Origin of the sequence: Mammaliicoccus sp. F-M27, assembly GCF_022387115.1 — a bacterium.
GTDB classification, from domain to species: Bacteria; Bacillota; Bacilli; order Staphylococcales; family Staphylococcaceae; genus Mammaliicoccus; species Mammaliicoccus vitulinus.
Window position 1 is genome coordinate 1 of the sequence record NZ_JAJNIE010000004.1, and the last position, 115,343, is coordinate 115,343.

Genomic DNA, 115,343 nt, shown 5'->3' on the forward strand with positions numbered 1-115,343 from the left:
AGAGAGAGATTGAAAATAATACATTAATGGAAGATATCAACGATATCTATCATCAATATCAAGGTATTTATGGTTATAGACGCATTTATATTTATATCCGTCTTAAATTAAATAAACATGTTAATCATAAGCGTGTTTATAGATTAATGAAACAATTAAAATTAAAAGCTATTATACGTCGTAAAGCCAAGCGATATAAACTTTTTACTCCTGAAGTAACTGCGCAAAATATTTTAAACAGATCATTTAATGAAAGTAAGAAGAATAAGAAATGGTTAACCGATGTGACTGAATTCAAATTAAAAAATGGTAATAAAATATACTTAAGTGCGATTTATGATTTGGGTAGTAAAACAATTTTAAGTTATGAATTGAGTAGTTCAAATAATAACCAATTAGTATTTAATACGCTTGAAAAAGCAGTTAAACAAGTAAAAAATACCAAGGGTATTATTTTTCATAGCGATAGAGGGTTTCAATATACTTCTAGAAGTTTCAAAGCAAAATTAAAAGAGTATAAAATGATTCAAAGTATGTCACGTGTAGGCTGTTGTATTGATAATGGGCCAATGGAATCAGTATGGGGAATGATGAAAAGTGAAATTTATAAAGGAAACAAGAACTTTTCTTTTATAAATTATGAACAGGCAGTAGATGAATTAACTAAGTATATCCATTTTTATAATACTAATAGAATTACATTAAAAATGGCCGAATCTATAGCATAGCTATGAATTCGACCAAAAATACATTTTTATTATTTAGTTGTCTACTTGACAGGGTGCAGTTCAAACACTCAAAGGATAGGCTTTTTTTGTTATATCGAGATTGAAATTTATCTAATTAAAGATTCATATGGAATCGTACCAATATATTTATCTTCACTATTTAATAAATAGGCTGGTATTTGGACATGTTTATGTGTTACCGGTGCGAGTTCATGATTATTATTGTATAGGTTTTCTAACACTTCATAACTTGCACTTAGTAAATATGTTAAGTAATCAATCCACTCTTGGGTATAAGGTGTATCTGATTGTATAAATAAAATAGGATTCTCTTTTTTTTCTGTAGGTTGCATAAAATCAGAAACAAATTTTCTTTCATCAAATGACAGTTCTTCTTTTGATTTAAATTTAATATGAAATTGTGCATTTTTAATAAGGCGATTATCTTGTCCGAAATAGTAACGATGAAAATGTGGTAACTGAGCTTCTGCTCTACATATATGTATTGAATCTTCTTCAAATGAAATCATCCATTGTTCATCATTATTTTGTATGAGCACAAAAGTTGGATGTGGTAACCATTCAAAAATATTTAAAGAAAGTAATAACTTTAATCGTTGATTCATATTATTTAAGTTCACCATATAAACATCCCCTTTTATTGTAATGTTTCCCTTATTGTAATACGTTTTCTAAATTTTTGCTATATTCATTTATTTGTTCTCTTTTTATCGTTATAATTAAATTATCGTTTTGAAGAGGTGAAAAAAATGCAATTACCATTAAATAAATTTGCATCTCAACTTCAAGTGTCTGGTATAAGAGCTATATCTAACCGCATACCTGAAATTGATGATGTCGTAAACTTGACTGTTGGACAACCTGACTTTCAAGTACCAGTCAGTGTTAAAGAAGCAATGAAAGATGCAATCGATCAAAATTTTACGTCTTATTCTCATAATGCAGGATTGTTAGAATTGAGAAAAGTTGTACAATCTTATTACAAAAATCGTTTCAATGCTTCTTTTACAACAGATGAAATATTAATAACTAATGGCGCAAGTGAAGCGTTAGATACTACTTTAAGAGGCATACTTGAACAAGGTGATGAAGTATTAATACCATCTCCTGTATATGCCGGCTACGTCCCTCTCATAGAATTATTAGGGGCTAAACCTATATACATAGATACTACCCAAACTGGATTAAAAATAACACCAGACTTAGTTGAAGCTCATATTACCGATAAAACTAAAGCAATATTATTAAACTATCCTAACAATCCAACTGGTATAACTTTAAACCAGCAAGAAGTCGAAGCACTCATTGACGTGTTTAAAGCCTACCCTATATACATCATCAGCGATGAAATTTATGCTGAAAATACTTTTGGCCAACCACACACATCATTTGCTTCATATGATGTTATTAAAGACCAATGTATTTTATTAGGTGGATTAAGTAAATCACACTCTATGACAGGTTTACGCATTGGTTTTCTACTCGGACCTGAATATGTAATGAAGCAATTAACTTTTGTTCATGCATATAATTGTATTTGCGCAAACGTACCAAGCCAATATGCTGCTATAGAAGCACTTACAAATGCAATCGACTCACCAAAAGAAATGAACAAAGCGTATATTGAACGTCGTGATTATGTTTATAAACGTTTAATTGAAATGGGCTTTATCTTGAATGAAAAACCTCAAGGCGCATTTTATATATTCCCTCAAATATCACAATTTGGTATGGATGATTACGAATTTTGTATGAAAGCGCTCGAAGACTATCATGTAGCAATCGTACCTGGTTCAGCTTTCACACATATTGGCAAAGGCTATATAAGAATTTCATATGCTTATAATATAAAATCCCTTGAAGAAGGATTGAATAGATTGGAAAGAATGATTCAAGAAGTATTTTAAAGGGGCTGAATTTTAATGAACTTTTTATGGCAAACATTTGAAGATCGAAAAAATTTATTAAAAAACTTAGTACAGCATGATTCCATTACACATTCTGAAGGTGAAAAATCCTTTCCATATTTTTTAAAGCAACAATACTTAAAACTCGATTATTTCAAAAAATATTCCGATCAAGTTATATTGCATCCGACTGGGGATGGTCGACATGCAGTATTGGCATATTATAAAGCACCAAAAACTAAAAAAACACTTGTGTGTATTAGTCACTTTGATACAGTTGGTGTCGATGACTATAGTGAGTATAAAGAAGCAGCATTTGATATGGATCGCATTACAGAAATTTTCCGCCAAGATGACAAGTATTTAACACCTGATGGTAAAGAAGATATCCATTCTGGTAATTACTTATTTGGACGTGGTTCTATGGATATGAAACCAGGACTTATGATACATATGTCACTTATTGAAAAAGCCATTCAAAAAGCGTGGGATATCAATATTATAGTCATTTCTGTTCCAGACGAAGAAGTTGAATCTAAAGGCATGCATAAAGCAGTTGAAAGACTGAATCAAATTCGTAAAGAAGACAATTTAGAAATCGTCTTACATTTAAATAGTGAACCAACATTTTCACAAGCAGAAAAAGATTCAAACCATTACGTTTATTCAGGTACTATAGGAAAAATTATGCCCTCTACACTATGTTATGGTAAAGAAACACATGTCGGGCAACCTTTAAACGGTATCAGTTCAAATTACATTCAAAGCTTTATTAATAACAAGATAGAATATAGCACATTATTTAAAGAACATTATAAAGACGAAATCACACCACTCCCCGTTTCTCTTATGAGTCGAGATATTAAAGACCACTATGATGTACAAACGCCTTTCCGTACAGTGGCTTTATATAATGTATTCTTGTTTCAACGAAACGCCGAGGATATTTTTACAATTTTTAACAATATCGTAAAAGAAGCTGTTTCAACTTGTGAGAAATCTTACCAAGAAATTTTAAAATCTGAAGGTTATCTTAAAAATATATCTATAAATGTATTAACTTTTAAAGAATTAAAAGATTTAGCAATTAAAGAATTTGGAGAAGCGCATATCAAACATGTCATAAATGAGGTCATTGAACACATACATGATGACAGAGCACAATCAATAGAGATCACTGATCGCTTCATGCATATGCTCAAGGAGCTTGGACCAAGTATCATAACATTCTTTGCGCCACCCTATTATCCAGCAGCTCACTCATCAGAGGATTCGTTTATTGATGAAATAGTAGAAACAGTAAGTGAAGTCTCCTTATCTCAATTTAATAGAGTTTCTCAAAGACAATATTTCTTCAATGGTATTAGTGATTTAAGTTACGCAAAATATAGACAAGATGACTTAGGGTTTGAAAGTTACATTGAGCAAACTCCAGTATTTAACGAATCTTACTTTATACCTTTTAATGATATAAAAGAGATAAGCGCACCTGTTATTAATATCGGGCCTATAGGAAAAGACGCACATCAAGTTACAGAACGTATTAATATGAAGAGCGCATTTGAAGAAATACCTACAATAATCGAACAAGTCGTTAAAAAGCATTTACTATAAAAAATAAGCATATCACTATTTACTGAGAAAAATCAGTAACGTGATATGCTTATTTATTTTGAGTTGAGCAATATATCCCAATCTCTTTATCTATATTATGGGAATTTAGGGAATTGATCGAAGTCTGGTTGACGTTTTTCTTTAAATGCGTCACGACCTTCTTTCGCTTCTTCTGAAGTATAGTATAACAATGTTGCGTCTCCAGCGAATTGTTGTAATCCCGCTAGTCCATCTGTATCTGCGTTCATAGCAGCTTTTAAGAAGCGTAATGCTGTTGGTGAGTGTTCCATCATTTCTTTACACCATTGCACTGTTTCGTCTTCTATTTTGTCTAATGGTACTACAGTGTTAACAAGTCCCATATCGATTGCTTCTTTAGCATCATATTGACGACATAAGAACCAAATCTCACGAGCTTTTTTATGTCCAACGATTCTAGCTAAATAACCTGATCCATAACCAGCATCGAATGATCCTACTTTAGGTCCAGTTTGTCCAAATCTTGCATTATCAGCAGCGATTGTTAAATCACATACGATATGCAACACGTGACCGCCACCGATAGCATAACCTCTTACCATTGCTATAACTGGTTTAGGGATTACACGGATTAAGCGTTGTAAGTCTAATACGTTAAGTCTTGGGATTTGATCTTCTCCAACATATCCACCATGTCCACGTACTGATTGGTCTCCACCTGAACAGAATGCTAAGTCGCCTTCACCTGTTAAAATAATTGAACCTACTCTTTGATCGTCTCTTGCTCTTGAAAATGCATCGATCATTTCTTGTACAGTTAATGGTGTAAATGCATTACGTACTTCTGGGCGATTTATCGTAATTTTTGCGATTCCTTCGAAAAATTCATACTTAATTTCTTTATATTCTTTTATAGTTTCCCATTGTCTTGACATAATTTGCCTCCTAAAATAAAATCTATTATCATTGTATCAAATTTTGTGGGTTGTTCCACATGAATTGTGTGACCAGCTTCATTTACAATATGAAATTTACTATTTTTAATACTTTCGTGCATCTGTTTACCTATTTCTATAAACTTTTTATCTTCGCTTCCTACTATTATGCATGTAGGCACTTCAAGCGCATGTAATGCTTTCCAATATGAAGGTTGGGCACCAGTTCCATAATCTATTAAAGCTTTGCTTAGTCCATCAGGCGTTTGTGAAAGTCTCATTTGCTTTATACGTTCTCTTTCTTCAGATGACAGCATCGATTGACTCTTGAATAGTGGTAATTGAGACCATTCTTCTACAAATTGTTTCATACCTACATTTTGAATATAACGTGCCCTATTATGATCTACTTCTATACGACTAAGCTTATCTTCATCATTTGCTAAACCAGGACTCGCACTTTCTAATATAAGGCCATTTAACAACTCAGGAAATTGAGTTGCAAAACTTAATGCAACACGTCCGCCCATTGAATATCCGTGTAGATAGACATTTTTCAACTGATAATAGTCCACTATTTTTTTAATGTGGTTTGCTATAAATTCCATTGACCATTTTTCATCGTAACTTGATTGATCACTGCCATGACCAGGAAGGTCTACAGTTATCACATTAATGCCTTGATTAGTTATATCATCTTCGACTAGATGGAAAGTCGTGTGATCACTTATAAAACCATGTAACAATATAATCGTTGGCTTATCAACATCAAGTTGTTTAACGTGGTGAGTTAACATATTGAATGCCTTTCATTTTTGCAAATAATTCTCTATGTGTTTCTGTATTTTCTTCTCTATTCGTCATAATTTCATACAAATATGAACCAAATTGAGGTAAAGTTTGACGTTTATAGTCAGAAACATCTTCAAATTTTTCATATCCTAATTCGTATAAATGCGCTACATGTTGATAATCTAAATCAAGCGGTGTACCGAATAATTTTTCAAAATGTTCAGGCGCTTCTTCTTTCGGGGCTAAGTAATTAAAAATACCGCCACCATTATTGTTTAAGCACACTATTGTAATATCAAGGTCATGCAATTTACTCATAATAAGTCCATTCATATCATGGAAGAATGAAATATCTCCAATAATTAATGTGACTTTATTATAAACTGACATGCCTAAAGCGGTTGAAACAACACCATCAATGCCATTAGCACCTCTATTTGCTGCAATCTCAGCTTTGGAGTCTAAATTGAATGTATCAACATCTCTAATCGGCATACTATTACCTACAAAAACAGTATCTTTAGACGACATTTTTTTCAACAAACTACCAACAGCTGCTCCTTCGTCGGTTTCTTCTTGTATATACTCATCTATTAATACTCTTGCTTCTTTATCCATTGTTATCCATTTTTCTAGCCAATTTTTATTTTGAGTTGGTGTTACATCTTGAGCTTGTCTGAAGAAATCATTTGGACTTAACTCTACAGAAATTGTTGGCACTTTTGGATATGCATCTGGTGTATCATTATTTTGAACAAGTATTTGTGGACATTTTATATCTTTCAACCAATTATTTAAATGTTTAGAAATAACTGGTTGCCCTACTCTTATGATAAATTGTGGTTCTATTTTTAAACCACCTTTGAAAAGTGCATCATAAGTAGCTATAACATTTGGATGATTTAACTTTCTTAAGTTACTCAATGGATCTGCCAAGATTGGAATGTTATGAATCGCTGAATACGTTAAGATTTGTGACAAATCTTGACCTTGTGTATCTCCAACTACAACAACACCACGAGGCTTTTCAATGTAGGTTTGAATATTTGAAAAGTCAATTGACTTTTGATATTTAGTTGCTATTTTTCTTTTAGAAGATAAATATCTTCTAAGCTTAACGTTTGGAATAAGAGGTTCTCTAAATGGGAAATTAAAATGAATTGGGCCTCTTTGTGGTCCAACAAAATGTTTTTCAGCTTTAATCATATTCATATTAATTGCGTTTATAGTACCTTCTGTTTCATCGGCTAAAGGCATATCAAATTGAAATTTCGTGAAATTCTCGAACATATTCACTTGATTAATTGCTTGTGGTGCACCAACATTTCTAAGTTCATGAGGTCTGTCACTCGTCACGACGACAAGCGGCAACCTACTAATAAACGCCTCAGAAACAGCAGGTGTATAATTTGAAGCAGCAGTTCCTGACGTACAAATGATCGCAACTGGTTTCTGACTAGCTTTGATGATGCCTAGTGCGAAGAAAGCTGCACTTCTTTCATCAGGGTGTATCCATGTTTTTATATGAGGGTGTCTTTCACATGCAATTGCCAATGGTGTAGATCTAGAACCAGGGCTGATTACGACATCATCAACGCCATACTCATATAATTTCGAAACAAATGTGAATACTTGTTTAGTTAGACTTTCGGTATGTGTACTCAAATCTACATCACTCCTAGTGCTTTTAACATTGGTTTGAATTTTAAATCTGTTTCTTCAAATTCTGAGATTGCATTTGAATCTTTTACGATGCCACAACCTGAATATAATGTGGCTGTCTTTCCTTTTACAAGCATTGAACGAATAGAAACAATAAATTCACCATTATTTTCTAAATCAATATAACCTAACGGCGAACCATAAAATCCTCTCGTACCAAACTCTTCGTGCTCTATAAATTTAATAGCTTCTACTTTTGGGAATCCTCCAAGAGCAGGTGTAGGATGTAATTGATTTACGATTTCTAAAACATTTTCAGATAATAAATCTGCCTGAATCTTCGTATATAGATGATATAAATGTTTGTTTGTTAAAATCGTTGGTTTTTTATCGTATTCTAATTGCTTCGTAAAGGACTGGATATCATGGATGATGCTATCAACAACATAGCGATGTTCAAATTGATTTTTCGAATCATTTAAGAGCTCATCTTTTAAAATGTTATTTTCAGATTCATCTTCTGTTCTAGCTATCGTTCCAGCAATTGCGTTCGTATAAAGTTTTCCATTCTCTATTTGGCATAATTGTTCTGGAGTTTGTGAAATGAATTGAGACTTACCAGATTCAAATAATAATAAATAACTTGCTTCATTACTATCTAATGACCTTTGTAATGCATCTTCAACATCTACATTATCCTGAAATTCAATTTTTCTCCTTCTAGCTAATACAACTTTTTGTAGAGCGACTGACTCATTCATCAATGCTACTACTTTTGTAACTAATGCTTTCCACTCTTCGCTTTGAATATCTTTATTAGCAACCATTTTTGGTTCTGATACTGTTCTTGCTTGAGCTTTTGATTCAACAATGTTCAATATTTCTTCTATGTTATCTATATCAAACTTATGACTATGGTCAGTGTACGTTAAGTAACAACGACCATTTTCTTTCGTAATCATAAATTTTGGTAATACAAAATGACTCATTCCAAAATCTTTCCATTCGTTCGTTAAAGAATGCTCTGAAAATTGAAATCCACCAAAGAATTTTAAATGATGTTTATCTTCATGAAAGACCATCGTATTTAACTGTTCTTTAATATTTTGCCAATACTCATATATCTCATCGTGCTCTAAATGTGAATATCTAGCTTCTAATAAATAACCGATACCACACATTTCTAATTTGTAATCCTTAGATTTGTAATAAAAACGTTGTCCTATATAATTGATTTCTTCCCTTAATAAATGGATTAAATCTGGTTGATATTGAAGCTCAATTTCAACTGAAATATAATTTTTATTACCATCGATTTCAGAAATCATTTTTTGCTTCAAATCCTTCTTCAAGGCCATTTCACTTCCACTTCTTTCCGATAAATATCTATCTTCTTATTTTATCATTTTTTAACACAACATGCGTTAATATTGTACTTTTAAAATAGAATATATATTAAAATATTACACAATAACCGTGATTGACCAATTGATGATGAAGGCATATACTAATACTGTCAAAAATATTAATAATAAGAGGTAAATAAATGTCACAAAATTTATCACAGCATTCTGGCGTAAAAAAATATTATCATTTAATGAGGCCGCATACACTTACTGCTTCATTTGTACCAGTATTACTAGGTACAGCTTCATCAAAAATATTTTTAACAGGTGCTGAAGCATCCATTAAAATTACAGTAGTATTAGCTATGCTATTAGCAAGCATTTTAATACAAGCAGCAACAAATATGTTTAATGAATATTTCGATCATAAACGTGGATTAGATGATCACACATCTGTTGGTATAGGTGGTGCTATAGTTAGAAATGGTATGTCACCAAAATCCGTCTATAACTTAGCTATCGCATTTTATATTATCGCAGTGCTTTTAGGTATTTATATTTGTATGCAAAGTACTTGGTTATTAATACCTATAGGACTTTTTTGTATGGCCATTGGATATTTTTATACAGGTGGACCATATCCTATATCATGGACACCATTTGGAGAAATATTCGCTGGAATCTTTATGGGATTTGTTATTGTCATGATTTCATTCTACATACAAACCGGTACATTAAGTTTTTATCCAGCACTACTCAGTATACCTGTCTCTATTACAATCGGGCTCATTAACTTAGCCAATAACATTAGAGACCGCGAAAAAGATAAACAAAGTGGTAGAAAAACATACGCTATTTTAGTCGGAAAAAGATTTTCACTTATGACAATGGCGATTCTGTACATTTTCTCATACGTATTTGTTATCTACTTAGCATTATTTAAGCCATATGGTTCAATATTATGGTTGCTCGTACTTATTTCAGTACCATTCCCAATTAAAGCTGTACGACGCTTTAATAAGAATGATACGCCACAGTCAATGATGCCTGCTATGGCAGCAACTGGCAAAGCTAACACGATATTCGGCTTATTATTAGCACTAGCTGTATATATTAGCGGTTTACTAGGTGGACTATAACAATTTAAAAAAGAACAGTACGAACTTGCAAAATGTTCGTGCTGTTCTTTTTATATTACTTTTGATTAGATTTATTTATTGTGAATCATACAATACCCTCAAAGCTAGTATCCCAACCTTATAAATCTAAAAGCGCTCACTATTATTTATTTAAAAATTGAATAATATCTTTTTCCACTTTCTCTTTGTCATCACTTCGTGTCATAAGATGCGTTGCTTTTTCATATGAAGTGAACGTTTTCTGCTGTGTACCTATTTCTTTATAAATATGTTCAGCACTATCTTTATAAGTTGATTGATCAAGTTCTCCATACATAATAGAAATTGGTATTTGGATACTGCATAGCTCTTTCATCGTTTGTTCAATAAAACTACTGAAAACTTGAGCGCCTTCATCATATCCATCAATAAGCGCAAGTTGTCGGTCACTTTCATTTTGGTCTAAATTTTGAATTTGATTGATTCTTTTACCGTAGCTATAAAGTCTACGTTTTATATCAATACTTGTACGATTATTAGGTACCGACATCACAACACATTTTTTAATGTCGCTTGTTTCAACAAGTCTTAATGACATTAAACCTCCCAATGACACACCAAGGACACTAATATCTTTATAACCTTCATCTTTCAAAAATTGATAACTGTTTTGTACTTGTTGCCACCAATCATCCGTATTGTATTTCAACAACGATTCTACACTCAAACCATGACCTTTATAAGCAGGTATATAACATGTATACCCTTCTTCATTTAATGTAACAGCCAAATCTTTAACATCTCTAACCGTGCCTGTAAAAGAATGCAACAATAACACTGCTTCGTTACCACCTTTTAAATATACATTTCGAGATTCTTTCAATTTCAACAAATCTATCACTCCGGTATTAAATTTCTAAACTTACTTTATAATTTCTTTTCCATATAGTAGTTTGTCGTTTCAAACCCCATTTTTTCATATAATGAATATGCTCTTTTATTATGAGCAAAGACGTGCAGTCGAATACTTTCGATTTGATGATTTTTACAATATCCATCCAAGGCTTTCATCGTCTCTTTTCCTATACCTTTGCCTCTATGTATTTCATCAATTTTTATATCATAAATAAAGCTTTTCAAAGTATTATTCTTTTCAAAAACATGTAACCATAAAATACCGACCTGTTCATCATCTAAATGAATCGTAAAAATTTTATGCCCTTCAGTTTGTAATCCTTGAGGTAGTAATTTTTCAAAATACGCTCTACCTTTACTGTCAGCTTCGCTTGCATCCCACGTTCCATTTTTCACTTGTTCTTCGGCAAATTCTTTCATAGAAACTTCGTAAAAATCTTTAAAATCACGCGCCTGCATTAACTCTAAATTGACAGTCATAAAAATCTCCTTTCAAGCTTATATTTAGGTCCATTATACACTTATAAAAGCCTTCCATATACAAAAAAGCCTGCAACCATAACGGTTACAGACTTTGTGACGGAGATGGAGGGATTCGAACCCTCGCGCCGCAGAACGACCTACACCCTTAGCAGGGGCGCCTCTTCAGCCAACTTGAGTACATCTCCATGGCTCCACAGGTAGGACTCGAACCTACGACCGATCGGTTAACAGCCGATAGCTCTACCACTGAGCTACTGTGGAATAATATGCTTTCTATCAAGCACAAATACTATTATATCAATCATGAAGATATTTTCAAGAGTAAACTTAAAAAAATTAACGGAACATTTACACTTTAGTAGCACATGTTCCGTTAATGTTCACTTTAACTCTTTAATGATGATTTTTAAGATACATCTTTATAACATCTAACACACTATATCCATCTTGTGTTAAGTCGATATTAGGCATATTCAGTTGTTTGATAAAAATATTATTTCTATGATTCTTATAATACAGACATGTGCAGTTCAAATATTGATGGTTGATAATGTGAAATGAAATTGGAAATACGAGGGTTTGATCTTGCTCTAAAAAGATTTTTTAGTTTTATCACCTTTATATTTAGTGAAATGTTTAACGTAGAGTAAATTAATCCATGTGTTTTCTGTATATCTTTCGGAATGTGTACAGAAGAAATAAGTAGATGTTACAGGTGATACTAAAATAGGAGGCTTACTCGTAATACTTGTGAGGCGTTTCGTGAATAATTTTCTTTCTTGAAAATGTTCTCCATAGAAGCGACAGGAGTGATTCATAATTTCTTGAGGTTTCTGTTTGACTATAAACGGTGATTTACCTGCTTCAGAAACCTCAGTATGAACAGTCTGTTCATTTACTTTGATACCCCTTATATACATTGTGTTCTGTTTAATGACATACTTTTTCATAGCATGCTCCTCTCTAAGTTGTTTTTTGAGTTTTCTATATCTTTGAATAAAATATATTACACATTTAGATTAGAGTCAATACTATAATTACAAAATACTATTACTTTTCTATAAATTCGAGTCTGTTTTTAAAAGGATCTAACAAGTGTAGTCTTTTAGCACCCGGAAATCTATTATCCGTTTTAAATTCGATCTTTTCATTCGTTAAATGTTCAATTAAGCTTTCAAGATTTTCTACATTGATTGCCGGATGCGCTTTTTTTAAAGGTTTAAAATCTTCTTCAATGCCAATATGTAAATCTACGTTATTAATATTAAACCAAATGCCTCCATTACCTTTTAAAGTTTCTGGTTTTTCAACTTCGTTAAATCCTAATTGCCCTACGTAAAATGCTCTAGCTCGCTCTTCTGATCCATATGGTGCTGATAATTGCACATGGTCCCACATTTTCAATTTATACATCCGATCATCTCCTTAATTTTAGTTTTTCAATTTTGTAAATCCTATTTAACAATCATTTACAACTTACTACAGTGTTTATGAGCAAAATAATTTGAATATTATAAATACTAAATTATAATGTACATATAAAGTTAGTTTATCAAAATTTACTACTAATAAAATAACTTTTTAAAATTTCTGAATATTCATTGCATTTAGAAAATAAATACGCTATAATTTTAACAAATAAAGTCAAGGGGTTGTTTAAAATGAAACAATATTCTCAAGTTAAGCATCAGAGTTTAGAAACTTTTGTTAATAACTTAAATGATTTATCAGTTGAGCTTGTAATTGACTCTGCTTTACGTGAAAATCGTAAACGAGAATTAATGGTTTTAATTGATGAAGCACTTGCGAATCGTAATAATACTTTATTTGAACAATACAGTGAAGAATTAATACAGTTGGAGGATTTGCAATCGTGAGTTGTTATTTAAAATTTAACACATAATAAGAGACTACTTTTGAACGCCTTCAAAAATAGTCTCTTTTATTTTATAACATTAAATTGATAATCTCTTCTTTATCGATATCTCCGAAGTAATGATATACATCGATATCTTTTAGCGCTTCTTTTAGAGAAGATTTTTGATGTTGTACACCTATTAATACCTCTTCAATATCATTTACATTACCTACACCAAAGAAATCACCAAATATTGCCGCATGCTCTATAATTCCTTTTTTAACATCTAATTTAATTTGAACTAAACCTCTATCAAATTTGTGACTTCTTTCAAAGTTGTATTTAGGGTTCTTTCCATAATTCCATTCCCATTTTTGATATTTATTTTGACTTAATTCATTAATTTTTTCCCAGTCTTCATCTGTAAGATGGTACTCTTCTACTTCTTCACTACCTTGTTGTTTAAATATAGAAGTTAAAATACGTTGTTTAAATGTTTCAATATCCATTGGCTCTTCTAAAAATTCTTGAATATTAGCAACACGAGAGCGTATAGATTTAATACCTTTAGATTTAATTTTTGCTTCATTAACTCTTAAAGCATTTACAACTTCTTCAATTTCACTATTTAACATTAAAGTACCATGTGAAAACATTCTATCTTTTTGTTTGACCATCGCATTACCAGAAATTTTCTTTGCACCGACTTGAATATCATTTCTACCTGATAATTCTGCTTTAACACCCATTTCATTTAAAGCGTCAACAATCGGTTGAGTGAATTTGGCAAAATTGTGGAAACTATCTTCATCATCTTTAGTAACAAAGCTAAAATTCAAATTCCCTAAATCATGATAAACTGCGCCACCGCCTGAGATTCTTCTCACAACTTTAATGTTGTTAGCCTCAACATACTCTTGGTTAACTTCTTCAATCGTATTTTGATTTTTACCAACTATAATAGATGGTTGATTAATATAGAATAAAAAATAACTATCATCTTTAGGTAGAGAAGTTAGAACATATTCTTCCATCGCTAAATTAATCATTGGATCATTAATATCATTATTACTTACAAATTTCATTTATATTTCCTCCTTGTTTTCTCCCCTAATAGCCTCACTTTCATATTACCATATGTTTAATTAATCATATATATGATATGTTTGTGATAAAATAGACGTATATCTTATTATTACTTTATTAACTAAAGGTTATTTAGTATAATGTTTCAATAGTATTATTTAGGAGGAATAACATGACAATCGCAGAAGTAGGAAATATCATAGAATTTCAAGATGGCTTAAAAGGTAGAGTTGAAAAAATCAATGAAAACTCAGTTATAGTAGATATAACAATCATGGATAACTTTGAAAGTTTAGAACTACCTGAAAAAACAGTAGTGAATCACAAGCGTTATACTATAATTTCTGAAGAGGGATAATAGTGAAAAAACAAATTAATCCTCAATTAATATGGTTCATATCAAGTTACATTATTTTTCACTTTATATTATTTGTTATGCAAGGTGAAAAAGAAGTATTCTGGTACTTATATACTGGCATCATGATGATTGCAGGCATTAGCTATGTCTTTTATCAACGCGAGATTAAGTCTAAACGATTATTACAATCAATAGGATATGGTTTAATTGGTGCAGTATTGCTAGTAATACTTCAACTGTTATTATCCCAAATTTATAATGGTTTATCATATGCATCATTATTGAAAGAATTAATGCAAGCGGGCGTTTTTTATAAATGGCAAATGTTAGTTACAATTGTGATTGCGATACCGTGTCACGAACTGTATATAAGAACAATATTACAAAACCAATTACAACTTAAATTTTCGCAACCTCTTGTTGCAATTGTTGTAAGTGCTTTTGCATCTAGTTCGCTATTTTTATATTTAAATCATTTTGCTATATTTATCTTTATATTTTTAGCTCAATTAATATTATCTACGCTATATTTTTACACGAAAAGAATTGTAACTTCATATATCGCTCAAGTTGCAGCCATTATTATTCTCGTTATTATATTTAGCTAAAATAATAATTTAAATACAATTGTGTTTAAATTCAAACTGCCAACAAAGTCAAAGGCTTTGTTGGCAGTTTTTTTATCTTTTTATACAGTGCTATATCACTTCGAAGTCATGTTCTAATTCAAATTTACCTTTAGTTTCTTCTAATTCTTCAATCATATATTCAATAACCGTTTTTTTAGATCTTTCATATGTTGATTCTGAAATAATTTTATTTACGTGTCTAAATAAGTAGTCTGTCATAATAACATTAAAACTTTTTTCTAAATCGATGTTATGAAGAATAACTCTATTGCCAACAGGTTTACTTAAATCAATTGTATATTTGAAACCTTTCCATACTGTCATTAAAGTTGGCTCTAAAATTTCCTCATTATACTTTATTGTATTATCTTCTTTATATAATGCGGTTGCAGTTCTTTCTAAAATACGTTTAATTTCTTTACCGGTCAATTTGATTTTGACTGGTTTATCAGTATGAACATAAGATTTATAAATATCTTTTACTTGAAGTTCGCCTCGCAAACCATTGCCTATTGGATTTCCAATTTGTGCACATATAAAGTCCGCATCTGAAAATGCTCTACTCATACTATTTTGAATGCACTCTGTATATTTATGTGGTTTACTATATAAATCCGTTAAGTGCTTATAATCCAATATGACAGGGATATCTACGACATTTTGTTCTGACCAATGTTGTACAGCTTTTTGGTCAAAATGTGTTAATTCTAACAAATCTCTATCTTCTGGATAGCTAGATATTTCAACATGTTTGATAGATGTGTCGATAATTTCTACTGAATTAGTTCTTTTTCTAAATTGAATCGACATGTCGACAATATTAGTCGCATTTTTACCTGGTTGTATAAACTGAGTTTCAGCAACTTTCAAATCTACAACATGCTCTTGATGACCTGTAATAATGACGTTAACGCCTTCCGTACTTTTAATCATGTTTTCAGCGTTATTACTATAATATGATCGGTAATTATTTTTATCTGTATATGTGTTTAATCCACCATGATACAACATAATTAAAAAGTCAGGACTTTCCTTTTCATGTAGATATCTCACCCAACGTTTTGCTGATGCCATAGATTCTCCAACCATAACTTCATCTTCAAATTCTATATTTTTATTTTCCATTAAACCACTTGAAGTAAAACCAATAATGCCAATTTTAATGCCATCCACATATTTAATGGTGTACGGCGTTGTGAAATAAGGTTCTCTCGTCTTACTATGTTCTATATTAGCTGCAAGCCATGGAAACCTACTTAATGCTATCGACTTATTTAAGAAATCTAAACCAAAACTAAACTCATCGGGGCTAACACCACTTGCATCAAATTGCATTTCATTCATCACTTTAATCATAGGATTTCTCTTGTAAGGTGCAATTTGAGCGTAATAAAATGCAAACATTGAACCCGACAGCATGCCACCATTATCCAATAATAATACATGGTGATTGGCTTTACGTTTATGTTTAACATAAGTAGCCATTTTTAATATATTACCACTTATACCACTCTTGCCTATTTGGCCATGTAAGTCAGAAGTAGCTAATAGATCAATTGTGATGATTTCATTCGTCCTCAATGTTATTCCCCCTCTTTTCTATTTATTTTACCATTTTTAAAAAGCATTATGTCTTTTAAAGCTAATTTGAATCATGATAAAGTGTTTTAATTTATGTTGGCAATAATTGTTAATCATAATATACTCAATTAAGTAGTATTTAGAAACGGGAGGCTATTATGAAACCTTTTAATAAAATCATAATACTTAATATTGTTATTGCACTTGTTGTTTCTTTATTAATTGGTGCAATCATTAGCAGAAACTATACGAATAGAGTTAACCAAAGATTAGCCACAACTAAAGAAATAGTTAATTTAAAAATCGGTACATTTATAAATGAATCCAATAGCATTTCCGAATCATTAACGACTATTTTATCAAATAGTGATGATGAAAAGTTTATTAATCAATTTTTAGAAGATAATCATACAAGATATAGTTGGATAGATCATATTTATATTTTGAATGATCAAAAACAAGTCGTCTATGATTCTAAAGGACAAGATTATACATCTATAGAAGATTTCAAAAAATATAAATATCACTTTCCTTTTTCACAAAATTCAACATTAAGTAGTACAGAAAAAACGTTAAAAGGACCTCGTACATTATTACTTACAAACCAATTAAAAATAAAAAACAAAGATTATACCGTAGCTGCAGAAATAAATATGAACGCTTTTAAAAATGAAATAAAATTAATTTCAAAACGTTTCAATATACAGGTAAAAGGTATTGATGGCACTGAAATTTATCAAGTTGGTAAAGAACATCAACATTCAAAAACGATAACATATTTATATAATAATTTACCTGTATCAATTAGTATTACAGGACAATACAATTTTATATCACGTATCATTTTACCAAGTATATTTATATTCTTAATTGTCTTTTTATTATTAACGATTTTAACTTTGATATTTAAAAGTCGTTCAGAGAGATTAGAACATGAAAAATTAATCGAACAAGCTAATAATGAAAAATTAAGGCTAATAGGCACACTCGCAGCAAACACTGCGCATGAAATAAAAAACCCTTTAACAAGCATCAATGGTTTTGTCGAACTTACAAGAATGAAATATGATAAAGAACACCAAGATAAACATTTTAATATCATTTCCGAAGAACTCGATAGAATTAACAATATCGTTACTCAATTTTTATATTTAGGTAAGCCAACTAACTTGGCATATACAAATGTCGATATTAGCCAAACAATTGCAGAAGTCATACAATTTTCAGAATATGAATTAGAGCAGAATAATATCAACATCAGTTTAACATTACTTGAAGAACCGATTTACGCATTTATATCAGAAGATCAATTGAAACAAATACTCATAAATTTAATTCAAAATTCAAAAGACGCGTTAACTGATATAGACAATGCTTCAATAGACATACAATTGCAAAATACAAATACTAAACAAGCAACTATAATATTTAAAGATAACGGTAAAGGGATGTCTAAAGAAACTCAGCAAAAAATATTCGATCCGTTCTTTACAACTAAAGAATCCGGTAGTGGTCTAGGCCTTTATTTAAGTAAAAAATTAATTGAAGACTGGGAAGGCAAAATAAGCGTATTTACCAATATGTCTAAAGGCACGACCTTTATTATTACCATTCCTATCGTTAAATCTAATTAGTCATGAAAAACTAATGAGCTGTTACTTTTTATATATATTCTACGATTTTGTAAAGTGCATGCTAAATGTTGCAAGACTTACCAAACAAGCAACATTCAGACCACGTTCCCACCACACCCAATTAAAAAAGAGCAGAAATTCAATTTTAAAATTGAATTTCTGCTCTTTTTAAGTTTTTAGGACATTTATGTCCCGGACGCTTTTTCTTACTATCCTATTTGTATACGTTCTTTTGGATAGTGGAATTTATCTGGTGTGGACTTACCACCAAGCATTACGATGAAACATAGTAAGCCTACTCGACCAATGAACATAAGTATCATAATGACGACTTTAGATCCTAATTGTAAACTATCTGTAATCCCCATAGATAGTCCACATGTACCAAATGCTGACATTGTTTCAAAGAATATTGATAACAAATCGTGCTTACCGTCTTCAAATCTCACAACTGTTAATACACCTACGAATGTAATCGCTAATGCTAATGAAATAACCGCAAATGACCTTTGTATATCTATTGGGTGTATTTCTCGATTAAATGCTTTTATCGTCGTCCGACCATTACTAAAATTCACTAAATAAAGTATAAGTATCATAAATGTTGTTGTTCTTATACCGCCACCTACTGAACTTGGTGATGACCCTATAAACATCAAACCACCTAAGAAGAAATTCGTCGCTTCAGAAAATTGACTGAGATCTATTGTTGAGAGTCCTGCACTTCGTGTTGAAGAGGATTGGAACATGGCATAGAATATTGCTTTATGCCATGAAACATCTTTAAATGCATTTGAAAACTCGAATAAATAAATCACAATTGTACCTAATAAAAATAAGAATAAATATGTCGCGCTTGCAATTTTAGTAAATAATGAAAATCTAAAATTAGGTATCGTATTTCGCATATATGTTTTGACTTCTATTAACACTGGAAAACCGATAGCACCTAACATAATGAGCAACATAATAATTGTTTGTACGAAATAATCATTCGCATAAGGTGCAAGTGATTCTCCAGTAATATCTAAGCCACCATTTGTTGTTGCAGAAACTGAAGCAAAAATCCCGTGATGTATCGCTTCTTTAACTGATCCTATATCTTTATAAAAATAAAAAGATAATAATATCGCACCTATTACTTCAATCATTAATATTGTTCTAACAATGTCTAAAATTAATTTAACAACACCGTTCATAGCATTAGAATTACTATCAAGCATAATGAGTTGTCGTTCTCTTAATCCGATGTGCTTTCCTAATATCACCCACAATAAAGTACCAATTGCCATGACACCGATACCGCCAATATTAAGAATGATAAGTATGATAGCTTGACCGAACATTGTAAAAGTATCTTCAATAATAACTGGCGTAAGCCCTGTTACACTCACACCTGATACCGCAACAAATAATGTATCAACTGGTGCAATTTTTACACCAGGTTTAATGACATAAGGTAAATTCAATAATAAAAAGGCGACAATGATTGCACCCAAATAATATAATACAATACCTTGTTGCGGCGTCATTTTTTGAAAAAAGTATTTTATAATGGACACAAATTGTCACCTCTATTTATTTCAACGTTAATGTTTTCGTTATTTCTTTACCATTTCTAATAAGTTTCAAGTTAACTTTCTCACCTATTTTATGATTATTATATAATTCTTTTCTAAATTCAAGATTATTTTCGATTTTTGTATCTTCAATGCCGACAATTACATCGTTAAACTCTATTCCTGCTTTATCAGCATTACCATCTTTAGTAACCCCAGCAATAACCATCCCTGATTTATATTTGCCAGGTAAAGATATTTGAGATTTTTCATTAGAACCTAATTTAGTATAATTTTGAGCCATTATACCTAGTTCTGGACGCTTAATTTTACCGTCTTTTTCTAATTTATTAATGTAGTCTGCTGATTCGTTTGACGGTATAGCAAATGCCATGCCTTCAACATTTGGCATATCTATTTTCAAGGATACAATGCCAATTAAATTGCCTTGGGAATCTAAAATTGGTCCACCTGAATTACCAGGGTTGACTGCTGCATCTGTTTGAATCGCTTTAATTTCCCAATCATACTCGTCATCACCATTAAAATCAACAGGTACTTTTCTATTCAATCCGGAAACAACACCAGTTGAAATACTATTTTGGAATTCTGGTCCTAGTGGACTCCCAATGACGATTGCTGTTTCACCTAAAATTAAATTATCGGAGTCTTCAAATTTAATAGGGTTAAATTTAGCATCCTTTTCAATTGGAACAGTTACGACGGCTATGTCAGACCATTGATCAGTACCTACCACTTTACCATCGTATTTTTTATCATTAGCTGTCGTAATAATTGGCTTTTTATCATTTGAAACAACATGTGCGTTTGTTACTATGTATGCTTTATCATCTTCAACTTTATAAATGACGCCTGAACCGACGCCACTATTTTCTTCTTTTTTCTTTTGTGAAGCTTCCCTTTTGCTAGATATATCAGAATCCTCATGAGAAACACCAACTACTGAACTCTTAGATTTCTCTACCGCTTCCATCACATTCGTAATCGGTTTTTGGAAACCTTTTTGAGATTGCTTTTCTTCGATTGTTTTTCGACCTTCATTAGGCGGATTCACATTTTGAAAAATGCTCCACACTAAAATGAAAATTAATATGATAGCTAATATAATCGCAATGATCGGCCAATGTTTTTCAAATTTAGATAATATCGTATTTATAAAGTTATTCTTGTTTTGTGATTTTACTTCTACCTTTTCATCATGTATTGCACCGAGTTGTTTATTCGTTTCAAAGTCATTATCTTTAACAAGTTGTTTATCAACTTCATCTTGACTTTGATTGTCTACTTTTTTATATTCAATATTTTGTGAATCTCCATCACTATCATCATTAGAAATATTTTTATCTAAATCAGGTTGTATATTGTTTTCATGCTCAATGCTGTCTTTATGTGAATCAGTTAATCTATCGTCATCCAAATCTATCGTTGGGTGTGATTTGGACTCTTCTTCTTGTTTTTTAATTTCTTCTTTAGTTAATTTTTCAATACGTGCTTTTTGCATATTTTCTCTCACACGTAACTCATTTTTCTTCTGTAGTTCTAACTCGTTAGCTTTTTTAATCTCATCCTCTTGTCTCTTTTGTTCGATTCTTTTTTCACGCTCTTCATTATGAAAAAATTCACGTCGCTGTCTCTTATATTCATTTCTAGGAATGACATGCTTTTTTCGTGACATTTATTGCCCTCCTCAATCTAAAATCTTAATGTTTCTATTATGCCATATAATATTAAAATTATTAACATAAAACCATTGTATATCTCTACATTATACACCTATTTTTACATATATTTACGTTTTAGTTTAATTACTTAAAAAACCATGAATATTGAACTTCACAATGTAATTTAGAAATGTATTTTTACGCTACTATATACAAAAAGCTGTCGACAAAGTTTTGAACTTTGTCGACAGCTTATATCTTCTTTATTTACTCATTTGTTTTTTTATTGTTACGAACTGATGTTATCCAACCTATTACAACTAACAATAATAATACACTCCAGAATATGGATTGCCATAATATACCGTGTGGGAATTCATGTGGCAATACGCCAATTTCATCATGTGCTAGGACGATAACGAATAATTTGATACCTACCCAACCTACAATAGCAAATGCTGCTGCTTCTAGATTTGGATATTTATTTAATAATTCAACAAAGTAAGTTGCTGCGAATCTCATAATGATTACACCAATCATACCACCTACGAACATAACAGAAAATTGACCTGCGTCCATTCCACCAAAGTGAACGCCTACTGCTGGTAATGTAACAGCTATTGCAAAAGCCGCTAACATTGAATCGATCGCAAATGCTATATCTGCAAATTCGACTTTTAATACAGTCATCCAGAAATCCTTTTTCAATTTATGATGACCTTCTTCATCTGTAGGATATTCAGAATCTGAAAATTCTTCTTTTCCTTCGATATCATCTGGTGTCTCAATTGGCTTGTCTTTATGTTTCTTGAAGTCTATTAAATTTTTAACAGACATATAAATTAAGTATAATGCTCCTGCTGCTTGTATTGGCCAGAAGTTAGCTAAGAAACTAATTAAGAACAGTGACATGAAACGGAACACGAAAGCACCTAATAAACCATAGAAAAGTGCTTTTTTCCTTAAATCTTCTGGTAAATGTTTAACCATTACCGCCATTACAACAGCATTATCTGCTGCTAATAGTCCTTCTAGAAAAATCAATACGATTAATACCCAACCGTAACTTAAAAATAAACTCGGATCCATCTTTTTCACTCTCCATTTTCTTCTAATAAAAAACAAAAGAGACCATGCCTAATTAAAGGCAAAGGTCTCACTTAACATTTATAATATGTCCATATTACCGGAAGCTTCCACTTCGTAATGACGATAATATGCTAGAATTTTTAAGTTCTCAAGTTACTCCCCTTCGACAAAGTCGTAGGTCTATTTAGTTGTATTTTGTTATTATACAATGTTTTGTGAATTATAACAAACTATATAATTTGATTTCTGGGAATTTATCTTCAAACCATCTCGTTGCAAATTCATTTTCAAACAAGAACACATATTCGTCATAGCGATCTTTCACTAAAATAGATCTGCTTGAATTCATATTGTCCGTTATCTCTTTTTCATTTTCAATCCATCTTGCTATTTTCTTGCCGACTTGTTCCATTACAACATCAACGTTATATTCATTTTTCATACGATGTTCAAATACTTCAAATTGTAATTGTCCTACAGCTCCAAGTATAATTTGATTAGTATGAAGTGTTCTATAAAGTTGTATAGCACCTTCTTGAACTAATTGTTCAATTCCTTTATGGAAGTGTTTTTGCTTCATCACGTTTTTAGCGCTAACTTTCATAAATATTTCAGGTGTAAACTGTGGTAATGTTTCGAAATGGAATTTTTGATTACCTCCAACAAGTGTATCGCCTATTTGATAGTTTCCTGTATCATATAAACCGATAATATCACCACTTACTGCATGATTGACCGTTTGAGTGTCATCAGCCATAAATGAAGTTGAACGCGTAATCTTTTGCTTTTTCTTATTTCTTTGAAGGGTCACATCCATACCTCTTTCAAATGCACCACTTACAATCCTCATAAACGCAATTCTATCTCTATGTCTTGGATCCATATTTGCTTGTATCTTAAAGATAAATCCAGAGAAATCTTGATCAAATGGATCAACAACGTCTCCTTCTTCTGTTTTACGACCACTTGGCATTGGCGCATAATCTACATATGCATTCAAAAAGTTTTGAACACCGAAGTTCGCTAAAGCTGATCCAAAGAATACTGGTGTAAGTTCTCCAGCTAATAACATTTCTTCATCAAATTGCTCTCCAACTTCATCAACCAACATTAATTCATCAATTGCTTGTTCAAACTGTGAGTCATTTTTGATTGGGTGATCTTCTTCTAATTCGTAATCTTCATTTAAATGCAAAATATTTTCTTCGTCTCTAAATGGTTCAATCGTCTTTTCCGCTCTATCAATTATGCCAAAAAAGTTTTGTCCCATTCCAACTGGCCAGTTCATCGGGTAAGTTTCTATTTCTAAAGTTTTTTCAATCTCTTCTAATAATTCAAAAGGCTCTTTACCCATACGGTCTAATTTATTAATAAACGTAAAGATAGGTATACCTCTCATTTTACACACTTTAAATAACTTTAATGTTTGTGGCTCTATCCCTTTCGCACAGTCAATCACCATAACTGCACTATCGACTGCCATTAACGTTCTATAAGTATCTTCAGAGAAATCTTCATGTCCTGGTGTATCTAAAATATTAATATTATAGTTATCATAATCAAATTGCATAACTGAACTTGTTACAGAAATACCACGTTCTTGTTCCACTTTCATCCAGTCACTTGTTGCAAATTTTCCACTCTTCTTCCCTTTTACAGTACCAGCTTGTCTAATTGCTCCACCAAAAAGTAATAACTTCTCAGTTAAAGTTGTTTTACCGGCATCTGGATGGGATATTATCGCAAATGTTTTTCTACTCTCTACTTCTTGTTTAATCGTCACGATTCATTTCTCCTTATAATTCGGATGTCCATTGGCTTATTCTATTCGCTAATTCATTCGCTTCGTCTTCATCAAGTACATTAAATAAATGCAAATACAAATGTTCAATTAAAGATTCTCCGTATAAATCATAATCTACTTCTATAGACCAAAATAAATCCGGAATAGAAATCACAAAATATTCTTCTTTTTTATTTTCATATATAAAAACTTTACAGTTTAAGTTTTGCGAATGATTTTCTCTAATCTTCACTTGGCTTTCCTCCATATTTTTCATATGCCGCCTCTAGACCAATTAAATCGTCTCTGTGAGGCACTTTTATATGACCAGGCATAATTTGATAAGGTTCTCTACCTTTTGAAGCAAGTACAACCGTATCACCTGGTTCAGAAATTTCAATTGCATGTTTAATGCCTTCTGCTCTATCTTCAAATTCTACATAATTATTGTGTGTCGCTCCTTTAGCTAATTCTGCTGTTAACATTTTCGGGTCATCATTTGCAGGATTATCTGGTGTAAATATGACATAATCCGCTCGACAACTTATTTTACCCATTTCTGGCGTTTTTGTTAAGTCTCTTTCGCCAGCCATGCCAACTAAAAATATAAGTTTTTGTTTAACGAATGGTTTAACAGCATCAATTAATTTATCCATACCATCTGGTGTATGTGCATAATCGATAATTAAATCAATCGGAAGATTTCTGTCTAATACTTCTAAACGGCCTTCAACAGCCGGCATATTTATTACAGCTTTCGTAATATCGTCTAATTCATACCCTTGAACCCATAAACCTAAAATACTTGCTAGTAAATTAAGTACATTAAATTTACCTAAATAAGGTGAATGTACTTCATATTCTTCAAAAGGTGTTACAAGGGTAAATTCTACGCCTCTAATAGATTCACGAATATTTTTAGCCATGAAATCTGCTTCATTATCAATACCATATGTAAAAATTTCAAATGGCGTCACTGGTATTAATTCTTTAGAGAATTTGTCATCTGCATTTAATATAACAAATTTATCTTTTCTATAATCTTGTCCTAATTGACTAAATAATAATGATTTAGCATATCCATAAGCTTCCATAGTACCATGAAAATCTAAATGATCTTGCGTTAAATTAGAAAAAATTGCGATATCAAACTCTAAACCTCTTAATCTACCTATGACTAAGCCATGACTTGAAACTTCAAATGTCATACTTTTACATTCTTGGTTTACAGCTTCTACTATATGCTTAGTTAAAGTAACCGTTTCTGGTGTCGTGTTCACACCTTTAGTAACTTTCTCATTAACTTGAAATCCATTTGTGCCTAAATAAGCACTTCCTTTTCCTAGACCTCTCGTTAAATGGTGAATCATAGTAGCGATAGTCGTTTTACCATTTGTTCCAGTCACGCCAATCGTTGTTAATTTTTGACTTGGAAAATCGTACAATACATGACTGAATATACTCGCTACTTTCAATGTATCTTTAACAACTATTAACAATACATTGTCAGTTAGTTCTACATACTTCTCACTTACTACAACTGTACAACCTTGCTCAACAACATTCGGTATAAATTTATGGCTATCAACTGTATATCCTTGAGAAGCAACAAAGATAGAGCCTTCAGATGCATGTCTTGAATCTGTTGTAATGTCTACTACTTCTTGATCTACATTACCATAAGTTTTTTTTATTTTAATTTTATTTAATAACGTCTTAACGTTCATCGTTATTTCTCCTTTATTTTCAATAGGTTTATTATACACTTTCTTATTATGATTTTATAGCTTTGACTACATGTATAAACAAATGTAGGATGTTAAGAGGCTCTGAAGTTTTCGATATTTATATAAATTGGATTATTTATTTCCTTCATTTTATTATTAATTATAAATATAACGGGTATGTATACATAAAGGAAAGATGAATTTCTTCATATGAGCCTATTACCTCTATTTAAAAGTGACAATTTGCCGATGTTTATTGACATTTTTATTGATAACAGAATAGAATTCATTCATAATAACAAAAATATTAAGGGGCATTATAAATAATCATCAAATAGATTCTAATATTCCGACATAAACAGTTATAAAAATATTAATTACAACATTGAAATAGTTTAAAGATTTTATATGTTTTTTGTAATGATATGCGATATCTTTTCACAAAACAGGGAAAATGCGTTAAACTATCATAGAATTTAAATACAAATACGGAGTGTGGCTAATGGTTTCTCAAAACAAAAAATTATTGATTATTACTGGTTCTTTCGGTAACGGTCACTTACAAGTAACTAATAGTATTGTGAAACAATTTGGTGAAATGAATTTAAATCATTTGACTGTAATAGAGCATGATTTGTTTTTGGAAGCACACCCTATTATGACTTCAATTGCGAAACAGTGGTATATAAACAGCTTTAAATACTTTAGAAATATGTATAAATTTTTCTACTATAGTAGACCAGAACAAATTGATAAATGTATCTATAAGTATTATGGACTGAATAAATTATTAAATTTACTTATAAAAGAAAAGCCAGACTTAATACTGTTAACTTTCCCAACACCGGTTGTGTCTGTATTAACAGAACAGTTTAATTTAAATATACCAATTGCTACAGTTATGACAGACTATCGTTTACACAAGAACTGGGTAACTCCACACTCAAATCGTTATTATGTCGCGACTAAAGATTTAAAAAATGAGATGCAATCGATTGGAATTGAACGTGAAGATATAAAAGTAACAGGTATTCCAATTTCAAAACAATTCGAAGAGCCACTTGATCGATATCATTGGTTGAGTAAACACAAATTAGATCCCGATAAAAAGGTTATTCTAATGTCTGCAGGTGCGTTTGGCGTGTCTACTGGCTTCTCTACTATGATTAGTCAAATTGATATGCACGCTAAAGATGCTCAAGTTGTTATGATTTGTGGTAACAGTAAATCATTAAAAAATGAACTGAGAGAACATTTCAAAGATAATAAGAACGTCTTAATTCTCGGCTACACTAAACATATGAATGAGTGGATGGCTTCAAGTCAACTTATGATCACTAAGCCAGGTGGTATTACGATTTCAGAAGCGTTTTCTAGACACTTACCACTTATATTCTTAAATCCTGCTCCAGGACAAGAATTGGAAAATGCCAATTATTTCGAACATAAAGGGTATGGAAAAATAGCAAATTCGCCAGAAGAAGCAACTAAAATGGTTATTTCACTTACTAATCAACCGAATAAGTTAAAACAAATGACACATCTATTAGAAGAAAATTATATAGAAAAATCAACAGAAAATATATGTAACGATTTACTATCATTATTAAGTGACTCACTTTCATATAATGAAGTTTACGGAAAGGTTCCTATGTATGCGAAATACTTCATCAGGTAAGACATTTTATAAAAAAGATTTTTGGATAATGCTAGTCATTTTATTTATGATGGAATTTGCTAGAGGTATGTACATCTTAAGCTATTTACCTATTTTACCAACAACCGCTTCTAAAGTGACTGTTGGTATTACTTCGTTAGCAATATCTTTACATTTCATAAGTGATGCATTGACAAACTTTGTTATTGGCTTTCTTCTAAAAAGATTCGGTCCAACGATTATTTTAACTTGTGGCTTTATATTAGCTTTTTCTAGTTTAGCGTTAATTATATTTATACCATCACCAGTAATATTCATTATAAGTGCTATCTTATTAGGTATTGCTGTAAGTCCTATTTGGGTCATTATGCTTTCAAGCGTAGATGAAGCATCTCGAGGCAAACAGATGGGATATGTTTATTTTAGTTGGTTAGTCGGCATGCTTTCAGGTATGATCTTTATGAACTTACTATTTAAACTACACCCAACCCGATTTACATTTATGATGGCTCTTTGCGTATTAGTTGCTTGGATTTTATTCTATTTTGTTAAAGTTCAATTAACGAACTATGAAAGTAAGTCTGTAAAAAAACAATTCAAGGAAATTATTCAAGTAACGAAACGTCATTTACTATTATTCCCAGGTATATTTTTACAAGGATCCGCAATTGGTATGCTTGTACCTATACTACCTACATATGCCACTAAACATATGGGTGTAACAACGTTAGAATACACGTTGATACTCATTGTCGGCGGTATAGGCTGTACAGTATCCATGCTGTTCTTTTCAAAGCTAATGGATAAGCACTCTAAAACATTTACACACGTCATTATTTTTGTCGGATTTTTAGCGTATAGTTCATTTATATTTGGACTAACATTATTAACACAATTATTTATCGTGCTGTTGATTGCTTTACTTATCGGTACAATATATGGATTACTCTTACCAGCTTGGAATACGTTTATGGCAGGTCATATTCATAATAGAGTACAAGAAGAAACATGGGGCGTATTTAATAGTGTTCAAGGCTTTGGTACTATGATTGGTCCCGTTTTAGGCGGTATTATTTCTGAAGTATTTAGAGACGTTTATTATACAATATATGCATCTAGTTTAATGTTTTTATTCTTAGCTTTATTCTATGGTACATTCTTTATTATTAATTATAAAAAGAAAAACTCAATATAAACTAGTCCGGAGTCTCGGACATCAATAAAGATCTCTTCATTAGGGTATGTCCTAATGAAGAGATCTTTTTTTAAATCTTACGATTTTGAAAGTGCATGCTTGCCTTATGAATATGGTTCGAGCCTGTAGTCTCTCTCGCATACTATTCCCTCAGGCGTCAGCACTTTACAAAATCGTGGAGAATATTATAGAGATTTTTGCTATTTATCATGTGGAGCCTGACTTGATAATTTCAACAGCTCTATTTATCATGTGAGCCCTGACTTGATAAATTCAACGGCTCTATTTATCATGTGAGCCCTGACTTGATAATTTCAACGGCTCTATTTATCATGTGAGCCCTGACTTGATAAATTCAACAGCTCTATTTATCATGTGAGCCCTGACTTGATAAATTCATGGGCTCTTTTACTTTTTAAAGCAATCTAATATGCCCATCTTTGTGTTATTGTTCTTCTCGGATATTTCAGTTCTTCATTGAAGATGCTTTATCCGATAATATAAGAATGATGTGGTTATCTCAACATCATTTTCTACATAAAAAAAACATGAAATTATATGAGTATATAATTTCATGCTTCATCATTAACTTAACCTAACGTATATGATGCTTCTTCTGACCATGTTTCGTCATCATTTTGTTTCATTAATTTAATCGTGTCGATTGTTTCTGAATGTTCTATGCCAGCCATTTTCACTTGTCCATAGATATCCTCAAATTCTTGACTTGATAGTCCTTGAGCTATTGTAAAGTGTGGAACAAATGGATGTGTACTTTCACCATAAAATTCTCCACTATTAAATTTACTATACAAAGATTCTAATGCATCAGTTTTAGTAACTTTAAAATAAATTACATTTTTAGTTGGTACAAAGCTTGAAGCTTTTGACACTTGAATATCAACTGGTTCAAATTCTTTTGCTGTTTTCTCTAGTTTAGATTTAACCTCATCTAATTTACTATCTTCAATTTCAAATTTCTCTTTGATAGTAATATGTGGTGCAATTAATGCATAGTGTTTGTCATATCTTTTACGATAAGCATTCACTGCTTCTTGGAATGGTTTAGATGGAATAAGTACGATACCTAATTTCATAATGACACTTCCTCCTTTGTTTTTCTTCATTATTATTATATCAAATTTTTCTGATTTTGATGACTTAAAAAGTAACTTAACATATTTCCTAGTTCAGGTTTCCATGTTTTCCATGTATGTCCCCCATCTAGTTCTTCATAATTATAAGTTATATTTGATTGTTTAACACTTTCACTAAAGGCTCTATTAGGTGTTAAGAAGTCTGCCACATCACCGCTAATCAATTTAAATGAATCTTCTTCTTTACCAATATAATGTTTAATTGTTAATAGATCTTTAGCTGAACAATTTTGAAACTTTTCCGTTACCGTATCATTTACTAATGGACTAAATAATCCAACTTGACTAAAATGATGTGGATATTCTAGAGCAGTTACTAAAGCTATACTCGCTGCAAGACTATCACCTAATAATATTCTTGCATTTCCTACTTTTAAAGTTGAGAATGTTTTATCAATATAAGGACATAACTCTTTCACAACAAATTGTGACATTTCCTTTCGATGTTCTCCATCAGGATGGAACTCTTTTCTTCTAAGTTCAACATCTTCATAGTGAACACCTACAATGATTGACCTTTCGACTTTATCCGCAGTTCTCAACTTTTCATATTCTCGATGAATTTGACCGAATTGGAAGAAGTCTCTACCATCAAATGTAATCACAACATGATGTTTGTATAGATCTGTGTAGTCTTTAGGTAAGTAAATTGAGATTGTCACTTCCCTTCTCAAAAATTTACTTTCAAGTTTGATTTGGTCAACTAGACCTATTTTTTTATCCATAAAAAACGCTCCCAACTGTACATATAAGTATATTGTACAGTAGAGAGCGCATATTTGAAAGCGTTTGATATTGTTAATTACTTATCTTTTAAGTCAAATTCTTTTAGACGTTTTGGATAATCTTCGTGCCAGAATTTAGCATTAGGCACTTCATCTGGAGCTGGTTTGTATATTGCATATTTACCAGAACCTTTTTGTTTTTTCTGGATTTCAAAGTCACGTAACGCTCTTAAAGCTGGCTTGTGAAGTATCCATATAGCAATGATATTTAACCATGCCATCATACCTACACCTAAATCACCCATTGCCCAAGCTACGTCCGCTGTTTTTACACATCCGTAAACTGTTGCACCTATCAAGACGAGCCGTACTACAATTATCCATATTTTTTGCTTATCTGAAGGTATAATATAACTCACATTGGTTTCTGCAATATAGTAATATGCCAATATTGTTGTAAAGGCAAAGAAGAATAGCGCAAGTGCAATAAAGTAAGAACCGAATCCTGAGTATGTAGGATCAAATGTATAATCTTCACCTGCAAATGCCTTATCGATACCTGCTTGCGCGTACATCGCAGTACCCGTAACATCTTTACTTCCATCTGGAGCTTTTACATATATTCCATTATCGTGCATTAAATGCGGAGTACCATCTTTGTTAGTTGTTCCATCTGTTGTGTTAAATGTACCAGACATTAAAATCATTAATGCTGTTGCTGTACATACTAAAAGTGTATCAACATAAACAGAAAAAGCTTGTACAAGTCCTTGTTTAGCTGGATGTGATACTTCTGCAGCTGCAGCAGCATGTGGTCCAGTACCTTGACCTGCTTCATTTGAATAAAGTCCACGTTTAACACCAATTTCAATCATAGCACCAAATATACCACCAAAAGCAGCTTCGGCACCAAATGCTGATTTGAAAATCATAGCGATTAATCCTGGAACTTCACCAATATTTAAAACAATAATAACAACTGCTAATCCTATGTATACAATGGCCATAAATGGAACAACGGCAGTTGCAACATTCGCAATCGTTTTAATACCACCGAAAATAATTAAAGCTAGTAAGGCACCTAAAAAGATTGCAATAATCCAAGGATTTAAACCAAAAGCATTCTTCATAGATGAAGCGATAGCATTTGATTGTACCCCTGGTAATAATAAACCGACCGATAGCACTGTAACAAGTGCAAAGACGATACCGTATATTCTACCAGCCTTACCTTTAATACCTGATTCTATATAATAAGCTGGCCCCCCACGATATTGGCCGTTAATTTCTCTTTTATATATCTGACCGAGTGTTGATTCAATAAAAGATGAACTTGCCCCTAGAAACGCTGTAGCCCACATCCAAAATACTGCACCCGGACCACCGATGAAGATTGCTGTTGAAACACCGACGATATTACCCGTACCAACACGACCTGCTAATGATACAGCAATCGCTTGGAAAGAAGAAATACCAGTTGGTGATTTTTCCCCACGAAACATTAATCTTATCATTTCTTTAAAATGTCTAACTTGGAAGAACCTCATCATAATTGAAAATAAAACACCTGTTAATAATAAACCATATACCAATGCTTTACTCCATACGATTTCATTTGCAAAGCTAACAATAGACTCCATAATTCATCTCCCCTTTGTTGTAAGCCTTAAGATAATCCCATGTTCAGAAAATTTCGAAATTATCTTGTTATGATTATACCATGTATAAATACACAATCAATCATTTTTTTAGGCAAGAATTGCATTTTATTGTAAGCGCTTACTACATTGTCAAAAAGCTTTTTTACAATAATATACCAAATATCTACGTCAATATTATATTCATAATTAATTAATAATTATTCTAATCCGTACAACTTAAAAAATGGTGAAAAACAAATACATGTTTTTATTTTTTCGAAAGACTATTTATCATTGTTAAATCTGTATTTTCGCTTATAATATAAAAGTATGAGAAAGTTTAATGAGGAGGACTACTATTGTTAAATAAAGCTTGGTTTCGCACTGGAATTGCAATTCTCCTAACATTTTTAATTATAAAAGTATTCATGGAAATAAACGAAATATTTTATCCGGTTGTCATCATCGTAAAATCAATTTTACTTCCATTATTATTAGGTGGATTCTTGTTTTATATTTGTTTACCTTTTCAGAAAATGTTAGAAAAAAGAAAAATACCAAGATGGGGCAGCATTTCGATTATACTACTTGCATTAACGCTTATCGTTATTCTATTTATATCGATCATTGTGCCGGTATTAACAGATCAAATTAATAACTTGATTAAAAACATCCCTTATATTCAACGCGAAATACAACAAGTCGTTGATTACGCACTACAACAAAGAGATAGATTGCCAGAAAATATATCTCAAAAAATTAATGATTCAATTGAAAGTATTAGTGGCATTGTTACTAACATGCTCACAAATTTATTCAGTTATATTTCTTCAATTGTTTCGACTATGTTCTTATTAATCTTAGTACCATTTTTCTTAATATATATGTTAAAAGATCATGAAAGATTCATTCCATTTATCGCAAAACCATTTAAAGGACGTTCAAAATGGTTCGTAGTAAACTTAAGTAAAGACATTAACCAAACATTACAATCATACATTCAAGGACAAGTTACTGTCAGCGTCATTCTAGGCGTATTATTATACTTAGGCTATACATTTGTAGATTTAGATTATGCATTGTTATTAGCACTATTAGCTTTAATCACAAACATGATTCCATTTTTAGGACCATGGTTAGCTTTTATACCAGCAGCTACTATCGCACTTATACAAGATCCAATGATGCTCGTATGGGTCAGTATCATTACACTCATATGTCAACAACTTGAAGGTAATGTCATCACGCCTAACATTATGGGTAAATCGCTCAACATACACCCACTTACAATTATCACTGTTATACTAGCAGCCGGTAATTTAGGCGGATTCGTCGCTATCTTAATAGCTGTACCAACGTATGCAGTTCTTAAGACAATTGTAAGAAATGTGTATACACATAGACAATCAATCAGTTCAAGTGCAAGTAGAACAGTAGAAGATGATCCAATTCTAGATAATGATTTAAAATAAAAAACTGAAACCAATTATAGTTTCAGTCAGACTGCCAACAAAGTCACTTAAAGTGAACTTGTTGGCAGTCTTTTTTTGTGCACACTTTCTTCTATTGGATACCTCTATACTTGTTTTTATGCAATACAAAAAAGAGTAATCCCATTAGGACTACTCTTTTCTCTATTCATTGATGTCCAACTTAACGGCTTGGACTCTCCTACTTTTATAGGTTCCAACTTAACGGCATGGACTCTCCTCTTTTTTAGTCTCCAACTTAACGGTATGGACTCTCCCCTTTTTTAGTCTCCAACTTAACGGCATGGACTCTCCTACTTTTATAAACATATAGTATTATAAATTCCAGAAAATGTCAAATATAAATTCAATGATACTAGTTGACATAACCTGACAAATTTAAACTGATATTCATTAAACGTAACTAGTAACTAATAATATAGTAACTAGTCACGTTTTTTCTTGTTACTTTTCATATTTTAAACAAGCAGCTTCTAATAATTTAAATTGACAACAAATTTTTTTTAATCCTGAATTGTCCAAAGTATCTATATTTACAAGATCATAAAGCTTTTTAGACTTTCGCTTTATTTTATTTTCTAATTTCCTTATTTCTTTCTGTTGTTTTAATAACAACATTGCATATTGCTTATCTAGATTATTAATATCTAATTTCTGAAATTCTCCTCTAGCCACTGGGAACATATTATTGTGATTTAAAACTCCTAAACAACCTTTATCTATTTTTGTTAATGTTCTATTTTCTTTTAATGTTTTATACTTAGTTTTAGGAGAGGATAAAGGAATAAAATAGTTGTAATTTTTTATACTAAATATAACACCAACATATGGCCACGTATTTTTCTCATGATTATATGGAACTCTATTATCTATAGAATTTAGATATTTAATATACTGATCGTTAACTTGATATAGTTGTAATGTCATGATGATTCTCCGTTCTTATAGTATCTTGAATAATAAAAAAGAGTAATCCTATTAGGACTACTCTTCTATCTTTTTTAGTCTCCAACTTAACGGTATGGACTCTCCTCTTTTTTAGTCTCCAACTTAACGGTATGGACTCTCCTCTTTTTTAGTCTCCAACTTAACGGCTTGGACTCTCCTACTTTTATAAATATATAGTATTATAACTTCCAAAAAATGTCAACTATTTTGTAAAATATTCCCATCAAAATAATCCATTAATACGCTTACTTATTTCTAGATTCAAAGTCAATGATTACGAAATCAAGGCTTTCTCTATTTAAGCTCGTTCTGAATGGATTTTATATTCTCAGTTTGTACTATCTTACGACGTGGTATCCTGAGTCTACGTGGATATTTTCGCCTGTAACACCACTAGAGTAATCACTTAATAAGTAAGCTGCTGTTTTACCTACTTCAATAATATCTACATTACGTTTTAATGGTGCACGTTCTTCTATTTCTTTAAGTATTGCATTAAATCCGCCTACACCTTTGGCACTTAATGTACGTATTGGTCCAGCTGAGATTGCATTCACTCTAATATTATCTTCACCTAAATCACGCGCTAAATATTTTACGTTTGCTTCTAAACTTGCTTTAGCTACGCCCATTACATTGTAATTAGGTACTGCATATTCTCCACCTAAATAAGTAGTTGCTACAATGCTTCCACCTTCAGGCATTAATTTTTTAGCTTCTCTAGCTACAATTGTTAAAGAGAATGAGCTGATATCTTGAGCCAATAAGAATCCTTCGCGAGATGTATCAATAAATCTACCTCTTAAGTCTTCCATATTTGCAAAAGCGATTGAATGATAAACACCATCTATATGACCAAATTTTTCACCAATTTGTTCAAATGCATTTATAACGTGATCATCTTGTTGAACGTCACACTCATAAATATGTTTACCATTTTGATTTTTTAGTTCTTCAAATAATTTTTCAAGTTGATTTTTACTGCGTTCTTTTCTATATGTGAATACTAGGTTAGCGCCTAATTCGTCTAACACTTTAGCAACACCAAAGCCGATACTTCTTTTGTTTGCGATTCCCATAATTACATATGTTTTACCTTCTAAATTAAACATTGATTATACTCCTTTAATATGTATATTCTTCATAACATTCACTCGTTATGATACCACTGGTCAGACCACCTGACAAGCGTTATACTTTTATTTTAAAATTCAAAAAAAGTAAAAATGAGGATTATTTGTGTACCTCATTTTTACTAAATTTATTAAATAAATTCCATATCTTGTTTTAATTCTGAAACGTATTCTTTAGAACCCGTTACTATTAATTTATCGCCGTATTGCAGTTCTGTATCACCATGAGGTACGATTGAATCTTTTCCTCTAATGATACGAACAAAGATAACATCTCCAGCAAATGGGAATGATCTAAGCAACACATTGTGATAGCTATGATTTTTCATTTCTATTTCATATAATGATGTCTCTACATTACTTAATAAGTTCAACATGTTCGGTGATTCAATTAATCCTTTAAGCAATATTTTATTACTTAAGAAACTACTAAAGAATTCAATGTTTTTACCTTCAAATTCTATATCTTCAGAACCATTTTCTTGTTTACAAATGATTCGTTTTACGCCATGTTTATGAGCCATTAAAGCGACTTTTTTATTAATACTGTCGTCATTTGCAGAACATACAATAATGTTTGAATCGAATAGTCCTAATTCTACCAATTCTTCTTCAATATAATCATCTAATTCATATGTTTTAATACTTTGATCTAATTTTCTATTATCTGACAAATCTTTTCTAAAGAACATAGTCGTTTGATATATATGTGAATGTATACTTTGGGCAACTGGTATCGATAATTGGTTTTTACCGATAAAGCTTACTTTAACAATCATCTTCGTTTCTTCAGGCATTGGGAACATTTTCTTGAATACTACAGGAACAAAGACACACGTTATGACTGCACTCAAAATGAGAATCCCTGATATTTCCGGAGTAATTGTTCCGAGTTGTTCAGCAATTTTAGCTGCTGCAATGACTAATGATAACGTTGATGTTAATAAAAATGCTGATGAAATAGTTGTTTTCTTATCATACCATTTGCCGATATAGGCAACAGGAATAAGTTTAGAAATTAAAAATGCAATAAACAGTAATGGTATGATAATAAGTAATTCTGGTTCTTTAACAAGTGATGGTATATCGAGGTTTACACCAACCATGATGAAGAATATAGGTATAAAGAAACCATATCCAAATGAATCTAGCTTTTCAACCATATCTTGGTCAGGTCCTAATAGTGAAACGATTACACCTGCAAGGAATGCACCAAGAATATTCTCTGCTCCAACACCTTCAGCTAGAGCTACTAATAAAATAATTAAAGCAAATACTGCACGTATACCAATTTGTGTTGTTCCTGATGTTAATTTTTTTAAGAAAGGTGATTTTTTAAATAAACCACCCATTATATAAAATATAAAACTAAATACAATTAATATTCCTATTAACCATAATGGTGAGTCACCTTTTGCGTAAATCGTACCATATACAGTTAATAACAACATTGTAGCCAAGTCAGCTACTACTGCTACTAATAAGATAAATTGACCTATACTAGTATGCATGATGTTCATTTCTTTTAACGTTGGTACAACAACACCTAAACTAATTGTCGAAATAATTATGATCATTAATAATACGTCATCGATTAAACCAGTCCATTTAAATACAAAGGCTAATAAAATTGATAAAATCATAATTGATGAGAAAACGACTGTCATTAAATATAAATTACTTGGTATGTTCCCTTCATCTTCTTTAGAATGTTTTTTCGTTTTAAAAGCATTAAAATCAATTTCTAATCCACTTAAAAACATTAAAAATATAAAACCTAATGTTGATAATATAGATAACCATGCATCTTCTTTTACTAAACCAAATAAAGAATCACCGATAATGATCCCCATTATGATTTCAGCAACGACAACAGGCAAGAAAGAAATTTTAAGTCTATTAACAAGTATAGGCGTTAAAAATGCAGCTATAACAACGATAACAAGAGATGTAAAACTAGAATGCTCCATATTTTTCTCCTTATATTAGATAAGACATAAACGCTGTTGCTAAGCCGAAATATATTAACATACTTACGATGTCGTTGATCGTCGTAATAAACGGTCCACTTGCAACAGCTGGATCAATATTCATTTTATTCATAAACATTGGAATAATTGCGCCCATAAGTGTACCTACTGTCATTGCAACTGTTAAACTAACTGAAACAATTAATGCTAATATAGGTTCACGATAAATCACTACAATTATAATAAATAAACTTACTGCACAACAGAAACCTGTTAACAAACCTGATCCAGATTCACGTAAAGCAAGCTTAAATTTGCTTTGTTCGTTTATTTCACCTGTAGATATATTACGTACAGATACGGCCAAAGATTGTGTTCCTGAATTCCCACTCATACCACTTATAATAGGTATAAATGCTGCTAATAATGCAACTTGTGATAACGTTTCTTCAAACTGACCTAAAATAGATGCAGTTATCATACCTAACACAGTCAAAATTAACAACCATGGTAAACGTTTCATAGCTGTTTGAACTACTGAATCATTTGTAGAGTCGATGTCAGAAACACCGGCTAATTTAGAGTAGTCTTCACTTGCTTCTTCATCCATTACATCTAAAATGTCATCGATTGTGATAATACCTAGCAAGTGATCTTGATAATCTATAACAGGTAACGCAATTAAGTCATAGTCACGCATTGTTTGCGCTACATCTTCTTGGTCATCTGCAACGTTAGAACTAATTACACGTTCATTCATAATTTCTTCTATATAAGCATCATTTTCCGCTACGATTAAATCACGAAGTGAGATGACACCAGCTAATTTTTTATTTTCATTAACAACAAAAATGACATATATTGTTTCAGCTTGTGGAGCTTGTTCTTTAACATAGAACATAGCTTCTTTCACAGACATAGTCGAATACACTGAAATAAATTCTGTGGTCATGATACCGCCGGCAGTATCCTCTTCATAATGTAATAATGCTTTTATTTCTCTCGCATCTTCACGATTCATGAGTGTGAGTAAAGTGGCTATTTTGTTTTTTGATAATACATTCAAAATATCAACAGCATTGTCATAAGACATGTCACTTAACATTTGACTAGCATAGTTAGCATTCATATTTTGAAAGATTTCTTCGTATTCTTCATCATCTAATTCAGTCGTTTCAAAGAAGTCCGCAACTTCTTCAGGAGAAAGAAATTGATATATTTTTTGTTTAAGGCCATTGTCACATATTTCAAAGTACTCACCTTGATCATATGTATGCATCGTTAAAAATTCTTCTCGAAATTGGTCTATTTTATCATTCTCTAATAATGCATCAAGCTGCTCTTTATCAAAAGCTTCGTCTTCGATGTATTGTTCATTATTTTCGTTAACCAACTTTGCCACCTCCTCATAAAAATACAATTTATTATAGCATATCTATACCCGCTAAGTTATAGTGCATTTCATCAATTATATTAATTTTATTCTTTGTTATTGGATGCTCAAATTCTACATTGTAACATTGTAATAATTGATGTCCAATACCTTTTGTTTTATAGCCGTACAAACTATCACCAACTATAGGATGTCCTATATGTGCTAGATGAACTCTAATTTGGTGCGTCCTACCTGTAAACAATTGCAATTTAAGCATGCTATTTTGTGAATCATCACTTAAATATTCATATTCAGTGTGCGCAAATTTACCATCAGGAGATACTTCTCTTTCTATAATAGAATGTTTAGCTCTAGCGATTGGCGCTTCAATTTTTCCATATTTTTGCTTAACAACACCGTGGACAACTGCTAAATAATATTTGTTCACTGTTGTCTCTGATATCATATGATGTAACAATTGGTGCTTTGCAAATATAACAATACCGCTTGTACCTCTATCTAAACGTGTCACAATATGTGGAATTGTCTGTTCTCCATTTTGAATCATATAATATAGAACCGCTTCAACTAAACTATTATGTCGATGTTCTCTTGAAGGTGCCGTATTCATCATCGCTGACTTTGAAACAATTATAAACCACTCATCTTCATATAATATCTTCAAATCCATTTTAACTGGCTCAAGATTAGGACTAGGTGTTTCGTTTGGTAAATAAACTGTTACTTCATCGCCTTCTTGAATGATTTTTCTAACAGTTACATATTCTTTATTAACTAATAAAGCGCCATTCTGCTTAATGGCGCTTAAACTCTTTCTAGAAATGCCTTTATCATATAAAAATGTTTTTAACACGTTAGACGATGTTGCAATATATTGTAATACTTTCATTTTTTATTCCTCATTAGATATAAATGAATCGTGAACTCTTTTCCAAAATGGAAATGGTCTAAATCTAGCAAATCGAACTTTTTCATTAGCTACCCTATACTGTATAGATTCAATATTTTTATGCTTTACATTCACATGGTCAATTGTAACTTGCAATGTATCATGATTAACAGGATGAATATGGCACACATGATGTTTAGGTAATACTAATGGAGAACCTACAGTTCTAAAGACACGGTTATTTATAGAGGCTATTTCAGCTATTTGCATTGCTTCAAGAGATGGATGTATTAATGCGCCACCCAACGCTTTATTATACGCAGTTGAACCTGAAGGTGTAGAGACACATAATCCATCTCCTCTAAACCTTTCAAATTGCTCTCCTCTTAATACTAAATCCACAACTAATGTAGCGCCATTATCTGTTTTTATAGTCGCTTCATTTAATGCTAAATATCTTGTTTCATATCCACCTTTTTTATAGCGAATAATCACTTCTAATAATGGATATTCAATCACTTGATATGTTGAATTATTAATTTCTATAATTAATTTCTCAACTTCATGTGGCAACCAATCTGCATAAAAACCTAAATGCCCAGTATGTACACCTACAAAACTAACATCAGCTAGCATGTGACTATATTGGTGAAATGCTTGTAATAAAGTACCATCACCACCAACTGAAATTACGATATCTGGTGATTCTTTATCTTCAATCATATTAAAGTCATTCATATGATTTTTCATCTTATACATTAATGCATTAGATTTTGAATCACCTTTAGATAATATATTATACTTCAAAGCATTCACCCCTTAATCATGTTTATGTTTATTACTCTTCTGTCTTGAATAATATTTCTGAGCTTCTTGAATTTCTTCACGTATTTCTGACATTTCTTCGTCCAATAAGAATGCCGCTTCAGCTGCTCTCTCCAGTCTATTTCTAATTTCAGGAGGATAATCGCCATCATATTTATATCTCAAAGTATGTTCTATAGTTGCCCAGAAATTCATTGCTAAAGTTCTAATTTGTATTTCTGCTAAAATATTTGTTTGACCATGTAATGTTTCAATAGGATAGCTGATGATCACATGGTAAGAACGGTAACCACTTTCTTTAGTATATTCTACGTAATTACGCTCTTCCACTACTTCAAAATCTTGTCGCTGTCTTAATAGCTCAACAACAACATCTATATCATCCACAAACTGACACATCATTCTTAAACCAGCAATATCGTACATTTCTTCTCTTAATCTATCGAAAGGAATATTACGTTGATTTGCTTTATCAATAATACTTGAAATTGGCTTAACACGGCCAGTAACAAACTCAATTGGCGAAGGTTTATCTGAAGATTCATATTGCTTACGTAACCCCTTCAATTTAATCTTTAATTCGTCAATTGCTTGTTTATATGGTGCCAAAAATTCTTCCCATTGATTCATAACCATCACTCCGCTTTGTTTAATTCAAATGCTTCCTCTACAGAAGCCACAAACGCTTTACCATAGTTGTGATTATCTGCAATATTATCTAATAAAAATTCCATTTCTTCTTTAAATGAAGTTAATATCAAATGATCGTTGACGATGATTTCTTTGTCGAAATGTTCATGAATCATTGACCATGTTTCTTCCACAAATAATAAATAATTATAATTTTCACCGTTATCTAGCATATATACAAATGCATGATTATCACTATCTACAATCATATGTTCTGCTGCTTCTAACCCTTCAGTTGACTGATCTGTATAACATTTGATTTGATTATCATTTATCTTAATTTCATTCACATAAATACGCATTGCTGTTCCTCCTTATTCCAATCTATTTTAACACATTTTAATTTAAACATTCATATCATCACGCTATTTTTACATAATTACTTGTTTATACGTAAATCTTCTATAATAATAGTGTAAAAGGAAGTGTAGCAGAAAATGGGACAAGAATTAGAAATTGAATTTAAAAATCTACTCACTATTGATGAATATAATGTAATCAAACAATATTATTTTAAACAAAGTGAGCCATTTAAACAAACAAATCACTATATAGATACACCAAATCACGATATTATTGGCAAAAGAATGGCGCTAAGAATACGTGAGAAGAGCAATCATTATGAGATGACATTAAAAGTTCCGCAAGACATTGGTCTTTTAGAATATAATGAAATAATTGATCAATTACCAGAACAAGGAAGTATTTTAAATAAACAATTTCTTCCAGAAAATATTACTGAAATATTAAACAAACATGACATACCGATAAATGACCTCCATTTACTCGGTGACTTAACGACTTATAGACTTGAAAAAGAAATTGAGTCTGGTTTGTTAGTTTTAGATCACAGTACTTATTTAGGTATTGAAGATTATGAGCTTGAATTTGAGGTAACTGACTACGATAAAGGTGCAGTTGCTTTTAATGAATTGTTAGAAAAAATGAAGATATCAAAAAAGGTACCAGATAATAAAGTTAAACGGTTCTTTGATGCACAACATAGAACAACATGAATTCACTTTCGGTACAAGTCGAAATACTTTTAAAAATTTAAGAACATGTTATATTAATATTATCGATATTGAAATAAGCAAGAAAAGGTGAAATTATGACCCCATACGAAGTAATCGACCCCCAAGATTTATACGACATGATTGATCACTTTTATTATCTTGTAGAAAAAGATAATCGGATTAATCATCTTTTCCCTGGTGACTTTGCAGAGACGAGTCGTAAACAGAAGCAATTCTTAACTCAGTTTTTGGGTGGTCCTGCATTATATACAGAAGAACATGGTCATCCGATGTTACGTCAGCGTCACTTGCCTTTCAGAATTACGGATAAAGAAAGAGATGCTTGGTTAGAAAATATGCACGAAGCAATTACCAGCTCTCAATTAAATAAAGATATACAAGAATATTTATATGAAAGACTCAAGCTAACTGCAAATCACATGGTTAACGCTTAATATAGTTGAAGGTGGATAATATGGCCGAAGAATTAAGATTAATCCATGCTAATGAACAAAATAATATAGATTTAACACCCGTGAGCAAAATTGAAATTTATTCATTTTTCGATCCATTTTGCGAAGATTGTTTCAATCTATCATCAACATTAGCAAAGCTAAAAATTGAATACCAAAAATATGTCAAGGTTCGTCAGATTTTGAACCCATCTCTTAAAGTTTTAACTAAGTGTCAGGCTCAAAGCACATGTGAATTTGATAATGTAGCTTTAGCGTTTAAAGCAGCAGAATTACAAGGACATAACAGAGCAAGTAGATTTTTAAACTTACTTCAGAATGAGATTATTCCTAAAGATAAAATCATCACAACTGAAATCATAAGAAAGTGTGCTTATAAATCAGGAATTGATTTACCAGTCTTTATTAAAGACTTAAAAGAGCAATCACTAACTGAGAGTTTACAAACAGATTTGCATATTGCCCGTGAGATGGATATCAATATGACACCATCACTCGTTTTCTTTAATGAAGACGTACATTCAGAAGGACTAAAAGTAGAAGGTAATTACCCATACCATATATATACCTATATTATTCAAGAACTGATGGGAACAGAAGTTGAAAAGCAACTCCCTCCTAAATTGATAGATTATATACAATCACAAAGCATTATTTCTGAACAAGAAATAGCGACAATATATGAATGGCCAGAAAAAATCGTTAAAAGAGAATTAAAAAAATTACAACTTCAAAATTATATTGAACAACAAGATTCAGTTAATGGCGATTTTTGGAAATTCAAGAAAAGATAAATAATAAAAACAATGAGCTTAGGACATCATGCTCTTCTCAAAATAAATCACCCAATCTGTTGGATTCATTTTCAGATTGGGTGATTTTTATATTTCTGATATTGTAAAGTCCATGCTTGCCTCAAGGTATGATTTGTTTATCATTACAAGAGAAATCCAAAGTAAAGCGTGAATTAAGAATTGACTTAATAGCAACACATATAAGAAAAAGCGCAGAAATTCAATTTTAACAATGAATTTCTGCGCTTTTTAAGTATCTAGGACATTTATGTCACAAGATCATTTTTTGAGTATGTGAATTTAGATTCCATACTCTTTTAGTTAAACATAAGTTATTTGACTCATATTTACTAAATAATAGATAACTTTTGGGATGTTAACTATGAACAAATAAAAAAAACACCGTGTCTGATTACACGGTGCTTAAACAAAGGGGATGGGAGAAATTTTTTCACTTCAAACAAAGGGGTATGTTTGTTATGTGATTAATTTCATGTATGTAATATAACATGGTTTCGAGACTAAATTCAACAAAAAACGTCGGTTTTTTTGATTTGTCACACACTTGTCATATTGGAAACGTGTACATACATTTAATTCTCTTTTACTAGCTTTTCAAAGGCATTTAACTTCTGTTCAAAGACTTCCATTGCCTCTTCTATAGGTTGTTTAGAGGTCATATCTACACCTGCTTTTTTCAATACTTCAATTGGATAATCTGAACTACCTGCTTTTAAGAATTCGTCAATATATCTCTTAACTGCTGGTTCTCCTTCATCTAATATTTGTTTACTCAATGCTTGTGCTGCACTATAGCCAGTAGCATATTGATAAACGTAGAAATTATAATAGAAATGAGGTATACGAGACCATTCTTTAGCGATATTGTCATCTGTTATAACTGAATTACCAAAATACTTTTTATTTAGCTCTGCGTATTCAGTATTCAAACGGTCAGCTGTTAAAGGTTCTCCCTCTTCTACAATTTTATGAATCAGATATTCGAACTCAGCAAACATTGTTTGTCTAAATAATGTTGCTCTAAATCTTTCTAACTCTTGATTCAATAAATATTTACGTTTTTCAGGATCTTCTAAATTCTTGTCCATATATTCACTTAACAATGCTTCATTTGTAGTAGATGCAACTTCAGCAACAAATATTGAATAACCACTCTCATTTGATTGTTGATGCTTTCTACTGAAATAACTATGTGCTGAATGTCCAAATTCATGGATAAGTGTAAATAAATCAGAAATTGAATCTGACCAATTAAGTAATATGAATGGGTTTGTTAAATGTGCACCTGATGAATATCCACCAGAACGTTTACCTTTATTTTCATATACATCTACCCATCTATTATTTAGCCCTTCTTCTACAACTTCAATGTATTCTTTGCCCATTGGTTGTAAAGCTTTAACCATCCAGTCTTTAGCTTCTTCATAAGGCATTTCAAATGATGAGTTTTTAACTAGTGGTGTATACATGTCGTACATATGCATTTCATCTAAACCTAATAACTCTTTTCTAAGTTCAGTGTAACGATGAAGCAATGGTAAATATTTATGCACAGTATCAATTAAATTGTCGTAAACTTCTTCTGGAATGAAATTATTAGATAACGCTTGTTCTCTAGCTGATTGATACTGACGTACTTTAGAACTAAATATAGCAGTCTTAACTTTACCGCTTAATGTCGCTGTTAAAGTATTGTTATGACTACCATACGCATCATATACATTATCGTAAGCAGATTTTCTTAAAACACGGTCTTCAGACTCTAACAATTTAGTGTATGTACCTTGTGTTAACTCATGTTCTTTTCCATCTTTATCTATAGCAAGTTTGAATTCCAAGTCAGCATTATTAAACATACCAAATACGTTACTTGGCGTTTGTAATGCTTCACCCGCTTCTGCCAATATTTTTTCCTCTTTATCACTTAAAATATGAGGTCTTTTTTTATTTAATTTCTCTATATCGAATTGATATCTTTTTAAATCATCGTTTGAAGCAACAAATTCGTTTAATGTTTCTTCATCTATAGACATTAATTCTGGTAATATAAAACTCCATGCACTAGCAAATTTGTTAGCTAAAGTGGCTGCTTTAGCTTCATAACCCGCATATTTATCATTAGCAGTATCTTGGTCATGTTTCAAATGCGCATACACATAGACTTTACCTAATTTCTCATCTATTTCACTATCTAGTAATAAAGCTTGATAAAGTGTATCTGAACTATCTTTCAAATGTCCTTTAAAACGTTCTTCTTTACCTAAATATGTCTCTAATTCTTTAAAAGCTTCTTCGTAAGCTTCATCCGAAGCAAAAATAGTTGTTAAATCCCATGTATATTGTTCTTGCTGTTCTTCTCTTGTAATTAACTTTGCCATATTAATAGCCTCCTTTGAATTTCATATTTATAATTTTCTCATTAAACAGTCATTTTTGCACGTGATATAGACTTTTGATGAATAATCGAAATATATGAATTCAAGGCTTTTGTTAGTATCTCTTTCTTTGAAAAATGACAATCATAAAATGTTCTGAATTTCATAAATTTAAAGAAGTTCTCAAAAGTAAAAGTCTTCTTCTCCATTTCATAATATAAGTAAGTTTGCCAAGTTATACAATGTGTTAAAAAATATATTTGTTCAGGTACAATAATGCCAATGATTTGCAACCTATCTTTATGTATTAATCTCGCGTTATATAATAATGAAAGTGTTGGTTCTAATACATTTCTGCGCTGTCTACATTTCGACAAATAATGATGATAAGCACTGTCAGTTAAATATAAATTTGGAACATGATGTACAGGTTGACCTTTTAATAAATCTTCCCATTCAATCATATTTCTATTACCTATAAATGTATACTTATCTAGTGGTTGTATCCCTTCATATCTAATGAGCATTTTGTTGTAAGGATTATAAGTGATTAATGTTCTCTCTATATGATTTATTAAAGCCGCTTCAAAATAACTGAGACGTAATATACCATTATGGTAATCTATTTCTTTCCCTATCCATATCACACGCATATTCAAGGCTTTAAATCCTTCAGTTCTATCTATTAATAAATCTAGACTGATCGGAGAATATTGAAATTCAACTACGATATTCTTGTTAATAATAATATCGGGAATTTGATCTATTTCAGATAAATAATATTCCATATCTATCATTACATTATCATTCAACTGCGAATAAATATGATGTTTAGATGCTAAATGTATTAAAGACTCTTTCTTATAACTATTTCTTAAGCAATAACTATTTGCTCTATGGGCAAAATGAGCTACAGTATGCTTCCCTTTTTTTAAAATAAGTTCTGATAAGCAGTCAGGGCACTTATAAATCTCATGTGGTTTAGCATGTTGCGCAAATACGCGTTCATTATTTTGATTTAGTCCTATTAACATAAAAACACCTCTTTACTATATAAAACGTAAAGAGGTGCTAAAATTACTTATTTATTTTTCGGTTCAAAATATCTTGTTACTTGACCCATAACATTATAACTCATGACAATTTTCGCATAATCATCTAGATATAATTTAGAAACTTGTGTTGGATTTGCATATTCAAGCAATTGTCCATAAAAATCGTTAATGATTTCTTCACTATCTATTTGATCAAATTGTACATAGTAATAATATTTGTTATCTAACATATATAATAAATCTGTGAATACAATATCTTTATGTTCATTATAATGTGCATATTCGATAATATCTTCTAACTCTTCGAATCTAACAAGTAATCCGATGTCTTTAGGAATAAATTGTTGATCTGATTCGTTGTCTTCGTTTAACATTTCGCCGATATTCTGGTCAGAATCGAGTGCTTGAGATAAGAAATCATTGACTTGATACTCTAATTGTTCATTAGATTCCTCGTCAGTCATATTCAACAGCTCATCACCTTTAGATTTAGATACTGTTACTTCAACACCCTTTTCAAACGCATGTACTTGGATCCATAAAGGACCTTCGACAACGAAGTCTTCTTCATCATTAATTTCATCCATCATAGACCAGAAAAACTCTTCTCCGCGTTTACGGTTTGTCCATAAGTCTTCCCTTTTGAAACCTCTTGCTTCAATATCTTGATAAGTTATAAATAATTTTACAGTTGTTTCATCAATTCGTTCTATTCTCATAATGTCACACTCCCTTACTCTAGGAATAGTACATTCATTGTATTATAAACAAATACATTTTAACAGTAATTTGTTTAAACTATTCTAATTTAATTTTTTATATAAAAATAGCCCCTGTAAACAGGAGCTATAAATTTAATATTAGACCAAATTAGTCAACCATACGTTGTGCTTCTAATAGTTGGAAAGTACGTACTTTCCTAGGTAAGAAACGACGAATTTCATCTTCGTTATATCCAACTTGTAAACGTTTTTCGTCTAAAATAATTGGACGACGTAGTAAACCTGGATTATCTTGAATAATTGTATATAATTCTTGTAGAGGTAATGCATCGATATCTACATTTAATTTTTGATATGTTTTAGAACGAGTTGAAATAATTTCATCTGTTCCATCTTCTGTCATCTTTAAGATTGATTTAATTTCATCTAATGTTAAGTGTTCTGAAAAAATATTACGCTCCGTATACGGAATGTCATGTTCTTGTAACCATGCTTTCGCTTTACGGCAAGATGTGCAACTTGGTGAAGTAAATAATGTTACCATACATCTCACTCTCCTAATCGAATATTATTTATGTTAAACGTCAGTGAACTTATAAGTTTAAATGCACTTATTTATGTATACCCCATATAGCAATAGGTTAAACATATAATGCTCACTTGGTTTAATCTTTATCTAATTGCTATAAACATATTATATAACTCAAAGATTAAAATTAAATGAGAAACTTCTAATAATTCATTAAAAAGCATATAAATTATAGATGAATTTGCTATTAACAATACATTTATCTATTAACTAGAATAACACAACTTACAAATGAATAAAATACTGTTATAATGATATAAAGAAATTTTGTAGAAAAGAGGCAACATTAATGGAAACTTTATTTTCAGGCATCCAACCTAGTGGGATTCCAACTTTAGGTAATTATATTGGTGCTTTAAAACAGTTTAATGAGATTCAACATGATTATGACTGCTTTTTTTGTATTGTAGACCAACATGCAATAACAGTACCTCAAGACAGACTTAAGCTAAGAGAAAACACACGTAAACTAGCTGCTATATATTTAGCTTCAGGTTTAGATCACGAAAAAGTAACGCTCTTCATTCAATCAGAAGTACCAGCCCACATTCAAGCAGGTTGGATTTTAACAACAATTACTTCAATCGGTGAACTAGAAAGAATGACTCAATATAAAGACAAAGCGCAAAAACAATCACAAGGTATCCCAGCTGGATTATTAACTTACCCACCGTTAATGGCAGCAGACATTGTGCTTTATAACACGAACATCGTCCCTGTTGGAGATGATCAGAAGCAACATATAGAATTAACGCGTAACGTTGTAGACCGTTTTAATTCTAAATATAATGATATATTAACTAAGCCATCCATTCACATGCCTAAATTTGGCGCTCGAATAATGAGTTTACAAGATCCTACTAAAAAAATGAGTAAAAGTGATGATAACCAAAAGAACTTCATCTCATTATTAGACGAACCAAACGTTGCAGCGAAAAAAATCAAAAGTGCTGTAACTGATTCTGATGGTATTGTTAAATATGATAAAGAAAACAAACCAGGTATTAGTAATTTGTTAGTCATCTACTCAAGTATTACAAGCCAATCAATTGAAGAACTAGAAGCACAATACGAAGGTAAAGGATATGGCGACTTTAAAGGCGACTTAGCTGAAGAAGTTAAAAAATTCCTTATAACGTTCCAAGAAAAATTCAATTACTTCTATGAAAACAAAGAAGTATTAGATGAAATACTTGATAAAGGTAGAGACAAAGCAAGCTTCGTAGCTAATAAAACATTAAAAAAAATGGAAAATGCTATGGGACTAGGTCGCAAAAGAAAATAACGAATAGTAAAGCAATCGCTCATAATGGGCGATTGCTTTCTTTATTGTATAGAGTGAATCAGCAGAGCGGTGGAATTCATAGGCTCTATTTATCATGTGGAGCCTGACTTGATAAATTCAATGGCTCTATTTATCATGTGAGCCCTGACTTGATAAATTCAACACCTCTATTTATCATGTGGAGCCTGACTTGATAAATTCAATGGCTCTATTTATCATGTGAGCCCTGACTTGATAAATTCATAGGCTCTATTTATCATGTGGAGCCTGACTTGATAAATTCATAGGCTCTATTTATCATGTGGAGCCTGACTTGATAAATTCAACGGCTCTATTTATCATGTGGTGCTTGACTTGATAAATTCATAGCCTCTATTTATCATGTGGACCACGACTTGATAAATTCACACCCCATTATAAACATACTAATCTTAGGAAAAGTGTTTGGGACATAAATCCCAACTTAAAATAAATCACCCAATCCGTTGGAATCATTTTCGGATTGGGTGATTTTGTATTTCTGATTTTGTAAAGTGCTGACGCCCGGGGGAATAGTATGTGAGAGAGACTACAGGCTCGAGCCATACCCCCAGGCAAGCATGCACTTTTCAAAATCATTATAGTTTAGGACATTTATGTCCCAGACGCTTTTGTATTATACTATTTCTCAATATATGCTTCTTTTAATGTAGATACGCCACCGAATTGGTGATTGACTACATTTTTAACATTTGGTTTTTTCAGTTGTGCTATTCCAACTTGATAAAGTGGAATGATGCCAGCTTCGTTTAATAGCATACCTTCTGCTCTTTGTAGTTCAGAAAGTCGTTTGTCTGGATCGCTTGCTAATGATGAATCTGCTGCTTTTATAATACTGTCGTATTCTTTATTAGACCAACCTGTATTATTGTGTGATCCATCTGTTACATATAATTCTAAGAATGTCATTGGGTCTGGATAATCTGGAATCCAGTTCTCTAGTGACATTTCATATTCTCCTTTAGATACGACATCAAGTTTTTGTTTAAATGGCTGTTGTTTGATTTTGATTGTTACGCCATCTAAATTTTTCTCGAGTTGTTCTTTAAAGTATTCTGCATCTCTTTTAGCTGTATCTTTATCATAAGTCATCAATTCAATCGTAAATTTATCTTTACCTAACGCTTTTTTAGCTTTTTCAAAATGTTCTTTTGCTTCTTTAACGTTATATTGATTCTTATTTTTCACGCCATCTTGATATTCTTTTCCTTTACTATCTTTAACAAAGTCTTTTGGTACAAAATTATCAGACGGAATCGAACCATTATTTAAGTTGTTTTTAACGTAAGCGTCTTTATCTATCGCTTTAGCAAAAGCTAATCTAAAGTCTTGGTTTTTAAATTCTGGTACGGTATCTTCATTTAATTTAAAGTAGTAAGTTACCGTATCTAACTCTGTATTAAATGCTTTGTCGTCTTTATATTTTTTCACTTGCTCTGCTGGTAAGTCTACAATATCCAATTTATTTGTTTCATATAAATTTACAGCAGTTGATGCTTCTTTAACTACTTTATAGTTCACTTTATTTAATTTAACTTTATCTTTATCCCAATATTTATCATTTTTCTCTAAAGTGACTTTATCGTCAGTTTTCCATTCAGCCATTTTAAATGGTCCATTATAAAGTGTTGATTCTACAGTAGTACCATATTTATCGCCTTGTTTTTTAACGAATTTTTCATTTTGTGGCATAAATGTACCGAATGAAAGCAATTCTTTATAATATGGTAACGATTTTGTAAGTTCGAATTCTAATGTATGATCATCTACTGCTTTTACACCAAGTTCTTCAGGTTTCTTATCTCCATTGTTAACCGCTTCAGCATTCTTAATATCATATAAAATATACGCATATTCAGATGCTGTATCTGGATCTAGAACTTTTCTCCAAGCGAAGACGAAATCTTTTGCAGTTACTGGATCACCATTTGACCATTTAGCATCTTCTCTTAATTTGACAATCCATTTTTTCCCGTCATTTGTAATTTTAGGTTCCCCTTTTGCTACAGCTGGTATTGCTTTATCATTTTCATCTAATGTATAAAGACCCTCCATAGTCTGGAAAAACATATCAAATGATAAACCATCTGTTGCCATCGCTGAGTCCATTGTAGGAACGTCCCCATTGATTTGTAAATCTAATGTTTCATCACTTTTAGAGTCTTTATTGCCTCCTCCTGATGAACAAGCGCTTAATACAAGTACTGCAGTTAACATCATTGCTATAAATTTGAACATTTTAGACATGTAACTCATCCCCTTAGTTTTTTCATTTAAACTACTGATTTGTTACTTTTGAATATAAGCGTGTTTTAAATCTGTATCTCCACCAAACTTATGTCTTTCAATATCTTTAACATAACTTTGTGTTAATCTCGCATTACCTTGCTGATAGATTGGGACAATTACTGCTTCATCTAATAATAATGTTTCAGCATCTTGCATTGTTTCAATACGCTCTTGTTCTTTATCTAACAAATTGTTTCCTGCATCTTTAATTTTCTTGTCATATTCTTTGTTTTTCCATCCTGTTTCATTCATAACGTTATCACTCGTAAATAAATCTAAGAATGTCATAGCATCTGGATAGTCTGGACCCCATCTACCGAATGAAATTTGATAATCCATATTAGCTTCAAGTTTTAACTTTTGTTTATATGGTTGTTGCTTCACTTTAATTTTAACGCCAGGTAAGTTTTGTTCAATTTGTTCTTTGAAATACTCAGCGTCTTTTTTAGCATTATCTTGATCATAAGTTAACAATTCAAAAGTGAATTCATCTTTACCAAGTGCTTTTTTAGCAGCTTCTAAATGTTTCTTAGCTTCTTCTTTGTTAAATTTATTTTCAGTCTTAACACCTTTCGTATAATCTGTGCCTTTTTTATCTTTTACAAATTCAGTTGGTACTAATGTATTTGCTGCTTTAGAACCGTTATTCAAATTACTCTTAACGTATTGCTCTCTATCAATTGATTGAGCAATTGCCATTCTTAAATCTTTATTTTTAAATTCTGGTACATCTTTTTGGTTCATTCTCATAAAGTAAACTCTAGATTCAAGTTCAGTATTATAAGCTTTATCTTTTTTATATTTATCTACATTTTCAGCAGGAATTAATGCTTCATCAACATCGCCTGCATTGTACATATTTAAAGCTGTTTGCGGCTCTTTAACCACTTTGAAGTTAACACTATCTAACTTCACATTGCCTTTATCCCAATACTCTTTGTTTTTTGTGAACGTATAATTATCTTCTGTTTTCCAATCTGATAAAGTAAACGGTCCATTGTATAAAGTATCTTCTGCTGTTGTACCGTACTTATCGCCTTTTTCTTTTACAAACTTCTCATTTTGAGGTAAAAACGAACCGAATGTTAACAACTCTTGATAATAAGGTAATTCACGATTCAGCTTAATTTCTAATGTATGATCATCAATTGCTTTAACACCTAATTCTTCAGGCTTTTTGTTACCTTTGTTAATGTCTTCTGCATTTTTAATATCAAACATAATAAATGCATATTCAGAAGCGTTTTTCGAATCTACTAATTTACGCCAAGCATAAACAAAATCATCTGCTTTAACTTTATCGCCATTAGACCACTTAGCATCTCTTAATTCAATCGTCCACGTTAAACCATCATCAGACTTTTTTGGATCACCTTTCGCAATTCCCGGAATCGCTTTGTCATTCTTGTCTAACTTATACAATCCTTCCATTGTATTATTTAACGCATCGAAAGAAACAGCATCAGTAGCTAATGTTGAATCCATTGATGGAATATCAGAAATAGAAATTAATCGTAACTTTTTGCCATCCCCTGCAGAAGAGTCACTTTCTTTCTTTCCATTTCCACCACTACATGCCGATAAAAATAAAATAACCGACAGAAAAACTAAAAAGCTCCACCTTAAATGTTTGTTGTTCATAAACATTTCCCCTTATTCAATTTTTGAAAATTCAGTCATTTCTGAACTTTCTTCAATTATAAAGTTATTTTCAATTTGTAGCAAGATAACTTATCAAGATATGAAAAATAAATTTCCCACAATTTCTTTATAAATATAAATCACCCAATCCTTGGATACACTATCGGATTGGGTGATTTATATATTTATTATTTAGCGCCTTCTATTTCTACACCTTTTAATGTGTAATCTCCGCCGTATTTATGATTTTGCCAATTTTTAATATATGGCTGTCTCAGTCTTGCAGCCCCTGTTTGGAATAATGGTGAAATAGAAGCTGAATCTAAGAACTCTGATTCTGCATCTTGAAGTATTTTAATACGCTTATCACTATTTTCTGATTTAAGCATTTCATCAGAATTTGCTTCTTCTAATGCTTTATCATATTCTTTATTCGCATATCCTGTTTGGTTATGTGGTGAATCTGATGTAAATAAATCTAAAAATGTTGTTGGATCTGGATAGTCAGGGAACCAACCAGCAAATGAAATATCAAAATCTTTTTTAGTTTCTAATGCAAGCTTTTGTTTAAATGGCTGTTGTTTAATTTTCAAAGTAACACCAGGTAAATTTTTCTCTACTTGCTCTTTAACAAATTCACCTGCTTTTTTAGACTCGTCTTCATCATAAGTTAATAATTCAATCGTAAATTTGTCTTTTCCTAAATCTTTTTTAGCTTTGTCCAAATGTTTTTTAGCTTCAGCTTTATCATAGCTTAAAGGTGATTTAACGCCTTCTGTATAATCCTTATTGTCTCCATCTTTTACAAAATCTTTAATCATTATAGTGTCTAATGGTTTAGAACCATTGTTGAGCAATGAATTAACATAAGATTTTTTATCTATTGATTTCGCTATCGCTTTTCTTAAATCTTCATTTTTTAAGTTTTCGTTCTTTTCTTTATTAATTCTAAAGAAATAACTACCCGATGTAGATTCAGTTGAAAAATCTTCTCTGTCTTTATATTTCTTAACATTTTGTGCATCTAAACCTACCATATCTAACTTGCCAGTTTGATACATGTTAATAGCCGTTTGTGTGTTTTTAACAACTTTAATGTTCACATCTTTAATGTTCACTTTATCTTTATCCCAGTATTGATCATTCTTTTCCAATTTCCATCTATCTTCTGGTTTCCATTCAGTTAATTTATATGGCCCATTTGATAAAGTTGTTTTATCTGTTGTACCAAATTTGTCTCCTTGTGCTTTAACAAACTTTTCATTTTGTGGCATATAAGAACTAAAAGCTAATAAACTTTCCATCCATGGCACGTCTTTAATCAGTTTAATTTCGAGTGTATGATCATCAATTGCTTTCACACCAAGTTCTTCAGGTTTCTTATCTCCAGCTGTTATTTCTTTCGCATTTTCTATATTTTCAAACATATATGAAAATTCTGCTGCTGTGTCAGGATCAACTGAGCGCTGCCATGCGAAGACGAAATCATTCGCCGTAACTGGATCACCGTTTGACCACTTTGCATTATCTCTTAATTTAATCGTCCATGTTTTACCATCACTCGATTTCTCAGGTTTATCTTTCGCAACGCCTGGGATAGGCTTATCATCTTTATCAAGTACATATAAACCCTCTAACGTTTGGGTAAATGTTGTAAATGAAACTTGATCAGCAGCTAATGAAGGGTCCATCGTAGGTATATCATCACCAGATGATAGGTTGAGTTCATTTTTAGATTTAGACTGCTTAATATTATTATCACTGTCCTTTTTATTATCGCCACTACATGCAGATAAAATCAGTACAAAAGATACGAACATTACAAACATTACTTTATACCTTTTATTCATATTCATAAGCCTCCTATTTTTTATAAAAACTTGTTTGATATAAAGAATAGCAATCAATGTTTCCATTGATTGCTTTCATTCACTTTTATTTAGCTCCAGCGATTTCTACTTCTTTAAGAGAGTAGTCACCACCGAATTTATGTGGCTGCCAGTTTTTAACGTATGGTTGACGTAAACGAGCAACACCTTGTTGGTAAAGTGGTCCAATAGATGCTGAATCTAAGAACTTAGTTTCTGCATCTTGTAATAATTTTGTACGTTTAGCACTATTTTCATCTTTCAACATTTCATCTGAATTAGCTTCTTCTAAAGCTTTATCATATTCAGCATTTGAATATCCAGTTTGGTTATGAGGGCTATTTTTCTTGAATAAATCTAAGAAAGTTGTTGAATCTGGATAGTCAGGACCCCAACCAGCAAATGCAATATCATAGTCGCCTTTAGATTCTAAATCTAATTTTTGTTTAAATGGTTGTTGTTTAATTTTTAAAGTAACGCCTGGTAAGTTTTTCTCTACTTGTTCTTTCACAAATTCAGCTGCTTTTTTAGATTCATCAGCATCATAAGTTAATAACTCAATATTGAATTTGTCTTTTCCAGTAGCTTTTTTAGCTTTTTCTAATAATTTTTTAGCTTCTTCTTTATCATAATTTAATGGAGATTTAACGCCATCGATGTAATCTTTACCATCTTCATCTTTAACAAAATCTTTAACCATTAATTTATCTGAAACTACCGAACCATTATTTAATAATGATTTTACATATTCATCTTTATCAATTGATTTTGCAAATGCTTTTCTTAAATCTTCATTTTTCAAATCTTTATTTTTCGTATTGTTAATTCTAAAGAAGTAATTTGAAGAGTTTAATTCAGTTGAAAAATCTTTTTTATCTTTATATTTATTAACATTTTGTGGGTCTAATACTACTGAATCTAATTTACCCGTTTGATACATGTTTAGAGCTGTTTGAGTTTCTTTTACGACTTTATAGTTTACTTCTTTTAATTTAACTTTGTCTTTATCCCAATATTCTTTGTTTGGTACTAATTTCCAGTTATCTTCAGTTTTCCACTGTTCTAATTGGAAAGGACCGTTTGATAAAGTTGCATCAGCTGTTGTACCGAATTTTTTGCCTTGTTTTTCAACGAATTTTTCATTTTGAGGCATGAATGAACCGAAAGCAAATAGACTTTGCATCCAAGGAACGTCTTTCACTAATTTAATTTCTAATGTTTGATCGTCTACTGCTTTAACACCTAACTCTTCTGGTTTTTTCTTACCAGCAGTAATATCTTTAGCGTTCTCGATATTTTCAAACATGTATGCATACTCAGCTGCAGTATCTGGATCTACCGTTCTTTGCCATGCGTAAACGAAATCATGCGCTGTAACTGGATCCCCATTTGACCATTTAGCGTTGTCGCGTAACTTAATCGTCCACGTTTTCCCGTCTTCAGATTTTTTAGGATCTTCTTTAGCAACACCTGGAACTGGTTTATCATCTTTATCTAACACATATAACCCTTCTAAAGTTTGGTTAAAAGTAAAGAATGATACTTGGTCAGTTGCTAACGATGAGTCCATCGTTGGAATATCAGATGTAGAAGCTAAGTTTAAGACGTTTTCAGATTTTTCACTTTTAACGCCGCCTTTACCTCCATCTTCACTTTTAGAACCGCCACCACTACATGCTGCTAATGTTAAAACAACTGCAACTAAAATTGATAATAAAGCCGCTAATCTTTTCCTCATATAGCTCTTCCCCCTTGTTTTTTTCTCCTAAATTTTCAGAAGATTCTTAATTTTATTATATTTTAAAAATGTATAAAAAACAATAGTGTTTCATACAATTTTCAAACAATTGATATATTGCAAAATAAAATCATAATTAACTTTATAACAATTTTAATTTTAGTTGAAAATTAAAATTATGCTTCAGTTAAATCAAAATCTTTGTTATAATTTTCTTTTTTCTCAGCAAATTCCTTTTCAGAACAATATACAAAGTGATCTGGTCCTACTTCTCTAAGTTCCAAGTTGTCATCATCCTCATATTTATGTATCTCAGGATTATATGAAGATCTCGTTCTTGTTCTTTCAGAATCAGGATCTGGTAACGGAATAGCAGATAATAAAGATTTTGTATATTCATGTTGAGGATGTTTATATATTTGTTCAGATGGCCCTAGTTCAACCAGCTTTCCAAAGTACATAACACCGATTCTGTCTGAAATATATTTAACCATTGATAAATCATGTGCGATGAATAAGAATGTTATACCTTTTTCATCTTGAAGCTTCTGCATTAGGTTAACCACTTGTGCTTGAATAGATACATCAAGTGCAGAAATAGGTTCATCTGCAATGATAAATTCAGGTTCAACAGCTAATGCGCGTGCGATTCCCAACCTTTGTCTTTGACCACCAGAGAATTCATGTGGATATCTATTCGCATGTTCTTTAGATAGACCAACTGTCTCTAATAAGTCATAAACACGTTTTTTTCTTTCTTCTTTACTAGAAACGAGTTTATGCACATCTAATCCTTCAGCTACAATATCCATCACTTTTAACCTCGGATTTAAAGATGCATATGGATCTTGGAAAATCATTTGCATACGGCGATTAAATTTTAAAAGATCTTTTCTCTTTTTAATATTTTGAATATCAACATTATCAAATATGACTTTACCGTCAGTAGCATCATATAGTTTGATAAGTGTACGTCCAGTTGTGGATTTACCACAACCAGATTCACCTACTAAACCTAATGTTTCACCTTTATAAATTTTAAAAGAGATATCATCAACTGCTCTAACTTCATTTTTCTTACCGACGTTAAAATATTGTTTCAAATTTTGCACATCAATTAATACTTCTTTATTATGAGCCATTAGAACGTCACCCTTTCTACACGTTTTGGCTTGTCAAATTGATCTGGTGTTGCTTTTTGTTTTAATTTAACAGCTTCTGGTAATTCCACTTCAGGTGCTCGTTCATCTAATAACCAAGATTTAACGAAGTGTGTTGGAGACACTTGGAACCAAGGTGGCTCTTCCTTATAGTCAATATCTAGTGCATATTCACTTCGTCTCGCAAACGCATCACCTACAGGCGGCTTAATCAAATCTGGTGGTGTACCAGGAATTGCTAGTAGTTCTGTATCATGAGTCGTTTCTAAGCTTGGCATTGAAGACAACAATCCCCAAGTATACGGATGTTTAGGATTATAGAAAATTTCATCTACTGAACCTGTTTCAACAATTTGACCACCGTACATTACTGCCACTCTATCAGCAACGTTCGCTACAACACCTAAATCATGGGTAATAAAAATGATAGAAGTATCAATTTTATGTTGTAATTCTTTCATTAATTCCAAAATTTGTGCTTGTATCGTAACATCCAATGCTGTAGTTGGTTCATCTGCAATTAACACTTTAGGGTCACATGCTAAAGCAGTTGCAATAACAATCCTTTGCCTTTGACCACCAGAGAATTGGTGAGGATAGTTATTAAATCTTTCTTTAGCTTTCGGTAATCCTACTAAGTTTAAAATATCCAATGCTCGCTTTTTAGCATCATGTTTGGATAATTTTTGATGCTTAATAAGTGGCTCCATAACTTGTTTCCCAATTTTCATTGTAGGATTTAAAGAAGTCATTGGATCTTGGAATATCATGCCAATTTCTTTACCACGAATTTTTTGCATTTCTTTTTCTTTTAATTTAGCTAAATCTTTCCCGTCGAATAAGATTGAACCATCTTTAATTCTACCTACCTTTTTAGGCAGTAACTGCATGAGTGCTTTTGTTGTAACTGATTTCCCTGATCCAGATTCACCAACAATAGCAAGTGTTTCTCCTTTATCTAAATAAAAGTCTACACCTCTTACAGCTTGTACTTCCCCCGCGTCAATGTCGAAGGAAACATGTAAGTTATTTACTTCTAATATTCTCTTAGCCATAATTAATTTCCTCCTTATTATTTACGCATTTTAGGGTCGAAAGCATCTCTTAATCCATCACTGAATAAGTAGAAGAATAAGATTAACAAACTAAGCACGATAGCTGGTACAAATAATTCATGTGGGAAGATTAATAACATTTTTCTTCCTGTATCAACTAATGAACCTAATGATGCTTGTGGTGCTGGAATACCTAACCCAATGAAACTTAAGAAAGCTTCGAAGAATATTGCACTTGGAACTGTAAACATTGAAGTTACAATAATAGGTCCTAGTGTGTTTGGCAAGATATGTTTAAAGATTAATTTAAAGTTTGAAACCCCTAACGTTCTAGAAGCCATTACGAATTCTTGTTCTTTAAGTTTTAAGAACTGACCACGTACGATACGACTCATCCCGAGCCAACCTGTTACCGACATCGCTAATATAATGGTCCACATAGATGGATCGAATAATAATACGAATAAAATAACGACAATCAAGTTTGGAATAGAAGATAAAATTTCAACGATACGCTGTAAAATATCATCAATTCTTCCACCAAAGTAACCTGAAACTGCACCATATATAACACCGATAAAGATATCTAGTGCTGCTGCAACTAAGCCAATAAATAGTGATACTTGTGTACCTCTCCATGTACGTGTCCATAAATCACGTCCAAGTTCGTCAGTACCAAACCAGTAATTTTCATTCACGTTTTGACTTTCATATAAATCAAAGCCATCTCGGTCAGTACCATCAAATGGTAAAAATGGAACTTTATCTAACACTGGAATTTTTGGTGGTAAGTTAGCGTGCGAAACATTTTGATCACTAAATTTATGATCATTCATTAGTGGACCAGTAAGTGACACTAATGTCATGATTAACAACCCTATAAGACCAATGACTGCTAATTTATTACCAATTAATTGTTTCCATGCATCTTGCCAAAATGTACGACTTTTTCTTTCGAACTTTTCTTCTACTATTTTGTCTCTACCGTGTAATACAAAGCTATCAGCAGGCATACCTTGTGTAGAATGCGTGACTGAGGCATTATCATAACCGCTATTGTTTAATTTATTTTCTTGATCTTTACTCATTATTTCTTACCTCCTTGCACACGAATTCTCGGATCTATAAGTCCATATAATACGTCAACAATGAAGATAGATATTATAAATAAGAAACTAAATAATAAAGTTAAAGCCATAATGACTGGATAGTCATTTGTTTGAATCGAACGTACGAATTGGTCACCAAGACCTGGTACGCCGAATATATTTTCAATTGTTAAAGTACCTGTTAAAATACCTGCTAACATTGGAACGATAATTGTAACAATAGGAATTAACCCATTACGAACTGCGTGTCCAAATATAACTCGAGCGCTAGACATCCCTTTAGCTCTCGCTAATTCTATGTAATCAGAACCCAAGACCTCAATCATCTCAGAACGAATGTAACGCGCAATTGTTGCTGTCACACCTGCCGCAAGAGCAATTGAGGGTAATACTGCTGTCATAAATCCACTCCAACCTGCTACAGGGAATATTTGCCACTCCACTGCAAATACGTATTGTAGTAATACCGCTAGAACGAACGAAGGAACAGAAATAAATATTACCGATAGGAAGGTGGCCCCATAATCTATAATTGTATTCTGTCTGATAGCAGCAACTATACCAAGTAATAGTCCCGTTATAGTTCCTAAAATCATCGCATATGTACCCATTTCAACAGATGGTCCAAGTCTCGGTTTAATCAAACTCCAAACCTCTCTGTTATCGTATTGGAATGAAATACCAAAGTCTCCTTTTGCAACACTCCCTAAGTAATTTGCATATTGTACTGGTACAGGATCATTCAAACCATACTTTTCGTTTATAATAACCTTTTGTTCTTCTGATAATTTCTCATCGTTGTACGGTGAACCCGGTAACAATTTCATTAAGAAAAATGTTATCGTCATAATTAAAAACAATGATATGAACATATAAAAAATACGCTTCAAAGTATACCTAACCATTGTTTTGCCTCCTATCCCCTTATCGAATTCATATTTCTTTTAATATTCTGAAATATTTATATACATTATACAGAATTTATACAATGTAAATCAACACGAATATTCTGAATTTTGAATATGAAACTCTCTAAAATAGGTGATTATTTTATTACAATAAAGCGACAACGCGATGATAATATACACATATGCAGTATAATTATACCATTCATGGATAATTATTACCTATTTTTTCTAATTTTCAGTCATTTATTATGTAATCGTATGCAATAATTATACATAAGTAAAATTACACTTATTTTTTTATTAAGTTCCGCAAAACATAAAATCTTTTTTTCAATCTGTTATAATACAATTAATTCTAAACGTAAGAGGTAGGTAATTATGAAATTTTGGGGTATTTTTTCTATTTCGTATATAGGTATATTTTTATTATTATGTCTTATCTTTTTAAAGGATGTAGATCAAGCAGTTAATATATACTTTTATATTATGACTTTATTTTTTGCAGCAAGTTGGCTATTGGCAATGAAACAAGATGGTGTTGGAAAAGTATCACGTCAAGCTTTGAGAAAATTTAATTTCCACATGAAATCAAAAGCTTCACAAGATTATTTGAAAGATGATCAACTCATGAATCCTAATATGAATAATTTACATTTAAAAGAAACGAAACAATATAATTGGATAGTTCCATTTGTCACATTAAGCACTTTATTTTTTATCATTTCAATCATTATTGGATTTGTCGTTTAAACATCGTAAAAAAATGTTCGGACAATATCTTTCAAGTCTTCGTGCATTTTATCCAGTATTTACCAAAATAGTAAAATTTTAAAATAAAAAAAGATCTCTTCACTAGGCAATAGCCTAATGAAGAGATCTTTTATATTGAATATTATTTTGTATACTTTTTAAATACTAATACTGCATTATGTCCGCCAAAACCAAGACTATTACTCATTGCGTACTCTATATCTAATTTAGCCGCTTTGTTCGGTGTATAGTCTAAATCAATTTCTGGATCAGGTGTATCCGCATTGATAGTAGGTGCTACAATACTATTCTCAATAGATAATGCAGTTAAGATTGATTCAACTGCACCAGTCGCACCAAGTAAATGTCCCATCATTGATTTAGTAGAACTTACTTTTAAGTTTTTAGTAGCTTCTCCAAAAGTGGATTTAATTGCTAAAACTTCATATAAATCACCGATTGGCGTACTTGTACCATGAGCATTTAAATATTGAATGTCTTCAGGTTTAATGCCTGCATCTTTAATTGCTGCTTGCATAGCGCGTGCTCCGCCTTCTCCATTTGGTGAAGGTGCAGTAATATGATAAGCATCTCCTGTTGATCCATATCCTACTACTTCAGCATAAATATGAGCGCCACGTGCTTCAGCTGATTCAAGTGATTCTAGGACAACCACTCCAGCTCCTTCACCCATAATAAACCCATCTCTGCCTTCTTGGAATGGACGACATGCTGAATTTCTATCAGGGTTTGTAGATAATGCTTTATTAGCACTAAATCCTGCCATTGCCATTTCTGTTATAGGTGCCTCTGTACCACCTGCTAACATTAAATCAGCATCTCCACGTTGAATAATTTTAAAAGCTTCTCCAATAGAGTTTGTACCTGTTGCACAAGCCGTAACTGTACAACCGTTAGGCCCTCTTGCACCTAAATCAATAGATACTTGTCCTGTAGCCATATCAGGAATCATCATTGGTACGAAGAATGGACTTACTCTTTTAGGTCCACGTTTCAATAACATGTTGTGTGAAACTTCGAATGTTTCCATTCCGCCGATACCTGACCCAATCCAAACACCTATTCGATCACTGTTCTCGTCAGTAATTTCGAATTTAGAGTCCTTTAAAGCTTCACGAGCAGCAACAATTGCGTATTGAGTAAATCTGTCCATTTTACGAGAATCTTTTTTCGCAATATGATTTTCAATGTTAAAATCTTTCAATTCACCTGCTAATTTAGCTGGAAATTCAGAAACATCAATTCTTGTTATTTCATCTATGCCGTTTACACCATTAATTGCATTATTCCAAGTTGTAGGCACATCATTTCCTAACGGGTTTAACGTCCCTAAACCAGTCATTACAACACGCTTTTTCTCTGTCATTATTCAATATCCTCCTATTTACCCCAGCGTAACGTTATGGCACCCCATGTCAGGCCACCACCAAATCCAACTAGGACTATTGTATCGTTGTCTTTTATTTTACCTTGTTCTAATTCATATGCAATACTTAAGGGTATTGATGCAGCAGATGTATTCCCGAATCTATCTACTGTTACACTCATTTTTTCTTTTTCAATACCTAATCTTTCTCTAGCAGATTCCATAATTCTAATATTGGCTTGGTGTGGTACGAACATATCAATGTCATTTGCCGTAAGACCAGCTTTTTCTACTACTTTAGTAGAAGCTTCTCCCATAATTCTTACTGCGAATTTAAACACTTCTCTACCATTCATTTGAATCGTATGTTCATCCATATCTTGATATAAATATGGCGCTCCGTTACCATCTGAACCAAGCTCAACACCTAAAATACCTCTACCTTCAGATACTTCACCAATGATAGCAGCACCCGCTCCATCACCGAATAAAATTGCTGTACTACGATCATGCATATCTGTAATTTTAGTGAGTTTATCAGCACCAACTACTAGTACGTTTTTATAAAGACCTGAATTAACAAATTGTTGTGCAGTCACAATACCATAAATAAACCCAGTACAAGCCGCAAGTTGGTCCATTGAAGGCACTTTATTTAAGCCTAATCTCTTCTGTAAAGTTGTTGCAACAGTTGGAAATGGTTTATCACCTGTTGAAGTTGCTACGATAACCATTTCTATTTCATCTTTATCTATACCTGCATCTTCTATCGCTCTAACTGCCGCTTCATAAGCTAAATCACTTGTGTCTTCATCATCCGCAGCAAAGCGTCTTTCTTTAATACCTGTCATTTTAGTAATCCATTCATCGGATGTTTCTAAATATTTTTCAAAATGTTCATTTTTTACCACACGTTTCGGCGCATAAGCACCAAAACCTTTTATACCAATATCCATTATATTGACACCTTCTTATAATCTGTTGTTATTATCAGGTACTAATTTAACACACTTATGCCTTAATACACAAGCACAGTCTTATTAATAGAAAATATTTAAATCGTTTTCATAATTATAGGTATACAATTTATAAAAAGTTAATTATAATGAAAGATATGATATTAAAAGTTACGGAGGATGAGATATGCATTACATCTTAACATTCATATGGGCATTCTTATTGTCACAAATGATTAACTTTGTTTTACATAGTTTAGGTGGCTCTACAGAAGCGCTAAACTTTGTTAGTCCAACAGTTTATGCTGTTATCTTTACAGTTGTTATTATTCTACTAGATATTTTAGTTGGTAAACCTTCATCGGACAAACAAAAAGCACAACATTCATAAAAAAAATCCCGTCAATTTCATTTGACGGGATTTTTTCTTTATTCATTTACTTCAAATTTCACTTCACCATCTACTAGTTGTACATCTACATTTGTACCTTCTTTTAATTCTTGACCGATCATCAATCTTGCTAATGGTGTTTCGATTTGTCTTTGTACAAATCGTTTTAATGGTCTTGCGCCAAATTGTGGTTCGTATGCTTCTTGCGCAATCCATTCTTTAACATCTTGGTCCACATTAATTTTGATGTGTTGATCTACCAATCTAATATTTAAGTTCGTAACAATATGGTCAACGATAAAACTCATATCTTTAACTGATAATGGTTTAAATAATACAATGTCATCCATTCTATTTAAAATCTCTGGCTTGAAGTAAGCATGTAAACTTTCGTTCACTTGTTTTTTAGCTGAATCTTCAATTTCACCATCGTCTGTTACACCTTCTAATAAATATTGCGAACCGATATTACTCGTCATAATGATAATCGTATTTTTGAAATCAACACTGCGCCCTTTCGCATCTGTTAATCTACCTTCATCTAACAATTGTAACAATACGTTGAATACATCATTATGTGCTTTTTCAATTTCATCAAGTAGTATGACAGAGTATGGCTGTCTTCTAACTGCTTCAGTTAGTTGGCCACCTTCTTCATAACCTACATAACCTGGAGGCGCACCAATGAGTCGTGCGACTGAATGTTTTTCCATATATTCACTCATATCTATTCTAATCATATGTTTTTCAGAATCGAATAAAGTTGCTGCTAATGTCTTAGCTAATTCTGTTTTACCGACACCTGTTGGACCTAAGAATAAGAAGCTACCAATTGGTCTATTTGGATCTTTAATACCTGCTCTTGCTCTAACTACTGCATCAGATACTAAATCAACTGCTTCATCTTGTCCTACTACTCTCTCGTGTAAAATATCTGATAGTTTAAGCAATTTATCTCTTTCAGTCTCAACTAGTCTTGAAACTGGAATACCTGTCCATTGACTTACGATATAACCAATTTCTTCATCTGTTACAATTTCTCTAATCAAACGATCATGATCAGAACCTGTTTCTTCAGCAAATTCATTTTCTAGCGCTTTTAATTCCGCTTCTATTTGAGGTATTTTACCGTGTTTAAGTTCTGCTGCTTTCGCTAAATCATATTGATTTTCCGCATTTTCTAAAGCTTGTTTACTTTCATCTAACTCTGCTCTTTTATCTTGAAGTGATTTGATTTGTTCTTTTTCTTGTTCAACTTTACTTTGTAATTGTTGTTGTTTTTCTTTTTCGTCTGCTAATTCTTTTTGTAATTCTTCTAAACGTATTTGGCTACTTTGATCAGATTCAGACTTAAGTGCATTTTCTTCAATTTCAAGTTGCATAACACGTCTATTTACTGCATCTAATTCTGTAGGGTTAGAACCCATTTCTGTACGAATCGTCGCACATGCTTGGTCAACTAAGTCTATTGCTTTATCTGGTAAGAATCGATCAGTGATATATCTATCTGATAATTCTGTCGCTGCTACTAACGCTCTATCTTGTATACGCACACCGTGGTGAACTTCATATCTTTCTTTCAAACCTCTTAAAATTGAAATAGTATCTTCTAAGTCTGGTTCTTTCACGTTCACTTTTTGGAAACGTCTTTCTAATGCAGAGTCTTTTTCAATGTATTGACGGTATTCATTTAAAGTTGTTGCACCGATACAGTGTAATTCACCTCTAGCTAACATTGGTTTGAGCATATTACCTGCATCCATAGCACCTTCTGTTTTTCCTGCGCCAACAAGCATATGAATTTCATCAATGAAAAGTAAAATTTTACCTTCTGAATCTTTTACTTCTTTTAAAACAGCTTTCAATCTTTCTTCAAATTCACCTCTAAATTTAGCACCCGCCACTAAAGCTGATAAATCTAATTCAAATATCGTCTTATCTAAAAGTGATTCAGGAACGTCTCTTCTAACGATACGTTGCGCTAATCCTTCTACAATTGCTGTTTTACCTACACCAGGTTCCCCAATTAATACCGGGTTGTTTTTGGTTTTTCTACTTAATATGCGGATCGTATTTCGAATTTCTTCGTCTCTACCAATAACTGGATCCATTTTACCTTTTCGTACTTCTTCAACTAAATCTCTACCATATTTAGATAGTGCTTCATATTGCACTTCAGGATTTTGTGATGTCACACGATTACCCCCTCTTATTTTATTAATAATTTCATTTATGACTTCTTTCTTATTTCCAACGATGTCTTTAGTCGTTTGGTCAACTTCCATTGCTGCTTTTAAAATATGTTCCATAGACATGAAGTCATCTTGCATTTCTTCTTTAATTTGATTAGCTTTGTTAAACAATTCATTGAGTTTCGGCGACACGTATTGTCCATATTGGACGTTATCACCTTTTACTACAGAATATTGATTTAACTTTTGTTCATATTTCTCTTTTAATGATTCTGTATCAATTTTAGCTCTGTCTAATGTTCTTTTAAAAATACTTTCATCTTCATTTAACGCTGATAATAATACAGCTTCTATTTCAATATTTTGTAGTTGATGTGATTGTGATAATTGTTGTGCTTTCTCGATAACACTTTGAACTGAATATGTCATTTGATTAATATCCAAATGTATCACCTCTTTTAATTTTTCATCGGTCTAATAGTTTGACTATCTTTGACCTTAATTTAATTATATACTGTTTGACCTTCTTTGACAAATATAAAACATCAAATTTTCAAAGCTTTTTAATCCCATATTATGGTAAAATACAATTGAAAATAAACGGGGAAGTGATCTTTTGCAAACTACATATACAGAAGCTACTTCAGTTATTGAATACATTATAAACAACGGCCAACGACTACATTTTGACACTCACCATTATATATACCATTCTGGAGACTTATGTAATCATATTTATGTCATTTCTGAAGGAAAAGTTATTACACATCGTGTGATGGAAGACGGAAAAGAATTTAATACGAAATTATTAGGAAGACATAGTATCTTCGGTTCGACTACTTTGTTTTGTGGCAGAAAAACACATAGCCTCTCAGCCCGGGTGAAAGAAGCAGCAATCGTATACAGCATGTCAAAAAACCAATTTGAAGAAGCGATATTAAATGATGAAGTGCTAAAATACGAATGGTTACTGTGGGTTCAAAACGAAAACGAAAAGAACGAATATCTAATCAGAGATGTATATACTTTAGGAAAAACAGGTGCTTTCTATTCCATACTCATCAAACTAGCAAACACATACGGCGTTCAAGTTGATGATCGTATTTTGATTAATGTAGATTTAACCAATCATGAATTAGCTAACTTCTGTAACGTAACAAGAGAAAGTGTTAATCGAATGTTGAGCTATTTAAAAAAGGAAAACATCGTCTCTGTACAGCATAAAAGAATTACGATACATGATTTAGATTACTTAAAAAAATCTATAAACTGTGAAAACTGTCCTTTATCAATTTGTAGAATAGAATAATTAAAACTGTCCTACTCGAACCATACCCTAGGCAAGCTTGCACAAACAAAATCGTCCCATTATAAAAAAAGCATATCACGCTACTTACTGAATAAAATCAGTAGCGTGATATGCTTATTTGTTTTATTAGCTTACACCTAATGCAATTTTAGCGTAACGTGACATTTTGTCTTTACCCCATGGTGGATTCCAAACGATGTTAACTTCTGTTTCTTTAACTTCAGGTAATTCAGCTAAAGCTGTTTTAACCTGATCTATAATTTGTGGCCCCATAGGACAACCCATAGAAGTTAGTGTCATTTCTACTGTACATAATCCAGCATCGTCTAAGTCAACGTTGTATATAAGACCTAAGTTAACTATGTCAATTCCAAGTTCTGGGTCAATTACGTTTTCAAGTGCACCAATAATACTATCTTTCATTTCTTCTTCCATATTTTCACCTCATTCTTAAAGTTACTATATATAATATATCAAATTTAAAGCATTGGTTAAAGAAAATGATATGATATTATAGTATGTATCAAAAAGAAAATGAGTAAGGAGTTATCGATATGGAAAAACATTTAATCTGTTTAGATTTAGATGGCACATTATTAAATGATGAAAAGCACATCTCACCTTTTACTAAAAGCGTATTACAATATTTAAAGAAGTCAGGTCATGAAATTATTATTTCAACAGGTCGACCATATCGAGCAAGCGTAGATTATTATAATGCAATGGATATGAACACACCTATTATTAATTTTAATGGTGCCTATATACACCACCCTACTGACAATAGATTTGAACCAAAGCACGAACAATTTGACGCACGAATAGCTTCTAAAATTTTCCAAGATATAAGCCAACTTAACGTTAAAAACGTTATAGCAGAAGTAAGAGATCAAGTTTATATTAATACTTATGATCAAACATTATTTGAAGGTTTTAGTATGGGTAACCCAGAAATTAAGTATGGTGAATTAAACCAGTTACTTCCAGAATCACCGACGAGCTTATTAATACAAGCAGAGGAAAATGAAATTCCTAATATTAAGAAGCACTTAAATAAGCATTACGCTGAATTTATAGAACATCGTCGTTGGGGCGCACCATTTCCTGTTATTGAGATTGTTAAAAAGGGTATTAACAAAGGCAAAGCTGTGAAATATGTAGCTGAATATTTAAATATAGACTTTGATAATATCATTGCATTTGGCGACGAAGATAATGATTTTGAAATGATACAATTTGCTAATTACGGAATTGCTATGGGTAATGCTATTCCAGAACTTAAAGAAATTTCAACAGAAGTTACAGACACTAATAACAATGATGGTATCGGAAAATACTTAAACAAACATTTTGGACTAAATATGTAAGGGGTTATTCAAATGAAAATGATAGTAGATAGTGGTTCAGATTTAACATTATCACAAATTGAAGAATATGGATTCTACTTTTTACCTTATGGGATCGTCATTGATAACCAAAATAAAGTAGACCAATATGAAATATCGAACGAAGAAGTATTAGCTGCCATCAAGCAAAATAAACACCCTAAGACAAACCAAGCAACTATGGAACAAATGACTAAAGTATTCACAGAAATCGCCGAAAACAATGAACAAGCTATTTATTTAGCTTTTAGCAGCGCTTTAAGCGGCACATACCAAACTGCATGCTTAGTTAAAGAGCAAGTTAAAGAAGAGTACCCTAATCTTGACTTAGCCATCTATGATACTTTAAGTGCTTCAATGGGCTGTGGGAAACTTATACTCGATGTTCAAGATAAAATCCAGCAAGATTATACATTTGAAGAATTAGATCAATATATTAAAGTCAAACTCGAGAAAATTAGACATTTATTTACGGTAAAAGACTTAAACTATTTAGCAAGTGGCGGCAGATTATCTAAAGGACAAGCTTTTCTAGGTAATTTATTAAACATAAAACCTTTATTACACGTAGAAGAAGGTAAACTTGTACCTATCGAAAAATATCGTGGCTCTAAAAAGCTATGGCATGCCATTATAGAAAAAATGAAACATGAAAATAGCGACTTTTCAAATGAAACAATCTATATAACACATGCTGATGATTACGAAGATGCAGAAAGACTAAAATCATTGATGCAAGACACTTTATCACCTAAAGATGTGATCATTTCAAACATTGGTCCTGTTATTAGTTCTCATACAGGAAGTGGCACGATCGCAATATTTTATTATAAGGAGTGATCGTAATTGAATAAAATTATCGTAGTTGGTGCAGTTGCTGGTGGGGCCACAGTTGCATCACAAATTAGACGTCTTGATTCAGAAAGTGAAATTGTTGTATATGAAAAAGATAGAGATATGAGTTTTGCGAATTGCGGTTTACCTTACTATTTAGGTGAAGTTGTAGAAGATAGAGATTTAATGTTATCTGCAACACCCGAACAATTTTATAATAAAAAAAATATCACTGTAAAAACTTATCATGAAGCAATCGCTTTAAATGATGCACATAAAACAATTACGATTAAAAATCATCAAACTGGTGAAACTTTTGAAGACCAATATGACACACTTATTTTAAGTCCCGGTTGTCGAGCAAGACACTTACCTATTCAATCAGATAGAGTATTCACTTTAAGAAACTTAGTTGATACAGATGAAATTGAAAACTTTATCGTAAACGAAAAGGTTCAATCTGCATTGATAGTTGGTGCTGGATATGTCAGTTTAGAAATTTTAGAGAATTTATTTTATAGAGGCATAGAGACAACTTTAATTCATAGAAGTGATCATATTAACAAAAGTATGGATAAAGATTTAAATAACGTCATCTTTGAAGAATTAGATAAAAGAGAGATTCAATATCGATTAAATGAGGAAATTGAAAGTATTTCTGATCGAACAGTTACATTTAAATCTGGCCATGTTGAAGACTATGATATCGTTATTACAGGTGTTGGGATTGAGCCAAATAGTGATTGGCTGAAATCATCATCACTTCAATTAAATGAACAAGGTTACGTGCCAGTTAATGAATATTTCGAAACAAATTTAGAAGGCGTTTATGCAATTGGTGATGTGATTGAAACGTTTTATAGACATACTAAAACACCTACAAGTATCACTTTAGCTTGGGGTGCACATAGAGCTGCTTCGTTAATTGCTGAAAATCTCGTGGCGAAGTCATCCAATGAAAAATCTGCATTCCGCGGTCTGTTAGGAACAAATATCGTTCGTGTATTTGATTATGCACTAGGAAGTGTCGGCATCTCAGAAAGTGAATTGGAAAATTATGATGTTGGTGTTGTCGAGCAAACTCAAAAGCAACATGCTGGTTATTATCCAAATGCTGAACCCATTACGTTGCGCGTTTATTTCGAAAAGACTTCTCGTAAAATTTTACGTGCATGTGCAGTCGGTAAAGATGGTGCGGATAAACGTATTGATATCTTATCAACAGCTATCATCGGTGAACTCACGATAGATGAATTAAGAGACATAGAAATTGCTTATGCCCCACCTTTTTCTAGTCCAAAAGATATCGTCAATATGATAGGTTATAAAGCACAATCAAAATAAAAAGCATATCACTCTACTGATTTTTCTCAGTAAACAGAGTGATATGCTTTTTTTATTAAATCTTAAAAATCTTGCATTAAATCATCTATTACTTCTTTGACAGTACAGATTGATTTAATAGGACTTATACCTGTTCCTACTGATACATAACCATTTTCTGTATCTCCTTCTACCATACCAAGTCTCATATTTCTTCCAGCACCCATATGTTTAGCGAGTTCTTCATTTGTCGCACCATTTTTATCCATATCTTCTAATTCTTTAGCTAATTTACCCGGCAAAGATCGATAATATGCTGGCAAAGTTCTAAATAAAATTAAATCTTCAGCGTTCGAATCAACGATATATTGTTTTACATTTTCAGCAGCTGGATTTTCTATAGTGGGAATAAGCACACTACCTACATAGACACCTTCAGCACCTAAACAAAACGCAGCTCTCACTCCTCTTACATCGCCAACGCCTCCAGCAGCAATAACTGGAATACTAATTGCATCTACAATCATAGGCACTATGGAAAAAGTACCAATCACACGTTCTGGTACTGTTCCTCCCTCATCGAAACCAGTTGCTACAAATACATCAGCCCCCATTTCTTCTGCAGCTTTCGCATTTTCTATTGTAGGCGTTATAGGTCTAAAAATAATTCTCATATTATTTTCTTTTAATTTATTAAATAATTCTTGATCTAACAAGCCATTAATTAATACTATAGGTACGTTTTCTTCAATAAGCATATCAACGATATTTCCGACGAAAGTAATATCTTCACTGACCATAATTGTTGAAGCAAAAGGTTTATTTGTTAGTTGTTTTATTTTAATAATTTCTTTTCTCATACGTTCTGTCGTTTCAGCTGCTGAACACGTAACCCTTGCTTCTCCTGCATTTGGTCCTAATATCCCTAATCCACCAGCTTCGCTAACGGCTGCAATAAATTTAGGATTAGTCAATGAATTCAAAGGTCCTTGAATAATTGGTTTTTCGATATTAAAAATTTCAGTCACTCTATTTTTCATATTATATCCCTTTCCAATTAATTTTATATAGAGTATATTATTGCATATAATACTATTTATAAAGTAGGCAATAAATAATGACATAGTATCAAAATATGTACTATTACGCTATGAAAGGGTTTATGAGTCATACAGAAATATTTAATCTATATAAATAAACAGACGTACAACGATTAAATTGTACGCCTGTTCCTAATTTTTATTTTCTTTGTCTTTTACTTCTTCTTGAAACGAGGAAGATAAATAAACCGAATAACAATACAACTAATATAGCTGCTACAAAGTAACCATTATTTAATCCTCTTTCGTCAATCACTGCATACAACTCGCTTTCTTCTCTATCAGTGATTAAGTTATATTGATTGTTTTTATTTTTAATGCTATCTCCTAAAATTAAACCGGAAAGCATTTTATTTTTTTCTATCTCTTTATCTGTTAAAGTCACTTTTTTAGAATTGCTTGAATCATTAATATTCAAAATATAATCAACTGTATTCGTATCATAATAAAATACATTTGTGCCTTTATCATGAGGTAAGACTTTAACGTCTCCTTCAAGCAACTCTTGATATTGTTTGAACGTTTCTGAAATTTTTTCTAAATAATTGATGACTTCTTTATCCGTTCTAAAATTCTGTAATTGGTTAATCGTTTCTATTTTTGATCCATTAACTGCTATTTCCGTACCATAATTCATCATTATTGGCCCTTTATAACCCCACATATAAGTCATCATCTGCTTGATACGTGTGCCAGGAAACATATTTTCATTAGCTGCATGTTTAGTAAATCTTTCTGTAAACCAAGTGTCAGCAATGAGTACTTCTCCATCTTGCTTATAGTCTGGTATTTCCGTATCGACAGTTTTAAAAGCATTTTGGATAGCAGTTCTTGTTTTATTAGTAGATAAATGTTTAAAGTTTTTCGCATCAATACCGTCTTTATTTATAATGCCATAAGTATCTAATCCCTCAGGTAAAAATGCTTGAGCATCGATATCATCCTGTACAATATTCATTGATATTCCATCTACATCGTACTGATCTACAAAAGATTTTACTTTAGCTTTATAAATCCCCTGGTTCTCGTTATCTTTTAAATCTATAAATTTATCATTTTTAAAATAAGACTGTTGTACTTTGTTTAAATCACCATTAACAGATTGCTTAAATTCACCTGTATAAGTAGTCGGCATATCGACAATAATTTTCATGTCTTTTTTATGTATTTCACTAATAAGGGATTTAAATGCCTTTTCCCCACCTAAAACGTTATCAATCTCATCATAGTTATTGACTTTATAGCCTAAAAAGTCATTTTGTTCATGTGAAAACACTGGAGAAATGTGTATCGTATTAAATCCCATGTCATGTATATAGTCTAATTTAGATTCAATACCTTGAAAATCTCCACCAAGTGGTAAATCTTTAGATTTCTCGTTGTTTTTTATCATTTTATTATTATCATTATTACCGTTCATAAAACGATCGACGACTAAACTATATATTCTAGGATATTTAACATCTTTGTATTCTTTATCTTGCGCAAATGCATAGCCATTAAAAAGTGGCGCAATCAGTATTACTGTTATGATTAATTTTGTCCATTTATTCATTTACTCAACCCTCTTTATTACCAATTATCTCTATTATACTAAAACGTTTACTTTACTGATAGAACAACATGAAATTGTCATAAAAAATATTTCTATAGAAAAATCCATTCATAACTTTGTTTGTAAAAGTTATGAATGGATTTGTTACAGTTAATCATTAACCAAAATGTAATACACCCATTGGTAAATAACTACCTAATAAAATTGTTAATACCATCACAACAATAGTTGCAATGAAAAATCCTTGGCTCTTTTTATTCTTTTTCTTCTTAGCAATTGTCATTTCAATTAATCCAATTACAGCAAGTCCAAGAATAAATTTGATACCGTATAGCATGCCATTAATGCCCATAGCTTGTATAAATATAACAAGACCAGAAATTAATGTAAGCACCATGAATAATCTTAATACCATATGTACTGGTTTGTTTGTAACTTTCATATATACTACAAAGAATAAAATAATAGTTACTAGCCAGCTAAAAATATGGAAATGTATCATATTCAGTTCCCCCTAAATATTAATATTTGTTTTCCACTAGCATTATAACATAGGAACAAATATAATAAGGCTCTTTTTTATATACCAAATGTTAAAGTTTGTTGAGTTTTCACAATTTATTCAAAAGTTTATTCATATAACAATAATAAAAGAACTTTGGAGATAAATCTCAACTCAAAATAAATAACAACTTATACCACTGATATATTCAGCTAGACATGAGTTGTTATTAATTTTGAAATCTACGATTTTGCAAGTGTATGCTGTATGTTACAAGACTCACTAAACAAGCAACATAGAAGCACTGTATGTTTTAAAATCTTACGATTTTGAAAGTGCATGCTTGCCTAGGGGTATGGTTCGAGCCTGTAGTCTCTCACTCATACTATTCCCCCGGGCGTCAGCACTTTGCAAAATCGCGGAGAATATTATAAAGATTTTTGCTATTTATCATGTGGACCTTCACTTGATAAATTCATGAGGTCTATTTATCATGTGAGCCCTGACTTGATAATACCAAAGATATTGCACTTGTTTCCTCGGAATCATAAGCTGTCTCTTTCAACTTTATTTGATATTCATTTTTCATCGACATCTCTACTCCTTAGCTGGAACATAATTCATAAAATCTGTAAAGAATATGTTTTCTTTTTTATTCTCGACAAAAGTGTATTCTAAGTCATCGTATCCGACTGATGAACCCTCTAATTCTCCTGTACCTTTTAATAATAATTTTGGTGCTTTTTTAGTAGGAATATCATATCGTTTTCTAAGCTGTTTCACATTGTATTCATCATTTTTCAATTGATATTCTGCTGAATAGTTTGGCGCACTTGGATTATAAGATATATTGCCATCCTTATATTTTTTTAAGTCTTTGAAATCAGCATACTGTGCAAAAAACTTAAACTCTTCTATTTCTTTCTTTAATTTCTCATCGTTTATTTGTTTAGTAGGAATAATTTTATTGTTCTCCATTTTTATTGGATAATCTTTATCAATACTGTCAACCATACCGTCTTTATCTTCAAAAGTTTCCCTAGTTTCAAAGGACCCTGTCGCTGTCCTTTTATTTCTATCTATATTTAAGACCATTGCTCTTGAAAACATATTTTCCCCTCGTTTTTGGATAACCATTTTGGAACTAAGTATCCACATCCCTTTATCATCCTTATCAAACTCTTCATCTCGGTATCCTTCTTTGTCATATAGATCCTCTAAGTTTTTTATTGGGTACATGTCTAATGTTTTGCTGAATTTTTGCTTGATTTGTTCTTCTTTATTTGGCTTTTTACCTGTTACTTTATCCATCATTCCACATCCTCCAATAAATATTGTTAACATTATCAAACTTATGCATATTACTAATTTCTTTGAATGAACCATCTACTCACGCTTTCTATTTAACTTTTAATTGTTCGTTTATAGATATTTATATTACCATTTTATATAACTAGATAATGGTGAATCAACCTATTTTTTGTCTATTTACAAAAATTGATTTTATTAATTTATAAACGTGTCAAAACCTTTATTCTTATGTATTCTGTAACTTTCTTGTTTTATATTTTTAAATCTTATTTCACAAAGGATGTTTAATACAAACAAAAATAAAAAGCAACGATATTCAAATAAGAATATCATTGCTTTAACCTTTTACAATGATCCATTTAAAAACTGTGCTTCTCCATTAAAGAAACTCCAATTTTCATCTGTATTTTCTACTAAACTAAACATAACATCTTCTGTACGTACACCTAATTGATCATGTAGTTCTTCTACAATAGTTCTGTAGAATGCAAGTTTTTGCTCCTGCGTTCTAGGTCTTGTGATGATTGTGAATACTATTACCTCTTTTGTACGCTCAACACCTAACCCGGTATCCAATATCTGCATTTCGTAATCTTCGTGTTGATTAACGATTTGATATCGATCTCCTTCAGGTGCATTAAAAGTATCTAACATTACTTTGTACGAAATATCTAAAATTTTTTTAATTTCTTCTTTGTCTCTTCCTTTGATTAAATCTATCTTCATTAATGGCATGTAATAACTTCCTTCCACGTTAGATTTATTATACTCATTTATCATAATCACACTAGCGATTAAGTACAAATGATTTGGATGATTTATAAATTAAAAATCACTAACAACATTAGACAAAAAATGACATTTCATGATATTATGTATGTGTAGAAATCAAATAAGGACAACATGCGCTAACATGTTGCCCTTATGAGCCCGTTCGAAAGACGGTAGCTGATTATATTATTAAAAAATAACCATTAACCTGCTAAAGTTGGATGGTTATTTTTTTTGGTTATTATTACTAATTAATACTAAACCTATGATTGATATAACAATCATCAGCATTTCATAATCAGTCATGTTACTCCTTTCCAGGAGCAAAAACCAACAACATAGGCATCACCCCATTTTTATGAGAATAGCCACCATCTATCCAACTTGCTCAAGTTATATTATAGCGTAATCTAACATTGTGGACTATAGTATTTATCAAAATTTAAATTGTACACCTATTTATTTTAAAACTCATATAGTCCGTTCAGAAAAATTCCACTAACAACATTAGACAAAAAATGTCATTTCATGATAATATGTATGTGTAAAAATCAAATAAGGACAACATACGCTAACATGTTGCCCTTATGAGCCCGTTCGAAAGACGGTAGCTGTTTTAGTTAAAAAATAACCATTAACCTGCTAAAGTTGGATGGTTATTTTTTTGGTTATTATTACTAATTAATACTAAACCTATGTAGGTATGAAACGCACGAAGACTCAAGATAGCAAATCAAAAAGAGCGTAAATTCTTTGAAATTAAGAATTTACGCTCTTTTATGTTAACTAGGGATGTTAATATCCCTGACCTTTTTTATCTTTTAATGATTATTTTTTACTAATGAAAGTCGTTAAAGTACCAATTCCATCTATTGTTACTTTAACTTCGTCACCTGGCTGTAAAAATTGTGGCGGGTTCATACCTGCTCCAACTCCAGCTGGTGTTCCTGTAGCAATAATATCTCCTGGATGTAATGCTACATATTTTGAGATTTCAGCAATTAATTCATCAATTTTCAAAATCATCTCGCTCGTATTACCGTCTTGACGAATTTCATTGTTTACTTTCGTCACAATATTAACGTCTTCTGGTAATGGTAATTCGTCTTTAGTTACAATATATGGACCCATTGGGCAACCGCCTGTTAATGATTTTGATAAAAATGCTTGATCATGTTCTTTTTGAGCATTTCTATCTGTAATATCATTAATAATTGTATATCCGTATACGTAATCTAGTGCTAAACCACGTGGTATTTTTTCTCCTGATTTACCGATTACAATTCCTAACTCACCTTCGTAATCTATTTGGTCAGTTACATCTTTATGGTTAGGAATTTCTGCATTATCACCTGTTAAAGATGATGCTGCTTTAGTAAATACATATAGTCTATTAACTTTATTATTTAATTCTTCAGCATGTTTTTTGTAGTTACGACCAAATGCTATTACATTATTTGTCGGTGTTACTGGTGGTAAAAATTCAATATCTTCGAAGCTATATTTATAATCGTCTTTTTCAGCAGTTTCTTCTACTTTTACGACTGCTTTACGAACCGCTTCTTGAAAATCAACGTTAATATTTAATTGTAAGCCTTCTAATAAAGTTTTAGGGTTAAAATCCTCATCTCCAAAGTCTGAGAATACTTTACGTAAATCCCATACTGCTTCTTCACGCTTTACTTTCACACCATAAGAAGTTATATCTTTATATTTAAAAGTTAAAAATTTCATCCACTTTGTCAGCTCCTTCTTGTTCTTATCGTTAATTATACCGAATTTTTTGATAAATCGCATTATTTTCAAACTTTTATTTTAAATATGTTACTTTTCTCCATAATTTTTCTAATGGACCTTGTTTAAATCTCTTTAAATATAAGTAACTCAGTAATAACTGCACTGCATAAATGACAATACTCATTGTGTATATCGTGAATACTGGCAACTTACCATAATAATTAAATCCAATACCATAAAAGATAATGATGCAAATCACACTTTGTGAGATATAAGTCGTTAAACTTAATTTCCCAATATATTGTAGTGGATTTAAAATTTTACGAGCTGTTGCACTTTCACATAAAAGGACAAAGAATATAATATAACTTAACGCAACAATTGGTCCGCCTACCATTTGGCTAATCAATTGAGAACTCATTGATCCTTCTAAAATGATTTGAATCATTTTAATTGCTAAACCTAATACAAATATAACCAATCCAATCACTGTATATAAATTTTTATGGTTGCGAATTTTATTTAACCAATTCGTTTGTTGAGCATAAATACCAAACAGCATAATTGGTAAAATACTAAATGGCCCTACAAATATAATGCTTGATATATTTAATCCGAAGTACTTCAGATTAAATCCAACAATAGATAAATAATCAGCACTGGCTAATATATTATTAACTCTTTCTAATTCTTGTATACCAACAAAATTTTCAACTTGTGTTACATCTTGTAATAAGACCACTGGCAAAATATATAACAGGATTAATATGCTAAAGCCAATGGATAGCGCGACTAACGAATATTGAGGTTTTAGTTTTACAAAGATTATCGCAATAAAACCTAATAATGCGTATGTTGCTAAAATATCACCGTAAAAAATAAATATACCGTGGATAACACCTAGCAATAACAAAAATGATAACCTTCTTATAATCATAGGATAATAGTCCAGTCCTTTTTCAATGCTGTTCTGGTACATCATAGATAAACCGTATCCAAATAGAAATGCAAATATTGGATAAAATGATGCCACTATAAAAAGTGAGCTTATTTTAAATAATGCACCATCTTGATGTTGAAAAAATTCGAATGGATTAATAATTTGATAAGGATATGCAAATGTTAAAATGTTCATCATTAAAATACCTAACAAACTAAATCCTCTCAAAGCATCAATACTAAATATTCTTTGTTTTGACATTATTGATTCTCCTTGATGTGTTTCGTGCCATATTGAAAGAAATATAAATACCCTTCAACTGGTTGTTGTAAAATGGTTTCTAAAGTATTTTTATAGTATTGCATTTGTACTTCATATTTCTGCTTCATTGTTTCTGCTACTTCGTCTTCAGTCTTACCTCTTCGTACAATAAACGCATCCGTTTTATAATCAATAAATGATACTTTATCCCCTTCAATAAATATACAGTCAATCATTCCTTGAATAATAGGTTTGTTGTCTGCTTCAGAAACTTCAAAAGATAAACCTTGATCAATATCATTTTGACCGACTACGAAAGGAACTTCTCTATACACTTTATCTGCTTTAACTAATCGTTTATATAAGTCTGAATTTACAAACACTTCTATAAGTGATAAATCTATATCTTCTAATGCATCATCAGGTAATATATCTTTGTCGATTAGTTCATTTACAAGTTCTTTTAACTGTTTCATATCTAATCCATCATTTTTTAAAGGTAGATGTTGCATCACTGCATGCATCAATGTCCCTATTTCAGCACTTTGCCTCTTCTTCTGATTAGATAAGAAATTTGGTCTATCATATGATTTTGTACCTAGCTGGTATTGCCTTACAATTTGATAATCTGTTCCCGCTTCTTCAGTCTCTCGCTGCCTCTTAATTTCTGATACCGATTGCTTAGCTGCTATATTTAATAATTTTTCGTTAGGGTATGTGTAAACCATTTGATTGTAAATATCATCTTTCTTATTGGACGGTTTATAATTTAATAATGTCTCAATTGTAGGCTGTTCATATGATATATCTTTTTCTTCAGATGTTTCTTCTTCTCTGATGATATTTATATTCAATGATTCATTTTGAGCTGAATTAAATGGAATTGCATGTGATAAGCCATGTGTTTTTGACTTCGTAAGTATCGTTGAAATGAGTTCAAATGCCGATTTAGCTTTCACTCTAAATTCTGAATCGATCATTTCATATTTATCTGCATTTACTAATCCTAAGTTTTCAACTGCTTTATCATTTTTAACACGCCCAACAAGATATAATCCTTCTTTAGCTCTTGTCAGTGCAACATAGATCAGTCTCATTTCTTCAGAAATCATTTCTGTTTCGTTAATATTTTTAAAGATAATAGATGACAACGTTGGATATGTTAATTCCTTATCTAGATTAAAATAAGATAAAGCCATTCCATATCGATTATTCAAAATAACATGGTTTCTCAAGTCTGCACGATTAAATTCTCTCGTAATACCTGAATATATAACAAAAGGAAATTCTAATCCTTTACTACTATGAATTGTCATCATACGAACGACATCATCATTCGGACCGATCACACTCTCTTGTCCAAAATCTTGACCACGTTCTATCAATTCATCTATGAATCTAATAAATTGAAAAATCCCTCTCAAACTTGATGCTTCAAATTGAATCGCTTTATTTAATAATCCGTATAAATTTTGTCTACGTTGAACGCCACCAGTAAGACCACTAAAATAAGAAACTAAATAGTAATCATTGTATAATTTATCTAGCAACTGCCAAACAGGAACTGATTTACTATAGGCTTGATAATCTTTCAATTGGTTTATGAACTGATTAAGTTTTTCCACAAGCTCTGTATTTGCTTCAGGATCAGCTAAATACTTATATATTGAATTGAGATAATAAATTTCTTGTGGCGCTTTATTTCTGATTTCTGCTAGCTCATCTTCTTTAAATTGGAAAGCGATGGAGCGCATTAATCCTACTAAATATTTATCTTGCAACGGATTGTCTATAACTCTTAAAAATGAAAGCATTAAACGAATTTCATTTTGTTCGAAATAGCCCTTTTTCGATTCGACATAAAATGGTATATTAGCGTCTTTAAATTGTTGCTGTAAATGCATTGCATTACTATAACTTCTTTCTAAAATAACAATATCTTTAAAAGTTGCTGGTCGATAACTTTTCGTTTTCCTGTCATATATACGCTTGTTATCAAGTATATATTGCACTTTATCAACAATACATTTCGCTTCTATTAGATTGTTATCCTCTTCTTCAAATGAATCTTGAACTAAAATATCCATTTCCAGTGGTGTATCTTGTTCGTCGTAATCAGCGCCATAATATAATTTCGCTTCATCGTTATACTCAATTTCACCTACAACTTCATCCATCATATGAGAGAATATATAATTCGTATTATTTAACACTTCTCTTCTTGATCTAAAGTTTTTAGATAAATCGATAACCTTACCTGATTCATTCTCAAATTGTTTGAAACGTTTATACTTTTCTATAAATAATTCAGGCTCTGCTTGTCTAAATTTATAAATAGACTGTTTCACATCACCAACCATAAATAAATTACCATTAAACTCTTCTCCACGTTTAATACTACTAATAATTGCTTCTTGTACTCTATTCGTATCTTGATATTCATCAACTAATATTTCATCGAAGTAATCTCTGTATTGCAACGCAATTTCTGACGGTTTACCTTCGTCATCAGTTAAAATATCTAAAGCTAAATGCTCATAATCTGAGAAGTCAATAATACGCTTATTCTGTTTTAAACTTCTGAAATACTTGATAATATCTTTCGTAATTTCAGCAATAACAGTAACTCTCGGCTGCATTTCTTGCATATCTTGAATTAAATCTTCTCTTTGTCGACTTAAATAGCCTTCTGCTAGCTCTTTTAAATGCGTAATATAGTCTTTATGATAATTTTTACCAAGCTCTAACATTTGCTCGTCGCCTTCATTTTCACTTTTAATTTTAGCGGTATTTGTCGGCAATTTTTTAAGCGCAACACCTGATTGTATAGATTCAAGCGATTTAGTCCCATCTAGAACTTGTTCTATCCAAATACGCTCACCTTCAAGATAAGTCATATGCTTATCAACTTCATTTAAATATTGATAGCAATCAATTGATTGGTAAAGCGCATTTTTTGCACTATCTAATTTCCGATTAATCAATTGATCCAGCATATTAAAATAAGGATGTTGCAAATCCAATTCTTTATATGGTTTATCTAAATCATCTAACCATCCAAATGGATTCGCATGCGCAATACTAAAACGGTATAAACGTTTCAATATATCTCTTAACGGTTCATCAGAACGGTCATTGGATAGATGTTCAACTATATCTAAAAATGGTTGTTCATTTTTCTCGTAATACATTTCTAGAACATCATCAATCGCTTGCTCTAACAGAACGATACCTTCAACTTCATTTGCGGTTCTAAAGTTTGGATCAATATCTATTTCGTCATAATGCGCTTTAATTAATGATAAGCAAAAACTATGCAGTGTAGATATTTGTGCTTGATGAATCTTTATTCTTTGAGATTTTAAATGTTCATCTTCTGGATGTTTCATACTTTCTTGTTGAATTGCTGCATTTACTCTCGCTTTCATTTCTCGAGCACTTGCATTCGTAAATGTCACAACGAGTAATCTATTCACATCTTGTTTATTACGCATGATCTTTTGAATAATACGCTCAACTAATACAGCAGTCTTCCCGCTTCCAGCAGCAGCTGCAACTAATATATCTCGTCCTTCAGTATAAATAGCTTTCCATTGATCATCTGTCCATTGTGCATCAACTGGCTTATTTGGTAATGTCATTCTTCTTCTTCCTCCTCTCTCAACATATTGATTAATTCATCTTTGCTTAATGTATGTTCAATTTCCCTATACTGATCAGTATCTGTAATTGGGTCAATGTGACAAACAGATTTATATTCACAAAATTGGCATGGCAATTTCTTTTGATATCTCATAGGTGACACTTCAGTATGTCCATCCATAATTTGTGTCGCCGTTCCAACAAAATTAGCTCTATTTTTCTCCATTAATTTAAAGAATAGATCTTCGTCTAATGCTTTGCTGTAACTGTATAAATCACCATTTTTCTTTCGAGCAACGGGAATCATATCTGACTTAACTTGTTTGGCTAATTTATCATCAAGTGCTTCTACAACTTCTGGATTTTTATTTACATAGCCATCCATTTTAAACTTTTCAATTGTATGTTGATAAATATCATCAGATTCTGGAATTTCACCCCAGCTTGTTGCTTTAATTTCTGGCTCATGAACATGGAAATATAAAAGTGCACCTGGTGATACGTCATCTTGTAAACTTAATATTGATTTGTTTTGAAGTACAACATCTAAGTATGTAAACATTTGCATTTGCATACCATACATAACTTTAGTTAAATCTAAGCTTGTTTCAGATGACTTATAGTCAATAATTGAAACATAGTCTTTTTCTTTCCCTTTATACACATCTAATCTATCTATTTGTCCTCTAATATTGATAGGTATTTGTCGTTTAGTAGTAAGAGGTGTCGTTTGCAATTGATGTTTAGATGTAGAACCGAAATTCAATTCAAATTGATAAGCTTTAAATTTGGAATGACCTGTTTGATATTTCATCGCTTCTAATGTGGATTTAAGAATATTTTGGATTCTTAATTTTAAATATCTATAATGCGCTGTTCGATGTAATACATCAAATTGAATTTTAGGTAAACTTTCATCAATTGCTTCATTTATTAATTTATTCATTGCTTGTGCAGATAACTTACTAAAGTCTCCGTTAACTTCATCTGAAATATATTTCAAAGTGTTGTGGAATATATTACCAATATCTACACTTTGAATTTGATATTTAGATCGCTCGTTTAATTTTAGTCCATGTGACACATAATGTTTAAATGGACATTGATTATATGTTTCAAATCTGGATACACTAGCATTTATTTTTTTACCATATAATTGTTCTGATACCTCTGTATTCAATTGCACTGTATCATTTTTATAAGTTAATGCAGACGTTAAAAATTGAATCGTATGGTCTAAATGATGTATTTCTTGAGCAGCATGATATGCATCTAACCATATATCATTAACGATTTCGTCATTAAGCCAATCGTTTAAATGTTCAAATATATGCATTTGACTTTGATGTTCATGTTCTAAAAGTTGAATCGGATTCTGTTCTATACTAGATTTAAGCGATAGAACTTCTAAGTTTGTAAATAACGATTGAATCGTATCGATGAATGGGCTCTTTTCTCTCACTTCGCCACCATCTGACATCAGACTGTATGTAAATACGACTTCTCTTTTCGCACGTGTCATCGCGATATAACATACAAAGGCTTCATCCATTTGTAAAATATCACTTGTCGGACTTAGTTCTAAACCACTTGATTCTGCCAATTCTTTTTTCTCATCATCCGTAAGTAAAAGCATTTGATTAGAAACACTAGGTAGAACGCCATCATTCATGCCAAGTAAAAATACTGTTTCTTTGTTATCAACTTTAGCTAAATCCATATTACCAACTGTAACTTCATCTAACGTTTGAGGAATCATAGAGAATTCTAATTCATCTAATCCACGATCAAGAATTTCTATATACTCATTTAATGATAAAGATACCTCGCCTAACACTTCTACAATATCATCAAGTATACGAATGGTGCCTTCCCATACTTGGTCTATTTGTTCAGCTTCTTCAAACTGACTCTTAATTTCTAACTCATCTCTCATCGTCATAAGATGCGTTGGCAATTCAAATTGCTCTATGACTTCGTATAATCTAACGGTAAAGTCTTCAACTGTCTTACTGTCTGATAAAGCATGATTCAACTTGTCAATTCTGCTAACTACATAATCTTTTAAAGCGATAACATTTTTTATCGTATGAATATCTTCTTCTACAAAAGTGTCTTCTTCTTTTCTTAATGATTTTTTTCCTAATTTCTCAAATGAATCAACCGTGAAAAATTCAGGATTCGTCCATCTTTTGCCAGAAATACCTCTTTCAAAAGCATAGTTTTCAAGTATATCTATTAAATGAGATGCATTTGGTATATGACTTGTTAATATACCCGTCTTCAACATTCTCATGACTGGTTCAAATCTCCAACCTGATTGAATGACTTCTAACATTGATCTCAAACATTCAATAAAAGGATGATACGCCATTTTCTTTTTAGCATCATGATTAAAAGCAATATTAAAATGTGGTAGCACTGTTTCAATTAATTGCTCATAACTCGGATCACGATAAAGAATCGCTATATCTTTAAATGACAAATTTTCTTCACGAGATAGTCTCAATATCTCTCTTGCCACATACTGAACTTCTTCTCTCATATTGGATGCTTCAATGATTTTTAAATGTTCACTATTTATTTTATTTGGTAATAATGCATCAAACTGACTTTCTAAATGTTTCAAATCTTCATTATTGTTAAATCTTTCCGCCTGACTAAAATGCTTGTGATGGATTGATATATTTAATGTATGCGCAATTTCTTCTATATGACTTAACGTTTCAGATGTCTTTCTAAATAAACTAAACGGATCTTTATCTCCATCTGTCGTTAAACCAACCGTTACAGACCTGCTATGTTTTACAAGTGCTTCAATCACTCGATATTCCAAAGTTGAAAAGTTATGGAAACCATCTATATAGATATCCGCTTGTTTTATATAATCTGAGTCTGGCATTTTTTCTATCAACTTATACAATACGTCTTCCGCTTGAACATATCGTCCTTCAAGTTGGCCTTCTAATGCTTTATATATTGTTTCAATATCACTTAATTTATCTTTCATTCTTTTAGGTATTTGTTCATTACTTTCAATATATGCCAAAATATCTTCAGGTTGTACATTATATTTTTTAAAATCTTTAATTTCATTCATCATTTTATGACTAAATCCATAATGTTGAATGGTAGATTGATATAAGTTTAATTGTTTTTTATGTGTATGCAATAAATGATACGTAAGCATTTCTAATGCTTCATCAGAAATTTGTTGTTCAATTAAGCCGCCTTCATCGCTTAGGACTCTCCAACTTAACCTTTCAAATCCAAATACTGATGTTCTAATACTTCCTTTTAATTTTGGATTTCGAACAAATGCTTGTTCATATTGGAACGTATTTTGGGTAGGTGTTAAAAATATAATGGGGTCACCTAACGGATTCTCTATCATACCTTCAGTCATCTGCTCAATCATTTGTCTTGTTTTCCCGGTGCCACTTCGTCCAGTCCATACATTTAGCTGCATTCCATTCGACCTCCCTCGCATTTTCATATGTATATATTTTAACATAAAAAGAACACCTCACTTAATGATTATAAGCGAGGTGTTTATGACATATATATTAATTTGTAGATGGGTCAAAATTATAATGGAATTGGCTAATCGGCCAGAATCTTAGTGCAACTTCACCGACAATGACATCTTCATTAATTAATCCAAACGAACGTCCATCTTTACTTACTTCACGATTATCACCTAATACAAGGTATTCACCTTTAGGTATTTTATTAACACCGTTAGAATTCACAAGATCTTTCACTTCAAAATTCTCAGTCAATAAATCACGTGATTTATTTGCTTTATTTTCTTTCAAATATTCTTCTGGTACTTTTTTATCATTAACATATAACTGATCATTTTCATATTTTACTGTATCGCCTGGCTTACCGATGACACGTTTTACATAATCATCATTTTCATTTGCATGAAATACGATAACATCTCCATTATCAATATTACCCACTTTATAGCCAATTTTATTGACGATTACTTTTTCACCGTTTTTTAAAGTTGGATGCATGGAGTCTCCTGAAACTGTGTAAGTTACAAATAAGAATTTCTGTATAAGCAAGACACATACAACTGCGACTGCAATTGCTATAAACCATTCAAATATTTCTTTTTTCAAAAATGCCACCTCATTATTATTATTTATCGAAATTCACATCTATTTGATTAAATGGATAATATCTTAAATTAACTTTACCAACAATATCTTGTTCATGAACAAAACCTATTTCTCGCGAGTCTCTACTATTACTACGATTATCCCCTAGGACTAAATACTCACCATTAGGGATGACATCACTTTTAGATCCTTGAATTGTTCTCGTACTAAAATCATCAGTTTTGATATCATTATTCAAATAACGCTCATTAACATGAGTACCATTAATATACAGTTTGTTATTTTTCATTTCAACTGTGTCGCCTGGTAATCCAATTACTCTTTTGATAAAATCAGCCTCTTTATTAGCATGAAAAACGATAACATCTCCATTGTTTATCTGTCCAATGTTTTTAACGAGTTTATTAACGATTAATCTATCTTCATCATGAAAAGTTGGTTCCATTGATTCTCCATCAACTATATAACCAATAAATAAAAACGTTCTCACTATAAATAATAATGCTAACGCTATTATTATTGCAATTAACCATTCGAATATTTTTTTCATCATTAACTCCTATTTTTTAAGCGCTTATCAAAATATTTTTCTAACCCTTTTCCAACTATCCATAGCACAAAGATAATCACGAATACTATTATACTCTTTTTAGGACTTGCAAAAAAGGAATTTATGTCTGCCCCAATGAAACTTAATATAAATATCATAATCGCTTTTGATAAAATCAACGCAATTAAATATACTTGCTTACTAATATTCGAGAAAGCACTAACCATATTCACCAATGCTCCAGGCGTAAATGGGAAGCATAGCAAAATAAACAGTGGTCCAAATCCATGTTCATCAATCCACTGAATAAACTTCACTACTTTTCGTTGTTCTACGATTTTTTTCATAAAAGGCTTTTTAGAAATTAATCTTAAAATTAAAAAGACAAGGTAACTTCCAGTAACAGTACCTATCCAAGAAATGATAAACCCTAAGAACAAACCATATGCATTCACATTTGCTATTACGAACAATATAATAGGTAAAAATGGTATAAACGCTTCAATAAATGGTAATAAAAATGCAATAAAAATCCCAAATGATCTAAATGTTTCAATCAATTCAATAATATTATCTTCACTGAACCAATTTATAAAGTCTTGAAATAACATGTAACGCAACTTCCTTCTTAAATTTATATTAATTATACCTATAAAATTGTAATTAGAAAAGTAAATTGACATCGTACAAAAGTTGTAGCTACATAATATTCCCCCGGGCGTCAGCACTTTATAAAATCAGAAATATAAAATCACCCAATCTGAAAATAATTTCATCAGATTGGGTGATTTATTTTAAGTTGGGATTTATGTCCAAACTCTTTTTATAGACAAATCATATGCTATTATAGTCTGTCTTCTAATTCTTTTTTCAAATCTTCAAATCCAGGTTTACCAAGTAATGCAAACATGTTTTGTTTATAAGCTTCTACACCAGGTTGGTTAAATGGATTAACGCCTAGTAAGTATCCACTCATAGCACAAGCTAATTCGAAGAAGTATACAACATAACCGAATGTATATGCATCTAATTGAGGTACTTTAACAATTAAGTTTGGTACGCCGCCATCTGTATGTGCTAAAAGTGTACCTTGGAATGCTTTCGTGTTAACATAATCGACTGTTTCGCCTGCTAAGAAGTTTAAGCCATCTAAATCATCTTTATCTTCTTCTATTGTAATGTCATGTTTAGGGCTCTCGACTTTAACAACTGTTTCAAATAAGAAACGACGTCCTTCTTGCACGTATTGTCCTAATGAATGAAGGTCTGATGTAAAGTTTGCACTTGAAGGATAAATACCTTTGAAGTCTTTACCTTCTGATTCACCGAATAGTTGTTTCCACCATTCACTGAAATATTGCAATGCTGGTTCGTAGTTAATTAACATTTCAGTTGAATAACCTTTTGCATAAAGAATGTTACGAATTGCTGCATATTGATATGCAATATTTTCGTCAAGTTCTGATGATGATAAATCTTCACGTGCTGCCGCTGCACCATTCATCATTTCTTGAATATCGATACCGCTTGCTGCAATTGGTAATAAACCTACAGCAGTTAATACTGAATATCTACCACCTACGTCATCTGGTACAACAAATGTTTCGTAGCCTTCTCCAGTAGATAAATCTTTTAAAGCACCTTTTTCTTTATCAGTAGTAGCAAAGATGCGATTTTTAGCTTCTTCTTTACCATATTTTTCTTCTAAAATTTTCTTGAAGATTCTGAACGCTACAGCTGGTTCAGTTGTAGTTCCAGATTTTGAAATAACATTAACAGAGAAATCTTTACCATCTATATATTCAATTAAATCATGTACATATGATGATGATAAGTGATGTCCTACAAATATAATTTGAGGATTTTCACCTTTTTCATAGTTAGCAAATGTTGAATTTAACATCTCTACAGCTGCGCGTGCACCTAAATAAGAACCACCAATTCCGATAACAAGCAATATTTCTGATTGTTCTTTAATACGTTTAGAAGCAGCTAAGATACGATCAAATTCTTCTTTATCATAATCAACAGGTAAATCAACCCATCCTAAATAGTCACTACCTGCTCCTGTTTTTTCATGTATAACATGATGTATATTTTTCACTAAATCACGAGATTGGTCTAATTCATGTTCACCGAAAAACGTTAATGCTTTTTTATAATCAAATTGAATATGTGACATAGTATCCTCCTATTTATTTCATACTTAATTTAAACAACGTCTTTATTTTACTCTAGTTTTCATAGCCTTTCAATTGAAATGCGATGATATGCTCCAATATGCATAAATATTTAAAATAACTATTGAAAATTCATAAACGATGTGATATTGTATGTTTATCGATTAAATATACAAGATATTAAATATTAATACAAAAAGAGGGGTTTTAATTTATGTCTAATAAAGTTGTTTTAGCTTACTCAGGTGGTCTAGATACAAGTGTTGCAGTAAAATGGTTAATTGAAAAAGGTTATACAGTCGTTGCATGTTGTTTAGATGTTGGCGAAGGAAAAGATTTAGAACTCGTACAACAAAAGGCATTCGATATGGGCGCAGAGCAATCATACGTAATTGATGCTACTAAAGAATTCAGTGAAGATTTTGTTGGTTATGCAATCAAAGGTAATACAATGTATGAAGGAACTTATCCTTTAGTATCAGCATTAAGTAGACCACTTATTTCAAAAAAATTAGTGGAAATCGCACAAGCTGAAGATGCAATAGCCATCGCTCACGGTTGTACAGGAAAAGGTAATGACCAAGTACGTTTTGAAGTAGCGATTAAAGCATTAGCACCTCATATTAAAGTACTTGCACCAGTTCGTGAATGGTCTTGGAGTCGTGAAGAAGAAATTGATTATGCAAAAAAACATAACATCCCTATTCCAATCAATTTAGACTCTCCTTATTCAATTGACCAAAACTTATGGGGTCGTAGTAATGAATGTGGTATTTTAGAAGATCCATTTGCTACACCACCAGAAGATGCATATGATTTAACTAAACCTATAGAAGAAACACCAGATACACCTGAAGAACTTGAACTTGTTTTTGAAAATGGATTACCTATTTCAATAAACAATAAGTCATATCCTTTAGATCAACTTATTTTAAAATTAAATGAAATTGCTGGTTTACATGGCATAGGAAGAATCGACCATGTTGAAAATCGTTTAGTTGGTATTAAATCTCGTGAAGTGTACGAAACACCTGGCGCTAAAGTCATTATGGAAGCACATAAAGCTTTAGAAACAATTACGTTAACAAAAGATGTTGCCCACTTTAAACCTGTTATTGAAAAACAATTGTCAGAACAAATATATAATGGTTTATGGTTCTCACCTTTAACAGATAGTTTAAAACAGTTTATTGATTCTACTCAAACTCAAGTAACAGGTACAGTTCGTGTTAAACTATTTAAAGGTAACGTTATCGTAAATGGACGTAAATCACCGTTTAGTTTATACAATGAAGAACTTGCAACATATACAAAAGAAGATGCATTCAATCAAGAAGCTGCAGTAGGCTTTATTGAAATCTTTGGTTTACCAACTAAAGTTAAAGCATTATTAGAAACAGAGGGTGTTTTAAAATGACAAAAAAAGCATGGGGTGGCAGATTCGAGTCTAACCCTGAATCATGGGTAGATGCATTTAATGCATCTATCCATTTTGATAAAAATTTGATTGACCAAGATATACAAGGCAGTATCGCACATGCAACAATGCTAGCAGAACAAAATATTATTCAAACAGATGAAGCTGAATTGATTATTCAAGGTTTGAAAGATATCCAAAAAGATTATTATGACCATAATTTAGAACTTTCAGAATCACTGGAAGATATACATCTTAACGTTGAGCATGCATTAATACAGAAGATTGGTCAGGTAGGTGGAAAGCTGCATACAGGTAGAAGTAGAAACGATCAAGTTGCAACAGATATGCATCTTTATACAAAACAACATGTTCAAGAAATTATTACTCTTGTTGAATCATTGCAAAAAGCGATTTTAAATATTGCTGATGAACATATTCATACCATTATGCCTGGCTACACACATCTTCAAAGAGCACAGCCTATATCATTTGCACATCATATTATGACTTATTTCTGGATGTTAGAGCGAGACAAGTCTAGATTTAATGATAGTATTAAAAGAATTGATATAAGTCCCCTTGGTGCAGCAGCATTGAGCGGTACAACACATCCTATCGATAGACACCGTACACAAGAACTTTTAGGTTTCGGTAGTTTGTATGAAAATAGTCTTGATGCAGTAAGCGACCGTGATTACATCGTTGAAACATTACAAAACATTTCATTAACAATGGTTCATTTATCAAGATTTGCAGAAGAAATTATCTTTTGGTCTACAGACGAAGCTAAATTCATCACTTTATCAGATAGTTTCTCAACAGGTTCTTCCATCATGCCTCAAAAGAAAAACCCTGATATGGCTGAATTAATTAGAGGTAAAGTTGGTAGAACTACTGGCCACTTAATGAGTATGTTAGTTACTTTAAAAGGCTTACCTTTAGCCTATAACAAAGATATGCAAGAAGATAAAGAAGGTTTGTTTGATGCCATTCATACCATTAAAGGATCTTTACGTATATTTGAAGGTATGATTACGACTATGCAAGTTAATAAAGAGCGTTTAAATGAAACTGTTCATAAAGACTTTTCAAATGCAACAGAACTTGCAGATTACTTAGTAGAACAAAATATACCATTTAGAGAAGCACATGAAATCGTTGGTAAAATTGTGCTATGGTGTATCCAAAATGGAAAATATTTATTAGATGTACCTTTAGAACAATATCGATCTTATAATGAAAAGATCGAATCAAATGTATACGATTATTTAAAACCAGAAAATTGTTTAAGCCGTAGAAAAAGTTATGGCTCTACTGGTCAAGAAGCAGTCCAACATCAAATTAATGTAGCAAAAGAACTGATATAATAATTAAACAACTTGGGACATTATTCCCTTTTTTAAAATAAATCACCCAATCCGTTAGATTCATTTCGGGTTGGGTGATTTTTATGTTGCTGATTTTCATAAGAAAAAGAGCAGAAATTCATTTTTAACAATGAATTTCTACTCTTTATTAGATTAGGACTTAAGCCCATCCTCTATATCTAGCAGCTTCAGCTGTACGTTTAATACCAACAATGTATGCTGCTAAACGCATATCTATTTTTCTGTTTTCAGCTAAGTTATAAATTGTATCAAAAGCTTTAACTAATTTTTCACGTAATTTTTCATTAACTTCTTCTTCAGTCCAATAATAACCTTGGTTATTTTGTACCCATTCGAAGTATGAAACCGTTACACCACCAGCACTTGCTAATACGTCTGGTACTATCAGGATACCACGTTCACTTAAAATCTTAGTAGCGCCCATTGTAGTTGGACCATTTGCTGCTTCAACAACAATTTCAGCTTTGATGTCATGTGCATTTTCTTCAGTAATTTGATTTGATATTGCTGCTGGGACAAGAATGTCACAGTCAATTTCAAATAATTCTTTATTTGAAATTGTATCATCAAATAAGTTCGTTACTGTTCCGAAGCTATCACGACGATCTAATAAATATTCGATATCTAAACCTTCAGGATCATGAAGTGCACCGTAAGCATCAGAGATACCTACAATTTTTGCTCCTTCATCATATAAGAATTTCGCTAAAAAGCTACCGGCATTACCGAATCCTTGTATAACGACTCTTGAACCTTTAATTGTTTTTCCACGTCTTTTAGCTGCTTGTTCAATTGCAATAACGACTCCTAATGCAGTAGAACGATCTCTACCTTGAGAACCACCTAATACAATCGGCTTACCAGTAATGAAACCAGGTGAATTAAATTCATCCATTTGACTATATTCGTCCATCATCCATGCCATAATTTGTGAGTTAGTAAATACGTCTGGTGCTGGAATATCTTTAGTCGGTCCTACTATTTGAGATATAGCACGAACATATCCACGAGATAATCTTTCAACTTCATGAATACTCATTTGTCGTGGGTCACAAACAATACCACCTTTACCGCCACCATATGGTAAATCTACAATTCCACATTTTAAAGTCATCCACATAGATAAAGCTGTTACTTCTTCAACATCAACATCAGGATGGAAACGAACGCCACCTTTTGTTGGACCAACTGCATCATTATGTTGGGCACGATACCCAGTAAATGTCTTAACAGTACCGTCATCCATTCTAACAGGTATACGGACTGTTAATAATCTCATTGGTTCCTTAATTAAATCATACATCCCCTCATCAAAGCCTAATTTATTAAGGGCTACACCAATAATTTCTTGTGTCGATGAAACTAAATTTAAATTTTCGCTCATGATCCTCTTCGCCTCTTTTTTAAATACTTTTAATCTCTAAATAATTGTAACATAATTGTTTATTTTTAAAAGGTCTTAAACGCTTTTTTGTAAACGGTATCAAAATTTTTATTTGAAAACAGACTTAACTTGATCGAGTGCCCAATCTAAATCTTCTTTTTCGATAATTAGAGGTGGTGCAAAACGGATAACTGTATCATGTGTTTCTTTACATAATAGACCTAATTCTTTTAGTTTTTCACAATAAGGTCTAGCATCTTCAGTCAACTCTACCCCAATAAATAATCCTTTACCTCTAACTTCTTTAATTGATGGATGATCAATTTTCTTCAATTCGTCTTTGAAATACGTACCAAGTTCTAAAGAACGCTCTGATAATTTTTCATCAACTAATACATCTAAAGCTGCATTTGATACTGCACATGCAAGTGGATTCCCACCGAAAGTAGAACCATGAGAACCTGGATTAAATACTTCTAATATTTCTTTATTTCCTACGATACAAGAAATTGGGAATACGCCTCCGCCTAATGCTTTACCAAGAATATACATATCTGGTTGAACATTATCCCAATCAGTAGCAAATAATTTACCTGTTCTTCCTAATCCTGCTTGAATTTCATCAGCGATAAATAGAACATTATTTTCATCACAAACTTCTCTTATTTGTTTTAAGTATCCATCTTCAGGTACATTGATACCCGCTTCGCCTTGAATAGGTTCAATTAATATTGCTGCTGTGTTAGGCGTAATAGCAGATTTGATTTGTTCAATGTCACCAAAATCAACTAGTTTAAACCCACCTAATAATGGACCATAACCTCTTTGGTACTCTTTTTCTGAAGACAGTGAAACTGCAGCCATCGTACGGCCGTGGAAGTTTCCATTCATCGCAATGATTTCAGCTTTATTATCTTCTACACCTTTAACTCCATATGCCCAACGTCTAGCAGCTTTAATAGCTGTTTCAACTGCTTCAGCACCTGTATTCATAGGCAATACCATGTCTTTATTCGCAAGTTTACATATTTTTTCATACCATGGACCTAATTGATCATTATGGAATGCGCGTGAAGTAAGTGTTACACGATCTGCTTGGTCTTTTAATGCTTGGATAATTTTCGGATGACGATGGCCTTGGTTAACAGCAGAATATGCTGATAACATATCTAAATAACGATTACCCTCTGGATCTTTTACCCAAATACCTTCTGCTTCTGAAATTACAATTGGTAATGGCAAATAGTTTGGAGCACCAAATGTATTTGTTTGTTCGATTATTTCTTGTGACTTTGTCATATTAAATCTCCTTCCATTAAAACAGTAGAGCAATAACGCGCTCTACTGTATTTTGATTATTCTAACAATATTATAACATTTCTGAAGTCGTACGTCCTTGTAGATGAAGAATTAAGTAATCCGGTCCACCTGCTTTTGAATCTGTACCAGACATCTTAAATCCGCCAAATGGTTGGTATCCAACGATAGCACCCGTACAACCTCTATTAAAGTATAAGTTACCTACTAAGAAGTTTTTGCGTGCTTGTTCCAGTTTTGAGCGATTATTTGAAATAACGCCACCAGTTAAACCATATTCAGTGTCATTTGCAAATTCAATAGCTTGATCGAAATCTTTAGCCTTACTGAAGCCAACAACTGGTCCAAAAATTTCTTCTTGCATCACTCTATCGTCATGCTTCAAATCAGCAATTACAGTTGGATTTACAAAATGACCTTTTTCTTCATCAGTAGTACCTCCTGCTACAACTCGACCTTCTTTTTTACCAATTTCTATATATTTTTTAATTTTATTTAATGAATTTTCATCGATAACTGGACCCATGTAATTTTCTTGATTAGTAGAATCACCCACTGTTAATTTTTCAGTACGCTCAACTACTTTATCTAGTAATTCATCGTAAATATCTTCAACAGCAATTACACGTGAACAAGCAGAACATTTTTGTCCTGAGAAACCGAATGCAGATTGCACAATTGAATCTGCAGCTAAATCTAAGTCACCTTCAGAATCAACAATGATTGTATCTTTACCGCCCATCTCGGCAATGACACGCTTAAGATGTGTTTGACCTTTTTGTACTTTCGCAGCTCTTTCATAAATAGATACACCAACATCACGAGATCCAGTGAATGAAATTAAACTAGTATCTTTATGATCAATTAAGAAGTCACCAATTTCACTTGATGAACCAGGTATATAGTTTACGACCCCTTTAGGTAAACCAGCCTCTTCAAGAACTTCCATAAATTTGTATGCAATAACAGGCGTCTTAGAAGAAGGTTTAAATAATACCGTATTACCTGTAACAACTGGTGCTACTGTTGTACCAGCCATGATAGCAAATGCAAAGTTCCATGGTGAAATGACAACACTAACGCCGATTGGTAAATAATTATATTTATTATATTCTCCAGGACGGCTCTCTACTTTTTTACCATCTTTTAATTCTAACATTTGGCGCGCATAGTACTCCATAAAGTCAATAGCTTCAGCCGTATCAGCATCTGCTTCTTTCCATGGTTTACCACCTTCTTTAGAAAGTAATGCTGAGAATTCATGTTTACGACGTCTAGTAATCGCAGCTGCTCTAAATAACACATCTGCACGGACGCTTGGATCAGTTTCTCTCCAAGTTTTAAAAGCATCTTTAGCAGCTTCCATTGCTTGTTCAGCATGTTCTTTGCTAGCTTTAGAAACTAAACCGACTGTTTCTTCAGTGTTTGAAGGGTTATAAGAACGCGTTTTATCTTCAGTGAAAATTCTTTCTCCTCCAACAATAATCGGATACTCTTTTCCTAAATATCCTTCAACAGTTTTAAGACCTTCTAAATAAGCAGCCTTATTCTCCTCTTTCGTAAAATCAGTAAATGGTTCGTGTTTGTATGGAATCATTAAAGTAAACCTCCCTAAGTTTATACGGGGCAAAAAAAGAAACCCCTTACATTCTTATAATGACACACTTTTATAGATTACTTCAAGATATTTTTCTACAAAATTTTAAGATAAAATTTAGTTGTAATATTACTATAAATAAATATACAGAAACGCGATTAAATCCTCATTTAATCGCGTTTGAATTCATGATATTTTTATCATTCATAGGAGATATTTTTTCTATATTATTAGCCCATTCACAAGTTTCACTATATCTATAGTTGCTCTCGGAAAATTAATAAACAAAAAGACGATTAAATTTATATTTAATCGTCTTCGAGATGCTTATTAGATTGATTAATCCATTTAGGCAACCTTTCTTCTAAAGGTTGAAACCCATATTTTTCTGTCTCTCGTATTTCGTCTAATACAGATCGCTTTTCTTTCTTACGCTCTTGTCTTTTGAAATACTCATTCTCTTTAAGTGATAAATTTAATTTACCGTCAGTTTCAACTTTAATCACTTTTGCTTTAACAACTTGACCAACTGTTAAAAATTGATTGAGGTTATGCACGTAATCATTCATCACTTCCGAAATATGAATGAGACCTTCCACATGTTCAGGGGTTTCAACAAAGGCGCCATATGGCTGAATGCCAGTCACTTTCACCTTTACAAACTGACCAACTTTATATTGTTTTCTCACTTTTAGAAAACCCCTTGTACTTATAGTTATTAACTCTTACATCATAGCATAGTTAATTTTAATTAACCATTAATTTGATATATAATTCTGAAAATAAAGCGCATAAATATAACGAATAGTCATGCCATATATTTTGAAAAGATATTAAAAAACATCTTGGGAGATTTACATCCCTGATTAACGTAAAAGAGCGTAAATTCTTCAAAAATAACAACTCATTTCTATCGGGGTCCTTCTATGTTGCTTGTTTAGCCAGTCTTGCAACTTTCAGACGTTCTATGTTGCTTGTTTAGTTAGTCTTGCAACTTTCAGACGTTCTATGTTGCTTGTTTGGTCAGTCTTGCAACTTACAAGCGTTCTATGTTGCTTGTTTGGTCAGTCTTGCAACATACAGGCATTCTATGTTGCTTGTTTGATCAGTCTTGCAAAATAGAACTTGTACTTAAAAGAACAAACAAAAAAAGATAAAGAAAAATGAATTTCCCCACGATTTTGTAAAGTGCTGACGCCCGGGGGAGTAGTATGCCGCGCGCGACTACAGGCTCGAACCATATTCATAAGGCAAGCATGCACTTTCAAAATCGTAAATTTCATAAAAAATAACAACTCATTTCTAGCTGAATAAATCAGTGAAATGAGTTGTTATTTATTTTGAGTAATGAAAATGCGTATATCTCTTGAAATGTCTTAGTTAGTTCAGAAGTATCTTCGATTTCAGAGACGTTGATATAAAGCGATATTGACCTCGTTACTTCTCACTTTTTTTCTCCTCTTGCTCTAAATGATCCATCACTTGTTTTTCAAATGATTTCATTTTCTCTTCGTCTTTTTTTGATTTTTTACGAAACATCATAAATACAATGTATGCCAAAATCATAAATAATAATAACGTAGCAACAGCAGGAATATATTCTAATTTATTATCTGGAAAATAAAGAAATTCCATCATAATCCGACCACTCCCCTAGCAACTAGATTATAACAAAGATTAAGTCGAATGAATTGATTTTTTATGACAATTGAATGTCGATTTATTTAATGATTTCAATTGTTTCGATTACAACATCTTCAACAGGTTTATCGTTAGCCCCTACTTTAACATTTGCAATCTCTTCTAAAATATCTTCACCTTCAACGATATGACCAAATACTGAATGTTTTTGATCTAACCAAGGTGTTCCACCTTTTTCTGCATAACGATCAACGATTTCTTCTGGCCATCCGCCATCTTTAAGTTGTGACAACATATTTGCTGGCACTTCTCTCATTTGAACAATGAAAAATTGAGATCCATTTGTATTAGGTCCAGCATTTGCCATTGATAATGCACCATATAAGTTGAATGCTTGTAATGAGAATTCATCTTCAAAAGCACTTCCATATATACTTTCTCCGCCCATACCTGTTCCTGTTGGGTCTCCACCTTGCACCATAAAGTCATTAATAACTCTATGGAAAATAATGCCATCATAATATTTTTTCTCAGCTAAACCGATAAAGTTTTCTACAGTTTTAGGTGCTAATTCAGGAAATAATTTGAAAGTCATATTACCTTTAGTCGTTTTGATTTCTACAACTCTTTCACCTTCAAGTATTTCATTTGTTAATTGAGGATAGTTTGTCATTTAAAATTCTCCATTCATGTTAAAATAATTACAATAGTGATATCATAACATAATTTAATAGAAAGGGGATATCAACATGTTATATCAATTTCCACATAAAACTGGTCAATATGTAGTAGAAGTAATTGAAGAAAAAGGTGATCAACTTCTTGTTAAAGTTGTAGCAGTTTTGAGACACCCTAGACAAGGGGATTTGCATAATCCTAATGAAGTTGAAAATGTATTTTTCCATGAAAGAAAAGCATTAAGTCAGTTTGAAAAAAGGTATACAACAGCTCAATTTTTAAAGCCTTATAATGAAGCAGCTCCAAAATACGTTGAATCATTAAAAACGGCGCTTTATGAGCTAGAAGACAAAATGGAGAAAAAAGATAATGCATACAGTGAACAAGCACTGAAATGTATCGAACAATTAAAAATAGATTATTCGAGACAATATAAGATGAATTTTTAAAGTTCACAAAAAAGATTCAAGAATTTTTTTACGTGTTTCTTCATATTTAAAAACAGCCTAAAAATTCTGAAATATTGTCTTGATAGTATTTTCAAGCTTAAACATTATTGTGTATAATATTAGTTAAGTAATTTTTGGAAGGAGGTTATTAAATGAGTTTGATGCATATTATGATTTTATTACCATTAATATTTGCAATCATAATACCAATTTTATATAGGTTCTATAAAGGTACTCACCTAGGATGGTTTGTCTTACCAATCCCTGTTATTATATTTAGTTATTTTATGTCATACATAAATGTTCCAGATTCGGACAAACCATTTATAGTTATTTGGAACTTCATGCCAAGACTCGGAATGAACTTTTCCGTTCATTTAGATGGTTTAAGTTTATTATTCGCATCTTTAATTACAGGTATTGGAGCTCTAGTTGTACTTTATTCCATTACATATTTAAGTAAAAATGAATCATTGGGGAATTTTTATTGTTACTTATTAATGTTTATGGGGGCAATGTTAGGTGTTGTTTTATCAGATAATCTACTTATGCTTTATTTATTCTGGGAACTAACATCTATTTCAAGTTTCTTACTCATTGCTTATTGGCGTCACAAACAATCATCAATATATGGTGCTCAAAAGTCACTTTTAATCACAGTATTCGGTGGATTAATGTTACTAGGTGGATTCATTTGCTTATCATTAGCTGGTAACTCTTGGAGTATTACTTCACTTGTACAAAATGCTGAAGAAATACAATCATCACCATACTTTATTTTTGCGATGGTTTTAATTTTAATTGGTGCGATGACTAAATCTGCACAATTTCCATTTCACATATGGTTACCTGATGCAATGGAAGCACCTACGCCAGTAAGTGCTTATTTACATTCAGCAACAATGGTTAAAGCTGGAATTTACTTAGTTGCTAGAACGACACCAATTTTTGCAGCAAGTGCAGGATTTGTGTGGGCAGTAACAGCAATCGGTTTAATCACATTATTTTGGGCGTCATTCAACGCCGTAAAACAACAAGATTTAAAAGGAATTTTAGCTTTTTCTACTGTTTCACAACTAGGTATGATTATGTCAATGTTAGGAATTGGTGCTGTAAGTTATCACTATTCAGGTGAAGCAAGCCAACTATTCTTAGCAAGTATTGTGGCAGCAGTCTTCCATTTAATTAACCACGCGACATTTAAAGGCGCGTTGTTCATGATTACCGGTACCATTGATCATGAAGTTGGTACGAGAGATATTAAAAAATTAGGTGGATTAATGACCATCATGCCGATTTCTTGTACATTTACGATTATTACCGCTTTAAGTATGGCTGGTGTACCACCATTTAACGGTTTCTTATCTAAAGAGATGTTTTTAACAGCAATGTTTGATGCTCATCAAGCAGATATCTTTAGTTTATCAACAATTGGTTATTTACTGCCAATCGTCGCTATTGTAGGTAGTATTTTCACATTTGTTTATTCATTTAAATACGTGCATGAAATATTCTTTGGAGAATACAAAGCTGAAGCGTTACCTAAAAAGCCACATGAAGCACCGAAGCTCATGTTGTTGCCGACAGGTATTTTAACATTTTTAGTAGTGCTTTTCGGGTTATTCCCAAATATATTAAGTGAAAGCATTATAGCGCCTGCGGTAAGAGCTATAGCGCCATTCGCAGATGCGCCAGATGTTCACATTTCACATTGGCATGGTCTAACACCTGCTTTAATGGGCACGTTAATTGTATTCATAGTTGGTTTCATATTATTCAAATCCGTTGAAAAATGGATCAGTATATATAATATTCAGCCAGAATATTTAACTTTTAATTATTATTACGATAGAGGTATTCAATTAAGTTCATATATATCTAATAAAATTACTCAAAGTTATATGACCGGATTTATTAGAACGTACTTAATTTATATATTTGGTTTCTTTATCATTATGACTGCACTAACTTTATTCACACACCCAGTTAGTGTTGCGTTTAATAACATAAGCGACATTAGACCATATGAAGTTATTTTAATGGGACTAATTTTAGTAAGTACATTCTGTATCGTATTAGCAAAATCACGACTATTTAGCATTATTATGCTTGCTGCAGTTGGATACTCAGTAGCATTATTCTTTGTGTTCTTTGGTGCTCCAGATTTAGCACTCACACAACTATCTATTGAAACCATTTCAACTGCCCTATTCTTATTATGTTTTTATCATTTACCTAAAATGAACAGACATGATGAAAATCGTAAATTTAAAATTGGTAATTTCATTATTTCAATTTGTGTAGGTATTGGCGTTGTTTCAATCGGATTGATTGCATACGGCAATAGACATTTTGATTCAATTTCTAAATATTATGTAGATAATGTTTATGACTTAGCTGCTGGTAAAAACATGGTCAATGTAATCCTTGTTGACTTCCGTGGCTTTGATACTTTATTTGAGTCGGCAGTGTTAGGTATTGCTGGTTTAGGCATTTATACTTTAATTAAATTGCGTGATAAAGATAAAGATGGAGGTGAAGAACATGAAGAAACAATCAAATGATGTATTCTTTCAGTTCAATGCCATAATCATTTTCTTAATCATTATGATGTACGCTGTTTCCATATTTTTTGGAGGTCATTACACACCTGGTGGAGGTTTCGTAGGTGGTTTATTACTATCATCTGCAGTTATCATTATCGGTATTGCATTTGATACTAAAACATTAAAGAAAATGTTTCCTTTTGATTTTAAATTGGTGACAGCCACTGGTTTATTCTTTTGTGTTCTTACGCCAATGTTAAGTTGGACATACAACAAAACATTTTTCACACATGCATTTGGAGAATTCCATCTCCCTATCTTTGGGGAAGTACACTGGCATACAGCAATGATTTTTGATTTAGGTGTATTGCTTGCTGTTGTTGGAACTGCAATAACTATCATATTATCGATTGGAGAGAATGAATAATGGAAATATTAATGATTTTCGTTTCAGGTATTATTATATCCGTATCAGTATACCTAGTTCTCTCTAAAAGTTTAATTAGGATTATTATTGGTACAACGTTGCTTTCACATGGTGTTCATTTAATGCTTCTTACAATGGGTGGATTAAAGAAAGGTGCTTTACCAATTCAGGAAGAAGGCATCAAAAATTATGTAGATCCTTTACCACAAGCATTAATTTTAACAGCAATTGTTATTGCATTTGCTGTTACAGCATTTTTCTTAGTACTCGCTTTCAGAAGTTATAAAGAGCTTGGAACTGATAATTTAGAAGAGATGAAGGAGGTACCGAAAGATGAGTAACTTGATTATTGTACCTCTTGTCATTACATTTTTAACCGCAGTTGCTTTAATTTTTGTTGGTCAAAGACCTTATGTAAAGCGTAAAGTCGTACTTACCGGCTTTATATTAGCCTTTTTAGTAAGTTTATACAATATTCACATGGTTAACATGAACGGTACACAAACACTTAATTTAGGTAGTTGGCCAGTTCCATACAGTATCGTAATATACGTTGATATGTTGAGTGCATTATTGGTTACTGTGAGTTTATTCATTACGCTTGTTGTACTTGTATACTCACATCAATCTATAGGTATTCATCGTGAAAGTTATTTTTATTACTTTGGTGTATCAATGATGGTTACGGGTGTTAACGGTGCCTTTATGACTGGCGATTTATTTAACTTATTCGTATTCTTTGAAGTATTCTTAATGTCATCATATTTATTACTCGTAATTGGTGGCACAAAGATTCAACTACAAGAAAGTATTAAATATATTCTCGTTAACGTTTTAACATCAGCGTTCTTTGTACTTGGTGTTGGTATGCTTTATTCAATAACTGGAACATTAAACTTAGGTGACTTACATGTGAAATTTGCAGAGCTTTCAGAAACTAATTTAAATGTCGTTGTCATCACATTTATTATGTTTTTATTTGTCTTTGCTACTAAAGCAGGTATGTTCCCACTGTATTTCTGGTTACCTGGAGCATATTATGCACCACCTATACCAATCATTGCATTATTCGGTGCTTTACTAACGAAAGTTGGCGCTTACGCGATAATGCGTACTTTTAGTTTATTTTATTCAGTAAACAGTGAGTTTATTACGCAAACATTAGTTGTACTTTCCATACTTACGATTATTATGGGATGTATTGGCGCGATTGCGTACTATGATGTTAAAAAGATTATTATTTATAATATTATGATTGCGATTGGTGTTATTCTTATCGGTGCAGCAATGATGGATAAAAATGGCATGATGGGCAGTATTTATTATTTATTACATGACATGATTATTAAAGCATCTTTATTCTTATTAATTGGTGTCATCATTAAAATAACTGGAACACCAGATTTGAGAAAATTTAGTGGTTTAATCAATCATTATCCAGTTCTAGGTTGGATATACTTTATTGCTGCCCTATCCTTAGCTGGCATACCGCCATTAAGTGGTTTCTACGGTAAATATATTATCGTCATGTCAACGTTCGACAACGGTTACTATATAAGCGGTGTTGTCGTCTTATTATCAAGTTTATGTGTACTATACTCTGTCATGCGAATCTTCTTAATGGCGTTTTGGGGAGAAGAAAAAGGTTATGTCTATAATCCTAAGCTACCGATTAATAAGCTAATGTTTGCATCTGTCACAATTACAGTTGTAGCAATATTATTTGGGCTAGGCGCAGACTTCTTATATCCTTTAATAGAAAAAGCTTCCTTACCTTTCTATAACCCTGAGACATATGTAAATGCGTTAGGAGGCGATTATTAATGGCTATACAAGTACTTATAAATGTCCTATTGGCAACGTTATGGATGATGCTTTCAGAAACATATACATTCGGTGCATTCGTATTCGGTTATCTATTCGGTATTTTGTTCGTATTAGTAGCTTTACCGCTTCTTCCTGGTAAACATTTTTACATGCGACCTGTATGGAAGACCATCATATTAACAGCAATATTTATGAAAGAACTTATACTGGCTAATATTGATGTCATTAAAATTGTTCTTCAAAAAGAAATTAAAAATAAACCAGCGTTTTTTGCATATCCAACTGAATTAGATAAAGATTGGGAAATCACGTTATTATCTCAGTTGATTACATTAACACCTGGTACAATCGTCGTAGCCGTTTCAGATGATCAAAAAACACTTTATATTCATTCTATCGACTTTTCGGATATAGATTCTGAAGTAAGTGCTATAAAAGATTCATTTGAAAAAGCAATCAAGGAGGTGAGCATACGATGACAAACATCTTCGTTATAATTGCGATTATCATCGTTGCACTCTCTATGATAGGTATTCTTATCCGTGTCATAATCGGACCAACTTTAGCTGATAGAGTTATCGCCCTTGATGCTTTAGGTATTACATTAATGGCCATGATTGCACTGTTCTCTGTATTAACAAATACTAGATATTTATTCGTTATACTTTTATTAATAGGTATTTTAGCATTCTTAGGTACTGCAGCATTTGCGAAATTTATGGATAAAGGAGAGATCATTGAAAATGATAGAAACAATTCTAATTAGTATCTCAATTATTATGATGGTCATTGGTGCATGCTTTAGCCTTTTCGCAGCTTTAGGTATTCTAAGATTGCCAGATGTATTCTCTCGAGCTCATGCTTCAGGTAAAGCTTCAACACTTGGTGTTATGTTAATTTTAACCGGTGTTTTGATATACTTTATAGGTAAGGAGGGACACTTCAATGTTCAATTACTGTTAGGTATCATATTTATATTTATTACAGGGCCCTTAGCAGGACATTTAGTTTCAAGAAGTGCTTATTACATGGGTGTTAAACCGAGTGAACGTACAATTCGCGATGACTTAAAAGATGCAAAATAACAAAACTCTTCATTAGGTTTATAGCCTAGTGAAGAGTTTTTTATTTTAAAATCTTACGATTTTGAAAGTGCATCATTATAATAAAAAGAGCGTAAATTCTTCTTGAAATAAGAATTTACGCTCTTTTATACTTATTTAGTACTTTCTTTCCAACTTTTATCGCTTAACATATCTCCTGGCCATGTATAAGACATGACACCACCGTCAATTGTTATATTTTCGCCTGTAATAAATGAACTTTCATCTGATGCAAGAAATTGAACCAGTTTGGCAACTTCTTCTGGTTTTCCTAATCTTCCTAAAGGTGTCACCCATTTTTGGTTTTCTCTGAAATTCACGCCTGCTTCGTCTTCTTGTCCACCTACTAAACTATCAATAAGTGGTGTTTCAATTGTACCAGGCGCGATAGAATTAGCTCGAATATTTTCTCTTCCATATTCAATAGCAATGGATTTAGTGAAATTGACAACGCCACCTTTAGCGGCATTATAGCCGGATCTATTTAAATCTGCAGCTAATCCTGAGAAGGATGCTGTATTAATAATTGATCCTCCTTCACTAAACATAAGCGGTAATATATACTTCGTTACCATAAATGTACCTCTTAAATCCACATTTATTAAATCATCAAATACTTCAACAGGATATTCGTGTATTCTTCCTGCCTTATGATCAATACCTGCATTATTAAAGAGTATGTGCACATTTCTATAACTTTCTTCAATATGTTTTACTGCAGATACAACTTCATCTTCTTTAGAAATATCTACTTTCATTGCTGTTGCTTTATAACCTTCATCGTTAATTTGTTTTACTGACGCTTCCAAATGGTCTGATATGTCTAAACAAATAACTTGAGCACCTTCTGATGCAAGTTGCATAGCCGTAGCAAAGCCAATACCTGTACTCGCACCTGTTATCACTGCAATTTTATTTTCTACTCTTCCCATCTGTATGATGCCTCCTTAGTTGATTGGTGAACCACCTGTTACTCCATAAACTTGTCCTGTTATAAAGCTAGCATTATCCGATGCAAGTAATACATACACATCTGCTAACTCAACTGGTTGACCAGCTCTTTGTAATGGTTGGTTCTTACCGAAATTAGGGATATTTTCTTGAGGTTGTCCACCGCTTATTTGTAATGGTGTCCAAACGGGTCCTGGAGCTACACAGTTAACTCTAATACCTTTTTCACCCAATTGTGCTGCTAAACTAATTGTTATTGATATATTGCAGCTCTTTGTCATTGCATAGTCAACAAGATGTTGGCTTGGTTTAACACCTTGTATTGAAGAAGTAAATATTATACTACCTCCAGACTCTAAATAGTTTAATGCTTCTTGAACGATAGAAACACCAGCAAATACATTCACTTCAAAAGTATCTCTTAAATTTTCCTCTGCTAAATTCTGTATATCATACTCATATTGTTGCATGCCTGCATTTAAAACTAGAATGTCCAAACCTTCTAACGCTTTATAAGCTTGTTCAACTAATTTTTTAGGAAATTCTCGGTCCCTTAAATCACCAGGAATTAATATACATTTTTGTCCTGCCTCTTCAATCACTTTTTTAACGTCTTCAGCATCTGCTTGTTCATCTGATATATAATTGATTGCGACATCTGCACCTTCTTTTGCATAAGCAATCGCCGCAGCTCGTCCAATACCAGAATCTCCACCTGTCACTAAAGCTTTTTCCCTTTTAATTTATCATTACCTTTATATGAAGTTTCTCCACAGTCTGGTACTGGCTTCATTTCACTTTGTATTCCAGGATATTCCTGTGGTTGCTTTTCGTAAGTATCATTATAATAATCTGTTAACGGATTTCTCTTTGTCATTTAAATCCTCCTTAAATCATTGATACTCTATGCATACCCTTTTTAAAGAAAAATAAAAACAGTAGAATAAATTCTACTGTTTAATATTTCATAATCGTTTTAATATTTCATGATCTTTTCTTTTTTATAGCAATAGTTGCTCTAACAACTGAGATTAATTGATCTTCATCATCTAATACTTTAACATCCCACACTTGTGTAGAACGACCGATATGAAGTGCTATTCCAATTGCACGCACTTGACCACTTCGTATAGATTTTATATGGTTTGCATTAATCTCTAAACCTAAAGGAATTTCATCATCATTTGAAGATACGTGTGCACCTACAGATGCTGCAGTTTCTGCTAATGCGATAGTAGCACCGCCATGTAAATATCCAAAAGGTTGTTTAACTTTATCCGTTACAGGCATCGTCATTTCAATGTATCCATGTTTTGACTCTACTGTTTGTATTTCAAAATTTTCTATTAAGTCCATATTGTGAGCCTCCTCGTTGCTACTATAATACCATAGCAGCGATAAAACCAAATATGATTAACGGTATGTTATAAATCATAAAGTTAGGAATACATGTATCTCGTATGTGATCATGTTCTCCATCGACATTCAATCCTGCCGTCGGACCTAATGTTGAATCACTGGCTGGGCTTCCTGAGTCACCTAATGCGCCTGCTGTACCAATAACTGCTATAAGCGCCATTGAGCTCAAGCCAATTTCTTGTCCAAATGGAATAAATAAACTTGCGATAATCGGTATTGTAGCAAATGAGGAACCTATACCTAATGTCACAACTAAACCGATAGCATACATCATGATAATACTAAATGCTTTATTATCACCAGTTATTGCAGCAAGGCTTTCTACAAGCGTTCCTACTTCATTCGTTGCATTCATTACACCAGCAAAACCGTTAGCTGATAAAATCACAACACCAATGTATGCCATTATTTGGATACCTTCTACTAATTTAGCATCTAAATCTTTCCAGTTATATAATCCTGAGAAGAAGAAAATTAGAATCCCAGCTAAAGCACCGAAAATCATTGATTCTGTATATGTTTGAACAATAAATGTTGCTAAAATTGCTACGCCAGTGACAATTAAAGGATATGGCTTTAACGTTTTCATTTCTTGTTCTTCTTCAACTTTTATTGTTTTATATGTTCTAGGTTTCCAGTAAAGAATAATTGCAATTATTAGACCAACAACATAACCCATTGATGGAATAAGCATAGCTTTCCAAATATTATTAAATTCTATATCTACGTTTGCTTTACCAAACGCATCAAAAATAATAGATTGGAAAATGTGGCCATAGCCGTATGGAAATAGAATATATGGGAAACATAATCCAAAGCCAATAACTGTTGCGATTAATCTTCTATCCATTTTCAATTCATTAAATAAGCTTAATAATGGCGGTATAAGAATTGGAATAAATGCTATATGGACAGGTATAATGTTCTGACTTAGCACTGAAATAACGAGTAAAACAGCGACTAACGTAATTTTTATTTTTAATCTACTTTTTTGTGAATTTTCTTGTTTCATAGATTTGATAACTTTTCCGACAATATAGTCGGTAATACCACTATATGAAATAAGCGCTGCAAATCCACCTAATAGCGCGTAAGATAATGCTACTTCTGCACCATCAACAATCGTTTTTCCAAATGTTGATATCACTTTATCAAGTGACATGCCACTTAACAAACCACCTGTTAATGCACCAACGAAAATACTCAACACGACATTAAGTCTCATTAAACAAAGTATAATCATTACAATAACAGCTACTAACACTGCATTTATTTCCAAGAAAATCCTCTCCGTTCTTTAACTCTCTACCAGGATAAAGTAAAATGATGAATTTATCATATCAGTTGAGAAATATCATGTCAATATATCTTGAATTAGTCCGAATTTTCAGAATAGAATAATATAAAAATAGCTTACAAAATTCACGGTAGTTTTGTAAGCTATTTTTATTTATTTATTTTTTAAGAAATGAAGTACAGTTGGTATCATTGCGCCTGTAGCACCTTTTGGTCCAAGGTATGATGCTTTTTCAGTTTCGCTAGATCCAGCGATATCAAAATGTAAATGTGGAATATCACCACTGAAATGCGTAACAAAGGCTGCGGCAAATAATGCTTTACCATGTTTATGCAAAATACAGTTAGTTAAATCGGCAACTTCTGAAGATTGAATATCGTTTTTCTCTTCGTCCGTAATTGGAAGTTCAAAGCTTACTTCATTTGAATACTTCGCTGCTTGTTTAACATCTTCAATATAACCATCTGCATCACTAGAGAATATGCCTGTCTTCCCTAAACCTAAAGCTGCAACTACTGCACCAGTTAAAGTAGCAAAGTTCATAATAAGTTCTGGTTTAAACTGTTTAACATAAGTGACAGCATCCCCTAATACGAGTCTACCTTCAGCGTCAGTATTTGTTATTTCAACTGTTTCTCCACTTAAAGCAGTGAATACATCATCTGGTTTCATAGCATTGTGAGATATCATATTTTCAGCTAAAGGTAACACAGCTACGACGTGTATAGGTAATTGTAATTCAGCGATTGCATTTACCATCGCTACAACATTACTTGCCCCACTCATATCGTATTTCATAGTTGGCATACCTGTTTTAGATTTAATTTGATAACCGCCTGAGTCATAAGTAACCCCTTTACCTACTAAAGCAATCGGATCATCATTTGATCCTTTATAAGTTAAAGTAACTAAGCGTGGAGGATTTATTGAACCTTTACCAACAGCATCTAATAAGCCAATTCCTTCTTCACGAATGGCTTGTTCATCTTTAATTGTGACTTCAACTTTGCTGCCATTAAAATGCTGTTCAATTTGTTGAGCAAAATAATCAGGTGTTAAAATGTTCGGAGGTGTTTGTGAATATGTTCTCGCTAAATTAATACTATCTCCTAATATTTCACCTTGCGCAATAAACGATTTCACATCTTCATGAGATGATGTAATAAAGTTTATCATTGTCTCAATATTCGCCGATTTATTCGATTTATAATGATCAAATTGGAATACAGCTTGTTTAGATAACCAACCAAAGCGATACAATCTTTCTTTATCCGTTACGCTTTGTGTTAAAAATGTGTCATCAAGCAAATTAATATTTTCTATTTTGTTGTTCTGTAAATAACGACTTAAATTACCATATATTACTTGATAGTCATTTTCTTTAATTTCTTTTAAATTACCTAAACCTACTGCAATTAATTTAATGACATGGTGATTAACGGTTATTGCTGAACTCGTAATTTCACCTAATTCACTACTTATAATTTGTTGTTTTTTTAAGCTATCTAACTGACCATTTAAAATGTTATTCACTTCATCAAAATTATGCATTTGATTTAAATGACTTGGACAACCTATTACAATTGGAAATTCATTTTCTGAATATTTTTCTATAAATTGAAATTTCATATTATTATCCCCTTTATTAGAACATTGAATAACCGCTTCTTCTAAGATTTCTTATAACAAATCCTGCAACAATCGCGCCAATCCAACCTGAACCGAGCATTAAAATGTCAGCTGTATGTATATGTGTTAAGCCTGTAATAAGTTTTGAAAAAGCTGTCGATGGATTTGTAAAGTACATAGTTGTCGAGATTTTATCTACAATTGCAAAAATAACAAATGGATAAAACACTACCATTAGCCAAGTAGCTTTTAAGAGCATATTTAAAATAAAAGCTATGCCAAAAAATAAAACGAAAAACAATGCCATTGATATGATAACTTGTGGTAAAGATATCATAACTAACCTCCTTTTAAAAAAGAGACCCGCCTAATAGCAGGTCTCTACATTTAATAAATAATCAATTAGAATTTACCTTTTTTATAGGCTAATCCGATACCACCGATTTTGAATACAGCACGTGTATCGATAACTTTTTTCATGAATGCTGCTTTTTTACCAGTAATTTCACGACCCATAACGACACCAACACCATCACGGCTACCTAATGAACATACAGTACCTTTATCATCATATGAGAAAGTTTCTGTTTTTTCACCGTTAAAGATGTTTTTAATATTTTTAGCAAGGTGTTCACCTTGTTGCATAGCGATTTGCGCTGTTGTAGGAAGTGGACGTTTGTTGTCTCCTTCGCCAGCCATAACAGCTGAACAGTCACCAATAACGAAGATATCATCATAATTATCGATTGATAAATCATCTTTAACTACGATACGACCACGTTTAACGCCGTCAAATGATTCTTCCATTAATTTGCTACCTCTAACTCCAGCAGCCCAGATAGCTGTGTTAGCTTCTAAAGTTTGTTCTACATCATTAACTTTAACTACGAAACCTTGTTCATTACAAGCAACGATTGGTGTAGAAATTTTGAATTCTACTCCGCGTGCTTCTAAATATTTAACAACATAGTTCACTAATTCTTCAGAGAACATTGGTAACATTTTTGGAGCAGCCTCAACACAAGTGATTTTAACTTTAGATTGATCTACACCATATTTTTTACATAATTCAGGGATACGTTCAGTTAATTCACCTAATAATTCAACACCAGTGAATCCTGCACCACCAACTAAAATAGCTAAATCATTTTCGTCTTTTTCTTTAGACGCAGCATAATTAGCAAATTTGTCTTCAATATGTTTAGAAATACGACGAGAAGTGTTAATATTTTCGATTTGAAGAGCATGTTCTTTCATACCTTCAATTCCAAATGTTTCACTTTCAAATCCTAATGCTACAACTAAAATGTCATATTCGAATACACCATTTGATGTTTCAACTGTTTTAGCATCTTTGTTGATTTTGCTAACTTCTGCTTTTACAAAGTTTACTTTGTTTTTATCAATTACATTAGTAATTGGATATAAAGCATCTTCATAATTTAAAGTACCTGCTGAAGTTTCATGTAACCATGTAGCTTCATAGTGATAATCATTTTTGTTGATTAAAGTAATATCAACGTCTTGGTTTGAAACTAATTTTTGCAATTTAGTTACTGTTTGTAAGCCAGCATACCCTGCCCCTAATACGAGAACTTTTTTACGTTCAAATCCCATTATTTTCACCTATACTTTCTGATATTTGTTTGACACTTATAGGAAAGTTGTGTCACTTTGTGTTTTTGGTCACAAGTAATGATAATACTATTTACATACAAGTTTTATTGTATATTTTTATAAAGATAAATTCAAGTGTCACAACCTATATTTCCTAGCAATTCTCAGGTGTGCCTGCAACATCCCTCGTCTTGAATGAACTTCCGCAACCACAAGCTGCAATTGCATTAGGATTCTCAATAGAAAATCCACCGCCCATTAATGACGTTTTGAAGTCAATTGTAGTCCCATTCAGTATTGGAACATCTTTCTTATCTACTAGCACTTTAACACCGAAAAATTCTAGTGTTTCGTCGTTTTCAGCAGGTTCTTCTTCTGCAGACATACCATAAGATAATCCAGTACAACCTCCGCCTTTAACAGATACTCTTAAATAACCATTTGGCATATTGTTGCTTTTCATCATATCTTTAACTTCATAAGCTGCTGCTTCAGTTAATATAACTGTTGACATATTTATTCCTCCTAAAAAATCCAATTTTCTTCTATGTGACTATATATATTTTCTAGTAATTCTTCTGGTGTCTCTCCCTTGACCATATCTCCATTAACCAATGCATATAACCCTCTTGCACATGGTCCACAATTCTGTAGACAACCGTATTCCAATACATCTACTTCTGGATCATTGTCGAGCTTGTTAAACACTGCATCAGCACCTTTAGCCAAGTTTGAAATACAAAATTCGACAATTGGGTTCAATGTGTTCACCTACTCACTTTTTATTCATTAAACTATTTTAACATTCATTGTAGTTTATGCCAAAAACGATTATACTAAAAGTATACTTATATATTATAAAATATATACATACAAATTTATAGAAATTTGATTTATGGACAAAGGAGAATAACGATGAAAAGCTTAGTATTATTAGGGGGCGGATATGGTAATATGCGCTTAATGAAAGAAATACTTCCAAGCATTTTACCTTCCGATTATTCAATTACGCTGATTGATCGTATGCCATTTCATGGTTTAAAAACAGAATTCTACGCATTAGCAGCCGGTACAAAACCAGATAAAGAAATTCGAGTTCAATTTCC

General features: G+C 32.0%; 103 protein-coding genes, 2 tRNA genes and 1 pseudogene (1 of these 106 running past the window's edge). 32 read left to right on the forward strand and 74 right to left on the reverse strand.

Annotation, left to right across the window (positions count from 1 at the left end):
* Window positions 1–728 (forward strand): IS3 family transposase (locus LQ598_RS05675; RefSeq protein ID WP_239719748.1); only part of this gene is annotated, 728 nt, incomplete at its 5' end.
* Between the two features lie 107 nt (window positions 729–835).
* On the opposite strand, the gene LQ598_RS05680 is transcribed toward LQ598_RS05675, so the two are convergent.
* Window positions 836–1,372 carry a hypothetical protein gene (locus tag LQ598_RS05680; protein ID WP_107536713.1) on the reverse strand — a complete coding sequence of 179 codons (537 nt, stop codon included), beginning with the start codon at window positions 1,370–1,372 and terminating at the stop codon, window positions 836–838.
* Window positions 1,373–1,498: 126 nt separating this feature from the next.
* Here LQ598_RS05680 and LQ598_RS05685 point away from each other — a divergent pair, with 126 nt between their 5' ends.
* Together LQ598_RS05685 and LQ598_RS05690 are read left to right on the forward strand one after the other, a co-directional pair.
* Complete coding sequence (locus LQ598_RS05685) at window positions 1,499–2,656, forward strand: aminotransferase class I/II-fold pyridoxal phosphate-dependent enzyme (RefSeq protein WP_239745348.1); 1,158 nt, start codon at window positions 1,499–1,501, stop codon at window positions 2,654–2,656.
* Between the two features lie 15 nt (window positions 2,657–2,671).
* Window positions 2,672–4,270, forward strand: coding sequence for a M20/M25/M40 family metallo-hydrolase (locus tag LQ598_RS05690; RefSeq protein ID WP_239745349.1), 1,599 nt, complete (start codon window positions 2,672–2,674; stop codon window positions 4,268–4,270).
* A 95-nt stretch (window positions 4,271–4,365) separates the two neighbouring features.
* On the opposite strand, the gene menB is transcribed toward LQ598_RS05690, so the two are convergent.
* Genes menB through LQ598_RS05710 form a run of 4 tightly spaced genes read right to left on the reverse strand, consistent with a single transcriptional unit; the run spans window position 4,366 to window position 8,996 of the window.
* On the reverse strand, window positions 4,366–5,187 hold the full coding sequence (gene menB, locus LQ598_RS05695) for a 1,4-dihydroxy-2-naphthoyl-CoA synthase (protein WP_026023210.1): 822 nt from the start codon (window positions 5,185–5,187) through the stop codon (window positions 4,366–4,368).
* Window positions 5,160–5,981, reverse strand: a complete 822-nt coding sequence (gene menH / locus LQ598_RS05700) for a 2-succinyl-6-hydroxy-2,4-cyclohexadiene-1-carboxylate synthase (RefSeq protein ID WP_107536711.1) — start codon at window positions 5,979–5,981, stop codon at window positions 5,160–5,162. The genes menB and menH overlap by 28 nt, the downstream gene beginning before the upstream one ends.
* Window positions 5,962–7,641 (reverse strand): 2-succinyl-5-enolpyruvyl-6-hydroxy-3-cyclohexene-1-carboxylic-acid synthase, encoded by a 1,680-nt coding sequence (gene menD / locus LQ598_RS05705; RefSeq protein WP_107536710.1) that lies wholly within the window; start codon window positions 7,639–7,641, stop codon window positions 5,962–5,964. The genes menH and menD overlap by 20 nt, the downstream gene beginning before the upstream one ends.
* Window positions 7,642–7,643: 2 nt before the next feature.
* On the reverse strand, window positions 7,644–8,996 hold the full coding sequence (locus tag LQ598_RS05710; protein WP_016911632.1) for an isochorismate synthase: 1,353 nt from the start codon (window positions 8,994–8,996) through the stop codon (window positions 7,644–7,646).
* Window positions 8,997–9,184: 188 nt separating this feature from the next.
* Here LQ598_RS05710 and LQ598_RS05715 point away from each other — a divergent pair, with 188 nt between their 5' ends.
* Window positions 9,185–10,123, forward strand: a complete 939-nt coding sequence (locus LQ598_RS05715; RefSeq protein ID WP_016911633.1) for a 1,4-dihydroxy-2-naphthoate polyprenyltransferase — start codon at window positions 9,185–9,187, stop codon at window positions 10,121–10,123.
* Between the two features lie 142 nt (window positions 10,124–10,265).
* Here LQ598_RS05715 and LQ598_RS05720 read toward each other — a convergent pair whose 3' ends face one another.
* From LQ598_RS05720 to LQ598_RS05745, 6 genes are all read right to left on the reverse strand, one after another.
* On the reverse strand, window positions 10,266–10,994 hold the full coding sequence (locus tag LQ598_RS05720) for an alpha/beta hydrolase (RefSeq protein ID WP_107536709.1): 729 nt from the start codon (window positions 10,992–10,994) through the stop codon (window positions 10,266–10,268).
* A gap of 35 nt (window positions 10,995–11,029) precedes the next feature.
* On the reverse strand, window positions 11,030–11,497 hold the full coding sequence (locus LQ598_RS05725; RefSeq protein ID WP_107536708.1) for a GNAT family N-acetyltransferase: 468 nt from the start codon (window positions 11,495–11,497) through the stop codon (window positions 11,030–11,032).
* 100 nt (window positions 11,498–11,597) lie between these two features.
* Window positions 11,598–11,685: transfer RNA gene (locus tag LQ598_RS05730), tRNA-Ser, on the reverse strand.
* A 1-nt stretch (window position 11,686) separates the two neighbouring features.
* A tRNA-Asn gene (locus LQ598_RS05735) sits at window positions 11,687–11,761 on the reverse strand.
* A gap of 329 nt (window positions 11,762–12,090) precedes the next feature.
* Window positions 12,091–12,450: a competence protein ComK gene (locus LQ598_RS05740; RefSeq protein WP_239745350.1), complete on the reverse strand. Its 360-nt coding sequence runs from the start codon at window positions 12,448–12,450 to the stop codon at window positions 12,091–12,093.
* Between the two features lie 100 nt (window positions 12,451–12,550).
* Complete coding sequence (locus LQ598_RS05745) at window positions 12,551–12,913, reverse strand: VOC family protein (protein ID WP_016911636.1); 363 nt, start codon at window positions 12,911–12,913, stop codon at window positions 12,551–12,553.
* Between the two features lie 248 nt (window positions 12,914–13,161).
* On the opposite strand from LQ598_RS05745, the gene LQ598_RS05750 reads away from it, so the two are divergent.
* The gene (locus LQ598_RS05750; protein ID WP_016911637.1) at window positions 13,162–13,377 is read left to right on the forward strand and encodes an IDEAL domain-containing protein; all 216 of its coding nucleotides are present in this window, start codon (window positions 13,162–13,164) and stop codon (window positions 13,375–13,377) included.
* A gap of 70 nt (window positions 13,378–13,447) precedes the next feature.
* Here LQ598_RS05750 and lplA read toward each other — a convergent pair whose 3' ends face one another.
* A complete protein-coding gene (gene lplA, locus LQ598_RS05755) occupies window positions 13,448–14,443 on the reverse strand; it encodes a lipoate--protein ligase (RefSeq protein WP_103322899.1) in 996 nt (331 codons plus the stop codon).
* A gap of 173 nt (window positions 14,444–14,616) precedes the next feature.
* On the opposite strand from lplA, the gene LQ598_RS05760 reads away from it, so the two are divergent.
* The gene (locus tag LQ598_RS05760; RefSeq protein WP_016911639.1) at window positions 14,617–14,802 is read left to right on the forward strand and encodes a YkvS family protein; all 186 of its coding nucleotides are present in this window, start codon (window positions 14,617–14,619) and stop codon (window positions 14,800–14,802) included.
* 2 nt (window positions 14,803–14,804) lie between these two features.
* Entirely contained in the window at window positions 14,805–15,410 is a 606-nt protein-coding gene (locus tag LQ598_RS05765) for a CPBP family glutamic-type intramembrane protease (protein WP_016911640.1), read from the forward strand.
* A 90-nt stretch (window positions 15,411–15,500) separates the two neighbouring features.
* Here LQ598_RS05765 and LQ598_RS05770 read toward each other — a convergent pair whose 3' ends face one another.
* On the reverse strand, window positions 15,501–17,012 hold the full coding sequence (locus tag LQ598_RS05770; protein ID WP_107537459.1) for a bifunctional metallophosphatase/5'-nucleotidase: 1,512 nt from the start codon (window positions 17,010–17,012) through the stop codon (window positions 15,501–15,503).
* A gap of 158 nt (window positions 17,013–17,170) precedes the next feature.
* Between LQ598_RS05770 and LQ598_RS05775 the strand changes: the two genes are divergently transcribed.
* Entirely contained in the window at window positions 17,171–18,646 is a 1,476-nt protein-coding gene (locus tag LQ598_RS05775; RefSeq protein WP_239745351.1) for an ATP-binding protein, read from the forward strand.
* A 209-nt stretch (window positions 18,647–18,855) separates the two neighbouring features.
* On the opposite strand, the gene LQ598_RS05780 is transcribed toward LQ598_RS05775, so the two are convergent.
* The 6 genes from LQ598_RS05780 to LQ598_RS05805 all read right to left on the reverse strand — a co-directional run bounded on the left by LQ598_RS05780 (window position 18,856) and on the right by LQ598_RS05805 (window position 26,486).
* Entirely contained in the window at window positions 18,856–20,208 is a 1,353-nt protein-coding gene (locus LQ598_RS05780; protein ID WP_016911643.1) for a TrkH family potassium uptake protein, read from the reverse strand.
* Between the two features lie 16 nt (window positions 20,209–20,224).
* A complete protein-coding gene (locus tag LQ598_RS05785) occupies window positions 20,225–21,901 on the reverse strand; it encodes a S1C family serine protease (RefSeq protein WP_239745352.1) in 1,677 nt (558 codons plus the stop codon).
* A 253-nt stretch (window positions 21,902–22,154) separates the two neighbouring features.
* On the reverse strand, window positions 22,155–22,976 hold the full coding sequence (locus LQ598_RS05790; protein WP_103323470.1) for a TerC family protein: 822 nt from the start codon (window positions 22,974–22,976) through the stop codon (window positions 22,155–22,157).
* Between the two features lie 220 nt (window positions 22,977–23,196).
* A complete protein-coding gene (locus tag LQ598_RS05795) occupies window positions 23,197–24,759 on the reverse strand; it encodes a peptide chain release factor 3 (protein WP_239745353.1) in 1,563 nt (520 codons plus the stop codon).
* 13 nt (window positions 24,760–24,772) lie between these two features.
* Entirely contained in the window at window positions 24,773–25,012 is a 240-nt protein-coding gene (locus LQ598_RS05800) for a YueH family protein (protein WP_016911647.1), read from the reverse strand.
* Entirely contained in the window at window positions 25,002–26,486 is a 1,485-nt protein-coding gene (locus LQ598_RS05805; protein WP_107556616.1) for a UDP-N-acetylmuramoyl-L-alanyl-D-glutamate--L-lysine ligase, read from the reverse strand. The genes LQ598_RS05800 and LQ598_RS05805 overlap by 11 nt, the downstream gene beginning before the upstream one ends.
* A 502-nt stretch (window positions 26,487–26,988) precedes the next feature.
* On the opposite strand from LQ598_RS05805, the gene LQ598_RS05810 reads away from it, so the two are divergent.
* A complete protein-coding gene (locus LQ598_RS05810) occupies window positions 26,989–28,164 on the forward strand; it encodes a diglucosyl diacylglycerol synthase (protein WP_016911649.1) in 1,176 nt (391 codons plus the stop codon).
* Entirely contained in the window at window positions 28,142–29,338 is a 1,197-nt protein-coding gene (ltaA, locus tag LQ598_RS05815) for a lipoteichoic acid biosynthesis MFS flippase LtaA (protein ID WP_016911650.1), read from the forward strand. The genes LQ598_RS05810 and ltaA overlap by 23 nt, the downstream gene beginning before the upstream one ends.
* A gap of 590 nt (window positions 29,339–29,928) precedes the next feature.
* Here the strand turns inward: ltaA and LQ598_RS05820 are convergent.
* From LQ598_RS05820 to LQ598_RS05830, 3 genes are all read right to left on the reverse strand, one after another.
* The gene (locus LQ598_RS05820) at window positions 29,929–30,435 is read right to left on the reverse strand and encodes a YjcG family protein (RefSeq protein WP_016913092.1); all 507 of its coding nucleotides are present in this window, start codon (window positions 30,433–30,435) and stop codon (window positions 29,929–29,931) included.
* A 35-nt stretch (window positions 30,436–30,470) separates the two neighbouring features.
* Entirely contained in the window at window positions 30,471–31,220 is a 750-nt protein-coding gene (locus LQ598_RS05825; protein ID WP_107537369.1) for an alpha/beta hydrolase, read from the reverse strand.
* Window positions 31,221–31,297: 77 nt separating this feature from the next.
* Complete coding sequence (locus LQ598_RS05830) at window positions 31,298–32,860, reverse strand: alanine/glycine:cation symporter family protein (RefSeq protein WP_275590097.1); 1,563 nt, start codon at window positions 32,858–32,860, stop codon at window positions 31,298–31,300.
* Window positions 32,861–33,219: 359 nt separating this feature from the next.
* Between LQ598_RS05830 and LQ598_RS05835 the strand changes: the two genes are divergently transcribed.
* Window positions 33,220–34,332, forward strand: a complete 1,113-nt coding sequence (locus LQ598_RS05835) for an AI-2E family transporter (protein ID WP_016913095.1) — start codon at window positions 33,220–33,222, stop codon at window positions 34,330–34,332.
* A gap of 462 nt (window positions 34,333–34,794) precedes the next feature.
* Here the strand turns inward: LQ598_RS05835 and LQ598_RS05840 are convergent, their stop codons facing one another.
* The 8 genes from LQ598_RS05840 to LQ598_RS05875 form a co-directional block, all read right to left on the reverse strand.
* On the reverse strand, window positions 34,795–35,277 hold the full coding sequence (locus LQ598_RS05840) for a type III toxin-antitoxin system ToxN/AbiQ family toxin (RefSeq protein WP_107537223.1): 483 nt from the start codon (window positions 35,275–35,277) through the stop codon (window positions 34,795–34,797).
* Between the two features lie 359 nt (window positions 35,278–35,636).
* Window positions 35,637–36,410: an enoyl-ACP reductase FabI gene (gene fabI, locus LQ598_RS05845; protein WP_016912318.1), complete on the reverse strand. Its 774-nt coding sequence runs from the start codon at window positions 36,408–36,410 to the stop codon at window positions 35,637–35,639.
* 152 nt (window positions 36,411–36,562) lie between these two features.
* Window positions 36,563–38,401, reverse strand: coding sequence for a cation:proton antiporter family protein (locus LQ598_RS05850; RefSeq protein WP_239745354.1), 1,839 nt, complete (start codon window positions 38,399–38,401; stop codon window positions 36,563–36,565).
* A 10-nt stretch (window positions 38,402–38,411) separates the two neighbouring features.
* Complete coding sequence (mgtE, locus tag LQ598_RS05855; RefSeq protein WP_016912320.1) at window positions 38,412–39,794, reverse strand: magnesium transporter; 1,383 nt, start codon at window positions 39,792–39,794, stop codon at window positions 38,412–38,414.
* Between the two features lie 31 nt (window positions 39,795–39,825).
* Window positions 39,826–40,686: an RluA family pseudouridine synthase gene (locus LQ598_RS05860; RefSeq protein ID WP_016912321.1), complete on the reverse strand. Its 861-nt coding sequence runs from the start codon at window positions 40,684–40,686 to the stop codon at window positions 39,826–39,828.
* Window positions 40,687–40,689: 3 nt separating this feature from the next.
* On the reverse strand, window positions 40,690–41,493 hold the full coding sequence (locus LQ598_RS05865; RefSeq protein WP_016912322.1) for an NAD kinase: 804 nt from the start codon (window positions 41,491–41,493) through the stop codon (window positions 40,690–40,692).
* Between the two features lie 12 nt (window positions 41,494–41,505).
* Window positions 41,506–42,141 (reverse strand): GTP diphosphokinase, encoded by a 636-nt coding sequence (gene yjbM, locus LQ598_RS05870; RefSeq protein ID WP_016912323.1) that lies wholly within the window; start codon window positions 42,139–42,141, stop codon window positions 41,506–41,508.
* A gap of 5 nt (window positions 42,142–42,146) precedes the next feature.
* On the reverse strand, window positions 42,147–42,503 hold the full coding sequence (locus tag LQ598_RS05875) for a UPF0738 family protein (RefSeq protein ID WP_016912324.1): 357 nt from the start codon (window positions 42,501–42,503) through the stop codon (window positions 42,147–42,149).
* A gap of 135 nt (window positions 42,504–42,638) precedes the next feature.
* Here LQ598_RS05875 and LQ598_RS05880 point away from each other — a divergent pair, with 135 nt between their 5' ends.
* From LQ598_RS05880 to LQ598_RS05890, 3 genes are all read left to right on the forward strand, one after another.
* Window positions 42,639–43,217: a CYTH domain-containing protein gene (locus LQ598_RS05880; RefSeq protein WP_016912325.1), complete on the forward strand. Its 579-nt coding sequence runs from the start codon at window positions 42,639–42,641 to the stop codon at window positions 43,215–43,217.
* 95 nt (window positions 43,218–43,312) lie between these two features.
* Window positions 43,313–43,672, forward strand: a complete 360-nt coding sequence (locus LQ598_RS05885) for a truncated hemoglobin YjbI (RefSeq protein WP_016912326.1) — start codon at window positions 43,313–43,315, stop codon at window positions 43,670–43,672.
* A 20-nt stretch (window positions 43,673–43,692) separates the two neighbouring features.
* Window positions 43,693–44,484, forward strand: a complete 792-nt coding sequence (locus LQ598_RS05890) for a DsbA family protein (protein ID WP_103323107.1) — start codon at window positions 43,693–43,695, stop codon at window positions 44,482–44,484.
* Window positions 44,485–45,077: 593 nt separating this feature from the next.
* Here the strand turns inward: LQ598_RS05890 and pepF are convergent.
* The 4 genes from pepF to spxA all read right to left on the reverse strand — a co-directional run bounded on the left by pepF (window position 45,078) and on the right by spxA (window position 49,201).
* On the reverse strand, window positions 45,078–46,883 hold the full coding sequence (gene pepF, locus LQ598_RS05895) for an oligoendopeptidase F (RefSeq protein ID WP_107537339.1): 1,806 nt from the start codon (window positions 46,881–46,883) through the stop codon (window positions 45,078–45,080).
* A 41-nt stretch (window positions 46,884–46,924) separates the two neighbouring features.
* Window positions 46,925–47,914, reverse strand: coding sequence for a competence protein CoiA (locus LQ598_RS05900; protein ID WP_126578737.1), 990 nt, complete (start codon window positions 47,912–47,914; stop codon window positions 46,925–46,927).
* Between the two features lie 47 nt (window positions 47,915–47,961).
* Window positions 47,962–48,654: an adaptor protein MecA gene (gene mecA, locus LQ598_RS05905; RefSeq protein ID WP_103323104.1), complete on the reverse strand. Its 693-nt coding sequence runs from the start codon at window positions 48,652–48,654 to the stop codon at window positions 47,962–47,964.
* Between the two features lie 151 nt (window positions 48,655–48,805).
* Complete coding sequence (spxA, locus tag LQ598_RS05910; RefSeq protein WP_016913230.1) at window positions 48,806–49,201, reverse strand: transcriptional regulator SpxA; 396 nt, start codon at window positions 49,199–49,201, stop codon at window positions 48,806–48,808.
* Window positions 49,202–49,535: 334 nt separating this feature from the next.
* On the opposite strand from spxA, the gene trpS reads away from it, so the two are divergent.
* Window positions 49,536–50,531 (forward strand): tryptophan--tRNA ligase, encoded by a 996-nt coding sequence (trpS, locus tag LQ598_RS05915; RefSeq protein WP_107537165.1) that lies wholly within the window; start codon window positions 49,536–49,538, stop codon window positions 50,529–50,531.
* Between the two features lie 660 nt (window positions 50,532–51,191).
* Here the strand turns inward: trpS and LQ598_RS05920 are convergent.
* The 8 genes from LQ598_RS05920 to opp3b form a co-directional block, all read right to left on the reverse strand.
* The gene (locus LQ598_RS05920; RefSeq protein ID WP_239745355.1) at window positions 51,192–52,817 is read right to left on the reverse strand and encodes a peptide ABC transporter substrate-binding protein; all 1,626 of its coding nucleotides are present in this window, start codon (window positions 52,815–52,817) and stop codon (window positions 51,192–51,194) included.
* A gap of 42 nt (window positions 52,818–52,859) precedes the next feature.
* Complete coding sequence (locus LQ598_RS05925) at window positions 52,860–54,500, reverse strand: peptide ABC transporter substrate-binding protein (RefSeq protein ID WP_107537163.1); 1,641 nt, start codon at window positions 54,498–54,500, stop codon at window positions 52,860–52,862.
* Window positions 54,501–54,688: 188 nt separating this feature from the next.
* Window positions 54,689–56,350, reverse strand: a complete 1,662-nt coding sequence (locus LQ598_RS05930) for a peptide ABC transporter substrate-binding protein (protein WP_016912694.1) — start codon at window positions 56,348–56,350, stop codon at window positions 54,689–54,691.
* Window positions 56,351–56,435: 85 nt separating this feature from the next.
* Window positions 56,436–58,106: a peptide ABC transporter substrate-binding protein gene (locus LQ598_RS05935; RefSeq protein WP_107556620.1), complete on the reverse strand. Its 1,671-nt coding sequence runs from the start codon at window positions 58,104–58,106 to the stop codon at window positions 56,436–56,438.
* A 176-nt stretch (window positions 58,107–58,282) separates the two neighbouring features.
* Window positions 58,283–59,248 (reverse strand): ABC transporter ATP-binding protein, encoded by a 966-nt coding sequence (locus LQ598_RS05940; RefSeq protein WP_016912692.1) that lies wholly within the window; start codon window positions 59,246–59,248, stop codon window positions 58,283–58,285.
* Window positions 59,248–60,321, reverse strand: coding sequence for an ABC transporter ATP-binding protein (locus LQ598_RS05945; RefSeq protein WP_016912691.1), 1,074 nt, complete (start codon window positions 60,319–60,321; stop codon window positions 59,248–59,250). Before LQ598_RS05945 ends, LQ598_RS05940 begins: the two co-directional genes overlap by 1 nt.
* Window positions 60,322–60,338: 17 nt before the next feature.
* Complete coding sequence (opp3C, locus tag LQ598_RS05950) at window positions 60,339–61,409, reverse strand: oligopeptide ABC transporter permease (RefSeq protein WP_016912690.1); 1,071 nt, start codon at window positions 61,407–61,409, stop codon at window positions 60,339–60,341.
* The gene (gene opp3b, locus LQ598_RS05955) at window positions 61,409–62,335 is read right to left on the reverse strand and encodes an oligopeptide ABC transporter permease (protein ID WP_016912689.1); all 927 of its coding nucleotides are present in this window, start codon (window positions 62,333–62,335) and stop codon (window positions 61,409–61,411) included. The genes opp3C and opp3b overlap by 1 nt, the downstream gene beginning before the upstream one ends.
* A 381-nt stretch (window positions 62,336–62,716) precedes the next feature.
* Between opp3b and LQ598_RS05960 the strand changes: the two genes are divergently transcribed.
* Window positions 62,717–63,088 carry a DUF3899 domain-containing protein gene (locus LQ598_RS05960; RefSeq protein ID WP_107537058.1) on the forward strand — a complete coding sequence of 124 codons (372 nt, stop codon included), beginning with the start codon at window positions 62,717–62,719 and terminating at the stop codon, window positions 63,086–63,088.
* Between the two features lie 142 nt (window positions 63,089–63,230).
* Here the strand turns inward: LQ598_RS05960 and fabF are convergent, their stop codons facing one another.
* Together fabF and LQ598_RS05970 are read right to left on the reverse strand one after the other, a co-directional pair.
* The gene (gene fabF, locus LQ598_RS05965) at window positions 63,231–64,475 is read right to left on the reverse strand and encodes a beta-ketoacyl-ACP synthase II (RefSeq protein WP_016912373.1); all 1,245 of its coding nucleotides are present in this window, start codon (window positions 64,473–64,475) and stop codon (window positions 63,231–63,233) included.
* Between the two features lie 14 nt (window positions 64,476–64,489).
* On the reverse strand, window positions 64,490–65,431 hold the full coding sequence (locus LQ598_RS05970; protein WP_016912372.1) for a beta-ketoacyl-ACP synthase III: 942 nt from the start codon (window positions 65,429–65,431) through the stop codon (window positions 64,490–64,492).
* Between the two features lie 187 nt (window positions 65,432–65,618).
* Here LQ598_RS05970 and LQ598_RS05975 point away from each other — a divergent pair, with 187 nt between their 5' ends.
* Window positions 65,619–65,822 carry a YjzD family protein gene (locus LQ598_RS05975; RefSeq protein ID WP_107537059.1) on the forward strand — a complete coding sequence of 68 codons (204 nt, stop codon included), beginning with the start codon at window positions 65,619–65,621 and terminating at the stop codon, window positions 65,820–65,822.
* Window positions 65,823–65,860: 38 nt separating this feature from the next.
* Here the strand turns inward: LQ598_RS05975 and clpB are convergent, their stop codons facing one another.
* Window positions 65,861–68,458 (reverse strand): ATP-dependent chaperone ClpB, encoded by a 2,598-nt coding sequence (gene clpB, locus LQ598_RS05980; RefSeq protein WP_107556621.1) that lies wholly within the window; start codon window positions 68,456–68,458, stop codon window positions 65,861–65,863.
* Between the two features lie 172 nt (window positions 68,459–68,630).
* Between clpB and LQ598_RS05985 the strand changes: the two genes are divergently transcribed.
* Window positions 68,631–69,323 carry a Crp/Fnr family transcriptional regulator gene (locus LQ598_RS05985; protein WP_107537061.1) on the forward strand — a complete coding sequence of 231 codons (693 nt, stop codon included), beginning with the start codon at window positions 68,631–68,633 and terminating at the stop codon, window positions 69,321–69,323.
* Between the two features lie 126 nt (window positions 69,324–69,449).
* Here LQ598_RS05985 and LQ598_RS05990 read toward each other — a convergent pair whose 3' ends face one another.
* Window positions 69,450–69,758: a metal-sulfur cluster assembly factor gene (locus LQ598_RS05990; RefSeq protein ID WP_016912368.1), complete on the reverse strand. Its 309-nt coding sequence runs from the start codon at window positions 69,756–69,758 to the stop codon at window positions 69,450–69,452.
* A gap of 119 nt (window positions 69,759–69,877) precedes the next feature.
* Between LQ598_RS05990 and LQ598_RS05995 the strand changes: the two genes are divergently transcribed.
* From LQ598_RS05995 to LQ598_RS06005, 3 genes are read left to right on the forward strand one after another with little or no spacing between them, the layout of a single operon-like run.
* On the forward strand, window positions 69,878–70,690 hold the full coding sequence (locus LQ598_RS05995) for a Cof-type HAD-IIB family hydrolase (protein WP_016912367.1): 813 nt from the start codon (window positions 69,878–69,880) through the stop codon (window positions 70,688–70,690).
* Window positions 70,691–70,702: 12 nt separating this feature from the next.
* Window positions 70,703–71,548 (forward strand): DegV family protein, encoded by an 846-nt coding sequence (locus LQ598_RS06000; RefSeq protein ID WP_016912366.1) that lies wholly within the window; start codon window positions 70,703–70,705, stop codon window positions 71,546–71,548.
* Window positions 71,549–71,554: 6 nt separating this feature from the next.
* Window positions 71,555–72,886 carry a CoA-disulfide reductase gene (locus tag LQ598_RS06005; RefSeq protein WP_107537062.1) on the forward strand — a complete coding sequence of 444 codons (1,332 nt, stop codon included), beginning with the start codon at window positions 71,555–71,557 and terminating at the stop codon, window positions 72,884–72,886.
* A 62-nt stretch (window positions 72,887–72,948) separates the two neighbouring features.
* Here LQ598_RS06005 and LQ598_RS06010 read toward each other — a convergent pair whose 3' ends face one another.
* From LQ598_RS06010 to LQ598_RS06070, 13 genes are all read right to left on the reverse strand, one after another.
* Window positions 72,949–73,989: an NAD(P)H-dependent flavin oxidoreductase gene (locus tag LQ598_RS06010; RefSeq protein ID WP_226908919.1), complete on the reverse strand. Its 1,041-nt coding sequence runs from the start codon at window positions 73,987–73,989 to the stop codon at window positions 72,949–72,951.
* 115 nt (window positions 73,990–74,104) lie between these two features.
* Window positions 74,105–75,520: an alpha-amylase family protein gene (locus tag LQ598_RS06015; protein WP_107537405.1), complete on the reverse strand. Its 1,416-nt coding sequence runs from the start codon at window positions 75,518–75,520 to the stop codon at window positions 74,105–74,107.
* 157 nt (window positions 75,521–75,677) lie between these two features.
* Window positions 75,678–76,022: a DUF1516 family protein gene (locus tag LQ598_RS06020; protein ID WP_016912362.1), complete on the reverse strand. Its 345-nt coding sequence runs from the start codon at window positions 76,020–76,022 to the stop codon at window positions 75,678–75,680.
* Window positions 76,023–76,619: 597 nt separating this feature from the next.
* Window positions 76,620–77,408 (reverse strand): tandem-type lipoprotein, encoded by a 789-nt coding sequence (locus tag LQ598_RS06025; protein ID WP_107537404.1) that lies wholly within the window; start codon window positions 77,406–77,408, stop codon window positions 76,620–76,622.
* Window positions 77,409–77,678: 270 nt separating this feature from the next.
* Window positions 77,679–78,068 carry a tautomerase family protein gene (locus tag LQ598_RS06030; RefSeq protein WP_107537547.1) on the reverse strand — a complete coding sequence of 130 codons (390 nt, stop codon included), beginning with the start codon at window positions 78,066–78,068 and terminating at the stop codon, window positions 77,679–77,681.
* Between the two features lie 864 nt (window positions 78,069–78,932).
* Window positions 78,933–79,838 (reverse strand): fumarylacetoacetate hydrolase family protein, encoded by a 906-nt coding sequence (locus LQ598_RS06035; RefSeq protein WP_107537471.1) that lies wholly within the window; start codon window positions 79,836–79,838, stop codon window positions 78,933–78,935.
* Window positions 79,839–79,914: 76 nt separating this feature from the next.
* Complete coding sequence (locus LQ598_RS06040) at window positions 79,915–81,042, reverse strand: DUF418 domain-containing protein (RefSeq protein ID WP_126578747.1); 1,128 nt, start codon at window positions 81,040–81,042, stop codon at window positions 79,915–79,917.
* Window positions 81,042–84,683, reverse strand: a complete 3,642-nt coding sequence (gene addA / locus LQ598_RS06045; protein ID WP_107537180.1) for a helicase-exonuclease AddAB subunit AddA — start codon at window positions 84,681–84,683, stop codon at window positions 81,042–81,044. The genes LQ598_RS06040 and addA overlap by 1 nt, the downstream gene beginning before the upstream one ends.
* A complete protein-coding gene (gene addB, locus LQ598_RS06050) occupies window positions 84,680–88,153 on the reverse strand; it encodes a helicase-exonuclease AddAB subunit AddB (protein WP_239745357.1) in 3,474 nt (1,157 codons plus the stop codon). The genes addA and addB overlap by 4 nt, the downstream gene beginning before the upstream one ends.
* A 97-nt stretch (window positions 88,154–88,250) precedes the next feature.
* Window positions 88,251–88,817 carry a signal peptidase I gene (gene lepB, locus LQ598_RS06055; RefSeq protein ID WP_107537178.1) on the reverse strand — a complete coding sequence of 189 codons (567 nt, stop codon included), beginning with the start codon at window positions 88,815–88,817 and terminating at the stop codon, window positions 88,251–88,253.
* Between the two features lie 19 nt (window positions 88,818–88,836).
* Complete coding sequence (gene lepB / locus LQ598_RS06060) at window positions 88,837–89,367, reverse strand: signal peptidase I (RefSeq protein ID WP_016912038.1); 531 nt, start codon at window positions 89,365–89,367, stop codon at window positions 88,837–88,839.
* Between the two features lie 2 nt (window positions 89,368–89,369).
* Window positions 89,370–89,978 (reverse strand): TVP38/TMEM64 family protein, encoded by a 609-nt coding sequence (locus LQ598_RS06065; protein WP_103323087.1) that lies wholly within the window; start codon window positions 89,976–89,978, stop codon window positions 89,370–89,372.
* A gap of 233 nt (window positions 89,979–90,211) precedes the next feature.
* The gene (locus LQ598_RS06070; RefSeq protein WP_107556627.1) at window positions 90,212–91,549 is read right to left on the reverse strand and encodes a glucose-6-phosphate isomerase; all 1,338 of its coding nucleotides are present in this window, start codon (window positions 91,547–91,549) and stop codon (window positions 90,212–90,214) included.
* Between the two features lie 212 nt (window positions 91,550–91,761).
* Here LQ598_RS06070 and LQ598_RS06075 point away from each other — a divergent pair, with 212 nt between their 5' ends.
* Both LQ598_RS06075 and argH read left to right on the forward strand, forming a co-directional pair.
* The gene (locus LQ598_RS06075) at window positions 91,762–92,964 is read left to right on the forward strand and encodes an argininosuccinate synthase (RefSeq protein WP_103323085.1); all 1,203 of its coding nucleotides are present in this window, start codon (window positions 91,762–91,764) and stop codon (window positions 92,962–92,964) included.
* Window positions 92,961–94,334, forward strand: coding sequence for an argininosuccinate lyase (argH, locus tag LQ598_RS06080; protein ID WP_239745358.1), 1,374 nt, complete (start codon window positions 92,961–92,963; stop codon window positions 94,332–94,334). Before LQ598_RS06075 ends, argH begins: the two co-directional genes overlap by 4 nt.
* A gap of 160 nt (window positions 94,335–94,494) precedes the next feature.
* Here the strand turns inward: argH and LQ598_RS06085 are convergent, their stop codons facing one another.
* The 6 genes from LQ598_RS06085 to LQ598_RS06110 all read right to left on the reverse strand — a co-directional run bounded on the left by LQ598_RS06085 (window position 94,495) and on the right by LQ598_RS06110 (window position 100,967).
* Window positions 94,495–95,739: a Glu/Leu/Phe/Val family dehydrogenase gene (locus LQ598_RS06085; protein WP_103323084.1), complete on the reverse strand. Its 1,245-nt coding sequence runs from the start codon at window positions 95,737–95,739 to the stop codon at window positions 94,495–94,497.
* A gap of 108 nt (window positions 95,740–95,847) precedes the next feature.
* Window positions 95,848–97,038, reverse strand: a complete 1,191-nt coding sequence (locus LQ598_RS06090; RefSeq protein ID WP_016913097.1) for an ornithine--oxo-acid transaminase — start codon at window positions 97,036–97,038, stop codon at window positions 95,848–95,850.
* A 70-nt stretch (window positions 97,039–97,108) separates the two neighbouring features.
* A complete protein-coding gene (gene pruA, locus LQ598_RS06095) occupies window positions 97,109–98,653 on the reverse strand; it encodes an L-glutamate gamma-semialdehyde dehydrogenase (protein WP_107536960.1) in 1,545 nt (514 codons plus the stop codon).
* Window positions 98,654–98,961: 308 nt separating this feature from the next.
* On the reverse strand, window positions 98,962–99,342 hold the full coding sequence (gene ygs, locus LQ598_RS06100) for a S1 domain-containing post-transcriptional regulator Ygs (RefSeq protein ID WP_016913258.1): 381 nt from the start codon (window positions 99,340–99,342) through the stop codon (window positions 98,962–98,964).
* Window positions 99,343–100,090: 748 nt separating this feature from the next.
* On the reverse strand, window positions 100,091–100,291 hold the full coding sequence (locus LQ598_RS06105) for a hypothetical protein (protein ID WP_016912796.1): 201 nt from the start codon (window positions 100,289–100,291) through the stop codon (window positions 100,091–100,093).
* Between the two features lie 82 nt (window positions 100,292–100,373).
* Entirely contained in the window at window positions 100,374–100,967 is a 594-nt protein-coding gene (locus tag LQ598_RS06110; RefSeq protein WP_016912795.1) for a peptidylprolyl isomerase, read from the reverse strand.
* Between the two features lie 76 nt (window positions 100,968–101,043).
* Here LQ598_RS06110 and kapB point away from each other — a divergent pair, with 76 nt between their 5' ends.
* The 8 genes from kapB (at window position 101,044) to mnhG (ending at window position 107,306) form a co-directional block, all read left to right on the forward strand.
* The gene (kapB, locus tag LQ598_RS06115; RefSeq protein WP_016912794.1) at window positions 101,044–101,421 is read left to right on the forward strand and encodes a sporulation phosphorelay system protein KapB; all 378 of its coding nucleotides are present in this window, start codon (window positions 101,044–101,046) and stop codon (window positions 101,419–101,421) included.
* 152 nt (window positions 101,422–101,573) lie between these two features.
* On the forward strand, window positions 101,574–103,985 hold the full coding sequence (locus LQ598_RS06120) for a Na+/H+ antiporter subunit A (protein ID WP_107556628.1): 2,412 nt from the start codon (window positions 101,574–101,576) through the stop codon (window positions 103,983–103,985).
* Window positions 103,966–104,394, forward strand: a complete 429-nt coding sequence (locus tag LQ598_RS06125; RefSeq protein ID WP_016912792.1) for a Na(+)/H(+) antiporter subunit B — start codon at window positions 103,966–103,968, stop codon at window positions 104,392–104,394. Before LQ598_RS06120 ends, LQ598_RS06125 begins: the two co-directional genes overlap by 20 nt.
* Complete coding sequence (locus LQ598_RS06130) at window positions 104,394–104,735, forward strand: Na(+)/H(+) antiporter subunit C (RefSeq protein WP_016912791.1); 342 nt, start codon at window positions 104,394–104,396, stop codon at window positions 104,733–104,735. Before LQ598_RS06125 ends, LQ598_RS06130 begins: the two co-directional genes overlap by 1 nt.
* On the forward strand, window positions 104,728–106,218 hold the full coding sequence (locus LQ598_RS06135; protein ID WP_103323081.1) for a Na+/H+ antiporter subunit D: 1,491 nt from the start codon (window positions 104,728–104,730) through the stop codon (window positions 106,216–106,218). Before LQ598_RS06130 ends, LQ598_RS06135 begins: the two co-directional genes overlap by 8 nt.
* Window positions 106,218–106,700: a Na+/H+ antiporter subunit E gene (locus LQ598_RS06140; RefSeq protein WP_107536785.1), complete on the forward strand. Its 483-nt coding sequence runs from the start codon at window positions 106,218–106,220 to the stop codon at window positions 106,698–106,700. Before LQ598_RS06135 ends, LQ598_RS06140 begins: the two co-directional genes overlap by 1 nt.
* Window positions 106,697–106,987 carry a Na(+)/H(+) antiporter subunit F1 gene (locus LQ598_RS06145; RefSeq protein ID WP_107536784.1) on the forward strand — a complete coding sequence of 97 codons (291 nt, stop codon included), beginning with the start codon at window positions 106,697–106,699 and terminating at the stop codon, window positions 106,985–106,987. Before LQ598_RS06140 ends, LQ598_RS06145 begins: the two co-directional genes overlap by 4 nt.
* Window positions 106,965–107,306, forward strand: a complete 342-nt coding sequence (mnhG, locus tag LQ598_RS06150) for a monovalent cation/H(+) antiporter subunit G (protein ID WP_016912787.1) — start codon at window positions 106,965–106,967, stop codon at window positions 107,304–107,306. Before LQ598_RS06145 ends, mnhG begins: the two co-directional genes overlap by 23 nt.
* 131 nt (window positions 107,307–107,437) lie before the next feature.
* Here mnhG and LQ598_RS06155 read toward each other — a convergent pair whose 3' ends face one another.
* From LQ598_RS06155 to LQ598_RS06195, 9 genes and pseudogenes are all read right to left on the reverse strand, one after another.
* Window positions 107,438–108,256 carry an SDR family oxidoreductase gene (locus LQ598_RS06155; RefSeq protein WP_107536783.1) on the reverse strand — a complete coding sequence of 273 codons (819 nt, stop codon included), beginning with the start codon at window positions 108,254–108,256 and terminating at the stop codon, window positions 107,438–107,440.
* Window positions 108,257–108,271: 15 nt separating this feature from the next.
* Window positions 108,272–109,152: pseudogene (locus tag LQ598_RS06160) on the reverse strand (SDR family oxidoreductase).
* Between the two features lie 107 nt (window positions 109,153–109,259).
* A complete protein-coding gene (locus LQ598_RS06165; RefSeq protein WP_107536781.1) occupies window positions 109,260–109,631 on the reverse strand; it encodes a PaaI family thioesterase in 372 nt (123 codons plus the stop codon).
* A gap of 22 nt (window positions 109,632–109,653) precedes the next feature.
* Window positions 109,654–110,973 carry a Na+/H+ antiporter family protein gene (locus tag LQ598_RS06170; protein ID WP_107536780.1) on the reverse strand — a complete coding sequence of 440 codons (1,320 nt, stop codon included), beginning with the start codon at window positions 110,971–110,973 and terminating at the stop codon, window positions 109,654–109,656.
* A 171-nt stretch (window positions 110,974–111,144) separates the two neighbouring features.
* Window positions 111,145–112,620, reverse strand: a complete 1,476-nt coding sequence (locus LQ598_RS06175; RefSeq protein ID WP_107556630.1) for a leucyl aminopeptidase family protein — start codon at window positions 112,618–112,620, stop codon at window positions 111,145–111,147.
* Window positions 112,621–112,636: 16 nt separating this feature from the next.
* Window positions 112,637–112,957, reverse strand: a complete 321-nt coding sequence (locus LQ598_RS06180) for a YuiB family protein (protein WP_016912591.1) — start codon at window positions 112,955–112,957, stop codon at window positions 112,637–112,639.
* A gap of 65 nt (window positions 112,958–113,022) precedes the next feature.
* Window positions 113,023–114,237: an NAD(P)/FAD-dependent oxidoreductase gene (locus LQ598_RS06185; RefSeq protein WP_016912592.1), complete on the reverse strand. Its 1,215-nt coding sequence runs from the start codon at window positions 114,235–114,237 to the stop codon at window positions 113,023–113,025.
* Window positions 114,238–114,391: 154 nt separating this feature from the next.
* Window positions 114,392–114,751, reverse strand: a complete 360-nt coding sequence (locus tag LQ598_RS06190) for a HesB/IscA family protein (RefSeq protein WP_016912593.1) — start codon at window positions 114,749–114,751, stop codon at window positions 114,392–114,394.
* 11 nt (window positions 114,752–114,762) lie between these two features.
* A complete protein-coding gene (locus tag LQ598_RS06195; RefSeq protein ID WP_016912594.1) occupies window positions 114,763–114,999 on the reverse strand; it encodes a YuzB family protein in 237 nt (78 codons plus the stop codon).
* 153 nt (window positions 115,000–115,152) lie between these two features.
* Here LQ598_RS06195 and LQ598_RS06200 point away from each other — a divergent pair, with 153 nt between their 5' ends.
* Window positions 115,153–115,343 carry the 5' end (the start) of an NAD(P)/FAD-dependent oxidoreductase gene (locus LQ598_RS06200; protein ID WP_016912595.1) on the forward strand. 874 nt of this gene lie beyond the right edge of the window, so the window shows 191 of its 1,065 coding nt (coding positions 1–191); the start codon lies at window positions 115,153–115,155; its stop codon lies off the right edge, out of view.

What these genes read in the sequence shown, in the direction of transcription:
- pepF (WP_107537339.1), bottom strand. Translation starts at nt 46,883, where the DNA reads ATGGCAAAGTTAATTACAAGAGAAGAACAGCAAGAACAATATACATGG.
- LQ598_RS05885 (WP_016912326.1), top strand. Translation starts at nt 43,313, where the DNA reads ATGACCCCATACGAAGTAATCGACCCCCAAGATTTATACGACATGATT.
- LQ598_RS05990 (WP_016912368.1), bottom strand. Translation starts at nt 69,758, where the DNA reads ATGGAAGAAGAAATGAAAGATAGTATTATTGGTGCACTTGAAAACGTA.
- LQ598_RS05875 (WP_016912324.1), bottom strand. Translation starts at nt 42,503, where the DNA reads ATGCGTATTTATGTGAATGAAATTAAGATAAATGATAATCAAATCAAA.
- LQ598_RS06075 (WP_103323085.1), top strand. Translation starts at nt 91,762, where the DNA reads ATGTCTAATAAAGTTGTTTTAGCTTACTCAGGTGGTCTAGATACAAGT.
- opp3C (WP_016912690.1), bottom strand. Translation starts at nt 61,409, where the DNA reads ATGAGTAAAGATCAAGAAAATAAATTAAACAATAGCGGTTATGATAAT.
- LQ598_RS05725 (WP_107536708.1), bottom strand. Translation starts at nt 11,497, where the DNA reads ATGACTGTCAATTTAGAGTTAATGCAGGCGCGTGATTTTAAAGATTTT.
- LQ598_RS06085 (WP_103323084.1), bottom strand. Translation starts at nt 95,739, where the DNA reads ATGAGCGAAAATTTAAATTTAGTTTCATCGACACAAGAAATTATTGGT.
- LQ598_RS05740 (WP_239745350.1), bottom strand. Translation starts at nt 12,450, where the DNA reads ATGAAAAAGTATGTCATTAAACAGAACACAATGTATATAAGGGGTATC.
- LQ598_RS05900 (WP_126578737.1), bottom strand. Translation starts at nt 47,914, where the DNA reads ATGTTAATAGGACTAAATCAAAATAATGAACGCGTATTTGCGCAACAT.
- LQ598_RS05785 (WP_239745352.1), bottom strand. Translation starts at nt 21,901, where the DNA reads ATGTCACGAAAAAAGCATGTCATTCCTAGAAATGAATATAAGAGACAG.
- LQ598_RS05960 (WP_107537058.1), top strand. Translation starts at nt 62,717, where the DNA reads ATGAAATTTTGGGGTATTTTTTCTATTTCGTATATAGGTATATTTTTA.
- pruA (WP_107536960.1), bottom strand. Translation starts at nt 98,653, where the DNA reads ATGATTCCATACAAACACGAACCATTTACTGATTTTACGAAAGAGGAG.
- LQ598_RS05920 (WP_239745355.1), bottom strand. Translation starts at nt 52,817, where the DNA reads ATGTCTAAAATGTTCAAATTTATAGCAATGATGTTAACTGCAGTACTT.
- LQ598_RS06145 (WP_107536784.1), top strand. Translation starts at nt 106,697, where the DNA reads ATGACAAACATCTTCGTTATAATTGCGATTATCATCGTTGCACTCTCT.
- trpS (WP_107537165.1), top strand. Translation starts at nt 49,536, where the DNA reads ATGGAAACTTTATTTTCAGGCATCCAACCTAGTGGGATTCCAACTTTA.
- LQ598_RS06155 (WP_107536783.1), bottom strand. Translation starts at nt 108,256, where the DNA reads ATGGGAAGAGTAGAAAATAAAATTGCAGTGATAACAGGTGCGAGTACA.
- LQ598_RS06030 (WP_107537547.1), bottom strand. Translation starts at nt 78,068, where the DNA reads ATGCCATTAATGAAGATAGATTTAATCAAAGGAAGAGACAAAGAAGAA.
- LQ598_RS05860 (WP_016912321.1), bottom strand. Translation starts at nt 40,686, where the DNA reads ATGAAAGTATTACAATATATTGCAACATCGTCTAACGTGTTAAAAACA.
- mnhG (WP_016912787.1), top strand. Translation starts at nt 106,965, where the DNA reads ATGATAGAAACAATTCTAATTAGTATCTCAATTATTATGATGGTCATT.
- LQ598_RS06180 (WP_016912591.1), bottom strand. Translation starts at nt 112,957, where the DNA reads ATGATATCTTTACCACAAGTTATCATATCAATGGCATTGTTTTTCGTT.
- LQ598_RS05680 (WP_107536713.1), bottom strand. Translation starts at nt 1,372, where the DNA reads ATGGTGAACTTAAATAATATGAATCAACGATTAAAGTTATTACTTTCT.
- yjbM (WP_016912323.1), bottom strand. Translation starts at nt 42,141, where the DNA reads ATGAATCAATGGGAAGAATTTTTGGCACCATATAAACAAGCAATTGAC.
- LQ598_RS06125 (WP_016912792.1), top strand. Translation starts at nt 103,966, where the DNA reads ATGAAGAAACAATCAAATGATGTATTCTTTCAGTTCAATGCCATAATC.
- LQ598_RS05715 (WP_016911633.1), top strand. Translation starts at nt 9,185, where the DNA reads ATGTCACAAAATTTATCACAGCATTCTGGCGTAAAAAAATATTATCAT.
- mecA (WP_103323104.1), bottom strand. Translation starts at nt 48,654, where the DNA reads ATGAGAATAGAACGAATTGATGAAACAACTGTAAAATTATTTATAACT.
- LQ598_RS05945 (WP_016912691.1), bottom strand. Translation starts at nt 60,321, where the DNA reads ATGGCTAAGAGAATATTAGAAGTAAATAACTTACATGTTTCCTTCGAC.
- LQ598_RS06040 (WP_126578747.1), bottom strand. Translation starts at nt 81,042, where the DNA reads ATGTCAAAACAAAGAATATTTAGTATTGATGCTTTGAGAGGATTTAGT.
- LQ598_RS05820 (WP_016913092.1), bottom strand. Translation starts at nt 30,435, where the DNA reads ATGAAATTAGGTATCGTACTTATTCCATCTAAACCATTCCAAGAAGCA.
- LQ598_RS05830 (WP_275590097.1), bottom strand. Translation starts at nt 32,860, where the DNA reads ATGGAGTCTATTGTTAGCTTTGCAAATGAAATCGTATGGAGTAAAGCA.
- LQ598_RS05935 (WP_107556620.1), bottom strand. Translation starts at nt 58,106, where the DNA reads ATGAGGAAAAGATTAGCGGCTTTATTATCAATTTTAGTTGCAGTTGTT.
- LQ598_RS05790 (WP_103323470.1), bottom strand. Translation starts at nt 22,976, where the DNA reads ATGGATCCGAGTTTATTTTTAAGTTACGGTTGGGTATTAATCGTATTG.
- LQ598_RS05690 (WP_239745349.1), top strand. Translation starts at nt 2,672, where the DNA reads ATGAACTTTTTATGGCAAACATTTGAAGATCGAAAAAATTTATTAAAA.
- LQ598_RS06190 (WP_016912593.1), bottom strand. Translation starts at nt 114,751, where the DNA reads ATGTCAACAGTTATATTAACTGAAGCAGCAGCTTATGAAGTTAAAGAT.
- LQ598_RS05850 (WP_239745354.1), bottom strand. Translation starts at nt 38,401, where the DNA reads ATGGAGCATTCTAGTTTTACATCTCTTGTTATCGTTGTTATAGCTGCA.
- LQ598_RS06020 (WP_016912362.1), bottom strand. Translation starts at nt 76,022, where the DNA reads ATGATACATTTCCATATTTTTAGCTGGCTAGTAACTATTATTTTATTC.
- addB (WP_239745357.1), bottom strand. Translation starts at nt 88,153, where the DNA reads ATGCAGCTAAATGTATGGACTGGACGAAGTGGCACCGGGAAAACAAGA.
- opp3b (WP_016912689.1), bottom strand. Translation starts at nt 62,335, where the DNA reads ATGGTTAGGTATACTTTGAAGCGTATTTTTTATATGTTCATATCATTG.
- LQ598_RS05975 (WP_107537059.1), top strand. Translation starts at nt 65,619, where the DNA reads ATGCATTACATCTTAACATTCATATGGGCATTCTTATTGTCACAAATG.
- lepB (WP_016912038.1), bottom strand. Translation starts at nt 89,367, where the DNA reads ATGAAAAAAATATTCGAATGGTTAATTGCAATAATAATAGCGTTAGCA.
- LQ598_RS06105 (WP_016912796.1), bottom strand. Translation starts at nt 100,291, where the DNA reads ATGATGGAATTTCTTTATTTTCCAGATAATAAATTAGAATATATTCCT.
- LQ598_RS06185 (WP_016912592.1), bottom strand. Translation starts at nt 114,237, where the DNA reads ATGGGATTTGAACGTAAAAAAGTTCTCGTATTAGGGGCAGGGTATGCT.
- LQ598_RS06175 (WP_107556630.1), bottom strand. Translation starts at nt 112,620, where the DNA reads ATGAAATTTCAATTTATAGAAAAATATTCAGAAAATGAATTTCCAATT.
- LQ598_RS06025 (WP_107537404.1), bottom strand. Translation starts at nt 77,408, where the DNA reads ATGGTTCATTCAAAGAAATTAGTAATATGCATAAGTTTGATAATGTTA.
- LQ598_RS06090 (WP_016913097.1), bottom strand. Translation starts at nt 97,038, where the DNA reads ATGACAAAGTCACAAGAAATAATCGAACAAACAAATACATTTGGTGCT.
- LQ598_RS06065 (WP_103323087.1), bottom strand. Translation starts at nt 89,978, where the DNA reads ATGTTATTTCAAGACTTTATAAATTGGTTCAGTGAAGATAATATTATT.
- LQ598_RS05840 (WP_107537223.1), bottom strand. Translation starts at nt 35,277, where the DNA reads ATGACATTACAACTATATCAAGTTAACGATCAGTATATTAAATATCTA.
- LQ598_RS05890 (WP_103323107.1), top strand. Translation starts at nt 43,693, where the DNA reads ATGGCCGAAGAATTAAGATTAATCCATGCTAATGAACAAAATAATATA.
- LQ598_RS05880 (WP_016912325.1), top strand. Translation starts at nt 42,639, where the DNA reads ATGGGACAAGAATTAGAAATTGAATTTAAAAATCTACTCACTATTGAT.
- LQ598_RS05775 (WP_239745351.1), top strand. Translation starts at nt 17,171, where the DNA reads ATGAAACCTTTTAATAAAATCATAATACTTAATATTGTTATTGCACTT.
- ltaA (WP_016911650.1), top strand. Translation starts at nt 28,142, where the DNA reads ATGCGAAATACTTCATCAGGTAAGACATTTTATAAAAAAGATTTTTGG.
- argH (WP_239745358.1), top strand. Translation starts at nt 92,961, where the DNA reads ATGACAAAAAAAGCATGGGGTGGCAGATTCGAGTCTAACCCTGAATCA.
- LQ598_RS06000 (WP_016912366.1), top strand. Translation starts at nt 70,703, where the DNA reads ATGAAAATGATAGTAGATAGTGGTTCAGATTTAACATTATCACAAATT.
- LQ598_RS06120 (WP_107556628.1), top strand. Translation starts at nt 101,574, where the DNA reads ATGAGTTTGATGCATATTATGATTTTATTACCATTAATATTTGCAATC.
- LQ598_RS05805 (WP_107556616.1), bottom strand. Translation starts at nt 26,486, where the DNA reads ATGAACGTTAAGACGTTATTAAATAAAATTAAAATAAAAAAAACTTAT.
- LQ598_RS06110 (WP_016912795.1), bottom strand. Translation starts at nt 100,967, where the DNA reads ATGACAAACTATCCTCAATTAACAAATGAAATACTTGAAGGTGAAAGA.
- LQ598_RS05825 (WP_107537369.1), bottom strand. Translation starts at nt 31,220, where the DNA reads ATGGATAAAAAAATAGGTCTAGTTGACCAAATCAAACTTGAAAGTAAA.
- LQ598_RS05995 (WP_016912367.1), top strand. Translation starts at nt 69,878, where the DNA reads ATGGAAAAACATTTAATCTGTTTAGATTTAGATGGCACATTATTAAAT.
- LQ598_RS05925 (WP_107537163.1), bottom strand. Translation starts at nt 54,500, where the DNA reads ATGAACAACAAACATTTAAGGTGGAGCTTTTTAGTTTTTCTGTCGGTT.
- LQ598_RS06070 (WP_107556627.1), bottom strand. Translation starts at nt 91,549, where the DNA reads ATGTCACATATTCAATTTGATTATAAAAAAGCATTAACGTTTTTCGGT.
- LQ598_RS05970 (WP_016912372.1), bottom strand. Translation starts at nt 65,431, where the DNA reads ATGGATATTGGTATAAAAGGTTTTGGTGCTTATGCGCCGAAACGTGTG.
- LQ598_RS05760 (WP_016911639.1), top strand. Translation starts at nt 14,617, where the DNA reads ATGACAATCGCAGAAGTAGGAAATATCATAGAATTTCAAGATGGCTTA.
- LQ598_RS06035 (WP_107537471.1), bottom strand. Translation starts at nt 79,838, where the DNA reads ATGAAATTTTTAACTTTTAAATATAAAGATATAACTTCTTATGGTGTG.
- fabF (WP_016912373.1), bottom strand. Translation starts at nt 64,475, where the DNA reads ATGACAGAGAAAAAGCGTGTTGTAATGACTGGTTTAGGGACGTTAAAC.
- fabI (WP_016912318.1), bottom strand. Translation starts at nt 36,410, where the DNA reads ATGTTTAATTTAGAAGGTAAAACATATGTAATTATGGGAATCGCAAAC.
- LQ598_RS06010 (WP_226908919.1), bottom strand. Translation starts at nt 73,989, where the DNA reads ATGTCATTATTTATTGCCTACTTTATAAATAGTATTATATGCAATAAT.
- kapB (WP_016912794.1), top strand. Translation starts at nt 101,044, where the DNA reads ATGTTATATCAATTTCCACATAAAACTGGTCAATATGTAGTAGAAGTA.
- LQ598_RS06140 (WP_107536785.1), top strand. Translation starts at nt 106,218, where the DNA reads ATGGCTATACAAGTACTTATAAATGTCCTATTGGCAACGTTATGGATG.
- LQ598_RS06015 (WP_107537405.1), bottom strand. Translation starts at nt 75,520, where the DNA reads ATGAATAAATGGACAAAATTAATCATAACAGTAATACTGATTGCGCCA.
- spxA (WP_016913230.1), bottom strand. Translation starts at nt 49,201, where the DNA reads ATGGTAACATTATTTACTTCACCAAGTTGCACATCTTGCCGTAAAGCG.
- LQ598_RS05940 (WP_016912692.1), bottom strand. Translation starts at nt 59,248, where the DNA reads ATGGCTCATAATAAAGAAGTATTAATTGATGTGCAAAATTTGAAACAA.
- LQ598_RS05750 (WP_016911637.1), top strand. Translation starts at nt 13,162, where the DNA reads ATGAAACAATATTCTCAAGTTAAGCATCAGAGTTTAGAAACTTTTGTT.
- LQ598_RS05745 (WP_016911636.1), bottom strand. Translation starts at nt 12,913, where the DNA reads ATGTATAAATTGAAAATGTGGGACCATGTGCAATTATCAGCACCATAT.
- LQ598_RS06130 (WP_016912791.1), top strand. Translation starts at nt 104,394, where the DNA reads ATGGAAATATTAATGATTTTCGTTTCAGGTATTATTATATCCGTATCA.
- LQ598_RS06135 (WP_103323081.1), top strand. Translation starts at nt 104,728, where the DNA reads ATGAGTAACTTGATTATTGTACCTCTTGTCATTACATTTTTAACCGCA.
- LQ598_RS05810 (WP_016911649.1), top strand. Translation starts at nt 26,989, where the DNA reads ATGGTTTCTCAAAACAAAAAATTATTGATTATTACTGGTTCTTTCGGT.
- menH (WP_107536711.1), bottom strand. Translation starts at nt 5,981, where the DNA reads ATGTTAACTCACCACGTTAAACAACTTGATGTTGATAAGCCAACGATT.
- LQ598_RS05930 (WP_016912694.1), bottom strand. Translation starts at nt 56,350, where the DNA reads ATGAATAAAAGGTATAAAGTAATGTTTGTAATGTTCGTATCTTTTGTA.
- LQ598_RS05710 (WP_016911632.1), bottom strand. Translation starts at nt 8,996, where the DNA reads ATGGCCTTGAAGAAGGATTTGAAGCAAAAAATGATTTCTGAAATCGAT.
- lplA (WP_103322899.1), bottom strand. Translation starts at nt 14,443, where the DNA reads ATGAAATTTGTAAGTAATAATGATATTAATGATCCAATGATTAATTTA.
- LQ598_RS06165 (WP_107536781.1), bottom strand. Translation starts at nt 109,631, where the DNA reads ATGGACTTAATAGAAAATTTTGAAATACAAACAGTAGAGTCAAAACAT.
- addA (WP_107537180.1), bottom strand. Translation starts at nt 84,683, where the DNA reads ATGACATTACCAAATAAGCCAGTTGATGCACAATGGACAGATGATCAA.
- LQ598_RS05685 (WP_239745348.1), top strand. Translation starts at nt 1,499, where the DNA reads ATGCAATTACCATTAAATAAATTTGCATCTCAACTTCAAGTGTCTGGT.